Below are 115,343 nucleotides of genomic sequence, written 5' to 3' on the forward strand. Positions count from 1 at the left end.
CTCGATTCCCTCAGACGAGGTGAGGAACATGCCCGGTGGTATCTGGCGGAACCGGTTAGTGTCTCCCCATAAAGATCTTCATATGGGGGCCGAACATGCCAAAGGTTACGTTGCGACATACCTTCCACGTGCGGAACAGCCCGGCCGCGCTCCGCGCGCACCTGAGCCAGCCGCAGAGCTACGTGGGGCTCTCGCCGCTGGTCGTCGCGGTCCGCGACGTCGAGACGGGGGAGAGGGAGACCCGCTACGTCTCGGTCGAGCGGTTCAGGTTCCTGGGCGTCGTGAAGTACGACAACCTGATCAGGGTGACGCTGCGGAGCACGCCGGAGGCGGTCGAGGGTGAGGTGGCCAGCCCCGGCGGGGTGCGGCTGGACTACCGGTTCCGGCTGACGGACAAGGACGGCGGGACCGAGGTCGAGGACGTCCTCGTGGTGCGGGCCTGGGCCCGGCCGCTGCTGAACTTCGCGGCGAAAAAGGCCCGCGAGGTCCAGCTCGCCCGCGCCGAGGTGCTCACCTCCCGCCTGGGCTGATTCCCCGCGGCCGTCCGCGTCCCGCTGCTGCATTCGTGACCTTGTGCCCGGAGGGTCTTTCCGCGAGCAGGGCGCGGACAGCCGGGCCGGCACCGGCGCGGCCGGGGATCAGCCGGCGCCGGCGTGCCGTACTCCCTCCGTCAGCTCGGCGAACGGGAGCGGGCAGCACGGGCTCGCCGCGCACGCCACCAGATCGTCACATCCGGCGTCCACCGCCTGGAGCAGGGTCTGCCGGATCGCCCGGAGGTCTTCGATCTTCTGTTCCACCTCGGCCAGCTTGGCCGCGGTCCGCGCCCGCAACCCGCTGTCCGGCCTGCCGTGGCGGTGCCCGCCCGCCTCGATCAGGTCGGCCACCTCGTCCAGGGTGAATCCCAGGCGTTGCGCCGCTTTGATCACCCGGAGGGCGGTCACCGTCTCCGGCGGGTACAGCCGGTGCCCGCCGTTGCTGCGCAACGGCTCCTCCAGCAGGCCCCGCCGGTGGTAGTAGCGCAACGTCTGGGCGTTGACGCCCGCCGCCTCGGCGACCTCTCCGGTGCGCAGCCACCTCTCCGTCATGACGCCGCCTCCCGGGCCGCCTCGATCGCCCGGACCGCCGGCCCGCCCGGCAGCCGCACCCGCGCCGCAGGAACCCCGACGGCCGGGGCCGGCCCCGCGTCGTGCGGAGTGAAGGTGAACATGAACCCTCCCCGTTCCAGGACCGCCGTACCCGATGCGCGCGGCCCCTGCCCTTCGACGGTAAACCCGTACCTGGGTACAGGATGCAAGCCCACGTGTCAGCGGTGGCTGTTCACCAGGTCCCAGGCGGCCTGGCTGAAGGCGTGGACGTGGGGCGTGGCTCCGTCGGCGCGCCACATCAGGCCCCATTCCACGGGCGGTGCGTCGTCGAAGGGGACGTAGGCGACATCGGGGCGGGCGTAGTAGCGCCTGGCCTGGGCGCCTACAGGGAAGACGCCCTGCCCGGCGCCCACGAGCGTGAGCGCCTCCTGGAAGGTCGCGGCCGGAGGGCCGGGCTCGATCGGCCGTCCGGCGGGCGCGTACCGGGGCATCCTGCCCGGGCGCCGGTCTTCGGGCGGCGCGAGCGTGCCGGACGGCTGCAGCAGCGTGGTGCGGGCCAGGTCTTCGACGGAGACCGACGTCCGGCGTGCGAGGGGATGACCGGACGGCACGGCCAGCATCCGCGCCTCCCGTACCAGCACCGGCCCGGTGACGATGCCGGGATCGTCCACGGGGAAGTCGGCCAGGACCAGGTCCACCTCGCCGTCGTTCAGCCACGGCAGAATCTGCCCGATCTGCGCCTCCCGGATCCGGACGTCGCAGTCGGGCCGGCGTGCCCGGAAGATCTCCGTGACGCCGACCAGCAGCTGGCCCGCCGCCGCACCGACGAAGGCGACCCGCAGCGTGCCGGTGACGCCCCGGGCGGCGTCGATCGCCTGCTCCAGCGCGGCGCCGATCCGGGCCCATGCGGGCTGGATCTGCTCATATAGCTGCCGCCCCACCGCGGTCAGCTCCACCCGGCGGCTGGTCCGGTCGAACAGGGGTGTGCCGACGCGCCGTTCCAGTCTCTTGATCGTCTGACTGATCCGGGCCGTGGACACGTGCAGGCGTTCGGCGGTGCGGCCGAAGTGCAGTTCCTCGGCGAGGGTCAGGAACGCCTCCAGCTCATACCGTTCCAGCACGCCCGTCCTCCATCGTTAAGCGAGGCTTCACGATCCTTGCACAGGTCCTCATTGATCGCAGACCCGGGCTCGGGCGAAGGTCGGAGAGCCTGAGAACGCACCTCGACCTCCATAGGAGCGAGTCATGTACATCACCCGCCAGTACGCCGTGTCCGCGCCGGCCGCCGACGCCGCAGCGCTCGCCGGAGAGCTGCGGGACCGCGCGGAGATCGCCGACGCGCTGTACCGCTTCGGCCTCGGCCAGGATCTGAAGGACGGGGACCTGCTCGCCTCGTCCTTCGCCGTGGACGCCGAGCTGGACTTCCGCCCGGCGGCCGCGAGATGGGGTGCCGAGCCTCCGCTGATGTCCGGCCGGGACACGATCGTCACCACCATCCTGGGCATGTTCGCCGGCCGGGTGGACACCACCCACCAGGTCACCAACCTCCGCATCGCCGTCGACGGCGACACCGCCCGCCTCACCGCGCTGGTGGAGGCCCAGCACCTGCTCACCTCCGACCACGGCACCCACGCCCTGCTGAAGAACCCCTACGACGTCGACCTGGTCCGCGACGGTGACCGCTGGGTCATGCGCGGCATCCGCATCGACAACGCCTGGTACACCGGCGATCCCGTCGCGATCTTCGGATGATCCGGGGAGGTCGCGGCCCGCACCGCTCACGCGCGCCGACCGTCGCGTGGGGCGCAGACGATCGGAGTTCCTCGACGGAACCAGGACATCGGGCAGATCCCGGACGTCGCCGTTCAGGCCCGGAAGGCTTGCTGTACGGGGTGCGGCCCTCTTTCCTCACCCGTCAAGCGGATGGGGCGACCGGTTTTCCGGTCGCCCCATCCGCTTTCAGGGGACGTGCCTGTTCCTGACCTCCGGGGGAGAGCCGTCTCTCGGCGTCAGGGGAACGACGCGCCCGTCAGAAGACGGGGACGCCGTCGCGAGTGAGCTTCCAGTCGGCCTCGGCGAAGGTGGCCGGGTCGATGGTGCCGGTCGCGGTGGCGTAGTCGATCAGCGCCTGGCGGATCTCCACCTGGGCGTTGTAGAGGACCGGGGCGGTGGTGACGTGCGGGAAGCCACCGCCGCCGGACTGGCGGTAGTTGTTGATGGCGACCGCGAACTGCTGGTCGGCGGCGACCGGCTGTCCCCGGTAGGACAGGCCTGTGATGCGCTGGCCGACCGGCTTGGCGACGTCGATGTCGTAGGTGACGCCGGCGAGCTGGTCGTAGTTGTAGTCGGGGGTGCCGCCGGCGTTGGTCAGGGTGGCGATGTCGACCGGGGCGCCGGGGGCGAGCTGGTTGAAGTACTTGGCGGAGTACTCCAGGTACTCCTTGAGCTGGGCGCCGGTGAGCTTGACGGCCATCAGGGTGTTGTCGTAGATGTACAGGCCCGCCATGTCGCGCACGCTGACCGGTCCGGCCGGGAAGGTCGCGGTCCGGCTGAAGGGCGCGGAGACCGACAGCACCGGCAGGGCGGCGTCGGCTGTGCCTCCCAGGGCCTTCTTCACCGTCTCGGTCTGCACCTTCTGGATCTAGAACATTCGATCAGGCAAGGTTCCTGACGGACCTGCTTCCTGATAGCTCCGACGCACCCCGATGCTCAACAGTCGAGCAGAGGGGTTTTTACATGCCCAAACACGGCTCAACGCTTCAGCCTCCCCAGCTACAAGTAGGGAACGCCAAGACATGATCGGCGACAAGTATCACTACAGGGTTAAAGGCGGTCCGCTCCGCGGCCCGCCGCGCGTTGGGCGGTCGCCGGCCGCGCTGCGGCTCTTCGGCCGGTCGCGGCCACGCCACCCACGCGCCAGGTCCATCGAGCGAACGTCTTGAGCCGGAGAAGTCTTCCGGTAGTTACAGCGATCCATCCGTAAGGCTGCCGCACCGATTCCGTTCCTCGGGCCTGGCGGCCCTGCGGTACGGATCGGCTTGCCACCGGATAACAGGACTCCCTCTGCACAGGGCTGGACGGTGGACTCGGTCCAGCCATCCCCACAGCGACGAGCCCACCCTTCATGTCTCCTACATTGCCATTGTACCTACGTCATGCAAAGATCCGCGATGCGGGTGATTTGATCCCTACAGCAAGAGCATGCGGCTAATTTCTTACTCGACCACTTCCGCACCTATTCATCCAAGTTGAAGTTTTCCAGAAGCCGCTCTAATGTAAATTTGTTGCGTAGTTTGCAGGCGCTATTCTGGTTGGCAAACATCCCGCGTGCCCAGATGGCCTGCTCACGCGGAACACTCTGAATCCATGTAACGGGCACAATGTACTCCAGCAGGGCTTCGTCCTGATCGTCGCCCTCGTGCCGATAGCTCGCTTTCAGATCAAGTTCTGTGAACCGCCGAGTTTCCCCGTTGATCTCCAGCATCGCTTCCTTTGCAGAGCGTGCCTCGCCAATCACTGTGCCAACGCCGACGTAGCCGGTCTTGGGGATGCAAGCGAAGATGCGCGCCCCGATGGGCAGATTGACGAGCGTCCGGGAGAACCAGGAACCGCCTCCAGCGGATACGAACCCGTATCTGCGAGCGTCGTCCCAGCTGCGAGCCCCACCCTCCTCGCCCAGGGCTACGTACCAGTCCTGACCATTCCATGTCTCCTTGGTGCTGCTCCGCTGCTTGACGGAGATCGCGCGCGACGGCTTGCTCTCATCGATCAGCCAGGTGCGAGCTAGATATCGACGACCATCATCTTCAAAGTATCGAAAAAACACGACATTGACTGGAACTGCGAACGAGCTGAGATAACTTACGATTCGCTCCGTAGCAGGATCGACGTCATAAGCCACGATCGTTAACCGGTGATCGGCGTTAAGTTCGTCTGGCGGGTTGATTCCAAACACATTGAAGAACGTCGTCTCGAAGGGGAGCTCTTGACGCGATGCAGCATAGATGGTCAGGACGTCGTCGTGGCTCAGGTTCTTGACCCATGAGGCGTAGTCAAGGATCTGAGCCACGACTTCCCGCGGGGTACGGCCACGCTTCAGCTCTAGGACGTGAAGCGTGCCCTCGGCATCGATCCCGAGCAGGTCGATGAGTCCGCCGAAGTCCGTGGGCACCTGCCGACCGATGATCATCACCGGCTCGCCGAGGATCGTGGGGTCCTGGGCGATCAGCATTTCCAGCTGTGATTCCAATGGAATCGCACCGGAGGTGACACGAACGGGTTCGCCGCTCTCACCTATCCGCCAGAGTCCCACTTCGTACGCCATGCGAATCCCTTCGTCCGGGAGACTTACGAACCGGCAGACCTTGCTCGCGCCTGCTGCAGGGCCTCGGCGATCGCGGCGAACTCGCTGAGCGCGGCCTCCAGATCCTCCACGATCTCCTGCGCGATCACCTCAGGAGGCAGCAGTGAGTCGGCGTCCTCCAGTGCGGGGTCCTTCAGCCAGGTGATGTCGAGGTTGACCTTGTCCCGGGCCATCAGCTCGTCGTAGCCGAACGGCCGGAACCGCTCTGTCTCGATCCGGTTCGCACGCGGCTCCCCCGGCCGGTAGCACTTGACGAAGTCGTCCAGGTGCTCGCGGCGGAGCGGGTTCTGCTTGAGCGTGAAGTGCTGGCCGACGCGGAAGTCATAGACCCACAGTGTCTCCGTCCACGCCTGGCCGGGCCGGGCCTCCTTCTTATCGAAGAACAGCACGTTGGCTTTGACCCCGCCGGCGTAGAAGATGCCGGTCGGCAGCCGCAGCAGCGTGTGCACGTCGAACTGCTTGAGTAGGCGCTTGCGTACGGTCTCGCCCGCCCCGCCCTCGAACAGGACATTGTCGGGGACGACCACTGCGGCCCGGCCGGGAATCGCGAGCATCGAGGCGATGTGCTGGACAAAGTTGAGCTGCTTGTTGGTGGTGGTGGTCCAAAAGTCCTGCCGGTTGTAGGAGATCGCCTCCCTGTCCGCCCTACCGTCCTCGCCGATGACGGTGATCGAGGACTTCTTGCCGAACGGCGGATTGGCCAGCACCACGCTCGGATGCCGGGCGGGCGGCTCGGCCAGGGCGTCGCGGACCTCGATCAGGGAGGCGCCGTTCGGCCTGCCGATCCCGTGCACGATCATGTTCATCGCCGCGAGCCTGGCTGTGCCGTCCACCAGTTCGGTCCCGCTGATCGCACCGGAGGCGAGCCGGTCGCGCTGCTCGGGCGTGAGCGAGGAGCCGTGGTGCCCGACGATGTAGTCGTGTGCGGCCAGCAGGAAGCCGCCGGTGCCGCAGGCCGGGTCGGCAACCGTGTCGTCCGGCCCCGGCTGGACACAGTCGACCATCGCCGCGATCAGCGCACGCGGCGTGAAGTACTGGCCCGCACCGGTCTTGACGTCCTCGGCGCCCTTGGCGAGCAGCTCCTCGTAAGCGTCGCCCTTGACGTCGGCCCCCTGGCTTGACCAGTTCTCCTTACCGATCAGGTCGACGATGAGCCGCTTCAGCTTCGCCGGATCCTGGATTCGGTTCTGTGCCTTACGGAAGATCGTCCCAAGCGTGCCCGGCTGCTTGGCGAGGTGTTCCAGCGTCTTGCGGTAGTCCTTCTCCAGGTCCTGGGCCTCGGCGTCGAGCAACGCCTGCCACCTGGCCGCCACCCCGGCGAGCGCGGTGTCCGGGTTGAGCTTCCGGTTGGCCCGCTCGTGCGCCATCTTCAGGAAGAGCAGATAGGTGAGCTGCTCGATGTAGTCGATCGTGGAGACACCGTCGTCACGGAGGACGTCGCAGTAGTTCCACAGCTTCGCGACCAGCCGTCGCGTGTCCACCGCGCTCACAGCAGCGTCTCCTGTACGGGGGTGCCCTTCAGGGGTGAAGGGGCAGGGATATTGACGATCGGACTCGTGCCGTCTTCCGGTCGCGTATGGCCCTCGCTTATGGGCTCGGCCGCCTTCAGCCCGGTACGGCGGGTGCGACGTTTGGGAGCCGGTACGGCCGCATGCTCCGACTTGATCTTCTCCAGCAAAACTGATGCGGGCTCATCCATCGGATCCTGCGGAACTAACCGCCCAGAAAATGCCTCACGGAAGATGGATTGACGCATATGTCTTCCCCGGCTAACAGCACTAATAATTGCGGCGTCTACGCGATCAGCTTGATCCATGTGTACATTCGCCCACTCGACCAATTCGTCCTGGATTTCAGGCGGAGGAATAGGAACATCAAGTTGGCGGATTTCAGCCAGCCCCAGCCGAGGACGACCGACGCCATGAATGCGATCAGCCGTACGCCGCCTGGAAGTCGGGGAGCGAAGTACGAGGTTTAAATAATCCGCGCGCACTTCGGGATGAAGCCTTACACGAATGCAGTCAGCCTTCACGATGGCTAATTCTTTAAGCTCTGGCATCACACAACAGCGCGGGAGCTCGGCACCCAGCGAAGCGACCAGAAGATCCCCCGAAATCACTTCGTGTTTACGAAGATCCGCGAAGTGCTCGGGAGAGATGTGAGCCCGCTCGTCAATGAATTCGCCATCTCCGATGTTTTGCAGGCGGACCACCCTAGGCCCCTCGCCAGTGTAATGGCTCGACTTAAGATTAGATCCGAATGGACCATCCGTGATAGCGCCAGCTTCAGGAGCCTGGAGATCATTAAGCTTTCCCCAGATCCACCCATCAGGAAGCGCAGGCAATTCCGAGGAATTTTCCCTGTTCCCCTCTGAGGACCTAGACCTCACTCTAACTGCCCGATCGAGTCCGACGCGCAAGCGAGACAAGAAGGCTTCCCCGCTCTCAGACCACGCTGAAGAAGTCGAAACTTGTCCGCTAGACAACCGCTCCCGAATCATTGAACGGAATAATTCAACTTTTTCCCTTCCCTTCTGAAGTGAGATTATGGCCACATCAAGACGGGAGAGATGGTCTTCGAGAGCAGCAACGATGCGTCGCTGTTCCGCCAATGGCGGCAGTGGAACTGGAACCCTGCGGAGTTGCTCCTGCGGAAGGTGCTTGATCGTGCTCCCGGTAGCGAACGTCAGCAACCTGCCTTCTCGGCTCAGGTGCTCGAACAAGTAGCGGATGTACCGCGAGTCGATCCCGCCATATGGGCGCACCCGGTGGAGGGCCTTCTGGAATGCCATATATCTGCCTTCGTGGTTCCAGATGGCGCATCGGCCGATCTCTCCGCCCTCACACATCAGCAGATCGCCGACCTCAAGCTTGAAAACGTCCTCCTGACCAGGAGGAATGTCCATGGTGAGGACGTCGTCCAAGTCGATACGGCCCCACTGCACGTTGACGTTCCGGAGGTACGGCCTGGGGTGCTCCCCGGTATCCTTTCTCCGGTCGAGCATCTTTCCCAACATGGTCTCAGCAATTTCACCGAGAGTGGTGCTTACCCAGCCGGAGGGCAGGTCGGTCATGCGGTGAGGTCTCGATTCAGATCATTGAGGATGGTCTCGGCAAGGTCGTCGCCGAAGGCGTGGAGGAAGCCGTCGGTGCCGCCGCGTTCGGTGAACGGTACTTGCTCCAGGTCATTGTGGTCGAACGCCGCACTGGTCGCGACCACATCGCGGATTCGCTCCAGCCACCAGATCTGGTCACCGGTGAAGCGGACCCCCGACTGCTCCTGACGGGCGAGCCAGTTGGTGAAGCGCTCCTCGATGACGCTCTGGTGCGGCCGGGGCTGCCCGTCGATCAGGCCGAGCTCGAAGCGGATGAGCTGGATCAGGTCAGCCACGCCGTGCCGTACTCCCTGACCGGCGGCGGCCTTGCCGACCTGCTCGTACGCCTCCCAGAGCCGGTCGGGGGTCCACTGGTACGGCGGGCGGGCCAGCTGCGAGGAGAGCTCCTTGAGCTGACGGTAGACCTCGCGCCCATCGGCCCCGTTCCGGTAGGCGATCTCAAGGGCGGTCAGCTCGTCGCGGTGCTCCCGTACATAGTCGGCCCAGGAGGTGACGATGCGCTCGGCGGTATCGCCCCGGTCCACGCCCCGCGCTTCGATCAGGTTGTCCTGGTTGACCTCGTCGTACACGATGTCGTGGGCGCGGCGGATGTCGAGCAGCCGCTGCCGGAACTCCGGGTCGGCCAGCGGCTCTACGGCCTGCTCGACCAGACGGCGTTCCCAGCCTCTGCCAGTCTGCCGGGCCGCCTCCAGTACGTCGGGATCATTGCACCGGGACAGGCTCCGCACCACATCGGTCAGCGGCCGCCCGGCGAGGCGTTCCAGCTCGGCTCGCTCCTCGGAAGTGATCTGCTTGTTGAGGCGGGCGAGGCGTGAGGCGAGTGTGGAGGTCTCCTCCAGTGACAGGCTGAGCGTGCCGGCCTTCTTCAGCAACCGATCCAGGCTGATCTGCTTCTCGGTGTGCTTCTCCAGCGGAGAGGCGTCCACGCGCTCGGAGTCGGTGACGCCGGCCGCATCGACCAGCACGAAACGGTCCTTTGCTGCGACGTCGGGGGTGACGGCGTGCAGTTCGTTCGGGTCGATGCTGCGGGCGCCACGTCCCTTCATCTGCTCGAACATCGCCCAGCTCTTCACCTCGTTGAGGAAGAAGACACACTCCAGGGGCTTGATGTCGGTCCCCGTGGCGATCATGTTGACGGTGACGGCGATCCGCAGCTCCGGGCTATTGCGGAAGGCCGCGATGAGCTTGTCCGGGTTCTTCGCCGTGTATGTGATCTTCTGGCAGAACTCGTTGCCCTGGTTGAAGATCTGACGGACCATGCCAACGATCTCCTCGGCGTGGTTCTCGTCCACAGCGAAGACAAGCGTCTTGGGCACGTACGTCCGCTCGGGCTGACCAGGCTGGCGCGGGAAGATCTCGGTGAACAGACGGTCGCGGAAAGTCTCCAGGACAAGCTTGAGCTGGCCCTTGCTCACGACCTTCCGGCCCAGCTGGCGTCCGGTGTAGGCGTAGTCGTCGTCCAGTTCCTCATACCGCTGTGCCCGGGTCTTGCGGTCGAGCTTGGGCACCACGATCCCCTCGGGGATGACCGCGCCGTTCTCCCCGATCTCGGTGCGGATCCGGTAGACGTTGAAGTCGACGTTGACGCCATCGGCCACCGCCTCGGTGTAGGTGTACTCGCTGACCAGGTTCTGGTGGAAGAACCCGAAGGTCTGCGCGACCGGGGTCGCGGTCAGGCCGACAAGGTAGGCGTCGAAGTACTCCAGGACCGCACGCCACTGGCCGTAGATGGAGCGGTGACACTCGTCCACGATGATGAGATCGAAGGTCTCCGGCGGGATCCTCGGGTTGTACTCGACCCCCACCACTTCGTCGATGTCGTAGGAGTCGAGCGACTCGTCCTCGGTGTCCGCGGACGGAACCTCCTTGCCCTTGAGCATGGCGTAGAGCCGCTGGACCGTGGAGATCACGACCTTGGACGAGTCGAGCATGTCGGCGCCGGCCAGCCGCTGCACATTGAACAGGTCGCTGAACTTGCGGCCGTCGTCGGGTGTGACGTAGTTGGTGAACTCGGTGAGCGCCTGCTTGCCCAGGTTGTTCCGGTCCACAAGGAACAGCACCCGGAACGCTCCAGCATGCTGGAGCAGCCGGTAGGAGGAGGTGACCGCGGTGTAGGTCTTGCCCGCCCCTGTCGCCATCTGAATGAGAGAGCGCGGCTCGTTCCGCTGCAGCGCTGCCTCCAGCCCCTTTACGGCGCGCACCTGTGCCGGACGCAATCCCTTCTCGGCCAGCTCCGGCAGGCCACAATGGAGCTTGGCACGGAGAGTCGGCGCCGCCTCGTCATCTTCTGCCGCACGCATCCACCGGGCCAGCGTCTCGGGCCGGTGGAAGGAGAAGACCTCGCGGGAACGGGGGTTGGGGTCGAGCGTGTTGGTGAAGTGGGTCTCGGTCGCGGTCGTCTCGTATCGGAACGGCAGCGGCATCCGCCAAGCCTGCATCTGCTGGGACGCAGTCAGCCTCTCGGCGTAGCGGGCCGACTGCTTCTCGACCGCGCGCAGCGCCGTACCCTCCCGCTTGGCCTCCACCACACCGACCAGCTTGCGATCGACATAGAGCAGGTAGTCCGCCGGGCCGCTGGCGGTATACGCCTCCCGGATTGCCACACCCTGGCCCGCGTATAGGTTCACCTTGTCGGCGTCCTGAACCAGCCAGCCGGACGCGACGAACATCCGGTCGACCTCCTCGCGGACCTCCTTCTCGGTGCGAGGCTGCCTGGCGACATGGACGGCCCGCGCGATGAGGTTGTCCCGCTCGACCGCGGACGGCTTCTTGATCTGCTGGAGGCTTCGGGCGAAGGCAGCCTCCATCTCGGCCAGGCGCGCGTCCATCTGCTCGACCAGGGTCTGCAGCCGGTCCCGATCTGCGGTCGCCTGCTCCAGAGCGCGCTGAGCCTCGGCACGCGCCCGTGCTTCAGCCTCCAGCAGAGTGGCCTTCTCGTCCCGTGTGACCAGTGCCTCCGCCAGCCGCTCACGATGCGCGGCCAGTTCGGCGCGGAGCTGGTCGAGCTGAGCCTGTTCAGCCGCGTTCGCCGCCTGAACCGTCTCCGGATCGGCCGGAGGGACGAATGCGAACGTGCGCCCGTCATCGGGGCGCAACGCCCGGTGGAACCAGACTCCCAGCTCAAAGCAGAGCTTGACACAGTTGAGTGCGGCGCGGACATCCCCGTAGTGGGTGTGGACGGCCCGGTTTCCAGAGCTCCGCACCTGGTCAAAGGCCTGACGGATTTGCGGGACCAGCACCCCGGCCCTATTCAGAGCATGGATGCGCCCGTTCTGGTCGTCCTGCTGAACCGTGGTGTTGGTGAGCCGGACCAGCAGCTTGGCGAGGATCTCCGTGAAACGCCGGGCCTTGTACATCGCGGCGTCAGGATCGGTATGGACGTGCGACTCGGCGGACACGCCGTCCAGAACGAGCATCGGTTCGTGAATCAGCAGAAATCCGAAGTTCGGCGATCGCTGCGCCAACTCTTCGATGTGGCTGCTCATCCCTGCCCTCACCTGTCCATCGTCATCTGCGATCAACAAAGCCTTGCAGGATATCCCATAATTTCCAAGATTTCGTAGTGAAATTTTAATTTCTTAACGTGTTGATGTGATCACTATCCGCTGAGATCGCATCGTCGGAGCGAGCGCCAGCCTGCCGCGAGGCTTCAGCTCCTCGGGCCTGGCGGCCCTGCGGTGCGGGTCCTCTTGCAATCGAGCATCTTGGCGACAAGTCCGAGCAAATGCGGGACATGCGCGGGATGATCTTACGAAGGGCGCGGGCCATGCCGGGCATTCGCACAGCTCACACCACTTGAGCCAGCCGTACAACCCCCACTCTCCTAATGCGGGTGCCTTCGATTTGCTTGCCGGAGCCCGCCCGGCCGCTTGGCGGCCCGGCGGGCTGCGCTGCGGCCTGGGGGCCGTTCTCGCCCACCAGCCGCCCGCGTCCAGCGGGCTCCGGCAAGCAGTCGCCCACCGCTTCGCCACCGGCCCCAACCGCTACGCGGCCCCTATGGGGTGCTTCGCATTGGCGCCGGCCGCTCCGCTCCCATGAGCGATTCCCGCGTTGCCGAGACAAGGCGTGGTGACGCCGTCCCTCCAGATCTCACGTCACCACGCCCGTCCTACCGGGCTCTTCCGGACAGCAGTGCCGCCCAGACTGCCCGAGCCTCATTGACCGGCCAGCGCGGAGTCTCGCGCACCTCAGGCATGTCATCGAGTTGGACAGTGCGCCGGATGAACGCCTGCCCGCCGCCCTGACACAGTTCGTAGACCGTGGCACGGCATATGCACGTCCACGCCATCGGTCGCACCCGTTCCAGGGTCCGGTACGGCATCCGCCAGGCCAAGCGGATGTGATCACGCTGGACCATCGCAACGTGCGGGCTCACACACTCCTCCAGCACGATCATGACGTCCTGTCCGACGACTCCGGCAAGGGATGCGCGACCCGCAGAGCCTCATAGCGCCGAGCCACACGGCGAGCGGCCCGCGCCGGGTCAGTGGCCGGATGCCAGGCGTAGGTGAAGCGCTGACGCTGGGCGTCCCAGCCGGTCCTCCACCAGTAGCGATCTTCCTTGCACCACACGACCAGGCCCGTCCAGACCGACACCAGCGCCAGCCCGTAGCCGTCGTGAACGTCGGCGGCGATGCCCTGCTGTTCCAGTTCGGTTCGGAGTTCTTCGGCGGCGATCACCGAAGGTTCCGCGAGATGTCCGCGCGCTACCGGCATGGCGTGGCCTTCCTCCTGACATCGAGAAATGGCTGATGTCTCAGCAGGTCAGGAGAGACCGTAGGCGCGATATCGCAGGGGAAGCCGTACCGCTGTGAAGCCAAAGAACCCGCACAAAAGTGTGGATCAGGCGATTCCGGCCCGGGTGGCGAGCCCGCGGAGCTGTGGAGTGCTCGCCCGGTGTTCTCGCTTGAGGAGTTGGGTCAGCAGGTCACGGGGGCGGCTGCCGTAGCGCACGAGTTCGGGTGAGAGCCGTTCGGCCTCAAGGAGCATGTTCACCGCAGCGGCGTCCTTACGCTGGACCGCGTAGGCCCGCGCCAGGTCGAGATGTACCTGAGCGCGCCGCCCGACGAGCCCGGCCGCCAGGTCATCCGGGTTCAGTGCTTCGCTTTTGCGGATGGCCTGGCGTGCGTCTCCGGCCTCCACCGCTGCGGAGATCTCGTGAATGGTGACGTTGGCCGGTCCGAAGGCGGTCCAGAAGTCGTTGCGCTCCTCCCCTATGAGTTCGGCGGTCTGCCGTGCCTGTTCGAGGAAGGTTCTCACCGCCGCCTGGTCGTATCGAGCGGCAGCGGTGACCGCGACGAGGTGGAGCGCACCGAGCAGGGACAGCGGCCGGGGGTCTGCACGTCGGGAGGAGCGGTTCAGTGCTTCGGCGGCCCGGAGCACGACCTGAAGCGCCCTGTCCGGTTCGCGGAGCCGTACGAAGACGTAGCCGAGCCGGTAGGCGCTGACCGCGACGAGCAGGGGCCGTTCGGCTTCCTCTGCTGCAGCCAATGAGCGATCAGCCGCCATCCAGGCGAGTTCGGCCTCTCCCACGCGCCGCAGTGTGGTCGTGGTGCAGTGGTACGTCAGCGAGCGGAGCGTCTGATAGGCCCGCCGGTACTTGGTCGGCGCGTGACGACTGCCGAGTTCGGTTGCCACGATCAATCCCGGGAGCCGCCTGCCGACGTCGTCGTAGTGCGTCGCCTGATAGAGCCGGTTCACTCGCCGGACCTCGTGGCGGAGCCAGGTGAGGCTTTCCAGCGACCCTTCGACGTGACGGGGGTCGATCAGGGACGCCAAGCCGTCGTAGCTCATCATGGCCTGGCGGATGGCGGACGCCGCTCGATACTGCGTCATCGTGTCTGTTTTCGTCGCGGTGAGTTCATCGACGGGCAAGCCCAGGATCTCAGCAAGGGCGCTGATCACTGTGTGGCTGTCCATGGGGCGCTGGCCCCGTTCGACTTGGCTGAGCCAGCTCTCGGAACGGCCGATCAGTCCGGCGAGGACGACCTGTGACAGGCCACGGCGACGGCGTGCCCGGGCGATTCGCTGTCCGATCTCCTTGCGGGCATCCACGCCATCACCTCTGTGAGTGTCGCTCCCCGACAGCGCTGTGCAGTTCTTGCATGATGCGTTCCCAGGATGGCATGCGGGCATGCGGCGGCGCATCGGGATCGAACAGCACCCGCACCCCCATTTCCCGCAGTGCGTCGAGGCTGCGGCCGAAGGCCAGATGCCGGGCGAGTGCGTCTTTCAGCAGCGGAACGGCCACGATGGGAGTGCCGAAGCCCATCACCTCGCACAGCAGACCCACCGCGAACGTGTCAGCGATGCCGTTCGCCCACTTGTTGATCGTGTTGAACGTCGCCGGAGCCACGATCACCGCATCGGCCGGAGGCAGGCCCTTCGGCTCGTCCGGCATGCGGTAGGTGCTGCGGACCCGATCCCCGGTCAGTTGTTCCAGCGCGGGAGCATCGACGAAGCGTTCCCCCATCGGCGTGGTGACCACGTGTACCCGCCACCCGGCTTCCTGCGCGAGCACCACCAGGCGTCGGACATCGGCAGCCGCAGGCGCGGCACAGGTGATCACGTACAGGACACCGCGTGTCCTCTCTGGAGGCTCCACGGCATGATCCTAATCAGCGAGGACATCTCGACACTGTTCGTCAGTAGATCTTGACGCGCCGTCGGCCGGGACCTGTTCGGCCCGTTCCTTGGTGATCTTCCGGGCGGTGGCGATACGTTGTCGGGCGAGTTCGGCCCAGAACGCTTCGCCGTGGCGGTGCCCGCTCCCGGCGTAGCGCCAGTCTTGCACGGTGATCGTGTCTCTCTCCGCTGGGTCAGGCAGGCCGAGGATCGCCCGTGCTTGCGCGGCTCGGTGATCGGCGCGTGCTTGGCGCAGGTCTCCCAGAGTGACGGAGTAGTGGCGGCTCTTGGTCGAGAAGTGCCCGCCGTAGCCGAGCATGTGAGCCCACTGCCGGAGCGGCACATCCCGGTACTGTGGAAGATCACCGAGGATGAAACACGTCAAAATCATGCGTCGGGCGTGCTCGGTCACGTCCAAGCTGGTCACATCCCAGACGTTCCGGATCGGACGATCCACGGTTCCGGCGGATTCGGCCCCTTTGGTGGCATACTTGGCCACGTAGGAGGCCACCCGCTGATCGCTGACGCCGTCCAACTCGGTGGAGACGTAGACCGGCCGGACGTCGAGCTGATCACCCCATCCCAGAGCCAGCGACGAACGATGGCCGTCCGGAACGGAAACCGTGACCTGTTGGGCAGCCTGCCGGATCACCTGATCCAGCAGGGGAATGGTGGCCCAGGCCGGCGGCCGGTCGGTTGGTCCCTCGGGGCCGTCGAGCCGGATGACGGCATGGAAGTGGACCAGGCCGCGCGCCTGATACTCGGCGACCTTGGCATACGACAGGCGCAGCATCCGGCGCAGTTCGGTACGGCTGACGCCGAGCAGCCGGGCGAAGACGGACGGCACGGTCTTGGTGAACTCCCGCCAGAGCCGTCCCGCATGGGCGTTCCACAACACCGCGTTCCGGTAGTCGTAGCAGTCCATGCAGAGGGGTTGCCCAAGCTGGGGGTCGTCGCGGTCATGGTGGGTGCCGCAGCTTTCGGGCCGCCCATGCTCGCATACCGGGAAGTCACGTCGGGGGCGGCACGGCAGGACCTTGCCGTTCTTCTCTCTACGAGCATGGACCGCACCGAAGGAGGGAGCGGTGAACGTGGCGAACACGCGTGGATGTTCACTCACGTCCTCCGGAACGCCCTTACCGCCACGGAGGCCGGAGATGATCAGGTGATAGGTGTCGTCTCGATAGGTGGCCGAGCAGGACGGGCAACGGGACGCGCGCCGGTTGCCGCATGCGGTCAGCAGAAACCCGGTGGGTTCGTCGGCGGTCCGGTAGACGTCCAGGACCTCACCCGTTCCGGCGTCCACGGTCAGGCGTTCCCCGTGGAGCCGGACGGGCTGAGCGCAGCCGCCAGTTGCGTACACCATGCGTTGCCACCGGGCGAAGTCCGGCATGGCTGCACGTTGTACGGCGGCCAGGATGTCAGGCGAGAAGGGTGGGACATCGCTCACGCGGCATCCCTCCCGCTCTCGGCGGGGACGGAGGGAGCGGCATCGGCCCGCTGGTGAGAGAACTCGATGCCGTAGATGGCAGCGATACGCCGCCACTTCTCGGGCGAACGCTCAGGAGCCTGAGCGATCATGCGCTTAGTCCACTCCTCGATAAGCGCGGCTTGTGGTACCGGTCCTTTGGGTACCAATTCACTCCTTTCCTCGCAGGGAAAGCCGCCGTCTGTATCGGGAAAAGGGCGAGCGCCATCGCCGGATATGCCGGAACGGCATACCCGCTCTTGCGGTGGTGTCTCTTTCAGCGAGAGCGTGGAGTGTTAGGTTTTGCGCGACGGTTTAGCCAGGTGAGCACTGCCGTGGTGTGGGCCTACCGCTGGCCGGGTCCCCCCAGCGGAACGGCTTGTCATCGTTTTATTGCCCGGTGGCGTTCTGTGCTCGGTCTGTCGCGGCTGGTGTCTCGCTGCTTCCCGAACTACGGGGCTCTTTTCGTACTCACATTTGTACCACTCGAAAGGCGAATGCATGCAGGCCAAGGTTCCGCGCAGTCCATTAACTGTGAGTCCCCGTGAGAGTCCCTAGACGTCCAGTGGCGTCCGGTTGCGTCCCATGGCGTCCGACTGCATACGGCTGCACCTGATCGTTTGAGGGCATAAGTAAGGGGGCTGTCACCTTCCGGTAAGGCAGTCAGCCCCCTTGATCGATGAGGACGTCTCAGGACGTCCGGTCAGTCTTCCCGCCAGACCGGCTCCAGCAGATCGGGATTGAAGGGCTTGTAGCCCCCGCCCGCCGGATGGACGATCACGGCGAGCAGCTCTTCCCGGATGTGTGCTCGCTTCTGCGACAGAGCCAGACCGCCTTCTTCTTCGGGCAGGTCCCAACGACGGCGGAGTTCGGTGATGTCGATCGCCGAGCTTGCGCGCTGACGCTCGACCGAGGCGGCATGCCTGTGCTTCTCCGCACGGAGCCGACTGATCGTCTTCTCAAGCCGGGGAAGAGCGCTGAAGAAGAACTCGTTGCTGATTTCCTCACTCTCCCACTTCGCCGTCAGAGCATCGCGACGCTGTATGGCGGCGGACAACTCGTCTTCTTTGCCCCAGGAGGGATCTTGCTCAGGGGCGTTGAAGACCGCTCTCGCTTCCATGAAGTTCAGGACGAGTTGAGAGATCGCGAAGTCCACCAGGTCGCCGCGCCGGCTGACACCACCGCACCCGCCCGCGCCTTTCGACTGGCACTGATAGAGGTGGTAACCCTTGCCTTTCGGCTTTGACGCCCGCAGTCGCTTGTTGCAGATCTTGCCGTTAGGCATGAGCCGTCCACACCGGAGGAACCCGGTAAGGAGATAGGTGTGCTCCCGCCAATCCTGCGTGAGAGGGCCGGAGACAGCACCGTCGCTGCCCACTTGGTTGCCTTTCCTGCTATCGATGATCGCTTGCACGGCGAGCCACTCTTCCGGGGTGAGAATCGGAGTCCACTGGCCGACGACGGGGTTGCCCTCCGCGTCCCGTACGAAGTCCCCGTTGAGCCGACGCCAGCCGCACAATCGGGGAGCGGCCAGCATGGTCCCCAAGGTCTGCACTCGCCAGGGGTTGCCCCGGGGGGTCAGCACACCCGCCTTCTGCCACTCCGTCACGATCGAGTTCAGGGAACGACCAGCGATGAAGTCGCGCGCGGCCTTCTGGATGAGCGGAGCTTCGGCAGGGTCGAGGGTCAGGCGATCGACCTTCCAGCCGAACGGACGCACCCCGCCCACCGGCTTGCCCTGCATGGCCCGCGCCTGATGTGAACGGCGCATGCGGCGCTGGATCTTCCGAGCCTCCATCTTGGAGATGACCACGCCGAACATGCCCATGCTCTCTACGTCCTCGCTGTAGAGGTTCTTGACGCTCTTGGAGTCGGCGAAGACGAAGCCATCGTTGTAGGTGAACGCGTCGACGAAGCGTTCATAGTCACCCGAACGCCGGGCAAGGCGGTCATCGGCCACGACCACCACACCGCGGACCGGCGTGCCGTCGGGGAGTTGGCCCTTGCGCAGGGCTATGAGCATCGCTTCGAAGCCGTCGCGGACGACATCGGCCTTCGAGGCGGACTTGTCGTTGTCGGTGAACTGATGCACAACAGTCCATCCGCAACGGGCAGCCGTCTCGTGGTTCACGATGTGCTGGTCCTTCACACCGTGTTCGTCCTTCTTGGTGTCCGCCGAGATGCGAGCGTATGAGACCACCGGAATCGGGGAGTCTGGCCCCAGCGCGACCAAGCGTGGCATGACGCCTCCTTGAGAACCTCGCCTCAAGGAATGTTCTACATGTAGTCCAGGATCGCGGTGTCCTTGTACGGCGACTCCGCGGCCGAGAGCTGCTCCTTGGACTGCGCGACGACCGTGTTGACGTACTTGACCGTGGTGTCGTGCTGCTCCTTCATGAGCGCGACGATCTTCGGGTCCTCGTCCACGGTGTTGGTGTTGAGCGTGGTGGAGGACTTGCCGGTGACGACCCACCTGCCGCGCTGCTTGGTGAGCCGGAAGTCCAGCACGCTCAGCCGCTGGCCCCACCTGCCGGGCTCGGTCAGCAGCACCTGCCGGCCGGTCACCTTGTTGGTGACGAACTTCTGCGCCACCTCGTTGTGCGCGTGCCCGAACAGCACCGCGTCCACGCCCGGGACCTGCTCGGCGACCATGGCCGAGGCGTTCTCGATCGGCAGGTCACCGCCGTAGGACGACATGCCGTTGTCGCCCGCGTGGGCGGTCACCACGACCACGTCGGCGCCGAGGCCGCGGATGACCGGCACCCACTTCTTGGCGCTCTGCACCAGGTCGGTGAAGCGCAGCCTGCCCGCGACGTTGGCCTTGTCCCAGATCGCGACGCCCGGGTTGGTCAGGCCGAGCACGCCGACCTTGACCGGCCTCTCGCCCTTGATCCTCATCGTCTTGATGGTGAACGGCTGGTAGGCGGGCCGGCCGGACTTCGCGTGGACGGCGTTGGCGCCGAGCACCGGGGCCCTCATCTGCTCGACCCAGGTGGCCAGCAGCGGCAGCCCGTAGTTGAACTCGTGGTTGCCCAGCGTCACGGCGTCGTAGCCGATCGCGTTCATCGCGCGGGCCATCGGGTGGAGCTCGCCGGTCTCGTTCACCGGTTCGATCTTGGCGTAGTAGTACGCCAGCGGGGTGCCCTGGATGGTGTCCCCGGAGTCGAACAACAGCGTGCGGTCCGCGCCGCGTTCAGCGCGGATCTTGCTGACGAGCGTCGACACCTTGGCCAGGCCGACGTCGTTGCCCCTGCTGTCGGTGAACTCGGCGTTTTTGAAGTAGTCCCAGTTCACGGTGTTGCCGTGCAGGTCGGAGGTGCCCATCACGGTCACCGTCACGGACTTGTCGGGAGAGGCCGAGGCGGTCGCGGGGACGGCCAGGGCCGCCACCGCCACCACGCCCACGACGGTGAGCTTCTTCCTGTGCATGCGACCGGACAGCAACCCGTTCAGATTGCTGCCCGGTTACGACATCCTTACTGCTCAGTGGGGCTCCGGCCCGATCAGGCCCCGCCGTTGATGGCACCGGTCTTGAGAGAGCCCTCGGAGATCTTCCACTTCTCCAGCAGCTCGTCGTAGGTGCCGTCCTCGAACAGCTCGTACAGGGCGAGCTGGATGGCCTTCTTCAAGGTGCCCTGGTCCTTGCCGATCGCGATGCCGTACGGCGCCGCCTCGATCTGAGCCCCGGAGATGCGCAGCGAGGGGTTCTCCTGCACCGACACCGCCGCAGGGGGGAAGTCGTCGAGGTAGACCTCGGCCTTGCCGTCGAGCACCGCCTGCTTGGAGTCGGACAGTGCGCCGACCGTGACGACCGTCAGCTTCTTGCCCGCCGGGCAGCGTTTGTCCTGCGCCTCGGCGAGGCCGACGTAGATGGTCTCCGCCGGGACGGCCACCCGCCGCCCGCACAGGGCGGTGATGCCCTCGGACTCCGTCTTGACCCCCGCCACGACGACGGAGCCGACGTTGAGGTAGTCGACGAAGTCGACGCGGCCCTGCCGCTCGGCGGTGTCGGTGATGGACGCCATGGCGGCGTCGAGCTCGCCGGACTCCACCTTGTCGAGCAGGTCGCCCCACCCCGTCTGGCGCATCTCCAGCTTCAGGCCCAGCCGGGCGGTGATCGCACGCGCCAGGTCGACGTCGAACCCGGCCTGCTCGCCGCCGTCCATGAACTCCATGGGGGCGTAGGACAGATCGGAGCCGATGAGGAGGGTGCCCGCCCGCCGGATGTCGTCGGGCACGTACGATCGTGCGGCCGAGGACTGCGCGGCCGGTGCGTCCGCCGCGCCAGAGCCGGCCGGGGTGTCCGGATCGGCTGAGCATCCGGTGAGGAGAACGCCGGCGGCGAGGGCCGCCAGCCACGGGGTGATGCGCATGGGGTGTCCTTGGGTACTCGGTGGACCTGTCGGTTCTTGCCATGCGAATCGGCAGTGACTCATCTCACTTGAGCCCTAAGCTCCGGCTTTCCCCTGCCGATCTGCCTCGCAAGCGAGCGAAGAGGCGATTATGAGACTGACGATTCGACACCAGATCCTGGCCCTGGCGGCCGCAGGCTTTCTCCTTGTCACCGCGGCCGGCCTGATCGGCTACCGGGGCATCTCCCAACTGGAGGAGGCGCAGAGCGAGGCGCGTTCCGCGGCGACGGCGCTGAGAGCCATCGGCGCGGCGGACACCGCCCGGGTGGCCTTCCGCGGTGACGTCCTGAACGCGCTGACCACGCGTGACAGCGCCGAGCGGCAGGGCGTGCTCGACCTGCTCGGCGCGCACGTGTCGGAGCTGCGCGCCAACCTGGCCCACATCGTCGGGGTCCAGCCGGAGCTGGCCCCGCAGGTGAAGGACCTGGAGGACGCGGCCGACCAGATGATCGCGGCCGGGCAGCGGATGGTCACCCTGGCCAGCCGGGTGGTCAGCGACCCCGGGCAGCTCGGTGCGGCCAAGGCCCGGCCGGACTTCGAGAGCCACTACAAGAGGTTCGACGAGACCCTTCCCAAGCTGGAGAAGGCGATCGCCGAGCAGGCCGAGGAGACCTCCGCGACGGCCGTGGGAATGGCCTCCGACGCCAAGAACCTCACCCTGGTCACGGCGGGACTGGCCGCGGTGCTGCTGGGCGGCGCCGCCGTCCTGCTCGCCCGGCGGGTCTCGCGCCGCATCGGCTCCTTCGTCACCGGCATGAGGGCCCTGGCGGACAAGGACCTGACCGTGCGGGCGGAGATCGGCGGCAACGACGAGCTCACCGAGCTCGGCAAGAGCCTCGACGAGGTCGTCGCCACGGTCCGCGACGCCATCGGCGAGATCGCCGAGAACGCCGCGGCCCTCATCTCCGCCTCCAGCAGGCTCTCGGACACCAGCCGGGACCTGGCGACGGGTGCGCAGACCGCGGCCGACCAGGCCAGCAACGCCTCGTCCAACGTGGACCAGGTCGCGCGGAGCGTCAGCTCGACCAACGAGGCGGCCCAGAGCCTGCAGACCTCCATCCGCGACATCAACGGCGCCGTCGCCGAGGCCGTGCAGGTGGCCGAGGAAGCGGTCGGCCTGGCCACGACCACCAACCGTACGATCGAGCGGCTTCGGGCCTCCAGCGGTGAGGTCAGCGCCGTGGTCAACATGATCACCTCGATCGCCCAGCAGACGAACCTGCTCGCGCTCAACGCGACCATCGAGGCGGCCAGGGCCGGTGAGCAGGGCAAGGGCTTCGCGGTCGTCGCGGGCGAGGTGAAGGACCTCTCCCAGGAGACCGCCTCCGCCACCGAGGACATCGAGAACAAGGTCGCGGCGATGCAGGGGGACACCGAGAACGCGATCGAGGCGATCGGCCGGATCAGCGCGGTGATCAACCGCATCGACGAGATCCAGCGGTCCATCGTCTCGGCGATCGAGGTGCAGAGTCAGGCCACCCAGTCCATCGGCGCCGGTATCGACGTGGTCTCCCGCTCGTCGAGCGACATCACCAGCTCGATCCTGAACGTCGCCGAGGCGACCCGTACCACCCACGACGGTGCCACCCACACCGAGACGGCGGCCACGGAGCTCGCGGGGCTGGCGCACAACCTCAACACGCTCGCCGAGCGGTTCCGGCGCTGACGGCCCGCGCCCGCCCTGTCCGTGACGAGCCGCTCCGGCGCGCTACGGATCACGGGGGCGGGCCGGACCGTTCTCGCAGGTGTAGCGGACGGCTCCGGCGCGGACCGGGTTCGGCCGGAGGCCGGCTGGGCGCCGATGGCGAGCCGGAGCCCGCGGCGACCGTCGCCTGGCCGTCCGCGAGGAGAACGAAGATCATGTGACCACGGGGATCCGGCCGTTCAGCGGGAGGGAGACCCGCACGCCGTACCCGCCGTCCGGGAGCGGGCCGGCCGACAGGCGGCCGTGGAACAGCGCGACCCGCTCACGCATGCCGACCAGCCCGTGGCCGGGCCCGCCGGAGGCGGGGGCCCGGCCGTCGCGGGGTCCCTCGTCGACGATGTCCAGGCAGAGCATCCGGGAGCGGTAGGCGACCGTCACCTCGGATCTGGTGGGCCCCGCGTGCCGGAGCGTGTTGGTGAGCGCCTCCTGGACGATCCGGTAGGCCGACAGGTTCAGGCCCACCGGGAGCGGTACGGGGCTGCCCTCGATGGTCAGCCGCACGTCGAGGCCCGCCAGGCGCACCTGCTCCACCAGCTCGTCCAGCCTGGCCAGGCTGGGCTGCGGAGTGAGGCCGTCGTGCCCGGAACCGGTCCTGAGCAGCCCGACCATGAGGCGCAGCTCCTCCACCGCCTCGCGTCCGGTCTCCTCGACCACCTTCAGCGCCTCGCGCTCGGTGACCTGGTCGGGACGGAGCATCAGCCGTGTCGCGCCCGCCTGCATGACCATCACGCTGACGCTGTGCGCGACGACGTCGTGCAGTTCGCGGGCGATCCGGAACCGCTCCTCGGTCACCGCCTCCCGGGCGACCAGCTCTCCACGTTCCTGCGCCTGGAGGGCGATCTGCCGGTAGCGCCGTACGGCCACGCCCGCGCCGCCCGCGATGGAGGTCATCACCATCAGGACGGCCACATCACCGACTGCCAGCTCCGGTGTGGCCAGCACCAGCAAGGCCAGGTCGAATCCGGCGGTGACCGCCAGTCCCGCGCGCACCCGCCGATCTTCCGGCGGGAACGCGCTCAGCAGCGTGAACAACAGGATGAGCTGGGTGTAGAGCTGCCACGCGGGCGAAATCTCGCCGAAGTACGCGATCGAGGCCGCGCTCGCCAGCGTGTAGACGGTCAGCACGGTGAACGGAGCCCGTTGCCGCACGAGCACCAGGGCCGCGGCGGCCACCACCGCTCCGATCCACCACCAGGAACGGCTCTGCCCGGAAACGAAATGGCGCCCGCCGAGTTCTTCGGCGACGCCGAACAACAGGACGGCCGCCGAGATCAGCCAGTCGACGAAGGTGGGAGGCGGGCGGTGGCTCATGAGGCGAGGGTAAAGGGGACATACGGGCCGGGGGATCCCTCTCGAGGCGGATAAGTCTGCGGGCCGGAGGTCCTGTGGACCCCTGCTCGGAGCCGCCGGGCTCCGAGCAGGGGACGCGGGGTCCGTCTCAAGGCGGACAGCGGATCGGGACGTGCCGCGACGACGCGGGGCCCGGACACGCCTCCCGGCGGGCGGCGCGCCCGGGAGGCGGTCACTTCTCGACGAGGGACATGTCCGGGTAGCGGTCACCGCGTACGGCCCCGCTGGGCACGGCGGCCTCCAGCGCGGCGAGCACGTCGGCGCTCAGCCTGACATCGGCCGCCGCCGCGTTCTCCTCCAGATAACTCAGCCGCTTGGTGCCGGGGATGGGGACGACGTCCTCGCCCCGGGACAGCACCCAGGCCAGGGCGAGCTGGGCCGGGGTGCAGCCCGCCTCCTCGGCGATCTTGCGGACGTCCGCGACGAGCGCCTCGTTGCTCGCACCTCTCTCCCCGGTGAAGCGGGGGAGGTGCTTGCGGAAATCGTCGTCGGGCATCTCCTCGACCGGCGGGAGGGCCCCGCCGAGCAGACCCCGGCTGATCGGGGAGTAGGCCACCAGCGCCACGCCCAGCTCCCTGGCCGCCGGCAGGATCTCCTCCTCGATGCCCCGGGTGAACAGGGAGTACTCGCTCTGCAGCGCGGCGATCGGGTGGACGGCGTGCGCCGCCCGCAGGGTCTGCGCGCTCACCTCCGACAGGCCCAGGTGGCCGACCTTGCCCGCGGCGACCAGCTCGGCCATCGCCCCGACGGTCTCCTCGATCGGCACCCGCGTGTCGCGCCGGTGCATGTAGTACAGGTCGATGTGGTCCACGCCGAGCCTGCGCAGCGAGGCGTCGCATGCCTTCCTGACGTACTCGGGGCTGCCGTCGATGCCGCGCACGGCCGGGTCGTCGCTCCGGACGACGCCGAACTTGGTCGCCAGCACCACCCGGTCCCTGCGGTCGGCGACCGCCCGTCCGACCAGCTCCTCGTTGTGGCCCCTGCCGTACATGTCGGCGGTGTCCAGGAAACCCATCCCGAGCTCGATCGCCCGGTGGATCACCTTGACCGACTCGGCCTCGTCGGCCGGGCCGTAGAACTCCGACATGCCCATGCAGCCGAGTCCGAGGGCGGAGACCCCGGGGCCGTCGTTGCCGAGACGCCGCTTGTTCATGAGTTCTCCAGCGCGTGATAGAAATTGATCTTGTAGTCGAGGATCGAGACGTCCTCGCTGAGCTGAGCGATCTTCTCCAGGACCCGCTCCCGATGGGCTTCGAGCATGTGCCGCCGCTCGGTCGCGGTCGCCGGGCCCTGACGGCGCAGCTCCGCGTAGCGGCACATCTCGGCGATCGGCATCCCGGTCGTGCGCAGCTTGGTGAGGAAGTCCAGCCATTCGAGATCCGGCTGGGTGTAGCTGCGGCGTCCGCCGGTGTCGCGGCCGACCTCGTGGATGAGCCCGATCTGCTCGTAGTAGCGCAGGGTGTGCGTGCTCAGCCCCGATATGCGCGAGGCCTCCTGAATGGTGATCCCCATGGGCACCACCCTGCATCTTCGAGTGCACTTTAAGTCAAGCGGGGCTCCCCTTCCCCGGCGCTCCGGGCGGGGAAGCGGCGTGCGCCCTCCCCGGCAGGCCGGCCCCGACGGGACCGACCCTGATGGGGCAGGGCCCTACCCCCGGCGTTCTTCGCGCAGCTCACCGGCCTGGTACGGCGGGCGTCCCCCTGAAGAGTCCCTCACCCCGCCCCGGGGTCCCTCCGGGATCACTCAGGGATGGTTCGGGATCATTTCGGATACTCCGTGACCTGGTCTGTCGCGATGGTTGGAGGCATGGAGAGCAAGGCGTTTTCGGGAGCAGGAATGGTCCTCGGCGGTTATGCGGCGATCGGCGCCGGGGCCGCGTCCATGCTCGGGCTGCACGTGGCCACGGGCCTCGATCCCGCGCACACGCTGATCAGCGAGTACGCGTTCGAGCCGGACGGCTGGCTGCTGCCCGCCTCCCTCACCTTCTTCGCCCTCGGCGCGACGGTTTTCGCGGTCCTGCTGGCCCGCCGCGGCGAGGACCGCAAGGCTGCGCTGCTGGTGGGGATCTGGGGCCTGTGCATGCTGCTGGTCGGCGCCTTCCCCACCGACAGGCCGGGGGTGCCGCTGTCGATGTCTGGTGGCATCCACCGCTATGCCGCGTTCGCAGCTTTCCTGGCGATGCCGATCGCCGGTCTGATCCTGGCCCGGCGGCACGGAGGCCGGCCGTACAGCAGGGCGGTGAAAGGACTGAGCCTCGCCTCGCTGGGCGTGCTGGTGCTGGTGGTGATCCCGTACGTGGTGCGGATGTTCGGCGTCGAGCTGAGCAACGACGACATCCCGGCGGGGATGATCCAGCGCCTGGTCGTCCTGTCCGAGGTGGCGGTGCTGGTGGCGCTCGGCCTGGCGCTGGGGACGCGGCCCGGCCGCGACCGGGGGCCGGAGCGTTCCGCACGGCGTGGCGCCGGGCGGTCGTCAGCCCAGGCGGAGGGCGAGGCGGCGGTAGGCGTTCAGGGTCAGCTCCCAGAAGCGTTCGACGTCGAGGGCGGTGGCGACCAGGGCGTTGGCCGGGCCGGCGGGCCGCAGGACGGTGACCGTCGTCCCGGGAAGCGGGCGCCCGGCCGCCGCGCCGGCGCCGGTGACGTGCGTGCCTTCGGCGCTGCCCGACCCGCCGGAGGAACCGGAGGTCTCCACGGTGACCGCGGCGGGCGCGAACGCCGCCACCTCCGGGTTGATCACGCAGGCGATCGCGCAGGCGTCGTAGACCGCCGGGCCCTCGTCCCCTCCGGCTCTGCCGGGGAACTCCGCGCACGGGGCGAGCAGCTCGCGGCCGAGCCGTCCCATCGCCCGCATCTCCGCCACCACCGCGCGCCCGGCCCGGGCGCGCCCGGCGACGTCGACGCCGAGCGCGGTCACCGCCCGGCCCGCCCCGAACACGAGCGCGGCGGCCTCGGGGTCGGCGGCCAGGTTGAAATCGGGCGCCGGGGCGGGGCGGGTGTAGGAGCCGCCCAGGACGACCAGGTCGCGGACCTGGTCCACGAGGTCCGGCGCCGCGCGCACGGCCAGCGCGACGTTGGTGAGCGGGCCGAGCGCGACCAGGGTGACCTCGCCCGGATGAGCCCGTACGGCCTCGGTGATGAAACCGGCCGCATGGCCGTCCGCCGGGGGCGGGGACGGCTCGGGCAGCGTCACCGCGCCGAGGCCGGAGACCCCGTGGGGGCCGCCCTCGCGCGCCAGGCGGTTCCCCGTCAGCGCGTGGGAGCTGCCCGGGACGACCGGCACCTCGCCGGTGCCCAGGAACGCGCGTAACCGCAGCGCGTTGGCGGTGGTCCGCTCCAGGGCGGCGTTGCCCGCGACCGTGGTGATCCCGACGACCTCCAGCTCCGGGTCGCCGAACGCGAGCACCAGGGCCAGCGCGTCGTCGAGTCCCGGGTCGCAGTCGATGATCACTTTTCTGGCCGTCACGCGGAGCAGGTTACCCATATCAGCATTTGTCACCCGGCTGCCGTACGCTCCCCGGAAACTCGATCAACGGAAGAGGCGAGAGATGACGGCGCGGAGCACGTACCTGGAGCTGTCGGAGGACGGCGGCGGCTCGCACAAGTTCTACGAGGTCGTGCTCGACGGGACGCAGGTGACGATCACCTATGGCCGGATCGGGGAGTCCGGGCAGACCAAGGCGTCCTCCTTCGCCACCGAGGAGAAGGCCACGGCCGCCGCGGCCAAGAAGGTCAACGAGAAGATCCGCAAGGGCTACGCCACCGCCGTGCGGGGCGCGCGGCAGGCCCGGCCGGTCACCCGGCGCAGCGTGGTGAGCTCCCGCTCCACCGCAACCCAGGCCCCCGTGCTGTGGCGCTTCGCCAGCGGCGCGGCGGCGTTCGGCATCTTCGTGGACGCCGAGCGCTGCTGGGTGGGCAACCAGCGGGGCGACGTCTACACCGTCACCCACGACGGCACCGTCACCGGCCGCTTCCGGCTGCCCGACGGCGTCAAGTGCATCGTCGCCGACGACTTCTGGATCTACGCAGGCGCCGACGACGGCAAGGTCTACGACCTCAGCGGCAAGGTGCCCCGGGTCGCCTACGAGATCGCCGAGGACGTCGACATCTACTGGCTCGACATCCACGACGGCGTGCTCGGCGTGTCCGACCGGGCCGGTCGGATCACCACCATCGACCACGAGGACGAGTTCCAGTGGGCGCGCACGGGCCAGGGCGACTCTGCCTGGATGGTCCGCTGCGACGACGAGGCCGTCTACCACGGCCACTCCGCGGGAGTGGCCCGCTACGACGCCGCCGACGGAGCTCCCGTCTGGCAGGCCGGCGTCCAGGGCGCGGTGCTGTTCGGCTGGCAGGAGGCCGAGTCGGTCTACGCGGGCACCTCGCGCGGCACCGTGCACCGGCTGCGCAAGTCCGACGGCCGCGCGGAGGCGGTCTACCGCTGCGACGCCACCGTCTTCTCCTGCGCCACCGCTCCCGGCGGCCGTTACGTCTTCGCCGGGGACAACCACTCCTCCATCTACTGCTTCGACGCCGACGGCACGCGCCTGTGGAAGCTCGCCACCGGCTGCGGCTCGGCCTTCTCCATGCAGTATCTCGACGACCGTCTCTACATCGTCACCACCGACGGCACGCTGGCCTGCATCGACGCCACCGAGGCGGCGATCAGGGCGGCACAGGAGGGCACCGTTCCCGAGCCGGTGGACGTCAAGGCCGCCGCCGGCCTGGCCGCGGTGGAGCCGGCCGTGACGGTGGAGACCGTCTCACCGGAGGCGCAGGCGGACGGCGGCGTGGTGGTGGAGTGCTTCCAGGAGGGAGGACGGCTGCGGGTCCGGGTGGTCAGCGAGGGTTACGAGTCCGGCTGGAACGTGCAGTTCCCCAAGAACGTGCGCGAGGCGGGGGTCCGCTATCTCGTCGAGGGCATCCGCCCCTCGGGGCGCGGCGGGTTCTACCGGGCCTACGGCGACATCAGGCGTCTGCTCTGACCGCGGGGGAGGGCCCCGGCCGGGCCGTCGGTCCGGCCGCGCTCCCCTGACGCCGGGCCGCCCCGGCGCGGGCCTCAGGTGAACCCCGCCAGCTTGTAGAGGACGAGCGATCCCGCGACGGCCACGTTGAGGCTCGCCCCCGTGCCGATCATCGGGATCTCCACGGCCGCGTCGAGCAGGTCGAGGGCCTCCGGCGGGATGCCGCCGCGTTCGTGGCCGAGTACGGCCACCGTCGGGTGGCGGGCCATGGGCAGGTCGGCCAGGCGGACGGCCTCCTCCGCCAGTTCCACACCCAGGATGCGGTCACCTGCGGCCCTGCGCTCGGCGAGCCAGTTCAGGGGCTCGCGAACCCAGTGCACGCAGGCGGGCTTGCGGAGCGTGTTGCCGCGCCGGAGGGCTTCGGGGACCCACGGCAGGCGCGGTACGGCCATACACGCGCCGACCGCGTCGCAGGTCCGCAGCAGGGTGCCGAGGTTGACCCCGTGCATCGGCCAGAGCGGGGCGACGCAAAGGTGGCCGAGGCACCGGAGTGGACGGGGACGGCGGGTGGCTCGCAGGTCTTCACGGGTGCGCACCCGCACGGCGGGGGCGGTCACGACCGGACGCGGACGGCCTCCGCGGGAAGATGACAGATCATGCTGAGGGCGCTTCGGCGGTGCGCCCGGAACCATCGACGGGAATGCCTGCGCCCAGGATAGCCGTACGGCCTGCGCCCCACGAGAGGCACAGGCCGTACGGCAGGTGGGCCCTACGGCACCGGGAAGCGCCACGGACCGCGGCCCGAGCCGCCGGGGACGGTGCTCCGGACCGCCGTGACCGGGGACTTCAGCGGCCGGAGCCGTCGAGGCCGGCGCGGCGCAGGGCCTCGGCCATGGCACCGCCCGGCGCGTTCCGCTGGTCGTCCCCCCGACGGCCACCGTGCTGCTGACCGCCGCGGCCCTGGCCACCGCCCTGGCCGCCGCGCCGGCCACCGCCCTGGCCGCCCCCAGTCTGGCCGCCACTGCCCTGACCGCCATCCTGGCCACCGCGCTGGCCGCCGCGGCCGCCGTCACGGCGCCCGCCGCCGGAGCGGTCGCGCTGCTCGGGACGGGCCTCGGTCTCGTCCTCCAGGCGGAGGGTGAGCGAGATGCGCTTGCGCGGGATGTCGACGTCGAGCACCTTCACCCGGACGACGTCACCGGACTTGACCACCTCGCGGGGGTCCTTGACGAACGTGCGCGACATCGCCGAGACGTGGACCAGGCCGTCCTGGTGCACGCCGACGTCGACGAACGCGCCGAACGCGGCGACGTTCGTGACCACGCCCTCCAGCAGCATGCCGGGCTGCAGGTCGGAGATCTTCTCCACGCCCTCCTTGAAGGCCGCCGTCTTGAAGGCGGGCCGGGGGTCGCGGCCGGGCTTCTCCAGCTCGCTGAGGATGTCGGTGACGGTCGGCAGGCCGAAGGTGTCGTCGACGAAGTCCTGCGGCTTCAACGCCCGCAGCGCCGTACCGTTGCCGATCAGCCGGGTGATGTCCCCGCCGGTGGCCGAGAGGATGCGGCGGACCACCGGGTAGGCCTCGGGATGCACGCTGGAGGCGTCGAGCGGGTCGTCGCCGCCGGGGATGCGCAGGAAGCCCGCGCACTGCTCGAAGGCCTTGGGACCGAGGCGGGCCACGTCCTTGAGCGCCCGCCGGGTGCGGAACGGGCCGTTGGCGTCGCGGTGGGCGACGATGTTCTCCGCGAGCCCGGAGCCGATGCCCGAGACCCGGGTCAGCAGCGGCGCCGAGGCGGTGTTGACGTCGACGCCGACCGCGTTCACGCAGTCCTCGACCACGGCGTCGAGCGAGCGGGAGAGCTTGGTCTCGGCCAGATCGTGCTGGTACTGGCCGACGCCGATGGACTTGGGGTCGATCTTGACGAGCTCGGCCAGCGGGTCCTGCAGACGGCGGGCGATGGAGACCGCGCCGCGCAGCGAGACGTCCAGGTCCGGCAGCTCCTGCGAGGCGTAGGCGGAGGCGGAGTAGACCGACGCCCCGGCCTCCGACACCACGACCTTGGTCAGGCCGGGGACCAGCTTGAGCAGGTCGCCCGCGAGCCTGTCGGTCTCCCGGGAGGCGGTGCCGTTGCCGATCGCGACCAGCTCCACCCCGTGCTCCTGCGCCAGCCGGGCCAGCGTCGCCAGCGACTGGTCCCACTGTCGGCGCGGCTCGTGCGGGTAGATCGTGTCGGTCGCCACGACCTTGCCGGTGGCGTCCACCACCGCGACCTTCACCCCGGTGCGCAGGCCGGGGTCCAGCCCCATCGTCGGCCGGGTCCCCGCCGGGGCGGCCAGCAGCAGGTCGCGCAGGTTGGTGGCGAACACGCGCACCGCCTCGTCCTCGGCCGCCTGCCACATGCGCATCCGCAGGTCGATGCCGAGGTGGACCAGGATGCGGGTGCGCCACGCCCAGCGCACGGTGTCGGCCAGCCACTTGTCGGCGGGCCGTCCCCGGTCGGAGATGCCGAAGCGGTGGGCGATGGCCGCCTCGTAGGTGCCGGTGGGCTCCTCCTCCGGCTCCAGGGTGAGGGTGAGGACCTCCTCCTTCTCCCCCCGGAACATCGCCAGGATCCGGTGCGAAGGGAGCTTGGTGAACGGCTCGGCGAAGTCGAAGTAGTCGGCGAACTTGGCACCGGCCTCCTCCTTGCCCTCGCGCACCGCCGCCACCAGCCGCCCCCTGCTCCACATGCGCTCGCGCAGCTCGCCCACCAGGTCGGCGTCCTCACCGAACCGCTCGACCAGGATCGCCCGCGCCCCCTCCAGCGCGGCGGTGGCATCGGGCACCCCCTCACCCACGAAGGCCGCGGCGGCGGCCTGCGGGTCGGCCGACGGGTCGCCGAGCAGCCCGTCGGCCAGCGGCTCCAGCCCGGCCTCCCGGGCGATCTGCGCCTTGGTGCGCCGCTTGGGCTTGTAGGGGAGGTAGATGTCCTCCAGCCGGGCCTTGGAGTCGGCCGCCATGATCTGGGCCTCGAGGACGTCGTCGAGCTTGCCCTGGTTCCTGACCGACTCCAGGATCGCGGTGCGCCGCTCCTCCATCTCGCGCAGGTAGCGCAGCCGCTCCTCGAGGGTGCGCAGCTGCGCGTCGTCGAGCATCCCGGTGGCTTCCTTGCGGTAACGGGCGATGAACGGCACCGTGGCCCCGCCGTCGAGCAGCTCCACCGCCGCCCGCACCTGGCCCTCGCGCACGCCCAGCTCGTCGGCGATCCGCTGGTCAATAGAAGTCGTCACGATCTCTTCCCCTTGTGATGGACGCCCCAAAGCTATCGCGTGGAGAGGGGGCGCACGGGCCGATGCCGTCCGGCCTGTGGACGACTCCGGCCCCGCGCTCGCCCTGTGGACGGTCCGGACGTCACATCTCCGGGAGGGCGGGGGAGAGGCGGGTCCACTCGACGGTGGCCGCGGCGGCGTTGCCGCCCGGGGTGCCGGTCACCCAGTGGGTGAGCTGCGGTGAGTCCCGGCTGTCCTGGACCACCCAGACGGCCCCGGTGTCCGCGCCGTCGCGGTACAGGCGGGCGACGCCGGAGCCGTCCACGGTCGCCCGCCAGGTCGCGAGCCGCCCGGCGCCGTCCAGCGCGTGGATCCGCTCCCAGACGGACGAGCCCTTCCGCATCGTCCACACCCCGCTCCGCTGTACGGCCAGCATCAGCCGCCTGGCCCCGTTGGCGACCTTCGCGCCGAGGCAGACGCCGTTTCCGGTACGGGGGTCCAGCGCGCTGTCGTCGTCCACCCGGCCCCGGAACTCCAGGACGAAGTCGCAGCTCCGGCGCACGTCGAGCGGGCAGGTGGCGCCGCTGGCCGCGGTGCCGGCGCTGCGGAGCGCGAACCCGCCGCCGGAGGTGCGCCGCGCGCCGCCGTACAGCTTCCAGCTCCCGCCGAGCAGGTCGCCGGAGAACCCCCGGGAGATGTCGAGCCCGGCCACCTTTATGTTGATCTGGTTGTGCTCCCAGACGACGAAGAACCTTCCCGGGGCGTACTCGTCGGCGCTCGGATAGACGTCCCAGCCGCGCGCCGCCCCGCGGGTCAGCCGCCTGCCGTCGGCGAAGAGCCGCCCGGGGCCCCACGGCTCGCCGGGCCGCCGCACCTTGTAGTGGAGGACCTCCCGGTACTGGTCCGGTTTGCTCTCCGGCGGCCCGGTGAACGGCCCGGCCAGCGTGTTGTAGATCGCCAGGTGGCGGCCCTCGGAGTCGCGGGTGAAGAACGTCTTGACGTAGTAGTTGGGGAGGTCCTCGTCCAGAGTCATCGGCGACCAGGTCAGCCCGGCGTCTGCGCTGGTCGCGGTGGCGCAGTGGGTGGCGCGGACCCGGTAGTAGGCGTCGCGCTCGGCCGCCGACGCGCCGCCGCGAAGATCCAGCGTGCGCGCGACCATGACGAGCGCGCCGGGGTCGCCGGAGGAGAGCGCGATCTGCGGTTCCTCGACCGCCACGCCGGGCGGGTTCTCCGCGAGCCCGCCCGACCTCCACGTCCGCAGGTCCGCCGAGCGCAGCACGCCCGCCCGGGTGGTCCCGCCGGCGTGCCGCCAGTACGGCACCAGCCAGTGCCCGCCGTGCCGCAGCGGTTTCCCCGCGACGACCACGCCCCTGCCGTTGTCCGGCACGTCCACGGTGATCGGGAAGTCGGTCCAGGTGCGGCCGGCGTCGGTGCTCCGGCGCATCACCAGCGCGGTCGGGAAGCCGTCCACGTTCCCCCGCCGATCCCGGTCCCGGTCGACGACGATCAGCCCGAGCAGCGCGTACAGGACGCCGCCGTCGTTGAGGAAGACCACGTAGTGGTAGCGGTGCTCGGCGGTCGCCTCGGCCAGCGTGCCGACCGCCCAGGTCGCGCCCCCGTCCTCCGACCGGGCGCACATGATCGCCCCCTGGTCCTTCGGGGAGGGGTCGCGGGCGTCACGCACCCCGGCCCGCCAGCCGACCACCAGCCTCCGGGCGTCCAGCGCGACGATGTCGGGGACCCGGTTCCCCTCGTGGGCGAGCTCGCCGTCCGGGGCCCGCTCGGCCTTCCCGTACACGGTGACGGGCGTGCTGACGTGCGTTCCGACGACGTCGGTCTCCGGCCATGGCATGCGTTCCAGCCAACATGCGGCAGGTGACCCGGAGGTTGCGGGAAGGTGACGCCCGTGCGGCCACCGCGATGGACCGCATCTTCGACGCCGACCAGAAACCACAGCCGCGCGGTCAGCCGCCCAGCAGACCGCGAAGGCCGCTCCCGAAGTTGGGGAGCGGCCTTCTGCCTCGTGTTTTCCGGTGCCTCCGGCTGGATTCGAACCAGCGTCCTCCTGCTCCGCAAGCAGGCGCGCTCTCCTCTGCGCCACGGAGGCCGGGCCCTTCCCGGGAAAGGGGAGAGCCGGTGGCGGGTGTGGGAATCGAACCCACCTGGAGCGGCTTATGAAACCGCCGGGCACGCCAGCGCCCCCACCCGCCGGGAATGCGAAAAGCCGCCCCGGGAACATGTCCGGGACGGCTCGCACACGACGTCGCCAATCGTCACATGCGAGCCCACCCGGGCATGGTCATTCGGCGTCGGATTCGCATTCTTCTTCCCTTTCCGTGGTGTTTCCGAGTCGATCGTGCCGCGCCGGGACGTCCCGGCGCAACACGTTTATCGAGGCTGTGCGCTCAGCCGATCAGTTCGCCTTCCAGCATGGTCATGAGAATCATGTCGTGCCATTTCCCGTCGCGGCGGAACGCGTCGCGCTGCCTGCCGTCCCGGGTGAAGCCGACCTTCTCGTAGACCCGGATCGCCGCGGTGTTCTCGGCGACGGTCCACAGGGCGATCGAGTGCAGCCGCATCCTGTCGAAGCCGTACCGGCAGATCTCCCGGGTGGCGTCGGTGCCGTACCCCTTGCCCCAGCAGTCCTTCTCGCCGACGTAGATGTCGAATTCGGCGAGACCGATCTCGGGTTCGGTGTCCCTCAACCGCACGAGCCCGACCAGCCTTCCCTCATCGAGGGTCTCGATCCCGAGGAGCACGTCGCCGTACGAATTCCGCTCGCGCTTCTCGAACCGCGCGACGGTCTGGGCCAGCGACGCCGGATAGCCGTCGTCCATCCAGCGCATGACCTCGGGATCGCTGTTCCAGCGCCACAGCGCCTCGGCGTCGGACGGTTCCATGGCGCGCAGCCGTACGAGCTTTCCGGTCAGCACCGATGCGCTCCGATCATCAGGGGTTGCCGATCGCAGCGATTCGTACCAGGCCCCGTCCGCGGGAATCAACCGATTATCCGCCGGCCGCGGCCAGCTTCTCCAGGGCCGGGCCGGTCAGCCGGTAGCGGTCCCACTCCTCGACGTCCACCGCGCCGATCGACCGGTAGAACTCGATGGCCGGAGTGTTCCAGTCCAGCACGGACCACTCGAACCGGCCGTATCCGCGTTCCACGCAGATCCGGGCCAGCTCGGTCAGAAGCGCCTTGCCGTGCCCGCCGCCGCGGTGGCGGGGGTGGACGAAGAGGTCCTCCAGGTAGATGCCGTGCCTGCCCTGCCAGGTGGAGAAGCTGAGGAACCACACGGCGAATCCCGCCACCTCGTCGCCGTCGACGGCGAGGTGGCAGAAGAGCTTGGGGTCCGGGCCGAAGAGGGCGTCACGCATCTGCTCGGGGGTGGCCTCGACCTGGTCCGGCGCCTTCTCGTACTCGGCGAGTGCGTGGATCATGTCGACGATGGCCGGCACGTCGGCCGGCGTTGCGGGGCGGATCATGCCTAGAGTCTAGGAGCGGCCGGTTCCGGGAGGTCAGTCGCAGCAGGAGCAGCAGTCGCACTCGCGGAGATAGCAGCGATCTTCGCACGGCCAGCCCTTCTTCCTGCTCCACCGGGGGCGCCACATCCCGCACGTGAGGAAGGTAGCCGCCCCGGCCGCCGACTTGCGCACCCAACCCGGCCGCTCGTAGGAGGCCGCCGGGGAGTGGCCGAAGGTCCGCTCGACCGCCCGCCGCACCTCGGTGCCGAGCAGCACGTCCACCAGGTGGCGCTCCTGAAGCTCCAGCTCCCGCAGGGCCAGGGTGAGGCCGTGCACGGCGTCGTCGCAGAGCCGCCGCGCCTCCAGGCGGGTGGTGCCCGTGGCGGTCAGCGGGTTGAACGCGCCTCGCGCCTCGTCGTCGTCCCGGTCCTCGACCGCGTCCAGCAGGTGGGCGATCCGGCCGAAGAACCGGCCCGCCTCGGTCAGGGCCCCGGCATTGCCCGGCCGTCCGGCGAGCACCGCCGTATGGGCGAACGCCGCCGCGACCGCTTCCTCCGCGGGGCGGGTCAGTTCGAGCAGGGTGACCGGACGGCGTCCGGCCTCGCCGGAACCGGGCGGGAGAGCGGCCCGGCGCTCCAGGTCGAGCTGCCGGTCCACGGTGGAGACCAGCACGGCGGTGTCGAAGCCGACGCCGGACGCCAGCCGTGCTCCGCCCGCCTCCCAGCGGGCCGCCAGGCTCCTGCGGGCCGGGCCGGTCGCGGCGGCGACGTCGCCGTCCGCCACCCGGTCGCGGATCCTGCCCGCGGCCAGCACGAGCGAGACCGCGGCCGCCAGCCGCACCCCCTGCGCCCGGGCGTCCACCACGTCGGCGGAGCGGAGCCCGCGCAGCGCGCACGGGCCCGCGGTCCGGTGCGGGGAGGCCGACGGTGACTGGGCCTCGGTGAGAACCGAGATGATCAGGGTGTCGTAGTTGGTGGCCAGCCGAGCCCCCTGCCCCTGCCCGTCCCGCAACGTCAGGCACAGCCCGCACAGGTGCGCCCGCCACGCCTCGCGGAGGGACGGGCATCCGTGCTCACTGCAGGGGCGAACGATTCCGAACACGCGACCTCGCAACGATTGGAGCGATCTATCCGCAGAATTGAGGGAATGCTATGCGGAAACCGGTCGATCCGGTGCGGGCCTCACCGCCGGACCCGGGCGGTCACGTCGGCTGATCACTCGCAGGCGACCCGCGCTCGTCGCCCCGGGCGCGCGGGCGCTCGCCTCCGCCGGTTCCGGATCCGTGTGAGGTCGCCAAAGGCGTCACGCCGCCATCAGCGGCGCGAGACGGCTGCGTGTCCGCACGTTGAGCAAGGGCTCGATCTTGGCGAACTCTTCCCGGGCTCCTTCCGGGTACGGCCCGCGGAGAGCCGCCTGCCAATGGGTGTACGCCTGCTGCGGGTCATGGAGTCCGAAGTCGTGCACGCTGTGCAGCATGGCCAGGTCCGTATTGAGCCGCTGCTCGACGTAGCCGTCATCGTCGTAGACGAAGTAGCGGAACTCCGCGTAGTCGTAGATGACCCCTTCCGCCGCGTGCCCGAAATGGTTTTTCGCCAGATGCAGCGCAAGCAGCCGCTCCCAGCCGTACCGGTACTCGCGGGCGTCATCGCGTTGCAGCGCCGCCTGCAGATCATCGTCCGGCGGCACGTCCAAGATCGCGTGAAGGTCGCCTACGCGGGCCGCGGCGGCGAAGCGGGCCAGCTCTTCCTCGTTCCAGCTCCAGGGTCGGTCGGTCATGGCGGCATGCTAGGCCGGGGACGAAAGGGGCCACCAGCGCGGCGTAGCTCGTTCTGCCGGGAGTCCTCAGCCGCAGGTGATCTCGGTGAAGGCCGGGGGCGTGGCGGCGGCGCCGACGAAGCCGATGCCGGAGGCGGTGGCTCCGGGAGCCAGGACGGGGTCGCCGGCCGGGGCGTGGATCATCGCGATGGGGCCGCTCTGCATGGGCGTGCCCTTCCAGGCCTGGGTGATGGTCGCGCCATGGGGGAGGAGCCACTGGATGTACCAGTCGCGCATCGGGCGGCCGGTCGTGTTGCTGATCGTCGCGGTGCCCCGGTAGCCGCCCGGCCAGGATTCGACGAGCGTGAGCGTGGCCGTGCACCCGGCGGCCGGACTCGCGGGCGAGGCCGGTGGGAGCCGGTGTGCGGAGGCGTGCCGGGGCGTGGCGTTCCCGCCGGCGCAGGCCGCCGCGACCAACGCCGTCGCCGCGACGAGGAGGGCGGCGCCCAGGAACGCCGCGGTCTTTGCGCCGGGTGCGTACGGCCTGCCGCCGGATGCGCCGTACGGCCTGTCGCCGGATCGGGTCACGGTGCGCCTCCTCCCGGGCGAGGGACGGTCCCGGCCGGGCGGGCCGGCCGGGACCGCCGGGTGTGGTCAGGGGCTGGTACAGGTGAGGACGGGCGAGCCGCTGGTGCCGCTGCCGGTGAACCCGAAGGTGGTCGAGCCGCCGGCCGGGACGGTCCGGTTCCAGTCGGCGTTCTTGGCCGTGACCGTGGATCCGGAGACCGTGTGGGTGGCGTTCCACAGGCTGTTGACCGCGCTGCCGCCGCTGAGCGTCCAGCCGACGGTCCAGCCGTTGATGGCGGCGGTTCCGGGATTGCGCACGGTGACCTCCGCCTGGAACCCGCCCGACCAGGAGTTGACGGTCCGGTAGGCGGCGGTGCAACCGGCGGGGTCACCGGTCGGCGTCGCGGTGGGGGTCACGGTCGGGGTCGGGGTGGGCCCGGGGCGGCCGACCCCGGTCACCTCGCCGTTTCCGCCGTCGAAGACGACGTCGGAGCAGTTGTAGAAGGTCTCGGCGCTGTCGGAGCGCTTCCACACCGAGTAGACGATGTGGCGGCCGGACTTGCCCGAGGGCAGGGTGGCGTTCCAGTAGTAGTGGGCGTCGTTGGTGCCCGGCGAGCCGACGCTCTGCGGGTGGTCGGCGGTGTGGAAGGGCTGTTCCTCCAGGTCGTCCCAGGTGAGCGGCCGGGTCGGGTCCCAGCCGTCCTTGGTGACGTAGAGGTAGAACCAGCCGGGGTGGGCGGCCCACTTGTTGTACCGGAACTGGATCTGCGCCCCGGAGGTCAGATGGGTCACCGGCCAGTCCTCGTGCGCGAGGTCGAACCCGCTGAAGCCGGGGTTCCCGCCGCTGCACAGCCGGCCGTCGGGGACGAAGCCGCGGGTCCGCCCGGCGCCGTCGGAGCGCAGCACGCTGAACCAGTTGTAGAGGGAGTTGGCGCCGCTCTGGGCCACGGCGGCCGAGCAGGCGGGGTTGATCGGGACGATGTTGCCCTGCGGGGAGAGCCCGTCCTGCCAGCAGAAGAAGGTCCGGCTGCCGGGCACCATCATGGCGCCGTGAGCCGAGGCCGTACTCGGCACGAGAACGACCGCGAGAAGCGCGGACATGAAGGTGACCACGCAGGCGACGGTGATACTTCGCCAGTTGCGCACGGGAATGACCGACCTTTCGGAACGATGGATTACCGATCGATGCAGCGAAGCGCTCACGCGAATCGGACTCTAGGCCGGGGGTCCGGGAGGTGTAAACGACAAGGTCGCGCGCGGTGCCTGAGGCCGGGCCGTCCACGCAGCTCAAACGGCTGGTACGGCGGGCGAAGCGGATGAAAGATTCATGTCGGAGGGCGTAGGGGCGGTCATCGTCATCCGTGCGGAAAGGGAAGCGGGAGCCGTTCGCCCTGATATCGGAGAAGGCACGGGAAAGGCGTTCCGCTCCGCGTGGGGCGTTATTCGGAAACGCCTCCGAAGACGTTCCGGTGGGCGATGGACAGTGCAGTGAAAAGCGCGCCGCCGAGGACCGCGTTGCCCTCCACCGTGCTCGGGCGCACCTGGGTCGGGACGGGCGACAGGTCGGCGAGGCGCTCGCCGACCCGTACCGCGAGCGCGTCCCCGCCGCGGTGGCCCGTCTCCCCGCCGAGGACGACGAGGCCGGGGTCGAGGACGGCGACCGCCGCGAAGGCGACCTCCGCGATCCTGGCCGTGGTGATGTCCGGATCGAGGCCGCGCAGGGACTTCGCGCCCACCAGGTCGCAGAAGGGGGTGCCCGACAGCCTGAGCAGGCCGATCTCGCCGGCGCCGCCCGAGACGCCGCGCCGCAGCCGCCCGCCGAGGGTGACCGCCGCGCCCACCCCGTCGTCCAGCCAGAGCAGGACGAAGTCCTCGTGTCCCCGGGCGGACCCCGCGCGATGCTCGGCGACGGCGGCGAGGTTGACCTCGTTCTCCAGGGTCACCGGGGCGCCGATCCGGCGGCTCAGGACCTGCAGGAGGTTCGGTCTCCAGCCGGGCACGCCGTTGTCCGCCGCCAGGTGCCCGGCGCCCGGATCGATCATGCCGGGGGCGCCCAGCACGACCGCGTGCATCGCCCGGGAACCGGCCGCCTCCGCGACGGCGTCGACGACCAGACCGGCCAGGTCGTCGTCCGGGCACAGGGGCCGCACGGCGGAGCCGACGGTCCGGCCGGTGATGTCGGAGACGGCGACGTTGACCGCGTCACGCCGGATGTCGACGCCGCCCACGTGGGCGCGGTCGGCGACGATGCCGTACAGGCGCGCGTTCGGCCCCCTGCGGTCCTCCCCGCACTCTCCGGTGACCTCGATCAGCCCGTTGACCCGCAGCCGCTCGATCAGATCGGAGACGGTCGGGCGGGACAGGCCGGTGAGCGCCCGCAACTGGGGGGCGGTCAGCGGGCCGCGCTCCAGCAGCAGGTCGAGGGCGAGGCGATCGTTGATCGCTCGGGCCATCTGCGGCGTCGCGGTCTTCATGCGGTCGTCACGGCTCTCGGCGGGGTCGCGGTCGTCATGCGTCGATTATCCGGATCCTTTGAGCTTGCTGGATCTCCTCTTTTAATCAGGGAGCCTACCTGTTAATTTCTTGACCCATGCGTACCGATGCTCAACGTGCCAGGATCGCCGTGGCGGCGGTGTTCGCCGTGCACGGCGCGGTCTCCGGCAGTCTGGCGACCCGCATCCCGTGGCTGCAGGACCACCTCCGGCTCACCCCCGCCGAGCTGGGCTTCGCCCTCTTCTGCCCGGCTCTCGGCGCCTTCGTCGCCATGCCGATGGCGGCCCGTCTGGCCCACCGCTACGGCGGGCGCCCGGCCACCCGGGTCCTGCTCGCCCTGTGGTGCGCGGCACTGGCCCTGCCCGCTCTCGCTCCCGGGCTCGCCTGGCTGTGCGCCGCCTTCCTGCTGTTCGGCGCCGCCGCCGGCATGTGCGACGTCACCATGAACGCCCAAGGAGTGATCGTCGAGCGGCGGCTGGAGCGCTCGATCATGTCGGGGCTGCACGGCATGTGGAGCGTGGGGGGCCTGGCGGGCGCCGGGGCCGGGGTGGTCGCCGCGCAGGCCGGGATCGACGCCCGTCTGCACCATGCGGTGATGGCGCTGGTGCTGCTGGCCGCCGGCGCCGCCGCGGGCCGGGCCCTGCCCGACACCCGCCCGGAGCCCGGCGAGCAGGCTCCTCCCCGCTTCGCCGTGCCCTCCCGGGCGATCCTCGCCATCGGCGCGGTCGGGTTCTGCGCCACCTTCGCCGAGGGCGCCAGCCAGAACTGGGCCGCCGTCTACATCAAGGAGGTCGCGGGGGGCGGCGACGGAGTCGCGGCCGCCTGCTATGCGATCTTCGCCCTGTCCATGGCGGTCACCCGGCTGGCCGGGGACCTGATCGTCCGCAGGCTCGGGCCGATCGCGACCGTCCGCCTCGGCGGCCTGCTCGCCACCGCCGGCGGGATCGTGGTCGTCGCGGGCCGCACCCCGCCGCTCGGGATCGCGGGCTTCGCCCTGCTCGGTCTGGGCGTCGCGGTGGTCGTCCCGCTGACCTTCGCCGCCGGGGGCAACGCCACCGCGGCACCCGGCCAGGGGGTGGCGGGGGTGGCCACGATCACCTATCTCTCCGGGCTGATCGCCCCGGCGGCCACGGGCTGGATCGCCCACGCGACCTCGCTGCCCGCCGCCTTCGGCCTGATCGCGGTCATCACACTGGCGGGCGTGCTGCTGGCGGGGGCGCTGCGCCCCCGCCCCGCGCCGGCGCCCGCGGCGGCGGCCGTCGCGAAGCCCGCGGTGCTCTGACGGGGCGCGGCGCGCTGGGCGGGACGAGACTAGGCCCGGACCATCTCAGCCAGCCGCTCCAGGCTCTTCTCGAGCTCGTGGTCGATCTCGTCACCGGGAGGAGCGTTCTCCTCGTCGAAGAAGGACAGATGCACGGTCACGTCGCTCGCCTGGTCGCTGATGCCCGCCACCTGCAGCCAGCCCGCGTAGCGGCCGTCGTCGCGGGTGCCCCACTCCACCCGGAGCTGGTCGCGCTGGGCGCGGAACAGCCCGCGCTCGTCCTTGCCGGTGCTGTCCTCGTGCACGGTCACCGAGGGCGGCTCCTCCCCCCGCACGTGCAGGTCGTGCGGGAGCCAGCTGTCGAGCTGCTCCAGGTCGCAGGCCCGGTCGAAGACCACTTCGGGCGGGGCGGTCATCGTGCGGGAACGCTCGTATTCGCTCATCGGTCGTCACTCCTCGATTGGGAACTCGCTGGGCACTTACCCCGCCGATCCCCGTCCATCCATGGCCGCACGGGTGCGGGCTCCTCCGGTGCACCCCTTCGAACCGCGGCTCCTCAAGGGCACCGGCGAGAACGCCCTCGGCGGGTTCTTCAGCGGTCTGGCCGGACAGGCCTGGGTCGACTGGCTGTTCATGCTCGGCCTGCTCGGCGTCGGCGGCGCGCTCCTGCTGGGTGCGGGGCTGCGGATCGCGGCCGGCGCGGTGATGATGCTGATGATGTGGGCGGCCTCGCTGCCGCTGGCCACCAACCCGTTCATGGACGACCACATCGTCTACGCCGTCGTCCTGGTCGGCCTGGCCCTGGCAGGCGCTGGCTACGCTTCAGCCATGGTCGCCGCTCTGGAACTCTACCTCGATCCGGTCGCCGAGAAACGGATCAGGACGTTGTGGGACGCGCTGGCACGGGCGGGTGTCCCGACCATGCGCGACCTGCTCAAGGGCCGGCACCGCCCGCACGTCTCGCTGATCGGCGCCCCCGAGCTGGACGGCCCGGGTGTGGCCGCGGCGCTGCGCGGCATGGAGATCGCCGTCCCGCTCGACCTGCGCTTCGACTTCGTCGGGCAGTTCCTGGGCCGGGTGCTCTGGCTCGGCCCGGCCCCCACCGCGGAGCTGCTGGCCCACCACGCGGCGGTGCACGCGCGGCTCGCCGGGGCCGGGATCGACGGCTTCGAGGTCTACCGGCCGGGGCGCTGGATACCGCACTGCACGCTCTCCATGCGCGTGCCGTTCCCCCGGCTGCTCGACGCGATCCGGTTGTGCATGGACGTGCTGCCCATCGAGGCGACCGTGACCGCCGCGGCCGTCGCCGACCACGCCCGGGACGTCTTCGTCCCGCTGTGAGCCGGGCGACATGCTCAGCTTCGCCGGTGCACCGCCGATGGGCAGGCGAAGGTTCGCGTGGACGGCTTCGGCAAGGCGGTGACATGGTGGTCGTGTTCGGGTTGGTGGCGGTGTTCGGGCTGGCGGCCCTGGTGGCCGCCTCCGTCGCCGCCGTGGGTTGGCGCCGCCAGCGTGAGGCGCCGGTGTTCGGGGTGCTGACGTTCTTCGCACTGGGCGTCGCCGCGTGGGCGGTCTCCGACGTGGTCAACCTCCTGGTCGCCGACCCGGGACAGGCGCTGCTGTGGGGCAGCCTCTTCATCCCGGCGGAGTCCGTCGTCGTGATCGGCTTCTTCTTCCTGGCCTCGGCGGTGATGGACCGGACCTGGCGGCTCCCGTGGCGTACGGCGGCGCTGCTGGCCGTCGAGCCCGCGATCGTGGTGTTCCTGCTCGCCACCAACCCCTGGCACCACCTGTTCTTCGCCGGAGTCGAGCGGGTGGGCTGGCAGGGCGAACTCGTCCTGCAGCTCGGGCCGCTGTACTGGGCGCACATCGCCTACAGCTACCTGGTGCTGATCGCCGGCATGATCCGCGTGGAGCGGGTCCGGCGCAAGATCCCTCGGGGACAGCGCCGGATCTACAACTGGACGCTGGGCACCGTGCTGCCGCCGACGGTGATCAACCTGGTCGGGCTGCCGCTGGAGAACCAGATCGCGGACCTGACCTCGATCGGCTTCGTCTTCTCGGTGATCATCGCGTACCGGATGGTGGCCCACCCGACCCTGCCCGAGCAGATCCCGGTGGCACGCCGGCAGGTCTTCGACACGCTCGCCGACGCGGTCGTCGTGGCCGACCGGTCCGGCCGGATCCTGGACCACAACGCCGCCGCCCGCCGGTTGGTGGAGCGGGTCCGCCCGGCCCTGGAGTCCGGGCTCACGGGGGCGCCGGTCACCGAGGTCTTCGGCCGGGACGTGCCCATGGCCGAGGACGCCGTGGCCGACCAGGTCCTGGTCGGTGTGGGCGGCAGCGGCGTCGATCTGCACCTGCGGACCAGCCCGCTGCGCGACCGCAGGGGCAACTGCATCGGCTGGGCGCTGACCGCCCACGACATCACCGAGGCCAACCGGCTGCGCCGGCAGGTCGAGGAGGCCAACACCCTTCTGCGTGAGCAGGTGGTGCGGGACGCGCTCACCGGCCTGTACAACCGCCGCCACCTGACCGACATGCTCCCGGCCCTGCTGACCGGCTCCATCGAGGGGGAGACCCCGCTGAGCCTGGCCGTCGTCGACATCGACCACTTCAAGCGGGTCAACGACACCTACGGCCACGCCTCCGGCGACGCCGTCCTGATCCGCGTGGCCCAGATCCTGGCCACCAGCGTCCGCTACGACGACCTGGTGGCCCGCCTGGGCGGCGAGGAGTTCGTGATCGTCCTGCCCGGGATGTCCCCGGAGGCGGCCCGGACCCGCCTGGAGAAGCTGCGGGAGTCGGTGGCCGCCGCCCAGACCCGGACCGCCGGCCACCAGCTGTCGGTCACCGTCAGCATCGGCGCCGCCGCCTTCGACGGTGAGCAGACCGCCACCGAGCTGCTCGAGGCCGCCGACGAGGCCCTCTACACCGCCAAGCGGCTGGGCCGCGACCGCGTCGAGCAGGCGGTGCCCCGGCCGGGGAACGCCGGCCCCTCCTCGGCCGCGACGCGAGAGACGGCGTGACCGGCCCGGCGGTGTGACCCGCCCTCCCGGGGCCGTTCTCGCAGAGCCGCCCGGTTCACGGGAGGGGGTCGAGCACCCCGGTGGCCAGGCCGCGGGCGATCGCCTCGGCGGTCAGGCCGGCGCCGGAGACGAACTCCCGGAGCTCGGCCTCGAACACGAAGATCTTCCGGAAAGCGGCGCCGTACCGTGCCTGATCCGCCAGGTGGATCCGCGGCACCCGGGCCCGGCGCGGGTCGAAACGGGTCGAGCCCGACTGGGTGCCGAGCGCCGTGACGGGGGACAGGGTCCTGACGAACCCGGCGACGAAGAACGGGTCGAGCCGATCGGGATCCGGTCTCAGCAGGGTGAGCCGGGGGCCGAGGAGCAGGCCCGGCTCCTCGACCACCACGGTCGCCGGCGAGGCCCCGCGGGTGGCCGCGACCACGTCTCCAGGTTCGAGCCGGATCCGGCCCTCGGGACCGGTGCGCGTCCGCACGGGCTCTCCGTCGAAGACGTGGCGGTCGGTCAGCACGAGATCGCCGGAATGGTCGATCTCGTAGCGCCCGGCCTGCCGGATCGTCAGCGCCCCGGTCCGCTCCAGCTCCGACAGCGAGACCATCGGCAGCTCCCTGCCGGCTCCCGGAGCGGCCTCGGGGACCAGGGCCGGGAACCGCCCGAGCCTGCGCAGCAGGTCCTCACGGCAGGAGAGGTAGTCGGCCGTCGTGATCTGCTCGCCCGGCCCGAGATGACGGGCGGGGGTGATGTCGACGTCCTCGTCCATCAGCTCGATGACGGGGACCGTACGGCTCCGGCCGGGCCGGTCGAGTCCGGCCTCGGAGTCCGCCAGGAACGCCCGCCACTGCTCGGCGACGGCGTCGAAGGTCGCCGGATCGGCCTCGGCCATCAGCACCCGCGACGGGGCGCGGCTCTCGCCGGCGGGCTTGCGCAGCACCCACACGTGCACCGGGAGCCCGGTGCCCGAGGCCATCTTCGGGGGCAGGCCGATGACGGCCCGGAGCACGCCGCGCCGCAGCAGGTTGCTGCGGATGCGGCGGCCGGAGCGGCGGTTGGCCGCGATCGCGGGCATCAGCAGCACCGCGAAGCCGCCCGGGCCCAGATGGGCGAGGGCGTGCTGGACCCAGGCGAGTTCGGACTCGGTCTTGGGCGGCAGGCCGTATTCCCAGCGCAGGTCGCCGGTGAGCTCGTCGTAGCCCCAGTTGCGCTCGTTGAAGGGCGGATGGCACACGACGGCGTCGACCGTCAGACCCGGCCAGGCGTCCCGCCGCAGCGAGTCTCCCGCCTCGACCCGGCCTTCCACCCCGGTCAGCGCCAGCCGCGACCGGGCCAGCCGGGCGAGGGAGGCGTCGTGCTCCTGCCCCAGAGCCCGCTCCACCCCGGCCGTCCGGGCCGCCGCGGCGAGCAGGGCACCGAGGCCGCAGGCGGGGTCGAGCACCGACCGGACGGCCGGACCGGCCAGCCGCACCATGAACTCGGCGACCTCGGCCGGGGTCTCGGACAGCCGGCGGGAGTGCACGTCGGCGTAGCGGTCGAGCAGGAAGTGCGTGGCCTCGGCCGTGCCCCGCTCCCGGGCGTACTGCCTGATCAGCTCCCACGCGGCGGCCGGGACGACGTGCGGCCTGTCGCGGCCGTGCAGGAGCTCGGCGGCCTCGGCGACCACCTCGCCGAGGCGCAGGTCGGCGGCGGCGGTGCGGATCTGCTGCCAGGCGCGCTCCTTCAGGGGCAGCTCCTCGACCTTGCCCTGCTCCAGCAGCCACGCCTCGACGGCCCTGAGGGAGAAGGCCGGACTGGTCGCGGTCCCTCCGACGGGCGCGGGGAAGTCCTCGTGCCGGCGCCGCCAGTTGCTCACGGCCGCGCGCCCGACCCCCGCCATCCGAGCGATGTCGGCGGCGGTGACGGTCGCCTCGTCCCCTGACACCGTCAGCCTCCCCTTCCGTCTCGACGCGTGGACACCAACGTACCCTGACGGCGCGTCGTCCGAGAGATCGGATCGTGTATCAGATTCACGCTGAGGAGACGGTGGAACCGGGCGGCGGAGCGGCCCTACTGATGCCGGGGCTTCTGAGGACCCGTCTGGGGCGCGGGCCCGCGGCGGGAGGCGGCGAACACCAGGGTGCCCGCGGCGACGAGGACGAAGGCCCCGCCGGCCATGGCCCAGGCGGCCGTCCGCTGGGAGGAGTGTTCCTCCTGGTTCGCCTCGGCGAACCCGGCCCACCTGCCGGCTTCCTGGGTCAGCTGGTCGTACCGGGCCGGATCGCTCTCCTTGACGGCGTCGGCCTCGCGAAGCGTCTGCTCGGCCTCGTCGAGGTGGCTCTCGATCCGCGCGCCCGTCTCGCTCGCCCTGGAGAACGGGACGGTGCTCACCGCTCCCACGACCAGGCCCAGCAGCAGCAGTGCGATCCCGAGCCACGCCTTGCGTCCCACCGATATCACCTTCCGTACCTGTTCATCCACGACCGTGTGCCTCCGCGGAGCGCACAGCTCCCGGGCCTGCGGTGAGGGCGGCGGAGTCCCGCTCGCCGCCGTGACACGGTATCCGTCCGGCCCGCCTGGTCACGCCCGCCGTACGGGGGACCGGACCTCCCTCTGTCGGGCGATGACAGTCGTGGAGTTATATCGGACAACGCGGGGTAGGGGGCAATATATCGGGATAAAGGGGGAGACATGGGTGGAAGGAAGATGGAAGGCGACGAGAATCAGCGGCGTCAGGCGGCCCGCGAGGCGCGCAGGTCGGGCAAGAGCCCCAGCGGGGAGAACGTGACGAAGGGGGCGTCCAAGCAGAGGCAGTCTCGGCCCAAGAGCGAACCGCACCACCACGAGGAGCGCCAGGCGTCGCCCCAGCGCGGCAAGCAGCAGGGCGTGCAGAAGAGCATGCAGCCCAACTCCAAGCCTGAGTACGGCTGATCCGTATCCGCTCCACCGGCGGGAACGGGACGTGGGCCGGTCTCGGCCGGATGCTCCTGGCGCGATGTCGGGAATCCGGGGACCTGCCGTAAGTGCCCGCGGATCGAGCCGGTTCCCGGTGATGCCGGGAACCGGCTCGATCCGTGCGACCGGCCCGCAGGAGCCCGTGGAGCCGGGCGGCCCGTATCGGGTCCCTTGTCGGGTCCCCTTATCCGTGTCAGGGCCGTTTTCCGGGGTTCAGGACCAGGCCGCCAGCTGGAACCAGACGGACTTGCCGTACGAGGTGAGCTTCCAGCCCCAGGCGTGGGAGAAGGTCTCGACGATGGCGAGTCCCCGGCCGGAGACCGCGAACTCGTCCGCCTCCCGCATGCGGGGGATCGCCGGGCAGGGATCGTGGACGTTCACCGACAGCAGCTCGCGTTCGCGGCTGACCGTGACGCGGATGGTGCTCGTCGCCGGGTCGTCGGCGGTCCCGTGGACGAGGGCGTTGGTCGCCAGCTCCGAGGCCAGGAGTTCGGCGAGCTCTGGAACGTCCCCGGCCGCGCTCCAGTCGAGGGCCGTGTCCCGCACGAACCTCCGGACGGAGGACACGCATCTGCCGTCGCGCGGTATCCGCTTCTCGCCCAGCACCACAAGGGCGGGATCAAGCGGGAGGCGATGGCCGACCGGTGCCGCATACGCCCTGACAGTCGCCTCCACGGCCTCTCCTTCTCTGCCGGATTCCGGGTGGTCGTTATGACGAGGACTAACTACCCCGGGTAGTCGAATGGTTACCGGATTTCGGCGGCGGAGTTCATCTTCGCATCATGGAACTCCGGCAGGAAGAGCATCGTGCTCGACGCATACTCATCTCAGGCGATATGGGGCAGACGGCTGTGCCACTACAGGAAAACGGCAGGTCTTAACCGGCCATGATGAGCGAGAGAATGCATTTCAGACCTTGCCGCTTACGGACGGCATGAGGCGTCTCGTCTTCGGATTCTCCCCGCCGGACGCGGCAGGCGGTGGAGGTCGCAGGGTCGGGCTCCTCTCCCGGCGGCCATAATCGAGGCGTGGACGAGCCCTTCACCGTTGGTGACCTGACCCTCACCGCCGACGTGAGCCCCGCCGACTGGGTGGTGGCGGCGGTTCGCGAATTCGACGACAACAACGTCGGGTGCCTGGTTCCGCCGGTCTTCGCAGCCTATGCGCGGGTGTTCCATCCGGCGTACCGGGGGGAGGGGGAGAACCCGCGGGAGGTGCCGTGGGCGGAGGTGGCCGGGGCCAACGGGCGGCTGGCGCATCCGGCGATGCAGTGGCCCGCCATCACCGGCTCGTGGCGGTTCGTCTACGACGACGACCAGCCGGGGCTGTGGGACCACCCGCCGGTGGAGGGCTCGCTCCCGGTACGGCAGGCGGCGCAGTTGGCCGAGCTGCTGGCCGCGCACACCGCCACGCCCGAGCGCTGCTGGTTCGCCGTGTGGGACGGCTTCGGCAACCTGAACCTGCCGGTGGAGGACGGGAAGATCCCGAGGGTCGAGATGCCCGCCCGGCCGATGCTGCTGTTGTCCGGGCCGCTGTCGGCGGCCGCCACCTCGCTCGACGCGACGTCGTGGTGTGATCAGCGGGCCAGCCTGTGGTGGCCGGAGGACCGCGCCTGGTGCGTCGCCACCGACGTGGATCTCATGACCACCTACGTCGGCGGCACGGAGGAGTGCGTCACGGCGTTGACGGCCGACGGCGGGCTGGAGGCCATGGAGATCGGCGTGGACCAGCGGCTCGGGTGGGACGGCGACCCGCTCAACCCGCTGCCTGAACCGGGGCCCGGCGGATGAGCGCGCCCGGCGTCCCCGGCCCGCATCCGGTGCCTCACGCCGGGGGCTCCCAGTAGGTCTCCACCCGGTGGCCGTCGGGGTCGGCGCACTTGAAGGCCACGTAGGCGGGCCCGTCGTAGTGCTCGTCGACCGCTATCCCGTCGGCGCGCATCCGGGCGAGCAGGGCGCGCACCTCGTCGGGCCCGGCGAGCCGGAAGCCGAAGTGCAGGAAGGCGGGGAGCGGGCCCACCTCCTGGCCGCCGTGCAGGGCCAGATCGAAGCCGTCGGCGTTGCGGACGATGACGGTGCCGTCCTCGTAGCGCTGCGCGGTGGCGGGGTCGAATCCGAAATAGGTCTCGTAGAACCGGAGGCTGCGCCGGGCGTCGCGCACGGGCAGGCCGAGATGGGTCAGATGCATGCGCCCAGCGTGCGGCGGCCCGCAGCCTCCGGCAAGGGATTTTTACCCCTTCCGCGGCCCCGGCCCGGTGGTTCCGGGCCGGGGGCCGCCCGCCGCCCCGGCATCGGTGAGGGGCCCGTCCAGGCTTGCCGGTCCCGTCGGCCGATGGAAGATTGTGTGCGTACGTGTCAGCAGTTCCCGAGGGGAATGGCGGCGATCATGCGGGTCATCGGGGCGGGCTTCGGCCGTACCGGGACGCTCTCGTTCAAGACGGCGCTGGAACGGCTCGGATTCGGGCCGTGTCACCACATGACGGAGGTGATCGAGAAGCCGGTGCAGATCCGCCGCTGGCTCGACCTGGCCGAGGGGCGGCCGGTGGGCTGGGACGACCTGCTGGGCGGCTACGACTCCTGTGTGGACTGGCCCTCCGCCGCCTACTGGCGCGAGCTCGCCGAGCACTATCCCGGGGCGAAGGTCGTTCTCACCGTGCGGGACCCGGACCGCTGGCTGGCCAGCATGAACGCCACCATCTTCAAGCGGCGCGAACGCGGAGGGACGCTCGCCGGCAGGGCCGTCCTGCGGTTGTCGTCCCTGCTGGGCACCGACTTCGCGGCGTTCGTGAAGATGACCGGGCTGATCGTGGACGAGCGGGTCTTCGGCGGCGGGGGAACAGACGCGCAGAACGCGCTGAAGGTGTTCCGGGCGCACATCGAGGAGGTCAAGGCGGAGATCCCGCCCTCGCGGCTGCTGGTGTTCGACGTCCGCCAGGGCTGGGAGCCGCTGTGCGGGTTCCTCGGCGTGCCGGTGCCCGACGAGCCGTTCCCCCGGGTCAACGACGCCGCGCACTTCGAGAGGATCAGCCGGTCGAAGGTCGGCCCCATGATCCTGCGGCGGAGCCGGTAGAGCAGCCGGGACCCGGCGCCGGGCGGTTCGTCGCGCATGCCGCCGGACCGGTCCCGGACGGCTCACCGGGCACGGCCTACCCCATGGTCTTCGCACCGTCCAGGGACTCGCGGAGGATGTCGGCGTGACCGGCGTGCTGGGCGGTCTCGGCGAGGACGTGCAGCAGGACCCGGCGGACCGACCAGCGCGCACCCGGCTCGAACCACGGCGCCTCGGGGAGCGGGTGGGAGACGTCCAGGTCGGGGAGTGACTCCACCAGCTCCGCGGTCTTCCGGGCCACCTGTTCGTAACGGTCGAGCAGGCCGGCCAGCGTCTCACCGTCGAGCATGCGGAACTGGCCCTCCCAGTCGATCGGCTCGCTCTCCATCGCCTCGGCGCCGCCGGCCGCGAACCGCATCCACCTCTCCTCCACCGCGGCCACATGCTTGATCAGGCCGCCCAGGCACAGCTCGCTGGCGGTGGTGCGCAGCGCCGCCTGCTCGTCGGTCAGCCCCTGGACCGTCTGCCGCAGGAAACCGCGGTGCTTGGCCAGCGTCTGCAGCAGGTCGGCGCGCTCCCCGGTCATGATCTCGTCGTGCGTGGTCATGCTCTCCGCCCTTCGGTGTCGTTCAGCCGGTCCAGGCTATGACCGGCGGCCGACATTTCCCGCGCGCCGGCCGGAGCCGACGCGGGAACCGCCACAGGCGCGGGATCAGCCGGTCGTACGGCCGTGCCGGTCGCGGGCCTTCAGCCGGACGGTCGGCATCTCCGGGGCGGGCAGCGGGTCGGCGTCGCAGCCGCCGACGGCGCCGAAGCGCCGGCCGGCCATCCAGTCGTCGCGCGCCCGCACGATCTCCTCGTGGGAGCGGCCGACGAAGTTCCACCACATCACCAGGGGCTCGTCGAACGGTTCGCCCCCGAAGACGAAGAGCCGGGCCGGGCCGGTGACGCCGACGGGTATCTCCGACCGGCCCCGGCCGAGATAGAGCAGCGAGCCCGGCGCCAGGGGCACTCCGGCGACCTCGGCGGCACCGGACATGACCAGCACGGCGTTCTCGAAGCCGGGATCGGCCGGGAGCCGGCAGCCGCCGGGACCGGCGAACGACACCTCGGCGGCGACCAGCGGGGTGTGCACGCGCGCGGGGGAGCGGGCGGATCCGAGCCCGCCCACCACGACGGTGACGGCCGCCTCGCCCTCGCGCAGCACCGGCAGCTCGGGATGGTGCTCGAACCGCGCCTCGCTGTGGCGGGCCTCCTCCGGCAGTGCCACCCACAGTTGCAGCCCGTGCATGCCGGGGGGATGGTCCGGTGGCGACTGCTCGGAGTGCGCGATGCCGCGGCCCGACGTCATCAGGTTGAGCTGCCCGGGGGTGATCGCCTGCGCGCTGCCCAGGCTGTCGCGGTGCATGATCTCGCCGTCGGCCAGCCAGGTGACGGTCTGAAGGCCGGTGTGCGGGTGCGGCGGCACCTGCATGCCCGGCCGGCCGCTGACGTCGTCCGGGCCGAAATGGTCCACGAAGCACCAGGCGCCGACCATCCGGCGCCGCCGTTGCGGAAGCAGCCTCCGCACCGTGGTGTACCGGCCCAGGGGCACGTCGTGGCCGGGCAGAAGAACGCTTTCCGGCTCGGTCCCGGCCGCCACCGCGCAGCCGTACACGGCCTGGTCCGGGGCGTGCTCTGAGTGGCTCATGATCCGACCCTACGGCCTTCCCTCCCCGGCTTCCCTCCGGCGGTGGCGAGGCCGGGAGCGTAGGGCCGGGGCAACAGGATCTCCCGCTTCCGACGGGCCGGCGGAGGCCCGCTCCCCATTGACACGGTCCAGGAAAAAACAGTTATACCGGCATTTACTGTTAGGAAACTTTCTTTTACATTTCAAGTAACCCCCCAGCAGAGGAGTGCTCCATGAGAAGAACGATCATGGTGGCGGTGATGGCGCTGGTGACTCTCGGAGCCACGGTCCTCACCGCCGCCCCGGCCCTGGCGCATGGGTACGTGTCGTCACCGCCCAGCCGCCAGGCGATGTGCGCCCAGGGCCGCGTCGCCGACTGCGGTCCCATCATCTACGAGCCGCAGAGCGTGGAAGGCCCCAAAGGCCAGCGCAACTGCCACGGCGGCGTCGCCCGGTTCGCCCAGCTCAGCGATGAGAGCAGGAACTGGCCCGCCACCTCCGTCGGCACCGGCGTCACCTTCAACTGGGTGCTGACCGCCCGGCACGCCACCAGCACCTGGGAGTACTACATCGGCGGCAACCGGATCGCGGTCTTCAACGACCAGGGCCGCCAGCCGGGTGCGACGGTGTCGCACAACGTGAGCCTGGCCGGTTACAGCGGGCGGCAGAAGGTCCTGGCGATCTGGAACATCGCCGACACGGCCATGGCCTTCTACTCCTGCATCGACCTGCAGATCGGCGGCGGTGGCGGCGGCAACCCGACCCCCACCCCCACTCCCACTCCCACGCGGACCCCGACGCCGACTCCCACCGCGACCGCTCCCTCGGGAACCTGGTCCGCCGGCACCGCCTACGCGGTGGGCGCCCAGGTCACCTACGGCGGCGCGAGCTACCGGTGCATCCAGGCGCACACCGCCTACGCCGGCTGGGAGCCGCCGAACGTCCCGGCGCTGTGGCAGAGACTCTGACCCGCCCGCGAGCGCTCATCCGGGAAGGAGCCGGACGGATCGCCTCCGCGGCGGGATGCCGCCGCGGCCCCGGATCCTGACGCGCCGCGGGAGAGAACGCATCGAAGAGGAGAACGCGGGGGCGCCCAGACTCGATCGGCGCGGAAACGCCCGGCGGGCCTGGACGCCCTTCCCTGCGTCGAGGAGTGATCACCGTGAGACGCGTAGAGATCCTGAAGATGTGTGCCGCCGGGGCGGCCCTGCTGACCCTCGCGGCCTGCGTGCCGTCGTCCCCGCCGTCATCGGCCGGCGGGGACGACAGGAGCGGGACCGTGCGGGTATGGCTCTTCGACGAGCCCAACCGCGCTCCCAAGGAGCGGGTCGTCGCCGAGGCGATCGAGGAGTTCACCGCGGCGCATCCGGAGGTGACGGTCGAGGTCGCCTACATCCCGACCTCACCGGCCAGGCACGAGAAGTTCAAAGGCGCGTTCAACGATCCGGCCAGCGCACCCGACATCGCCGAGTACGGCAACACCGACCTCGCCGAGTACGCCGCCGCGGGCGGGTTCGCCGACCTCGGCGCGGAGGTCCGGTCCTGGACGGAGGGCGGGGACATCGACGCCGACCTGCTGAAATCGGCCACCGCCGGCGGCAAGCTCTACGGCGTGCCGTGGTACATCGGTGTCCGCGCGCTCTACTACCGGACCGACGTCTTCGGCGAGCTCGGCCTGGAGCCGCCGGCCACCCTGGGGGAGCTGACCGCCGCCGCCCGCGCCGTCCGCGAGAGGAGACCCGATCTGTACGGCATCGCGGTCGGCGGCCAGTACACCTTCGGCGCGCTGCCTTTCATCTGGGACGCGGGCGGTGACATCGAGAAACTCGACAGCCCCGGGTCCCGCGAAGGCGTCAAGGCCTACACGGACCTGATGAGCGACGACATCTGCCCGCCGCAGGCGTGTGCCGCCCTGACCGGCGGCAGGACCGTCGAGCTGTTCGCCGGCGGCAAGGCCGCCATGGGCATCCTGGGCAACTTCAACCGCTCCGCGGTGGACGCGGGACCCGCCGCGGGAAAGTACGCGGTGGTGCCGCTCCCGGGATCCACGGCGGGCACGCCCGCCCCCGCGTTCGCGGGCGGCAACAACCTCGGCGTGATGCGCAGCAGCAGGCACCGCACGCTGGCCGTACAGTTCGTCCAGTTGCTGGCCGGCAAGACCTACCAGGTCAAGATGTACGAGGCGATGGGCAACCTGCCCACCCTGACCTCGGCCGGGCGGGAGCTGGCGGCCAGGGACCCCTTCCTCAAGCCGTTCCTCGACACGGTCGCCGCCGGCACTCGCTTCGTGCCCGTCGACCCGGCCTGGGTGAAGATCGACAACCAGAAGGTCATCCCGACCATGCTGCAGAAGGTCGCGACCGGGCAGGCCACGGTGGAGCAGGCCACCGACGAGGCCGCTGCGGCGGTGGACGCCGCCTTCGGCCGGTCATGACCACGGTCACCACCGCCCCGGCGGGCCCGGAGACCCCGACCCGCCGGGCGGCGCCCCGAACTCGCCGGAGGGACCGGCTGCGGCCCTGGCTCTACCTGATGCCCGCGGCGGCGGTGCTGCTCCCGCTGTTCGGCTACCCGATCTCCATGCTGGGCCTGCTGTCGGTGTTCGACTACCGGCAGGCGCAGGTCAGCGGCGGGGAGCCCACGACTTTCGTCGGCTTCGGCAACTACGCGGCGGTCCTGGGCGACCGGCGTTTCTGGTCGGTCCTCACGCAGACCGCGGTCTTCGCGGCGGCGCTCGTGGCCGCCACGCTGGCCGTCGGAGCGGCGCTGGCCGTGGTGCTGTCGAGAGCCGGGCGGGTGCCGCGCCTGCTGCTCTCCCTGGCGGCGATGGCGGCGTGGGCGGCGCCCGCGATGACCGGTTCCACGGTCTGGATGTTCCTCTTCGACACCGACCTCGGCCTGGTCAACCAGGTGCTGGGCATCGAGGGCTTCAACTGGTTCTACGACCGGTGGGTCGCGTTCGGAGTGATCGGCGCCACCGTGGTGTGGCACTCCTTCCCGTTCGTCATGGTGACCCTGTACGCCGGGATCCAGGCGGTCCCCGCCTCGATCCTGGAGGCCGCCGAGCTGGACGGGGCCTCGGCGTGGCAGTCGTTCTGGCGGGTGCTCGTGCCGGTCCTGCGGCCGCTGATCACGATCGTGGTCATCCAGTCGATCATCTGGGACTTCAAGGTATTCACCCAGATCTACGTGATGACCGACGGCGGAGGCATCGCGGGCCAGAATTCGGTGCTCAACGTGTACGCCTACCAGACCGCCTTCGGATCCTCCGAGTACGGCCTCGGCTCGGCGATCGGCGTGGTCATGACGCTGATCCTGCTCGCGGTCACCCTGCTCTACATCCGCGCGCTGTACCGCAGGGGAGAGAGCCTGTGAACAGGCCCCGGCTCGCGGCGAACACGGTGGCGGTGACCGCCGCCGCCGTGACGGTCTTCCCGATCTACTGGATGGTGCTCTCCGCGGTGAAGCCCGCGGGCGAGATCCGGTCGCTCCAGGCCCGCCCGTGGACCCTGGCACCCACGCTCGAGCACTTCCGGCGGGTGCTCGGCGCCGAGGACTTCGGCCGGTACCTCCTCAACAGCGCGGTCGTCGCGCTGTCGGTCGTCGCGCTCTCCGCGGTGGTGGCGTTCCTGGCGGCCTTCGCGGTGACCCGGTTCCGGTTCAGGTTCCGAACGAGCGTGCTGATCATGTTCCTGGTGGCGCAGATGGTGCCGGCCGAGGCGCTCACCATCCCGCTGTTCTTCCTGATCCGCGACCTCGGCGCGGTGGTGCCCGGCGTGGGGCTCAACACCCTGGGCTCGCTCGTCCTGGTCCATCTGGCCTTCTCGCTGCCGTTCGCGACCTGGATGATGCGGGGGTTCGTGGCGGCGGTGCCGGAGGCGATCGAGGAGGCGGCGATGATCGACGGCGCGAGCCGTACGGTGATCCTGTGGCGGGTCCTCTTCCCCCTGGTCGCCCCCGGCCTGGTCGCGACGAGCGTGTTCTCCTTCATCACCGCCTGGAACGACTTCATCTTCGCCAGGACCTTCATCATCTCGGCCACCCACAACCAGACCCTGCCCGCGGCGCTGCTCGTGTTCTTCAAGCCCGACGAGAACGACTGGGGCGGGATCATGGCCGCCTCGACGCTGATGACCGTTCCCGTCCTGGTCTTCTTCGTCGCGGTGCAGCGGCGGCTGGTCGCCGGGCTGGGCGGCGCCGTGAAGGACTGAGGGCGGCACGGCAGGCTCGCGCGGGCCGCTCCCCCGTCACCCGCTGATCTGTCGGTGCCGGTTGTCATGATGCCGTCATGGCATCGACTTCTTCCATCGCCGGATACTGGGACGCCGCGGCCGGACGGTTCGACGAGGAGGCCGACCACGGGCTGCGGGATCCCCGGGTGCGGGCCGCCTGGGGGCGGAGGCTGCGGGCGTGGTTGCCGGAGGACCCCTCAGACGTGCTGGACCTGGGCTGCGGGACCGGCTCGCTGATGCTGCTCCTGGCCGAGCAGGGGCACCGGCCGCTCGGCGTGGACCTGTCACCGAGGATGATCGCGCATGCCCGCGCCAAGCTCGCCGGGGTCGAAGCCGAGGCGCTGGTCGGGGATGCGGGGAATCCTCCGGTGGGGGAGCGGCGGTTCGACGCCGTGCTGGTCCGGCACCTGCTGTGGACACTGCCTGATCCGCGGGCGGCGCTGCGCCGCTGGATCGGCCTGCTCCGCCCGGGCGGCCGGCTGGTGCTGGTCGAGGGGCGGTGGAACGCGCCGTCGGGCGGCGCCGCCTACGTCGACGGGGCCGAGGCCATGCCGTGGATGGGCGGGGTGAGCGCCGGGGTCCTCGCGGGAGCCCTCCGGGAGTCGGCGGCCGATCTGCGGGTGGAGCCGCTGACCGATCCGGCGCTGTGGGGCCGGGAGATCGACGACGAGCGGTATGCACTGATCGCCGTGATCTGATCGCGGCGGGCACGAGGTCCGGCGGTCCCCGCGAGGGAAACCGGGTGGCCGCCGACCGGGCGTTCTGGGAGGGTTCGGGTATGACAGAGGCGGTGGACGTGCGCGACGTGGCAGGTCTGGTCGCGGCGGTGGAGCGAGGCGAGCGGGTCAGATATCTCATGTTCTGGGGGCACCGGCCGCCGCGCTCGGGCGGGGTCGGCGCGGGGTGCCTGTCGCAGTGGTGGCCGGCGGACTTCACCGTGGACGGGGTGCTCTACCGCAGCGCGGAGCACTTCATGATGGCGGCCAAGGCCCGGCTGTTCGGTGACGAGGAGACCGCGTCGGCGATCGTGGCGGCCGGGCATCCGAAGAAGGCCAAGGACCTGGGGCGGCGGGTGCGGGGCTTCGACGAGCAGGCATGGGCCCGGGCCCGCTTCGACCTCGTGGTCCGGGGCAACCTCGCCAAGTTCGGCCAGAATCCCGAGCTGGGGGAGTTCCTGCTGGGCACCGGCGAGCGGGTGCTGGTCGAGGCCAGCCCGGTGGACCGCATCTGGGGGATCGGGCTGGCGGCCGACGACGAGCGGGCCGGGCGGCCGGAGCAGTGGCGGGGGCTGAACCTCCTCGGGTTCGCGCTGATGGAGGCACGGCACGCACTGCGGCGATGACCGCGGCCGGGCGTCACCCGGCGAGGTCGAGCTCCGACAGGAGCGCGGTGAGGGTGGCGCCGAGGGGGGAGTCGAAGGTCAGGAGGGCGTGGGCGTCACCCCGGGTCGGACCCTGGTTGACGATCACGATGGGGATGGCCCGTTCGGCGGCGTGGCGGACGAACCGGTAACCGGACATCACGGTCAGCGAGGAGCCCAGCACCAGCAGCAGGCCGGCGCGTTCGGTCAGCGCGTAGCACTCCTCGACCCGGGGCCGGGGCACGTTCTCCCCGAAGAACACCACGTCGGGCTTGAGCACGCCGCCGCAGCCGTGGCAGTCCACGATGCGGAAGGACGCGACCTGGTCGTCGTCGAGTACGGCGTCGCCGTCGGGGTTGATCGCGCCGGTCTCGGCGTGCCAGCCGGAGTTGGCCTCACGCAGGCGCTCGTCGAGCAGCAGGCGGGGGGTGCGCTCGCCGCAGCCGAGGCAGCGGACGCGGTCGAGGCTGCCGTGCAGCTCGACCACCTGCCGGGTGCCGGAGGCCTGGTGCAGGCCGTCGACGTTCTGGGTGATGACCCCGGAGAGCAGCTCCCGCTCCTGGAGCCCGGTGACCGCGTGGTGGCCGGCGTTGGGGGCGGCACGGGCGATGTGCCGCCATCCCAGGTGGCTGCGGGCCCAATATCGTCTGCGGGCCGCGGCGCTGCCGGTGAACGCCTGGTACGTCATCGGCTCGGCCGGCCGCCTGCGGCCGGTCTCCCCGCGGTAGTCCGGGATGCCGGACTCGGTCGAGATCCCGGCCCCGCTCAGGACCACCACCTCGCCGTCCGCGACGAGATCGGCCAGCATCCGGAGCCGGGGGCCGGCGACCGTGCCCGAGCGGCCGGGCGGCGCACCGAAGACGCCGCCGGAACCCTCGTCCAGCGCCTGAGTCACCTGTCCATGGTGCCCGACGTCCGCCGCTGCTCGGTGCAACGGGGTGAGCAGGGGCGGCAGCCGTGTCGCGGGGCGTCACCGCTCCCGGCGGCTCCGGCGCCCCTGTCCCGCCCGCCGCGCCGTCCCGTCATCCCGCGGCGAAGTACTTCGCCGCGATCCGGGTGTGCAGCGGGAACGCCAGCTCCCGAGGCCGGTCGATCAGCAGCCACTCCGTCGTCTCGGCCGTGGGCACGACCGGCGGGAGGGAGGCGGAGCCGGTGCGCGGCCCCAGGCCGAAGATCAGCACGGTGCCGTCCGGGGCGCTGAGCACGTCGAACAGCCGCACCTCGTCCGCCCCGACGACGACGCCCGTCTCCTCCCGGAGCTCCCGTACGGCCGCCTGCTGCCAGGACTCGCCCATGTCGATGAAGCCGCCGGGCAGGGCGAGCCCGCCGCGGTGCGGCTCGACGGCGCGGCGGACCACCAGCAGGCCCTCGTCCACCGGCAGCACCATCACCGCGACCGGCAGCGGGTTGAGGTAGGCGGTGTTCCCGCAGCCGGAGCAGGTCCGCGGCCAGGCCTGGCCGGGAGCGTAGGCCGTACCGCAGAAGGAGCAGTGCGAGTTCCTGGTCGTCACGAGCGGAGGCTAGCAACACCCCGGCCCGCCGCGGACCCCGGCCCGCAGGCCCGTGCGAGAAAATTAACCAACTGGTAGGTTTTTCGTCGGTCCTCGCGGTGACCCGTACGGCGAGGCAGACAAGGGAGACGGCATGGAACTCTCGTTCCCGGACGGTTTTCTGTGGGGGGCGGCGGGCAGCGCTCACCAGACCGAGGGCAACAACGTCTCCAGCGACCTGTGGGCGCTGGAGAACGGTCCCGGCGGCCCGCTGCCCGAGCGCAGCGGGGACGCCTGCGACGGCTACCACCGCTGGCGCGAGGATCTCGACATCGTGCGGGACCTGGGCCTGACCTCCTACCGCTTCGGCATCGAGTGGGCGCGCGTGGAGCCGGTGGAGGGCCGGATCTCCCGGGCGGCGCTGGCACACTACCGCCGCCTGGTCGAGGGCTGCCTGGAGCGCGGCCTGACCCCGGTGGTGACGCTGCACCACTTCACCAGCCCGCTCTGGTTCCAGCAGGAGGGCGGGTGGCTGTCCGGCGAGGCGGTCGCACGCTTCCGCCGCTACGTGCGGGCGGTGCTGCCGATCCTGGACGGCGTCGAGTGGGTCTGCACCGTCAACGAGCCCAACATGCTCGCGATGGTGGCCAGCATGATGAAGCAGGGCAAGCGCGAGGAGGGCGTCGCCGGGGCCATGCCCCCGCCCGACCCGGCGGTGGCCGACGCCCTCGCCGCCGCGCACCGCGCCGCGCGCGAGGAACTCGGTACGGCGGGAGTCAAGTCCGGCTGGACGGTCGCCAACCAGAACTTCGAGGCCGCGGGCGGCGCGGAGGCGGAGCGCGACGCGTGGGCGTGGCCGCGTGAGGACCGGTTCCTGGAGGTGGCCGCGGGCGACGACTTCATCGGTGTCCAGGCCTACACGCGCGTGCTGGTCGGGCCGGACGGGGCGCTGCCGGTGCCGGACGGCGCCCGCCGCACCCTCATGGGGTGGGAGTTCTACCCGGCGGCGCTCGGCAACGCCGTACGGTACACGGCGGCGAGGCTGCCGGGGGTACCGATCCTCGTGACCGAGAACGGCGTCGCGACGGCGGACGACGCCGAGCGCGTCGAGTACACGCGCGGCGCCCTGGCCGGGTTGCACGGCGCGATCTCCGACGGGATCGACGTGCGCGGATACCTCCACTGGTCGCTGCTGGACAACTACGAGTGGGGCTCCTGGCGGCCGACCTTCGGACTGGTCGCGGTGGACCGCGAGACGTTCGAGCGGACGGTCAAGCCCAGCGCCCGCTGGTTCGGCGGGGTCGCCCGCACCGGCGTGCTGCCCGCCGGGGCGGTCCACGAGGAGATGTCACCCGCCTGAGCCCGTACGGCGGGCGACCCGGTGACCCCGTGCGTTCACCGGGTCGCCCGCGCTTGAGCCCGCACCCGGTAGGGGGCGGGGTGACCGGGTGCGCTCAACCGGTGCGGGAGGCGATCACCTCGGCTGCCGTCCTCGGTCGTCCTCCTGGGCGGCGGCGACGAGCCGGTCCACGACCTCCGAGGTCAGGCCGATGCCGAAGGTGCTGAACTTGATCAGAGGGAAGCCGAGCGCCATGCCGAGCAGCGCCGGGTCGACCCGGTCGAGCGCGGCCATCGCGGGCGCGTCGCCGAGCACCTTCCGCAGCGCCGCGCCGCCGGCGGGGTGGGCGAGCCACTCGCCCAGGGTGGACATCCCGCTCAGCGGGGCCGTGTAGCCGTCGCCCGGAGTGGTCAGCCCGGCGCGCAGGCGGATGTCGCGCGAGGAGGACCCGACCTCGACGGTGAAGGCGCCGGGGTCGATCCTCCAGTCCTTGCGGGACACCGACCACTGCGCGACGTCCCGCCCGGTGAGGGCGAAGCGGATCCGCTCGGCGGCCCCGGGCTCCAGGCCGACCTTGGCGAAGCCGCGCAGCTCGTGCCGGGGGCGGGAGGGCCGCTCCTCCTCGAACGCCACGTACAGCTGGACGACCTCGTGCGCGAAGCGCTCACCGGTGTTGGTGACGGTCACCTCGACGCTCCACTCGTTGCTCCCGGTCTCGCGGGCGTCGAGGTCGGAGTACTCGAACCGCGAGTAGGTCAGGCCGTGGCCGAAGGGGTAGGCGACGTCCGTGCCGAGCGTGTCGTGGTGGCGGTAGCCGACGTAGCGGCCCTCGCCGTACACGACGTGCCCGTCGGCGCCGGGAAAGTGCAGGTGGGAGGGGACGTCGGAGAGGCGGTTGGGGATCGTCTCGGTGAGCCGGCCCGACGGGCTGTGCGCGCCGAGCAGCAGGTCGGCCAGGGCGGACCCGCCCGCCTGGCCGAGCAGCCATCCCTCCAGGATCGCCGTGGCCGCGTCCTGCCACTCGGCGACCGACACGACCGCCCCGTTGGACAGGACGACGACCACCCGCGGGCAGACCTCGGCCACCCGGCGCAGCAGGGCGACCTGGACGGCGGGCAGCTCGATGGTGGTGCGGTCGAAGCCCTCCGACTCCGCGGCGTCCGGCAGGCCCAGGAAGACCAGCGCCGTGTCGGCCTCCGCCGCCGCGGCCACCGCCTCCCGCTCGAGCTCGGCGTCGGGCGCGCCGTCCAGCCGGTAGCCCGCCGCGAAGGCCAGCTCGATGCTCCCGGAGGACTGCCCGGCGGCAGAGCTCAGCGCGTCCCAGGCGTTGTCCAGGCGGGTGGGGACCACGTGCGAGCTGCCACCGCCCTGGTAGCGCGGGGTACGGGCCAGCTCTCCCAGTACGGCGACGCGCCGGGAGACCGCCGGGTCCAGGGGCAGGACGGCGCCGTCGTTCTTCAGCAGGACGGCCGAGGCGCGGGCCGCCTCGCGGGCGATCTCGTGGTGGGCGTCGGCGTCCCAGCCGTCGAACCTCTCCCTGCCCCCGGTCCGCCGGGCGAGCGTGAGCAGGCGCCCGGCGGCCAGATCCAGCGCGGCCTCGGGCAGCCGGCCGGAGCGCACCGCCTCGACGATCTCCCCGTCGGTCCCGGTGGGCGGCATCTCCAGGTCGAGGCCCGCCTCCAGGGCCGCCACCCGGTCGTTGACCGCGCCCCAGTCCGACATCACCAGCCCGTCGAAGCCCCATTCGCCGCGCAGCAGCTCGGTCAGGAGCCACCGGTTCTGGCTGGCGTAGACCCCGTTGATCCTGTTGTAGGAGCACATGACGGTGTACGGCCGCGCCTCGCGCACGATGTGCTCGAAGGCCGGCAGGTAGATCTCGCGCAGGGTCTGCTCGTCGACGTCGGCGCTGACCCTCATGCGGTCGGTCTCCTGGTTGTTGACCGCGAAGTGCTTGACGCACGCCCCGACGCCGAGGGACTGGATGCCGGTGACGACGGCCGCGCCCATCACCCCGGTGAGGTGGGGGTCCTCGGAGAAGTACTCGAAGTTGCGGCCGCACAGCGGCGAGCGCTTGATGTTGACCCCGGGGCCGAGCACGACGTCGGCCCCGAGTGCGGACGCCTCGCGCGCCAGGGCCGCGCCCACCCGCCGGGCCAGTTCCGGGTCCCAGGAGGAGCCGAGCGCGACGGCGGGCGGGAAGCAGGTCGCCGGCACGCTGTCGTGGATGCCGAGGGCGTCTCCCGTGCTCTCGGGCTGGCGGCGCATCCCGTGCGGGCCGTCGGAGAGTGTGAGGGCGCGCACCGTGCCCGGGACGGCCGTGGTGTGCCAGGTGCCGCTCCCGGAGGTGAGCGAGGCCTTCTCCTCCAGGCCGAGGCCGGCGACCTCCTCGGGAACGGGGCGGGAGATCTCCTCCGAGGTGGGACGGAGGGGCGACGCTTCGCGGCCGGTCTGTGTCATGGGGGCCTCGTGTTCGTGGTCGTCAGGGATGGTGCGGCCGGTCCGGCTGCGCGTGTACGGCCGCCGCGTCCAGGTCCAGGCCCAGCTGGCCGAGGAAGGCGACGACCGACGCGCGCATGTCGACCGCCTCCGGTTCGAGCAGCCACTGGGTCTGCAGGCCGTCTACCAGCGCGATGAGCTGCTGGGCGACGGCGCCCGGGTCGTGGCCCAGCGGGGGCGTGACCCGGGAGAACAGGGAGGAGAGCAGCCAGGCCGCCTGCTTGCGCAGCCGCCGGTAGCGCTCGACGAAGTAGTCGTGCGCGGGATGCTCCGGGTCGGCGGCCTCGCCGGAGATCTTCACGTAGAGGCCGACCAGTCCGGGGGTCCGCATGTTCCGCGCGACCTGGTCGATGACCCGTTCGAGGAGTTCCTCGGGGCCGGCCTCGTGGTCGGGCCCGGTCATCACCCTGGCGTCGACCTCGTCGCGGCGGCTGAGCACCTGGATGAGCAGGTCGTCCTTGCCGGGGAAGTGGTGCAGCAGCCCGGCGTGGGTCAGGCCCGCGTGCGCGGCGATGTCGCGCAGGGACACGGCGTGGAAGCCGGAGCGGGAGAACAGCTCCATGGCTGAGTCGAGGATGCGCGAGCGGGTGCGCTCGCCCTTGCGCCCTCGGCGTGGGATCGCTTCGGTCACCGACCGGCCTTTCTGCGGTCTGGGCATGTGGGGTCTCGGGCACGTGGGGTGCGAGTACGTGCCGCGGTATCGCGAGACTAGCCCGGCCCTCTGCGGCTCACATTAAACCTACCACGTGGTTAGTTTTGGGGGTATGCTCGCCGCACATTCGGCCGAGACAGTCGTCCCCGCCTTGAGACGGAGTGAGCTCCATGAAGAAATCCGCCAGGGTAGCCATCGCCGCGCTTGCCCTCCTCGCTGCGCCGACGGTGCTCGCAGGCTGTTCGGACTCCGGCGGCGCCGCACCGGACAGCGGCCCCAAGGCCCTGAGCATCGCGACGATGACCCTCCCGCAGAGCCTCGATCCGAAGGACGCCACCGGCAGCGCGCTCCCGTTCTTCCAGGCCGTCTACGACACTCTCGTCAAGCGCGAGCCGGACGGCTCCTACAGCCCGATGCTCGCCACCGAGTGGAAGTACAACGACGACCTCACCGAGCTGGCGCTCACCCTCCGCAGCGGCGTGACGTTCGACGACGGCACCCCGTTCGACGCCGAGGCCGTCAAGGCGAACATGGAGCGCTTCCGCAAGGGCGGCGGCGCGCAGGCCAAGACGCTCAACGACGTCAAGGCCATCAAGGTGGTCGACGCCACGCACGTGACCCTGGAGCTGGCGCAGCCCAACCCCGCGATGCTGTTCTACCTGAGCGACGCGGCCGGTCTCATGGCCAACCCCGCCGACTTCACCAAGGGCGACGCGCTCAAGACCAAGCCCAGCGGGACCGGCCCCTACGACCTGGACCAGAACCTGACCTTCATCGGGACCAGGTGGACGTTCACCCGGGCCCCCGGCTACTGGGGCGCCAAGCTCCCCTACGACACGGTCACGATCAGCTTCTTCGACAACGAGACGGCCATCGTGAACGGTCTCAAGACCGGGCAGATCAACGCCGCCCTGATCCAGGACGCCGACCAGCAGATCAGCGCCGAGAGCGACCCGAAGGTCAAGACGGTCAAGCAGGAGTTCGACTTCCAGGGCCTGGTCCTGTTCGACCGGGCCGGGGCCGTCACCCCGGAGATGCGTGACCCCCGGGTGCGCCAGGCGCTGAACCACGCGATCGACCGCAAGACGATGCTGGAGAAGATCCGCCAGAGCCGCGGCGCGATCACCAACCAGGTCTTCGGCACCTCCACCGCGGCCTACAAGCCCGAGCTCGACGCCTATTACTCCTACGACCCGGCCAAGGCGCGCGAACTGCTCAAGGAGGCCGGGCACTCCGGCGGCTTCACCCTGAAACTGCCCCGCATCGCGGCGATCGTCTCCGACGCGCTCGCCGCCTCGCTCCAGGCCGACCTGGGCGCCGTCGGCGTCAAGCTCGTCTGGGAGGACGTCGACGCCGGCTCCGCCATCAAGCGCATCTTCACCGACCGCGCCTTCTCCGGCCTGGTCATGAACATCGGCCAGTCCTCGACCGACTGGGTCGTGGTCGGCGAGCTGGTCCTCCCCGGGGCGTTCAACATGTTCGGCTACACCGACGACACGGTGAAGGAACTGCTGCCCAAGATCCAGGGCAGGGACGCCCAGGCCGCCAAGGCGGAGCTGCAGGCGCTCAACGAGCACCTCGTCAAGGACGGCTGGTTCGTGCCCTTCTACCGGATGACGTACCTGCACGTCTCGGACGGCAGCGTGACGATCACCCCGCAGGACGGCATGGCCGTGCCGTCCATCTACAACTACGCGCCCGCCAAGTAGTGCCGCCGGCCGGGGCCGGGCGGATCCGCCCGGCCCCGGCCCGACAACGGATGTCGAGTTCCCATGCCGAGCTTCCCATGTTGAGCTTCCCATGCTGAGCTTCATCGCGCGCAGGACCGCGGCGGGGGCGGTGCTCCTCTTCGTGATCTCCTTCCTCTCCTACACGCTCCTGTCGATCCCCGACATCGACGTGGGCCGGCAGCTCCTCGGGCAGGGGGCGAGCCAGGACCTCGTCGACGCCAGGAACGCCGCCCTCGGGCTGGACCGCCCCACCGCCGTGCAGTATCTGGACTGGCTGACCCACTCCCTCCGGGGTGACTTCGGAACCTCCTGGTTCAGCGGCGAGGACGTGACGCGGGCGATCGTGAACCGGCTGCCCGTCACGGTCAGCCTGATGATCGGCGTCACCCTGGTCACGGCCGTGCTCGCGTTCCTGCTCGGGGTGTGGGCCGGAGTCCGCCGCGGCGCGGTCGACCGGTTCGTGCAGGTCTTCGCCGTTGTGGGCTACGCCCTGCCCGGCTTCCTGGTGACCCTGGTCATCGTCCTGGTCTTCGCCGTGCACCTGCGCTGGTTCCCGGCCATCGGCTACGTGGGCCTCACCGAGTCCTTCACCGGATGGCTGTCCACCGTGACGCTGCCCATCGCCTCCCTGGCCGTCGGCTCCGTCGCCGGCGTCGCGCAGCAGGTCCGGGGGTCGGTGATCGACGTCATGCGCCAGGACTACGTGCGCACCCTGCGCGCGCGGGGGCTGCCGCCGTGGCGGATCGTCTTCCGGCACGTCGTCCGGAACGCCTCGGCGCCCGCCCTCGCGGTGCTCGGCATGCAGTTCGTCGGCATGCTCGGCGGGGCCGTACTGGTGGAGCAGATCTTCGGGCTCCCCGGCATCGGGAGCATGACCGTCAACTACACCACCCGCGGCGACATCCCCGTCATCATGGCGCTGGTCGTGTTCTCCGTGACCGGCGTGATCGTGATCAACCTCGTCGTCGACATCCTGATCGGCTGGCTGAACCCGAAAGCAAGGATCACATGAGCGAGCGAGTCAACGGGCGCGGTGCGTCCGCGAATGCGGACCCCGAGCCGCCGGGCGGGGAGATCGTATGAGCGAGAGCGCACCGGCCGGAGCACCGGCCCCGCCTCCGGCCCCGCCTCCGGCCGCGCTCGGGCCCGCGCGGCGGACCGGCGCCGTACGGCTGCTGCTGAGGCACCCACTGGGGCTGGCCTCCGGGGCCGTCCTGGCCGCCGTCGTCCTGGCGGTGCTGCTCGCCCCCGTGCTCAGCCCGGCGGAGCCGGGCGTCTCCAGCCTGCGCGACGCGTTCGGCGGCCCGGCCGCCGGCCACCCGCTCGGCTTCGACTCGGCCGGCCGGGACATCGTGGCCCGCCTGCTGCACGGCGGGCGGAACACGCTGGGCGGCGCGGTGATCGCCCTGGTGGTCGCGCTGGCCCTGGGCGTGCCGAGCGGCCTGCTGGCGGGATACTACGGGGGCTGGTTCGACTCCGCGGCGAGCTGGGCCGTCAACCTGGTCATGGCCCTGCCGGCCATGGTCGTGCTGCTGGCCTCGCGCGCCATCCTCGGTCCCACCGTGTGGGTCCTCATGGTGGTGCTCGGGTTCCTCGTGGCGCCCGCCTTCTTCCGGCTGGTACGCGGCATCGTCGCGAGCGTCCGCAACGAGCTCTACGTCGACGCCGCCAAGGTGTCGGGGCTGCGCGACCGGCGGATCGTGGCGCGCCACGTGCTCATCGTGGTGCGCGCCCCCATCATCATCCAGGTGGCGCTCGTCTCCGGGATCGCCATCGGCCTGCAGGCGGGCCTGGAGTTCCTCGGCATCGGCAGCGGGGACACGCCGACGTGGGGGGCGATGCTCAACGAGGCGTTCAAGAACATCCAGCGCGCGCCGCTGCTGATGCTCTGGCCCGGCCTCGCCCTGGGCCTGACCAGCGGCGCGCTGGTGCTGCTCGCCGCCGCCCTGCGCGACGTGCTGGAGGACCGGGGCGCGGCGCCCGCCGCCCGGCGCCGCCGTACCGGCCCCACCACCATCACCGCCCCGCGGAGCGCGGGCGCGTGCGCCGGGCTGCTGTCGGTGCGCGACCTGGCCGTCTCCTACGCGCTGCCCGGCGGCGGCGAGCGGGAGGTGGTCCACGGCGTGGACCTCGACGTGCGGGCGGGGGAGATCGTCGGCCTGGTCGGCGAGTCCGGATCGGGCAAGACCCAGACCGCCTTCTCGATCCTCGGCATCCTCCCCGAGGGCGGCCGCGTCTGCCGCGGGAGCGTCACCGTCGAGGGCGAGGAGATCGTCGGCATGCCCGAGCGCAGGCACCGCGAGCTGCGCGGGAACGTCGTCGCCTACGTCCCCCAGGAGCCGATGAGCAACCTCGACCCGGCGTTCACGATCGGCAGCCAGCTCGTCGAGCCGATGCGCTGCAAGCTCCGGATCTCGAAGGCGGAGGCCACCCGGCGCGCGCTGGAGCTGCTGCGCCTGGTCGAGATCGCGGACCCGAGGCGGACCTTCGCCTCCTACCCCCACGAGATCTCCGGCGGCATGGCGCAGCGCGTCCTGATCGCGGGCGCCATGTCGTGCGACCCCAGGCTCCTGATCGCGGACGAGCCCACCACGGCGCTCGACGTCAGGGTCCAGGCCGAGGTGCTCGGCCTGCTCCGAAGGCTGCAGCGGGAACGCGACCTCGGCGTCCTGCTCGTCACCCACAACCTCGGCGTGGTCGCGGACCTGTGCGACCGCGTGGCCGTGATGAAACAGGGGCGCATCGTCGAGACCGGGACGGCGGAGCAGGTCCTGCACGCCCCGCAGGATCCCTACACCCGGAAACTGCTCGGCGCCGTGCTGGACCACGTCCCGGCGCGCAGGCCCTGGCAGCCGTCGAACGCGGAGGTCTCGTGATGTCCGCAAGCGCGCCCGGCAGCGCGACCGTCGATGCCCTGCTGAGGGTCGAGGACCTGCGGGTCTCCTTCCCCGGGAAGGGGTGGCGCGCCCCCCGGGTGGAGGTCCTGAAGGGCGTGTCGCTGGATGTCCGCCCCGGCGAGACCCTGGGGCTGGTGGGGGAGTCGGGGTCGGGCAAGACCACGATCGGGCGGGCGATCCTGGGCCTCGTCCCGGTCCGGTCCGGGGCGATCACGTTCGCAGGGGAGCGCATCGACCGTGTCCCGGCCCGGCGCCGGCGCGAGCTGAGCCGCGACATCCAGGTCATCTTCCAGGACCCGTACACCTCGCTGAACCCCTCGCTGACCGTGGGGGACACGCTCTCGGAGCCGCTGCTCGCGCAGGGGTACGGCGCCCGCGAGGCCCGCGAGCGGGTCGGCGGGCTCCTCGACCGGGTGGAACTGCCCGCCGACGCCGCCCACCGGCTGCCCCGCGAGTTCTCCGGCGGTCAGCGCCAGCGGGTGGCGATCGCCCGCGCCCTGGCGATCGGCCCCCGGCTGATCGTGTGCGACGAACCGGTCTCGGCCCTCGACCTGACCACCCAGAAGACGGTGCTCGACCTGCTGGTGGAGATCCAGGAACGGACGGGGGTCGCCTACCTGTTCGTCTCCCACGACCTGTCGGTGGTCCGGTTCATGAGCCACCGGGTGGCGGTCATCCACCGGGGTGAGATCGTGGAGACGGGCGAGGCGGCCGAGGTGACGGCCGAGCCGCGGCACCCCTACACCCGGGGGCTGCTGCTCTCGGCCCCGGTCGCCGACGTCGCCGCGCAGCGGGCGCGCCGTGAGGCGTTCGAGCGGGAGTACGGCGCCGCCGCCACCTGATCCCCAGGGCATCTCCCCGCGATCCCCGCCCCGGCGGACGCCGCGTCCGCCGGGGCCCTGCCCTTCCCCGCGACCGGCGCGCCCGGGCGGGTCCGGGGCCGCCTCATCCGTCTGCGGCCTCCGGGGCGGCGGCGCCGAACACGTCCGCCGAACGGTAGTAGCCTCCCCATCCGAGGCGTTCCCACCACCGCGCGTGCGCGGCCACCCGGCCGCGGTGGTCCGGCCAGCCGGTGGCCTGCGGGGTCCACGTCTTCTCGGCGATCCCCGCCAGCCGGGGGAGCAGGAGGAAGGCGAGGTCGTCGAAGTCCGTGACGGTCTCGCACCAGATCGCGGCCTCCACCCCGGCGAGCCGGGCTCCCGCGGGGATCTCGGCCAGCGTCTCCGGCCGCCAGCCGAACAGCTCGCGGCTGGTGCGCGGCTCGTAGTCGGCGAAGCCGACCCGCGTGCGCCGGGCCGTCTGCTCGGCCAGCAGCGAGTCCTCGGCGTACCGGCGGTCGAGGTACAGCACGCTGCTGGGTGAGGCGAGCACGCAGGCGCCCGCGGCGACGGCCTCCGGCACGTCCTGTGGGGCTCCCTCGAACGAGCGCGCCACGAGGTCGATGAGCGGGTGGTACTCGGCCGGGGCGAGGGCGCGGGCGGCCTCGGCGTCGAAGACGTGATCGGAGCCGATCCAGCACTGCGCCAGGTCCGCGGGCGTGAGCGCGCCGGAGCGGGCAGCCTCCTGCCAGGCCACGGCGCGCTTGCCGGTGGCCCGCACGAGCTCCAGCGCCCGCGCCGTGAACGCGGCGTACAGCTCGTGCGGCATGCCGAGGGCCTCGTCGCCGCCGACGTGCAGGAACGGCCCCGGAGTGAGCCGGGCCAGCTCGCGCAGCACGTCCGCCACGAAGCCGTCCGTCGCCTCGGCCCTCGGGTCGAGGAAGGGCAGGAGCGGGTGCGGCGGCTCGTCCTCGCCGCCCAGCTCCGGGTACGCGCGGACGGCGGCGAGCGCGTGGCCGGGCATGTCGACCTCGGGGACGACGGTGACGAAGCGCGCCGCCGCGTACGCGACGATCTCCCGGTAGTCGTCGCGGCCGTAGGACTGCGGGCCGTCGCCGTTGCGGGAGCCGTCGCCGCCGGGCCAGTTCGCGGGGTCGGTGAGCTCCGGCCGGCCGGTGATCTCCAGGCGCCAGGCCTGGCTGTCGGTGAGGTGCAGGTGCAGCACGTTGAACCGGTACAGGGCGAGCAGGTCGACGACCTTCTTGACCTGCTCGACCGGGAAGAACCGCCGCACCACGTCGAGGGAGAGGCCGCGCCAGCGCAGGGCGGGGCCGTCGAGGACGCGCACCCCGGGAGCGGTGAGGCCGTCCCCGGCATCATCCCCGGTGAGCAGCTGGGCGAAGGCGACCGCGCCGCGGAACAGGCCCTCCGCCGAGGACGCCGTCACCGTGGCCCCGCCCGCGGTCACCGCGAGCTCGTGGCATTCACGGGAGCCGGCGGATCCGGTCTCCCGGTCCAGCGGGTCGATCCCCTGTGCCGGGACGAGCTCCGCGGCGCCCGGCACCTCGGGGACGAGCACGAGGCGGAGCTCGGCCTCGCCCCCCACCTGGACGGACGGCTCCACGCCGTGCATACGGCCGAGGAGGTCGGCGACGACCTCGCCGAGATCGGACAGCCCGGTGGAGGGCACCGCGATGCGCGGCCGCCTGCCCATCCGGAGTTCGCCCTCTCCCGCCGGAGCGAGCCGCTGGGGCAGGGGGACGAGGGGAACGGGCGGGATGGATTCGGACATGGCACTCCCGGCGCGATGAGATGCCCGTGCCGTACGGGCATCTCGTTTTTCTACCACATGGTAAGTAATCTGCACTCTCCCGAGGATTTGCGCCGGACCCGAGGTCGCGTGGTGTCCGGGTGGCGGCAGCACCATTGTGGGCGGCGTTACCGAATGACATTCTGATACTGCCGGGGCGGGCGCCGTCCGGCGGCCGTCCGTGCTGCGGCCCGTCCTCCGCCGACACCCCTTCGGAGCGCGCATGACCGTCGCCGACCGCCCCACCAGGCCTGATGACACCCCCGTGGACAAGGAGGCCCTGCGCCGGAGATACCGCCAGGAGCGTGACAAGCGGCTCCGCCCGGACGGCAACGACCAGTACCTCCGGCTCACCGGCGGACTCGCGCGCTACCTCGACGACCCCTACACGCCGAAGACCCCGCGCGAGCCGAAGACCGACCACGTGACGGTCGCCTTCATCGGCGGCGGCTTCGCCGGCCTCGTCACCGGCGCCCGTTTGAAGGAGGCCGGCGTCGGCGACGTCCGCATCATCGAGAAGGGCGGCGACTTCGGCGGTACCTGGTACTGGAACCGGTACCCGGGCGCGCAGTGCGACACGGCGTCGTTCGTCTACATGCCGCTCCTCGAGGAGACCGGCCACATGCCGACGGAGAAGTACGCGCACGGGCCCGAGATCCTCGAGCACTGCCGGCGCATCGGCAAGCACTTCGACCTGTACGGCGACGCGCTCTTCCACACCGAGGTCAAGGACCTCGAATGGGACGGCACGCGGTCGCGCTGGATCATCCGTACGGATCGGGGCGACGAGTTCACCGCCCGGTTCGTCGCCATGGGCACCGGTCCGTTGCACGTGCCGAAGCTGCCGGGGATCCCGGGGATCGAATCGTTCAGGGGGCACTCGTTCCACACGAGCCGGTGGGACTACGGCTACACCGGCGGCGACCCCTCGGGAGCGCCGATGGACCGGCTCGCCGGAAAGCGGGTCGCCGTCATCGGGACGGGGGCGACCGCCGTGCAGTGCGTGCCCCATCTGGCGCGGGCGTGCGGGGAGCTGTACGTGTTCCAGCGCACCCCCTCGTCGGTCGACGTCCGCGACAACCGGCCGACCGACCCCGAGTGGTTCGCCCGGATCGCGACCCCGGGCTGGCAGCGGCGCTGGCTGGAGAACTTCACGGCCAACCAGACGGGCGGCACGGCCGCGGAGGACCTGGTGATGGACGGCTGGACCGACATCGCCCGGCGGGTGCGCGCCAGGATCACGGCGCTCCCGCCCGGGGACCTCACCCCGGAGAAGATGCTGGAGGCCTACGAGGACTCCGACTTCGAGAAGATGGAGGAGATCCGCGCGCGCGTCGACGCGATCGTCGAGGACCCCGAGACCGCCCGGAAGCTGAAAGCCTGGTACGGCCAGCTCTGCAAGCGGCCGTGCTTCCACGACGAGTACCTGCAGGCGTACAACCTCCCCGGAACGCACCTCGTCGACACCGACGGAAAGGGCGTGGAAAGGATCACTGAGGCCGGGGTCGTCGCCGCCGGCAGGGAGTACGAGGTCGACTGCGTCATCTACGCCTCCGGCTTCGAGGTCGGCACCGACCACACGCGGCGGGCGGGCTACGACATGACCGGCCGCGACGGCGTCAGGCTCTCCGAGCGCTGGGCCGAGGGCATGCGCACCCTGCACGGCATCCACGTGCACGGTTTCCCGAACGCCTTCTTCGTGCAGCCGGCGCAGGGCGCGAACCTCATCTCCAACATCCCGCACAACCTCACGGAGGCGGGCAGGGCGATCGCCCTGATCGTCGAACACGCCCTGGCAGGCGGGTTCGACGAGGTCGAGGTCACCCGGGAGGCCGAGGACGCGTGGATCGAGCTCCTGCTCTCGGGACCGGGAACGCTGCTGGGGTCACCGGACTGCACGCCGGGTTACTACAACAACGAGGGTCGGGACCCGGGACTCCGGGGGCGGCTCAACGTCGGCTACCCGCGGGGGGCGATGGCCTACTTCGCCTACCTCGACCGGTGGAGCGCCTCCGGCGCGTTCGAGGGTCTCGAGTTCCGCTGACGCGAGGCGGAGGAGATCCCGAAGGAGACGGGGCGGAGACGCTCGCCGTCCACTCCTCCGGACGGGACTGGGAGAATGGTGACAGCGCGGTGAGACCGCGCGATGGGGGAACCGGAGACCCGATCATGAGCGACCTTCCCGACGGCCGGACCGGACACCCGGGGAACTCCGGGCGCGAAACCGGCCCGCGACGCGATCCCGGCCCGCGGGCGGCACGCGACCTCGCCGCGCTGACGAGGGAGAAGCAACTGGCCGTCATCGGCCTGATCAGCGCGTACATCCAGTCCCCGGACCTGGGGGAGGACACGGTCGCCGACATGGTCGGCGGGTTCCTGCCCAGCGTGGACGACCGGTCGGACAGCGGGGCCGCGGCGGTGCAGAACGCGTACCTGGGTGTGATCGCCCACCTGCTCGGAGAACTGGCGCACGAGCGCGGGGAACCGGCCGAGCGGGTGTGGCAGCGAGCCGCGGTGGAACTGGTGAGCGGGCACGGCGGCTGAACGGCGGCTGAACGGCGGCACGAGCGTCTCCACCGTGCGGGACGCGGCCGGTCCGCTCCGGGATCTGCGGTGGTGTGGCCCGGGTGGGAGGGGTAGATGTCTCTGGCGGACTCGGTTTCCGGGGCCGGGGGCCGGAGAGGGGGAGCGGTGTAGGCGTATGTCGAACATCCTGGTCGTCGAGGACGACGCCGACATCCGTGACCTGGTCGTCTTCCAGCTGGGCCAGGACGGCCACCAGGTGTGCGCGGTCGCCGACGGACCGGCGGCGCTGGACGCCGTGCAGCAGCGGTGCCCGGACCTGATCGTGCTGGACTGGATGCTGCCGAGGCTGTCCGGGCTGCAGGTGTGCCGCCTGGTACGGGCCATGCCTTCGGCGGAGAAGGTCAAGATTCTGATGCTGACCGTGCGGGTCACGGACACCGACGTGGTCGAATCCCTGGCCGCCGGGGTGGACGAGTTCATGGCCAAGCCCTTCGACCTCCACGACCTTCGGGTGCGCATCAGGACCCTGCTGGCGGGGGCCGACGGCGGGTGCTGAGGGTCCGCGACCCGAGCACGTGGAATCCAGGTGGATCCGGCGGGAGACGCGAACGACCCGGCCGTTCACGCCTCCCGGCTCCCGCCCGGGGCACCCTCCTCGTCCGGAGCGTCCCCGGCGGGCATCGTGAAGTGGAACCGCGAGCCCCCGCCGGGATTGTCCTCGGCGCCGATCGTGCCGCCGTGCCGCTCGACGATGCGCTTGCAGATGGCCAGGCCGAGCCCGCTTCCGCTGTAGGGCCCGCCCTCGTGGGCCCGGTGGAAGTTCTCGAAGATCGCCTCATGCTGTCCCCAGGGGATGCCGATGCCCCGGTCGGCGACCTCGACCCGGACCCACCCCGGCTGCTCGGCCGCGGAGGTGACGGTGATCTCCGGCCGCTCTCCCGGAGCGGTGTACTTCACCGCGTTGCCGATCAGGTTGTCCAGCAACTGGCGCAGCAGGGCCCGGTCGGCCCGGACCGTGTGCAACCGGTGGATGTGGAACACCGGAGCCTGCCGGCCGCCGGCTCCCGCCGGGAGGTCACCACGGGACGCGGCGACCTCCCGGGCCATCTGCCCGAGATCGATCGGGACGGGGGCGATGGGCGCGTCCCGCGCGGCGGCATGAGCCAGCAGGTCCTGGATCAGCTCCCGCATCCGGGACGAGGCCCGCTGGATGCGGACGACGCTGTCGCCCGCCCCGCCCGGCGCCCCGCCCGGCGCACCGCCTCCGGCGGCCGGTCCGACGGCGGAGGCCAGCACCTGCGCCCAGCCGTCGATCGCGGCCAGCGGATTGAGCAGGTCGTGGGCCACGACGCCGGCGAAGGCGGCCAGCTCGTCGCGGTGCCGCCGCTCGGCGGTGACGTCGTGGAAGACCACGACCGCCGCCCGGTCGCCGGCGGGCAGCCGGGTGGCGCTGACGCTGAGCATGCGGCTCTCGGCCGGACCGGGAGGGCACATCAGCACGTCCATGTCGCGGACCTCGTGCCCGGCCAGGGCCAGCATGTGCGGCATCTGCTCCCCGCCGATGGGCGCGCCGTCGGGGTGGAAGAGGCCGGATGCCTCGGTGGTGGTCAGATGGGTGGTGCCGAGCAGCCGCTGAGCGGCCGGGTTGCTCATGACGAAACGCCCGTCGGCGTCGATGACCACCAGGCCGTCGTGCATCGAGTCGACGATCGCCGACAACATCCAGGCCTGCCTGGAGGTCTCCTTCTCGGCCGTGGTCAGCTGCCTCATCAGGGATTCCCGCTCGTCCCGGCCGAGCGCCAGCGCCAGGCCGACCACGGCGAGCATCCCCACGAAGATCTGCGCCACGAGCACCCGGGTGTAGGGGGAATCGACCGAGGCGAACGGGCCGTGGCCGTACAGGGTGAAGAGGATGGCGGCGGTGCCGAGGACGAGGACGTGCAGGGCCACGAAGGTGGTGCTGAACCGCACGGCGGCCCAGACCGTCACCGCGGTCAGCAGGAACGTCAGGGGCAGGTCGTGACTGACCCCGAACGTCACGGCGTAGGCCGCGACCGATATCAGCACCAGGGACAGGAACTCGGCGATCCGCCGGCCGGGGACGCGCCCCAGCGCTTCCCGGGCCGCCCGCCGGGCGGAGAACGGCCGGGCGCGGGGCCGGCGTTCGAGCATGCGCCCCAGCCGCAGGCCCAACGCCGTGATCACCACGATGCTCACGATGTTGCGCGCCATCCACACCGCGCTGGTCAGAGCCGACCACTGACCGCTGGACACCTCCAGTGCGATGGGGCCGGTGAGCGCGCCGACCGCCGCTCCCGCGACCGCGGCCGTCAGCAGCCCCCACAGGTGCCGGACCCGGTCGAAGTCCCCCCACCCCCGGGCGTTCCACAGGTCGGGGCACAACCGGGCGAAGATGTACAGGAACAGCAGCGCCTGCGTCAGGTTCGACACGGTGAAGAAGAGGCTGAGCCCCAGGGGCACGCCGGTCGCCAGGTTGACGACGAGCACGGCCACGGTCAGCGTCAGCACGTCCAGCCACAGGGATCGTTTGCGCCGCTGCGCCAGCAGCCACAGCGCTCCTACCCCGGCCGCCGGCCACACCAGGCCCAGGACCGTCCCGCCCACCGGATTGACCCGCCCGGCGAACAGCGCGGCGACGTACAGCACGGTGAACGCGGCCGTACGGCGCAGCGTCGCTCCGTCGGGCATCAGCGGGCCGCCCGGCGAGGCGGGCTCCGGCGCTTCGGGCGGGCCGGGCACCGCCGCGTGGGCGGCCGGATCTTCAACGGCGTCACAGACGTTTCATCCTCCCGGAGATGTGCCGGTCGGCGGCGGTGTCCGGGCGCCCGTCCCCGTGCGCACCCGGTGCCCTGAAGCCGCGGCCACAGGAAAAGTAACCGAGAGCGACCGGTCGCCCAAGGACAACACGTCGCGGAGACCATCGGTTGACGTCCGCACGACACGAAAACCGGCAACGTCAGGCTGACCCGTGGGTTCGCGCGGGCGTGCCGCCGGTGAGGCGACGCGCCCGAGGGCGCCGGGCCCGTCCCGGTTCAGCCGAGGATCTCCGGGACGCCGGGGGTGAGCCAGTGGAGGCGGTCGGCGAGTCCCTCGGCGGCGAAGCGCGCGGTGACCTGGTCGCGATCCTCGGTGAAGTGCTCCCAGGAGGTGTAGTGGATCGGGCAGACCCGGCGTGCTCCCAGCGAGCGGGTGAGCGCCGCTCCCTGCGCGCCGTCCATGCAGATCAGCTCGCCGCCGCCGAAGTTCTGGATGCGCGGGGCTCCCAGGTGCAGCAGCGCGGTGCCGATCGTGAACCGCCGGCCGATCTCGTCGAGCTCGTCGATGTAGACGGTGTCGCCGGAGATGTAGAGGGCCTCCTCCTCTCCCGGCTCCTCGACGACGAAGCCGGTGACGTCCCCGAAGGGGCCGTGCAGGCAGGGCGTGCCGGTGATCCGCAGCGTCCTGTCGCCGACGGTGAGCTCGTGAGTGGTCCACGGCTCCAGTCCGACGGCGCCGCCGCCGAGGCGTCCGGCGCCGCTGACGGTGGTCAGCACCGGGCGCCCGGCGAGCAGCGTGCGGCCGATGGTGTCCAGGTTGTCGTAGTGCTCGTCATGGCTCAGCAGGACGGCGTCCACCGGCGGCAGGTCGCCGGCCCCGATCGCCGGGCTCTCGGTGCTGCGCAGCACGACGGGACCGTAGTCGTACTCGGCCGGGGCGGGGTCGAAGACCGGGTCGGTGAGCAGGCGCAGCCCGCCGATCTCCAGCAGGACGGTCGCGGTGCCGATGTGCGTGACGGTGATCTTCACGTTGGGTTCTCTCTCGGTGGTGCGCGTGCCCCGTCGGGGCGCGCGGGATCGGCCGGTGCCGCGGGGCGGCACCGGTTGTCGGAAGGAACGGGGACGAAGGGCTGCGTGCCGGGGATCCAGGGGGATCCAGGTGGGGGGACCGGCCGGGGGATCAGACGGGGGATCAGACGGGGGCGGCGGTGCGGAACCTGCGCCGGTACTCCCCCGGAGTGGTGCCCAGACGGTCGCGGAAGACCCGGTGCAGGGTCTCCACGGAACGGAACCCGCAGGTCCTGGCGATGTCGGACGGCAGGCGGCCGGTGCGTTCCAGGAGCCGGCGCGCGGCCTCCAGCCGCATGCCCTCGACGAACGCACCCGGCGTGCTGCCGGTCTCGGCGTGGAAGACCCGGGCGAAGTTCCGCTCGCTCATCGCCATCCGCGCCGCCAGCGCGGGCACCGACAGATCGGCGTCCAGGTTCTCGCCGATCCACAGCCGCAGACCGCGGATGTCCTTGCGGCTGCCGGGACGCTGCGCCAGCGGCACGCTGAACTGGCTCTGGCCGCCCGGCCGCTGCAGGTACATGACCATGGCGCGGGCCACGTCGAGCGCGACCTCGTCGCCGTGGTCCTCGGCCACCAGCGCCAGGGCGAGGTCCATCGAGGAGGTGATGCCGGCACTGGTCCACATCCGCCCCGAGCGGACGAAGATGGGGTCGGACTCGACCTCGACCTCGGGGTGGTCGGCGGCGAGCCGCCCGACGGTCGCCCAGTGCGTGGTGGCGCGGTGCCCGTCCAGCAGCCCGGCGGCCGCGGTGATGTGCGCGCCCGCGCACACCGACGCCACCCGGCCCGCTCCGGGTCCCACCTCGCGCAGCCATGCCACCACGTCCGGGTCGATCTGCGGGACCGGCCCCCCGGGACCGATCAGCATCCGGCCCGGCACGAGCAGCGTGTCGATCGACTCGCGCTGCTCGGCGAACACCTCCTCCACGTGCAGCCGTACCCCTGAGAAGGTCGGCACCGGACCGCGCCGCTCGCCGGCCAGGCGCACCTCGTAACCGGCGCGCCGTCCGCCCAGGAACTGGCCGGCCATCGCGAAGACCTCGGCCGGACCGGTCACGTCCAGTGTGTCGACTCCCGGGAACATGGCGATCACGACCACGTGGGGGACGGTGGGAGGGGCGTTCATGCTTCAACTATCGGGCGACCGCCGGTTGTCCGCAATGACAGGTCATTGCAACATTCCGCCATGACCGCCGGAGCCGGCCCCCCCGCTCCGGTGCCGGACACCGGTTCACCGGTGCCCTGCGCCGGAGCGGCGAGGCGGTTCACCCGTACGCGCGCTCCCGGTTCACCGGCCGAGAGCGGCGGGATAGGTCATCTCCGCCAGCAGGTTCTGACCGGAGACGCTCGGGTGGAAGTAGTCCCACCGGCTCAGGTGCGACAGTTCGAACGGGTACCCGAACACCACGCCGCCGTCGTAGCGGCAGGTGATCTGTTCGGCGCAGACCGCCGCCAGAACCGTGTTGAAGTCGATCACCCTCTGGCGCACCCGCGCACGCCGGTCCACGTCGGCCTGATCGGTCGAACGCGGCCTGGCCAGCATCGACTGGCAGATCCCGAACGTCGCCCACGCCGCCCGGGCCGACGAGCTGCCCTTGCCGACCTCCCACAACCGCCTGATGTCCGGAATGCTCGACACGAAGATCGACGCCTCCGGCAGGCCCGCGGTGAGCGTCTGCATCGCCGTACGGAACGACGCCTCGAAATCCGCCACCGACGTCATCCCCGCCTCCGACGACGTGCAGGCGTCGTTGGCGCCCATCAGGATCGTGACGTAGCCGGCTCCCTGGGAGACGGCCCGCTGCGCCTGCCCCGGAAGATCGGCGATCCTGGCACCCGACCGGGCGTCGTTGTGGGCGACCAGGGAGGGGTCATCGGCCAGCAGGCGGCGGTAGTGGCTGTTCACCGTCGAGCTCGACCCCGTGGACCAGGACCTGGACGGGCAGTCCACGAAGAAGCCGCAGGCGTTGAAGCCCCGGGTGATGGAGTCGCCCAGCGACGCCATCGAGGTCACCGAGACGGTGGAGGCCGTCGGGGCCGACACGGTCCGGCCGGCCGCCGGGCCCCGCGCCGCGGCGCCCGCCGGGAGGGAGGTCAGGGTCATCGCCCCGGCGAGGGCGATGAGAAGGATGGGGAACCGGCGTGGGACTTTCATGCAGCCTCCTCGGGCTCTTCCCCCCGACCAGCTCATTGCTCAGAATGTTCACCCGCATCAGGAAATTGACAAGCTCACATCACACATTCATTACTCGTGAGTAAGCTCGGGGATCGGCGTCAGGGGCTCCGCCGCGACCTGAAGTCGTACCGGCGCGGCTTGGCCCGCGACGTCACCGGCTGCGGCTTCCCGGGTCGCCCTTCCTCGGCCTGTTCTTCGCGGGCCTGTTCTTCGCGGGCCTGCTCCTCCTGGGCCTGTTCCTCCTGGGCCTGCGACCCCGCTTTGACCTCGGGGATCGCCGGTGCGGTGACCACCTCCGTGCGCGGCTCGCCGACGAGCTGCCGGGTGGTCAGGTCGACGACCGTCCCGTGACGGCTGGTCGCGGCGTGCGCGGCGGCGAACAGGATGAGCACGTTGATCAGTTTCAGGAACAGCAGCATGCCCACCGCGCCCGCGACGACCTGGTAAGCCGGATTGGCCGAGCTGATGTTGAAGTACACCTGCCCGATCGTCTTCAGCAGCTCCAGCCCGATCGTCATGATCAACGCTGGTCCGATGAGGCGGCGCGCCGGCAGGTGCAGCCGGGGGGTCAGGGTCAGCAACGCCATCGACAGCAGGGTGTTCACGCAGATGCCGAGCACGAAGGCGGTCGCCGACAGCACCCACTGCGCAGGGGCCGCCTCGATGCCGACCGTCTGCTCGACCAGCCAGGTCAACGCGGTCTGGGCGCCGAAGGACAGGGTCAGCGAGGCCGACAGCAGCAGCCCGAGCATGACCAGCACGCCCAGGTCGATCAGCCACCGGAGGAAGAAGTTGCCCGGATACTGCTCCAGGCCCCAGACCGCCCGGATGGAGGAACGCATGGAATCGACCCAGAACAGGCCGGTCAGCGGAAGCCCGAACGAGGCGATCACCCCGGCCGTGTCCCGGGCGTCGCGCAACGCCTCCACGTCCAGGCGCGGGAACGTGTCGCTCAGGTAGCGCTCCACCTGGCCGAGCGCGGTGGGTGTGTCCAGGACGTGGCCCATGATCACGAACCCCAGCAGGGCCAGGGCGAAGGTGGCGTAGAACGCGTAGTAGGTCATCCCCGCGGAGAGGCGGCCCGCGTCGGTCCGGTCGTAGTGGACGCCGGCCCGCACGAGATGGTCGAGCCAGCCGTACCGGCGCCGGGCGTGGGCCCATCCTCTGATGAATCCGCCGGTCCACCGGCTTGTCCTCGCGGTGGCCGTCATGACGCCGCACCCTACCCGCAGGAAGGCGTTTCACCGGTGACGAGCCGACGGTGTTACGGCGCCGCCGAGGCACCGGCGATGCGGGCGCGAACGCTGCGCCTGCGGATGCCGGGCAGCGGGCCGTGCGGCCCGCCGTCAGGCGCCACCCGTGCGGCGCGTCGTCAGGCGCCACCCGTGCGGCGCGTCGTCAGGCGCCACCCGTGCGGCGCCACGGGGCGAACCCGTTGCCGACGCCGTGCAGAGCGGGCCGGAGTTCGGGATGGTGGCGCAGGAGCACCGAGATCATGGTGTTGTCCGCGATCCAGTCCAGCCCGGCCCGCGTGTAGATCCGCTCGGTGTAGTCGGCGGTGAAGAACCGGTCGCTGTTGAGCCGCCTGGAGGCCATCAGGATGAAGACGCGGAAAGCCGTGTCGCTGAAGGCGAATCCCTCCGGCCGCCTCTCGGCGAACATCCCCACGGTGAGGTCGACGTCCTCCAGCCGTCCTCCGTACACCTCGCGCAGCGCCGCCGCCAGAGCCGGATCGTCGGTGAGCGTTTCGAAGCTCCGCGCGGGCGGCAGATGGAGCAGCCTGCGGAACTCGTTGTAGCGGGGCACGCCGAGCTCGCGGCAGCGCAGGATGTCGGTCGCCGCCAGGTCCATCGGCTTGCCGTCCGGCCGCACGAACTCCTGCAGCATGCGCGGGAAGTTGTTCAGGACGATCGCCCCCGGATGCTCGGTCCCGAAGGAGTACAGCAGGTCGGCCGCGGAGACGGCCGACGCGACCTCCAGGGCCTCCGGGCCGGACAGCTCGCGCAGCGTGCACCGGCGGATGCCGGAGTCGTCCCGCGCGGAGCGCAGGCTGTAGTCGTCGGGCATCAGCGGATGCATCCGGTAGACGGCCACGAACTCCTCGGTGAGGCTGTAGGGAACCCCGAAGTGGTCGGTGGGCGCGCCCGGGATACCGCTGATCACCTCGCTGCTGCTGAGCCTTCCCAGCGCCCTGCTGATCCGCTCGGAGGCCAGGCCCCACCAGTTGGCCCGCAGGCCGATCACCGCCGTGGGATGGCTGATGATCGCAGGCGTCCACTCCACGGTGTGGATCTTGGCGACGAGCGCGGCGTTGATCAGCCGGGCGCGCTCGAACAGCTCGTCGTCGTCCCAGTCCGGGTACTCGAGCCGGAGCCGGTCGCAGATGGCGTTGTGCTCACGGGTGAAGAGGCCGTGCAGCATCACCAGGCCGAGCCAGAACCCCGGCTCCAGGGCCGGGTCCGCCTGGCCGTCCCCCATGGGCCGGGCCCCCCGCGGGCGCAGGTGCAGCTTCCCCCCGGCACCGGTGCGGGCCGCGCGCTGCTCCTCGGCACCGCTGCCGTAGATCATCGACAGGTCCCACCAGTGCGAGACGGTGTTGAGCGACGTGACGGGCCCGTCGTATCCGGGCGGGCGGGTGGTGTCGGGGCGGACCCGCGGGATCGTCATCCACGGCTCGGGCCAGTCGTCGCCCGGCTCCAGCGGGACGCTCCAGGGGTCCTCGGACGGGCTGCGCCCGTGGCTGAACCAGTCCCTGATCATGAACTGGAGCCACGCCGCCGCGAGGACGTTGAGGCTGCCCGCGGGCTGGAACCGGGTGCGCGTCATGAGACGGCGGCTGACCAGGCGGGGGTTCGGGGTCATGATCCGCCCGGGTGGCTCGGCGTACGTGCTGCCGAGCGGGACGTTCCTCCCGAACCGGGTTCCGGCCATGCCCATCGTGGGATGGCCGACGTCGTTGTAGGAGCCGTCGGCGGTCCGCCGCACATCGTGGCGGGCGGAGTCGGGTGCGGGCTGCGGCGCGCCGACGGCGGGCAGCCGGCCGGTATCGTGCAGGTTCCGCTTCCGCAGCCGGTTCCGGATCCCCACCAGGACGGCCAGGCCGAGCGGAGTGGGCAGCCGGTCCCAGCCGAACCGGTGGTCGAGCATCTCGGCCAGCGTGTCGTAGACGCTCCAGAACCACGAGCGGCGGTAGCCCGACCCGGTGACGGGTCTCTCGCGTTCCGCGGGCGCGCCGGTGGCCGGAGGGCCGGAGAGCGGTGCGCGATCGGCCGGCGGGGGCCGGTCGGCGGACCTCCGCACCGCCGGGGCGGTGCGGGGCCCGGTCGCGTCGCGCGGCCTCATCGCCGGCTCCCCACCGGCCGGCTGTCCGGCCGATTCGAGGCGGCCTGCCGGATCTCGCTGTCCCGCGTCCTGCCCGCCAGCGTGCCCGCCGCTGTCTCCGCCGCTGTGTCCGTCGTGGTTCCGGCGCCCGGGGCGGTGGCGGACCGCCGGGGGCCGCGGGCCGTCGCGAGGGCGGCGAGCGCGAGCGCGGTGTTGACCGCCGACAACCCGGCGGCCGCGGCCGCTCCGCGCCACGGCACCTGCCCGGACCGGCCCGCGGCGAGCGCGGCGAGTGCGTCGCTCGCGTGGACGAGGGGAGCCGAGCGCAGCGTCCGCGGGTGCCCGGACAGCAGGTCGAAGCCCATCACCACGGTCCGGATGCCGAAGAGCCGCAGGAAGTAGGGGGCGGCGGGATTGCGCCCGGGATCGGCCTGCAGCCGGCCTGTGATCAGCCCCGGTGCGAGAAGGGCCGTCGCGCCCATGACGATGCGGACGAACGCGAGCGCGCGGCGTGCGCCACCCGTGGTGCTCCGGTGGTCCATCGCTTCTCCTGAAGGTCGTCGTTCATACCGGGTTCAGGGCGGCCTTGCGCAGGTGCCCCGTCCTGGCGAGGTGGTCCCGGGCGGCGATCCGGCCGATCTCGATGGTGGGCCGCATCTGCCGCCTGCTGCGGAAGAAGAGGTAGCCGACGGGGATCGGCCCGGCCGGTCGCAGGATGTGCACGGTGACGTGGCGCTGTCCCGGTGCGGCGGTGCCGGCCGCGACGCGCCCGTTGACCTCCTCGATGCGGTCGAGCTCGCGCTTGAGGTTGCCCGTGGCACAGATCTCGAAGATGTGTCCGAAATGGTTCCAGAACCCGCCGCGCCACTCGGGCCGGTCCTCGATCGCCCAGATGAGCCAGATCTCGTCGGCGCCCTGCCGTACGGCCTCGGCGAGGTTGGCGTCGTTGAGGAGCATGGCGTCGAGATAGAGCGTGCCGTCCCTGGCCACCGGCGGGACGACACTCGGGACCGCGTCGACGGCCAGGAAGTAGTCGAGGTCCATCTGCGTGTGCGGGATGGTCTTGATCCGCTTCGTGGTGAAGTCCACCACGTTGAACGTGGCCGTGATCGGATGCCCGGCGACCTCCCGGCAGGCTCTGATCCTCGCCAGGTCGATGCCCCACTTGGGGAGGATCCTGCGCACCGCCGCCTCCTGCGTGAGCAGCGACGGCAGCTTCCAGAACGTCAGATAGCGCCACCACGGGTGGAAGGAGAGGAACTCCCTGGGCGAGAGGTCCCCCCAGGCCGCGGCGACCTGCCCGGCGGAGCGGCCCGACAGCAGCATGCCGAGGTTGAAGACCGATCCGCTGGTGGCGTCGATGTGGTCGAACTCCAGATCCGACTCCTCCAGCAGCACGTGCAGGGCGCCGGAGGCCCAGCCGATCTTCGCTCCGCCTCCCGCCAGGACGAGTGACCTCTTCACGGCGGTCATCCGCTTCCGGCGTACTCGCGCGGTCCGGGAGCCCGCAGCAGGCGGTCGCTGCGGACCCGGTCGGGGGGCGGCAGCCGGCCCTGCCCGAGGCCGAGGCCGACCACGCTCTCCAGGCCGTCCTCGGGCGGGCCGGGCACGGTGTCCGAGGTCAGGAACCACGTCTCCACGTGGTCGTCGAGCACGCCGCGCATGGCCGGCACGAAGGCGGTCACGAGCGGCCGGCTCCCGATGTCCAACTGCTTCATCCAGGCCACCCGCTCGTGGTCGCCGAGGAGGAGGCGGCCGCCCGGACCGCCCCCGAACGTCACGCCCATCCGGCCGCGCATGGAGATGGACGACTTGGCGAGCATGCCGCGGAAGCATCCGTACCCCACGCCGTTGAACCGCAGGGGCAGCCGGGTCAGCGCCGGGCGGGGGACGTCGATGCGCATGACCAGCTGCCCGTCGAGGTCGTACTGGCTGCTGACCGTGGTGTCGCCGACGACGAAGTCGAGGCTGGCCCGTCTTTTGGGCATGCCCCAGATGCCGAGTCCGCCCTTGACCGAGATCTCGGTGCTCACCGGCAGGTCGTAGATGTAGACGCCGGTACCGAAGACGGGGCCGAGCAGGAGCGGCAGCAGGGGCGGTGCCGGCCGGTCGCCGCGCGTGCACAGGACGCCGATGCAGAACTCCACGTAGGTGCCGATCGTGGTGTCCTGGTAGTCGACGACCGCGATCAGCAGCAGCCCTCTGCCGCGGATCCGGCACGGATGCAGCTCCCGCGGTAGTACGGCCCGCGCGCCTTCCGGGTCGATGGGATAGGCGGCCAGCAACGCCGGGCTGCCGCGCGTCCCCACCGGCATCCGGAAGGGGATGCCGTCGACGTTGGCGAAGCGGCCGGCGGTCCGCCGGCGTCTTCCGGGTGAGATCATGATCCCTCCCCGCGGCGCGCCCCGGAACCGGCCAGCTCCTCTGCGATCAGAGGGAAGACGTCGCGATGCGCGCGCCCGCCGAAGAAGACGTCGAGGTGGCTGTAGCCCGGCAGGACGTGCAGGGCGTGGCGGCGGGGCTGGAAGCCCGAGAAGAAGTCGTAGGACCGGCGCTGGCTCTCCGGCAGGAAGCAGCGGTTGCGCTGCCCCGCCAGGAAGACGATGCGGGCGTCGGTCCGGGGCTCCTGCGCGGTGTAGTCGTCCGGCAGGCCGTCGAGGTGCTCGTAGGCCACCAGATGGCCGCGCCGTACGCACCGGTCCATCTGCCGGAAGAACGTCAGCGGCACCGGGCCGAACTCGTCCGGGATCCAGGCGTCGTGCGTGACGCCGTCGAGGTTCTCGTGCCGCCACAGGGCGGGGAACCCGCTGCCGTAGGTGAAGCTCACCAGCTTGCAGACCGTGCTGGCGCACTCGTGGTGGCCGGCCTTGACCAGCAGGGTGATCGCCGTGGCGGCCCCCGGCGGCGGCCGGTCCCCCCACGAGGGGTCGAGATAGGACAGGAACCGGCCGGCGATCGGTACCGCGTAGCGGAGCTTGGCGCGCGACCAGAGCGGCACGACCGGATGCAGGGACACCGCGTTCGTGATGATCGTGTCGACCTGGGGCACCAGCCCCGCGCAGGCGGACATCATGAACGAGGTCGACCCCTGGCAGTGGATGATCGCCTTGACGCGGTCCGCCCCGGTCTCCTCGACGACCTTGCGCACCGCGGCCGGATGGTCGTGGAGCGCGGCCTGGTCGAGGGTCCAGCGGTTGGGCGGCAGATCGATGCTCGCCCGCCAGTTCTCCAGCCAGACGTCGTGCCCCCGTGCGACGAGGGCGTCCACGATGTTCGTGGGCACGGGCGCGCGGAACACTCCGGAGCGCACTCCCGCGCCGTGGACGAGGATGACCGGGGCCCTCGTGGGCGGGCTCGGCCCCTGGACGTTGACGAGGTTGAGGCTCATGCCGTCGCCGGCGGTGAAGGGTATGACACGCTCGCGCGTAGCGAGTTGCTGGTGCATGGTGATCGCCGCGATCCCGGGCTCCGCGAGCCGGACGCCCGGACCCGGGCTGCCCGCTCCGGTGCTCCTGTCACTGGTCGGTTACTCTTCATTGTGTACCTCCCCCCGTGACTTGACAAGGTTGACCACGGGGGGTCGGAGTGGACGATCATGGTCGTTACCAGGGAAAACCCTCTGGGCACGAGCAGGTGGACGTCGTCGTCGTGGGTTCGGGATTCGGTGGGGCGGTCGCGGCCCACCGGCTCGCGTCGGCGGGCCTGAGGGTGGTCGTGCTGGAGCGCGGCAAGCCGTACCCCCCGGGCTCCTTCCCGCGCACGCCGGCCGCGATGGCCCGCAACCTGTGGGATCCGAGCGAGGGACTGCACGGGCTGTTCGACCTGTGGAGCTTCCGGGGGGCCGGGGCGGTCGTCTCCAGCGGGCTCGGCGGCGGCTCGCTGATCTACGCCAACGTGCTGCTGCGCAAGCCCGAGCACTGGTTCGTGCGGGAGAGCCCGCTGCCCGGCGGCGGCTACGAGCACTGGCCGGTCTCCCGCGCCGATCTGGACCCGCACTACGACGCGGTGGAGCGGATGCTGCAGGCCCAGCGCTATCCCTTCGCGCTGCCGCCGTACGACGCGACCGCCAAGACCCACGCCATGCGGGAGGCCGCAGAGCGGCTCGGACTGGAGTGGGAGCTGCCCCCGCTGGGGGTCGCCTTCGCCCCGGAACCGGGAGCCCGGCCGCTTCCCGGCCTGCCCGTCCCGGACGCGCCGTACGGCAACCTGCACGGGTTGCCGCGCACGACGTGCAGGCTGCGCGGTGAGTGCGACCTGGGCTGCAACGACGGCGCCAAGAACTCCCTCGACCACACCTACCTGTCGGCCGCCGCGCACGCCGGCGCCGACATCCGCACGCTGCACGAGGTGCGGGGGATGGCCCCGGTTCCCGGCGGGGGATACGTCGTGCGCTACGTGGTGCACGATCCGCACGACGAGGGGCGGCGGACCCGCACCCGGCGGCTGCCCCTGCGCACGATCACGTGCGACCGGCTCGTCCTGGCCGCGGGCACGCTCGGCACCACCTACCTGCTGCTGACCAACAAGTCGGCGTTCCCCGGCATGAGCCGCAGGCTCGGCACCCGCTTCAGCGGCAACGGCGACCTGCTCACCACGATCCTGCGCGCCCGCGACGACGCCGGCCGCCACCGGTCGCTGGAGGGCAGCCGCGGGCCGGTGATCACCAGCGCGATCCGCGTGCCGGACGCGGCCGACTCCGGCCGCCGGATCCCGGGCCGGAGGGGTTTCTACGTCGAGGACGCCGGCTACCCTCCCCTCGTCGAGTGGCTGGCGGAGTTCGCCGGGGTGCCCGGCCAGTTCAGGCGCGTCGCCTTCTTCGTCCTGGGAAGGCTCCGGGCGGCCCTGACCCGGTCCCCGCAGACCCGGATCAACGCCGAGCTGGCCGCGCTGCTCGGTGACGGGCACCTGTCCGACGGGTCGCTGGGGCTGCTCGGGATGGGCCGGGACATACCCGACGGGCTCATGCGGCTGCGCCGCGGCTACCTCGACGTCGACTGGACGACGAAGACGTCCATGGCCTTCTTCTCGGAGATGCGCTCGACCATGCAGGACATCGCCCGGGTCCTGCGGGCCGGCTACCGCGACAGCCCGCTGTGGCTGGCCCACAGGGTGATCACGGTGCATCCGCTCGGCGGCGCCCCCATGGGGCGGCATCCCGGAGAGGGCGTCGTCGACGGGTACGGTCAGGTGTTCGGGTATCCGGGACTGCACGTCCTGGACGGCGCGGCACTGCCCGGTCCCGTCGGCGCCAACCCCGCCCTGACGATCGCGGCGTTCTCCGACCGGGCGTGCGAACACATCCTCGACGCCTCCGCTCACCTGAGGGCCCACCCGGCCACCCGCCCGGCGGCCCGGCCGGCCGAACGCGCCGGGGCGTCCCCCGCCCCTGTCGCGCACACGGCCCCGCGCGAGGCGACGAGCCTGAGCTTCACCGAGGAGATGCACGGTCATGTCTCCCTCGGCGTCGCCGACCCGGCCGAGGGGGAGCGGCTGGGCCGCGAGAACGGCCACCGGCTGACGGTCCACCTGACCGTCACGATGGACGACGTCGACCGCTTCGTGACGGACGCCGGGCACGAGGCCGCCATGACCGGGTGGGTGAGCTGCGACGAGCTCGGCGGCGAGCACCTGCCGGTGTCCGCCGGGTGGTTCAACCTCTTCGTGAAGGGCGGCGATCCGACGCGCCGGCGGATGCTCTACCGCCTCCACTTCACCGACGCCGGCGGCAACCCTCTGACCCTCGTCGGGCACAAGGACGTATGCGACGATCCCGGCGTCGACGTGTGGCGCGACACCTCCACCCTCTACGTCCAGCTCCTCCAGGGGCACACGACGCCCGCCGGGGACGCGGACGCCCCGCTCGTCGCCGCGGGCGTCATCACGATCCACCTGTCCGACTTCCTCCGGCAGCTCACGACGTTCCGCACCCGCGGACCGGACGGGCCCGCCGGCCTGGCGCGGTTCGGCAGATTGTTCCTCGGCGAGCTGTGGGAGACCTACCACGATCTCGCGGCCGCGGCGCGAGTGCGCTGAGGTTCCGCCGGAGACCCGGCTCCGGGCCTGCGGATCCGGGGACCGCCCGCGGGTCGGCTCCGTTTCGGACAGCCGACCCCAACCGGATTTCAAAGCCGCGGCTCGGACGATTTCTACGTCTGGGTCTGTGAGTGCTTTTCGGGCGGTGAACGGTCGCTTTTGGGGCGACGATTCGGGTGCGGTGTGATGAAAAATCACGTTATTTCGTGCATTTCTTCCCGCGAATCATCTGCCCTGGTGAGGGCCTGGATCCCCATGTGACATGTCATGGCGAATCAGCGGCGCATGGGGCATGCGGATCAATAAGCGTTTACAGGAAAAAAGCTCGACTATCGGAAGGAGTATTTAAATCCTTGTTGTCATTAGGTAGTTTCTTTACGTCAACCATCTAGTCAGGGAAGGACCGCCCATGACGGCGGAAGTCGTGGAGACGTCGGTGGCCAGGATCATCGATCGGGTGCGGCGGCAGGTCGACGATCGGCTGGTCCGGTTCCTGGATGCGCATCTCCCCCCGGTGGACGACCCCGACGTGGTCGAGGGCTACCGGCTGCTCCGGGAGTTCGTGGTCGACGGAGGAAAGCGGATCCGGCCGATCCTGTGCTACTGGGGATGGCGCGGCGCCGGTGGTGAGGACCACGGGGAGGAGCCCGCCATCTGCGCCGGCGCGGCGCTCGAACTCTGCCACGCCGGTCTGCTCATCCATGACGACATCATGGACGGCAGCGACCTGCGCAGGGGACGCCCGACGATCCACCGCAACCTCGCAGGCTCGGACCGGCAGCCCGCCGACCGGGGTTTCGGCAACTCCGCCGCGATCCTGCTGGGCGTGCTCGCCCAGGCGTGGGCGGACGAGCTGCTGGGCGAGGTCGGAGTGGACGAGGCGCGCACGCGCGCGGTCCGCATGCTGTTCTACCAGATGCGGATGGAGGTGATCTCCGGGCAGTACCTCGACCTCCTGGCGCGCATACGCGAGGACGCGGGCGTCGACCACGCCTTGACGGTGATCCGCTACAAGACGGCGAAGTACACCGTCGAGCGGCCGTTGCAGATCGGCGGGGCGCTCGCGGGCGCCGAACCCCCGCTGCTGGAGGCGTACTCACGCTTCGGCCTGCCGCTGGGAGAGGCGTTCCAGCTGCGCGACGACATCCTGGGCGTCTTCGGCGACACCGCGACGACCGGCAAACCGGTCGTCGACGACCTGCGGGAAGGAAAACAGACCGTCCTGATCGCGCAGGCGTTCGACCGGGCCCGGGGCCCGCAACGCGACCAGCTCCGTGCCTGGTACGGCAACCCGGACCTGGACGAGCGGCACACGGCCGTACTGCGGCAGGTCATCGTGGACACCGGAGCGCTCGCCCACGTCGAGTCGCTGATCGCCAGGCGGGTCGACGAGGCGCTCGGCACACTGCGCGACGGCGCCATCCCCGCGCAGGCCCGCGAAGCGCTGACGTTGCTGACCGGCCGGTTGACCGACCGGGTCCTTTAGGAGAGGCGGCCACGGGACGCGTCCCGCCGGCTGGGGCTCCGGCGCGCCCTTCCCCGGCCGGCCGCCGCGACTCCCCGGCCGGCCGCCGCGACCCGGGGGCGCCCGGCCCTCCCCGCCTTCCGACTCCCGCCTTCCGACCTCCGCCCGCCGACCGGGCGGAACCAGTTCCCCGACAGTCGGCCACCGGCCGAACACAGATGGGTGGTATGCGCCATGACCGAGCCCGCGATCTCCAACGACTCCCGCGCCGCCTCCGGCGAGCCTCGCGACAACCGGCTCAGCCTGGGGACCGGAGCCGCGCGCAACCTGGCCACGACGACCAAGACCCCGCCGCAGATGCAGGCGATCACCTCACGGCATCTGCTGCGCATGCTGCCGTGGGTGGAGGCGGTGGGCGGCGCCTACCGGGTCAACCGGCGGCTGACCTACCAGATCGCCGACGGCAGGGTGACCTTCGTCTCCACCGGGGCGCAGGTCCGGGTCATCGCCGCCGAACTGTGCGAGCTCCCCGCGCTGCGCGGGTACGGCGACGCCGACGTGCTGGCGCACCTGTCGGACCTCTTCGTCCAGCGGGAGTACGAGGCCGGTCAGGTGATCGTGGAGGCGGGCACCCCCGTGGACGAGGTCTTCCTCCTGGCCCACGGCAAGGTCGACAAGCTCGGCCAGGGAGCCTACGGCAGCCAGACGCTGCTGGGCGTCCTCGCCGACGGCGACTACTTCGGCGAGCAGGCGCTGGTGGGCGCCGACACACGGTGGGACCACACCGTCAAGGCGGTCACCGCCTGCACGACGCTCGTCCTGGCCCGGGACGCCTACGAACGGCTCGTCGCCCGTACGGAGAGCCTGCGCTCGTACCTCCAGCGGTTCCAGGACCACCCGGACAGGCCGCAGAACGCCTACGGCGAGGCGGAGATCGCGCTGGCCTCGGGTCATGCGGGGGAGCCGGCGCTGCCGGGCACGTTCGTGGACTACGAGCAGGCCCCGCGCGAGTACGAGCTGAGCGTGGCGCAGACGATCCTGCGGGTGCACAGCCGGGTGGCCGATCTCTACAACGAGCCGATGAACCAGACCGAGCAGCAGTTGCGGCTGACCATCGAGGCGCTGCGCGAGCGTCAGGAGGACGAGCTGGTCAACAACCGCGAGTTCGGGCTGCTGCACAACGCCGACCTCACCCAGCGCATCCACACCCGCTCCGGCCCGCCCACCCCCGACGACCTCGACGACCTGCTCGCCACCGTCTGGAAGAACCCGACCGTCATGTTCGCCCACCCCAAGGCGATCGCCGCGTTCGCGCGCCAGTGCAACAGCCAGGGCATCTACCCGCAGAGCGTGGAGGTCAACGGGCAGAAGGCGCCCGCCTGGCGCGGCGTGCCGATGCTGCCCTGCAACAAGATCCCGGTCAGCGGTGGCGGCCTCAGCTCGATCATGGTGATGCGGCTGGGGGAGAAGGAGCAGGGCGTGGTGGGCCTGCGCCGTACCGGGCTGGTGGACGAATACGAGCCGGGCCTGTCGGTGCGTTTCATGGGCATCGACGACAAGGCGATCATCTCCTACCTGGTGACCGCCTACTACTCGGCGGCCGTCCTGGTCCCCGACGCCCTGGGGATCCTGGAGAGCGTCGAGGTCATGTGATGGCCCCCTACGAGCTGCCGGACTTCTACCTCCCGCATCCGCCCCGGCTCAACCCGCACCTGGAGACCGCCCGCGCGCACACCCGAGCCTGGGCGGCGCGGATGGGCATGCTCGACGACCCGGCCATCTGGGACGAACGGCGGCTGGAGGCCATGGACTACGGGCTGATGTGCGCCCACACCCATCCCGACTGCGCGGCCGCCGAGCTCGACCTGATCACCGACTGGTACGTATGGGTGTTCTACTTCGACGACCACTTCCTGGAGACCTTCAAAAGGAGCCGGGACGTCAAGGGCGCGCAGGCCTACCTCGACCGGCTGGACGCCTTCATGGCCGACGACCCGCCCGAGCCGGCCAACCCGGTCGAGCGCGGCCTGGCCGACCTGTGGCCGCGCACCGTGCCCGCCATGTCCCCGGCCTGGCGGCGCCGGTTCGTCCGGGTCACCCGCGACCTGATCCAGGAGTCGATGTGGGAGCTGTTCCACATCGAGCGCGACGCGGTCTCCAACCCGATCGAATACATCGAGGAACGCCGCAAAGTCGGCGGAGCCCCGTGGTCGGCCGCCCTCGTCGAGCACGCGGCCGGCGCCGAGCTGCCGGCCCGGCTCGCCGCGAGCAGGCCCGTCCGCGTGCTGACCGAGTCGTTCGCCGACGCCGTGCACCTGCGCAACGACCTGTTCTCCTACGAACGCGAGGTGCGGCAGGAAGGCGAGCTGTCGAACTGCGTCCTGGTCTGCGAGCGGTTCTTCGGCTGCGGCACGCCGCAGGCGGTGGAGATCACCAACGACCTGCTCACCTCGCGGCTGCACCAGTTCGAGCACACCGCGCTCACCGAGCTCCCGGCGCTCTTCGCCGACGAGGGGGTCGCTCCGGCCGAGCAGGAACGCATCCTGCGCTACGTCGCGGGACTGCAGGACTGGCAGGCCGGCGGCCATGCCTGGCACGCCGCCTCCAGCCGCTACACCAAATCCGGCCGTCCCGCCGGGATGCTCGGCATGAACGTCTCCCGCGCCCACCTCGCTGGCGCGGGCGGGTTGCGCAACCACGCCCACACCCCCCACGCCGAGGTCGAGGTACGGCTGCCGCAGCCGTACATGCCCTTCCAGGTGCGCGACAACCCGCACGTGGAGCAGGCGCGGGCCGCCGACGCGGCGTGGTGCGCCGCGATGGGGTTCTTCGACCCGGTCCCCGGCATCCCGGCGACCGCGCTGTGGACCGAGCGCCAGCTCGCCGGGCTCGACCTCGCGCTGTGCGCCTCGGGCATCGACCCTGACGCCACGGCCGAGCAGCTCATCCTGGCGACCGACTGGCTGGCCTGGGGCACCTACGGCGACGACTACTACCCCCGGGTCTTCGGCACCGCCCGCGACCTGACCGGCGCGAAACTCACCAACCGGCGGCTGAGGGAGTTCATGCCGCTGGATCTCTCCCCCGTCCCGGTGCCGCTCAACGGCGTGGAGCGCGGTCTGGCCGACCTGTGGCCGCGCACCGCGGGGCCGATGCCGGCGCAGTCGCGGCGCGCCTTCCGCACCGCGGTCGAGGACATGGTCGACAGCTGGCTGTGGGAGCTGGCGGGCCACGCCCAGAACCGCGTCCCCGACCCGGTCGACTACATCGAGATGCGCCGCATGACCTTCGGCTCCGACATGACCATGAACCTGGCCAGGCTCGCCCCCGGCCGGCGCATCCCCGCCGAGCTCTACCGGACCCGCGAGTTCCTCGGCATGGCCAACGCCGCCCAGGACTACGCCTGCTTGGTCAACGACCTGTTCTCCTACCGGAAGGAGATCCAGTTCGAGGGCGAGCTGCACAACGGCGTCCTGGTCATGCAGACCTTCTTCGACTGCGACCCGCAGGAGGGGGTCGCGATCGTCGACGCCCTGATGACCTCCCGGATGAGGCAGTTCGAGCACATCACCACCGTCGACCTGCCCGCCCTGCTCGACAGGATCGAAGCCGGCGACCCGGTCCGCCGGTCGGTCGACGGCTACGTGGCCGAGCTGCGGAACTGGATGGCCGCCATCGTGCGCTGGCACCAGCGGACCCGGCGTTACCTCTCCTCCGAGCTGGTCCGCCCCGCGGCGGCCCGGTGGACCCAGGGACCCACCGGACTGGGCACCGCCACCTCGCGGATCGCGTCCCTGGCCTCGGGTGCGCGGGTTCCCCTCACTTCGGCGGGATCGGCGGGTGCGCGGTGACCGCTCCGGCCGGATCCTCCCCGCTGAGCCTCGGTACGGCCGCCGCCCGCAGGCTGGCGACGACGGCCAAGACCGTTCCGCAGATGCGGGAGACCACTCCCCGGCACCTGCTGCGGGTGCTGCCGTGGACCGAGGTGAACGGCGCCTACCGGGTGAACCGGCGGCTCACCCTCACCGCCGGGGACGGCAGGGTGGGGTTCGCCTCCACCGGGACCCGGGTCGAGGTCGTCCCGTCCGAGCTGTGCGAGCTTCCGTCCCTGCGCGGGTTCGGTGACATGCGAGCGCTCGGCGCGCTGGCGGGCGGGTTCGTCCAGCATGAGCTGGACACCGGCCGGCCGGTGCCGCCCGGCCAGGTGGTGCTGGTGGCGCACGGCAAGATCGCCGAGGTCGGTGCCGGGCCGTACGGCGGCCGGCGCACGCTGGGGATCCTGGCCGGCGGTGACCATCTGGGCGACCTCACCGGCCCCGGCGCCGGGGCGGCCACCGCCCTGACCCCCTGCACCGTCCTGGTGCTGTCCCGTGCGGACCTGGAGGGCCTCCTCCAGCGCTCCGGCAGTCTCCGCGACCACCTGCTCCGGCCCGGTCCCGCCCGGCCCCGCAACAGGTGCGGCGAGGCGGAGATCGCGCTGGCCTCGGGTCATGCGGGGGAGCCGGCGCTGCCGGGCACGTTCGTGGACTACGAGCAGGCCCCGCGCGAGTACGAGCTGAGCGTGGCGCAGACGATCCTGCGGGTGCACAGCCGGGTGGCCGATCTCTACAACGAGCCGATGAACCAGACCGAGCAGCAGTTGCGGCTGACCATCGAGGCGCTGCGCGAGCGTCAGGAGGACGAGCTGGTCAACAACCGCGAGTTCGGGCTGCTGCACAACGCCGACCTCACCCAGCGCATCCACACCCGCTCCGGCCCGCCCACCCCCGACGACCTCGACGAGCTGCTGTGCCGGCGCCGCAGCTCGCACTACTTCCTGGCCCACCCCCGGGCCGTCGCAGCCTTCGGGCGGCAGTGCAACCGGCGGGGCCTGCGCCCGGACGTCACCGAGATCGGCGGCGCCAAGGTCATGGCCTGGCGCGGCGTGCCGATGCTGCCCTGCAACAAGATCCCGGTCAGCGGCGGCGGCCTCAGCTCGATCATGGTGATGCGGCTGGGGGAGAAGGAGCAGGGCGTGGTGGGCCTGCGCCGTACCGGGCTGGTGGACGAATACGAGCCGGGCCTGTCGGTGCGTTTCATGGGCATCGACGACAAGGCGATCATCTCCTACCTGGTGACCGCCTACTACTCGGCGGCCGTCCTGGTCCCCGACGCCCTGGGGATCCTGGAGAACGTCGAGGTGAACTCCTGAGTCCTCCCGCAGGACGGGCATCCGGGCCCGGAGACGGCGGCCTCGGCGGACCGGCCACACGCGCCCGTGGCCGGCCGCCGCATCAGGCCGTCGTCACAGGTCGGTGGCGATGATCTTTTCGATGTTCCGTTCGGCGAGCGCCGTGATGGTGACGAACGGGTTGACGCTCGTGTTGCCCGGGATCAGCGAGCCGTCGATGACGTACAGGCCGGGATGGCCGGTCAGGCGGCCGTAGTTGTCGGTGGCCCTGTTCAGCACCGCGCCGCCGAGCGGGTGGTACGTGAGGTGGTCGCCCCAGATCTTGTAGACGCCGAAGAGGTCGGTCCGGTAGATCGTCCCCTCCCTTGAGTTGATCTTGTCGAAGATCGTCTTGGCCATGGTGATGGACGGCTGCTTCCAGGCGGCCTGCCAGTCCAGGTCGACTCTGCCCGTTGCGGCGTTCCAGGAGAACCGGGCGCGGTTCGGGTTGTTGGTGATCGACAGGTAGAACGAGGCGTAGGTCTCGATCCCGGTGGGCAGCGGCGCGACCTCGGCGAACGCGCCGCCGGCGGACCAGTTGTCGATGCCGCAGCAGGGGATGGCCGACTGGAGCGCGCCGGTCGGATCCCACATGTGGTTGGCGCGGCCGCACATGACGTTGCCGTTGTCGCCCCAGCCCCTGCCGATCTCGTCGTTCAGGGCGGGCAGCGCGCCGGTGGCCTTCAGCCTGACCAGAAGCTTGCTGGTGCCGACGCTGCCGGCGGCGAAGAACACCCGGTCCGCGGTCACGGTCTTGGTGGCCGTGGTGCCCCCGCCGGTGCTGATCTGGTCGATGACGACCGTGTAGCCGCCACCGGTCGCCGGGGCGACCGAGGTGACCTTGTGCAGCGGTGAGATGGCGACCCTGCCGGTGCTCCTGGCCCGGGCGAGGTAGGTCTGCTGCAGCGACTTCTTGCCGTGGTTGTTGCCGTAGAGGATCTCTCCGGCCAGCGCCGAGCGGGTGACGGTCCCGGCCGCCTCCTGCTTCATGTAGTCCCAGTCGTACACGTCGGGCACGAAGACGAACGGGAAGCCGGAGCGCTGGGCGTGCTTGCGGCCGACCCGGGCGTACTGGTAGCAGGCGGTGGAGTCGAACCAGGCCGGGTCGACGGTGCCGACCCCGAGCTCGGCGTTGGCGCGCGGGTAGTAGGTGCCGTACATCTCGTCGGCGTTCACCGACGGGAGCACCGCGCCGAAGTTCTCGCGCCGGGGGGTGACGGCCATGCCGCCGTTGACCAGCGAACCGCCGCCGACGCCGCGGCCCTGGTAGACCGTGATGCCGGCGAAGTCCTCGGCGTCGAGGATCCCGGTGTAGCGGGGGATGTCCCTGTCGATCGGGAATCCGAGGAAGTAGTTGAGGGGTGCCTTGGTCCTGGTGCGCAGCCAGTAGGACCGGTAGTCGGGCTCGCGCGTGTTGCAGAAGATCTTGCCGTCGGAGCCGGGCGTGTCCCACGCCATGCCCATTTCGATCATGTGTACGTCGACGCCCGCCTGGGCGAGACGCAGGGCGGCGACGGAGCCGCCGTAGCCGGTGCCGATCACCAGGACCGGGACGTGGGAGCCGGTGGCGATCGGGGCCGCCGCGGGTACGGCCTCCGCCCGGGCGGAGGCGTGACCCGTCAGGGCGGCGGCTCCCAGGATGGAGCCGGTTCCAGCGATGAACCTGCGGCGCGAGATGTCTGCGGGGCTGTTGCGGACCTGGGCTGTGTTGCTCATGCGAGGTTCCTCACCCTCAACAAAACGAGAACGGGGTATATGTTTTCTCGCGCCTCAGCTCACTGCATGCCCATGGTGATTCGTGGCCGGCGCCTGCCCGGAGTGCCGGGCAGGCGCCGGGTCAACGCGTATCCGCCCGCGTGGTGGAGGGTGACGGGCCGCCCGGTAGCACGCACACGGTGTCGAGGCCCAGCACGTGGTTGAGCCGGCCGAACGCCAGCCAGGAGCCGATGCTCATGCTCAGTTCCACGATCTCGCGCTGGCTGTAGTGCGCGGTCATCCGGTTCCAGAACTCGTCGTCGAGACCGTGGTGGTCGAGGGCGTACCGTTCGGCGTACTCGGCGGCCAGCCGGGTGCGCTCGTCGAAGGCGTCGGTGGTGCGCCACCCGGTCACCGCGTCGGCGAACCCCTCCTCGACCTTCTGCCCGTCCCGCTCGGTCCGCCAGTCGAGACAGAAGGCGCAGCCGTTGATCTGCGCGATCCGCAGCCGCGCGGCCTCGAACTCGCGCAGTCCGAGGGTCGTGTGGGCGTACACCGCCAGGGAGAAGTTCGAGGCGGCGACGCCGATGCCGGGGACCATCTCGCCCCACACGTATCCGATCGCGTCCTTGCCCTCGGGGACGTCGATTCTCATGGCCGTTTCCTTCCGAGCCTGCCGGTCGCCGGACGCAGCGGGACGTCGAGCGCGTCGTAGAGACCGGGTTCCGCGTCCGCGAGCCAGTCGATGGCGTTCACCAGGCGGCCGACCGCGGTGGCGTTCCCGCCCGCGGACCGGTTGCCGCCCTCGTCGGTGGCCTCGACCGTGACCTCGATGCGCGGGCGGCCCTCGATGACCACCCGGTGCGCCCCCTCGCCGTCGGGCGGCGTCGGCCAGTCCGGTGCGCAGGACGGGTGGATGCGGGTGACGTGCTCGATGACGATGCGGGGCTCGCCCCCCACGACGCCCTGCACCTCGAACCGGACGGCGCCCTGGGTGCCGGCCTCGAACTCGCCCATCGTCTTGGTGCTCACCGTGGCGTCGAGCGGGCGCCGGTCCACGGTCTCGCGGATCTCGTCGAGTGCGACGCCGAGGGCCCTGGCCATCAGCCGTACCTGTCCGCCCCACACCATGGTCGGGACCGTCGGCGCGATCATCGGCGGCTCGTAGTCCATCGGCTGGCCCATGCCGACCAGGTACCGGACGGAGTCGGGCTGGTCGTAGGTCGAGTAGTCGAAGATCTCCTGGCAGCGGATCACGTCGATGGCGGTGCCGAGCCCGCTGACCAGCAGCGGCAGCACGTCGTTGCCCCAGCCGGGGTCGACGCCGGAGACGAACAGCGAGCCGCCGCCGTCGGCGATGGCGGCGAGGATCGGATCCCGCAGTTGCGGCGGGGCGTTGCGCTGGTCGTAGAGGGCGTACAGCGAGGGGGTGACGACCACGGCTCCGGCCCGGATCGCCCTGACGATGTCGGCGAGGGCCTCGTCGGGGCGGATGTCGCCGGAGGCCGCGTACACCACTGCGCGGGGACCGGCGGCCAGCGCCGCGTCGACGTCATCGCTCGCCGCGATCCCCAGGGGGTGGCCGAGGTCGCCGAGGTCGCCCGCGTCGCGGCCGACCTTGCCCGGGTCGTGGACGAGCACGGCCGAGAGTTCCAGGGCCGGGTGGGCGTCGACGGCGCGGATGGCCGCGCGGCCGACGTTGCCGGTGCCCCAGACGATCGTGGGGAGCATGCATTGAACGTAGCAAGCGCTTGGTTAGCTGTATAGTGTCCCACCGTCCCGGACGGCCGTCAGAGGAACCGGGCGGCGACGGCGAGGACCACCAGGATGACCGCCGTCGTGGTGAGGATCGCGGTGCGCAGGCCCGCCGCGTAGGTGTGGGCGAGGGCGGCCACCGCGCCGATCAGGAGGCCGCCGGCGTGGGCCGCCACGGACATGCCGGGGAGGACGAAGGTGGTGACGACGCCGAAGGCCAGAAGGATCGCGGGAAGCCAGAGGTCGAGGCGCTGCTTGAGGCAGGCCACCAGGAGAGCCGAGAAGAGACCGAAGACCGCTCCGGAGGCGCCGGCGGTCAGGGATCCGTGGGCGGTGTAGTACACGGCCAGGCTCGCGCCGAAACCGGACAGCACGTACGTGACCAGGAGCGGGACCGAGCCGAGCGCCGGTTCGAGACGGCGGGCGGCGAGCCAGAGCAGGACCATGTTGGCGAACAGGTGCAGGAGGCCGTAGTGCAGGAACAGGGTGGTGAACAGGCGCCAGTACTCACCGCCGTCGACAGCCTCGCCGCTCATCTCGCCCCATTCGTGCAGCGGGCTGACGCCGTCCAGCAGGATCAGGCCGGGGTCGAAGCCGTCGGCGATGGTGATCATGACGCTGGCCGCGACCGCGACCAGCACGTTGACGGCGATCAGCGCCCTCATCACGGGACGCCGGGCGCCGGGCGGCGCCGCCTGCGGGGCGGTCGTTCCCGGGGTCAGCTGGTCGTTGCTCATCTGGGCCTCCTGTCGGGGGTACGGGAGTGCGGGTCCGGCCGGTCACATGGGGAGGCGGATTCCGGCGCCGCGTCGGGCGGCCACCGCCTCCACGGCCTGACCCAGGGCGATGTCGAGGATGGACATGCCGAACGGGTTGCTGAGGATCACGTCGCCGGGGTCCGCCCGGCCGGGGTGGGCACCGGTGAGGACGCGGGCCAGGGTCGTGTCGACCGGCCGGGCCCGCGGATCCGGGGTGACGCCGGGGCACGCGCCGCCGTCGGGCCCGAGCAGCCGTCCGGCCCGGTAGAGACGGCCGAGCAGCCGCCGGCGGTCCTGGCGGACCAGGTCCCAGTCGTCGACGACGACCAGGGCCGCGTCGCGCACGACGCCGGGCAGGACGTCGTCGAGTGACACGTGCGCGACGAGCGCCCCGGGGCTCAGCCACTCGTAGGGCAGGTATCCCTCGGTGACCGTCGTCACGGTGATCACGAGGTCCCGGTCGCGCACGCACGACTCCGCGTCGTCGGCCACGGTCACGTCCAGCTCGTCCCGTACGGCCTCCGCCAGCGCCTCCGCCCGCGCCCGGTCCAGGTCGTAGAGGCAGACCTCGGAGACCGGGAGCAGCGCCAGGTGCGCCTTGGCGAGGGTGCCGCAGCCCAGAACGGCGGCGCGGCTCATCCCGGGACGGCCGAGTAGCCGCGCGGTCACGGCGGTGACGGCGGCCGTGCGCATGGCGCTCAGGTAGGCCGACTCCATGACCGTGCGGGGCCAGGCGACGTCGGGATCGAACATCATCAGCAGGCCCTGCGACCTGGCCAGCCCGAGTGCGGGATTGCCCAGGCTGCTGTTGATCGTCTTCAACCCGAGGACGAGCCGGTCGCCGTCCCGCAGCCCGCCCGGCATCGCGAGCGCGCGTGCCGCCGCTCCGGAGGCGGTCCGCCAGCCCAGGTACGCCTCCTCGGGCAGGATCGTCTGGCCGGTCCCGTGCCGCACGAGCGCGTCCTCGACGACCTCCAGCAGATCGACTTCGGCACAGCACTCGATCACCGCCGCCCGCGGCAGGTACCGCAGTTCGGTCTCGGGGTATTCGGTGAACAGGTTCACGTCCGGGCCACCCCCGGACGGAGCAGGCCGCGGACGCGGGACGCCTGCGGGCGGCCACGATGTGAAGCGGTCATGGGTAGGCGCCCTCCAGGCGGAAGCGGATGCCGTTGGCGCGGAGACGTGACTCGGCCTCGGCGACGGGGGTGGTCAGGGCGTGGGTGGCGATCCAGCGGTGGTCGTACAGGGTGTCGGCGTAGGCGAGGCCGGAGTCGGCGCACAGGCACAGGGGACGGCGCGGCGGACGCGGGGAGGCCAGATCGCGCAGGCAGGCGGCGACGACGCTGCCGCTGGAGCCGCCGAGCGCCACGCCGGTGTCGGCGCGGAACACCCGGCAGGCGGCCACGGCCTCGGCATCGGGGACGCGGTGGGCGCGGTCGTAGCTGCCGGAGGTGAGGAAGGCCGAGGGACGGCTGGCGCCGATGCCGCTGATCAGGCGGGGGCCGGTGGAGTCACCGGTGGCGAGGGAGCCGACGGCGTCGACGGCGACGACGGCGATCTCCCGGTCGAGGGCGTGCAGGTGCCCGGCGACCCCGGCGAGGGTGCCGCCGGTGGAGACGGCGATGTAGACGGCGTCGAGGTCGCGGCCGCCGTGCACGGCGATCTCCGGGCCGGTCGTGTCACGGTGGATCCGCGGGTTGGCGGGGTTGTGGTACTGGTCGGTCCACCGGTAGCCGGGATTCCGGCTGAGGATCCGGTGGACCTCGCGCAGGCGGGTCAGCAGGTAGCCGCCGCGGCCGTCGGGTTCGGTGACCTCGTGCAGTTCGCCCCCCGCGGACACCAGCGTCTGCCGGGTGGCGCGCGGCGTGTTGGGATCGACGACGGCGACGAACCGGCAGTCGAGGTGGTGGAGCAGCCGGGCCAGGCCGAGGCCGAGGTTGCCGGAGGTGGACTCGACCACGACCGTGCCGGGCCGCAGCGGTCGTTCCGCGTCGAGCGCCATCAGCAGGCCGGCGGCCGTACGGTCCTTGATGGAGCCCGTCGGGTTGCCGCTCTCGAGCTTCAGCAGCACCTCGTGCGCACGCCCGCGGACGGAGACCTCCGCGGTGACGACGGGGGTGCCGGGGATCGCCGAGCGGAGCACCTCCTGCGCGGTCGTCATGCGCGACACCTCACCCCTGCTCCTGCGGCTGCAGCCGGGTCGGGGTGTCGTCGCGCCCCTTTCGTCCCGGGCCCACCTGCAGGATCGGGGTGGGAAAGGAGATCGGGAAGAGCGTTGGCGAGTTGTCGCCAGCAAGGGCCGGGGCGGTGGCTTGGCGATTAATGCCGGGCGACCCTCGGCGGGCATGTCCACTCTAGGTCTTCCCAGGGTGTCGCGTTTCGTGAGTAATTGATCACGTGAGTCCCATAGCGTTCGGTGTGCTCGGCCCTTTGGAGATCATCGTCGAGGGGCGGGCCCGGTCCCCAGGGGGAAGCACCCAGCGTGCGCTTGTGGCGATCCTGCTGCTCAACACCGGCCGCGTGGTCCCCGTGCGGGAGCTCATCGGCGCGTTGTGGGAGGACCCGCCGGAAACGGCGCTCGGCCAGGTGCAGACCCGGGTCTGGCGGTTGCGTACCCTGCTGAACGGCGGGGAGGGGCAGGGGAGCGAGAACCGGGCGGTGCTGGTCACCAGGCCGGGCGGTTACCTGCTGCAGGCCGAACGGGACGCGCTCGACTTCGCCAGGTTCGAGGACGGCGTCGGCCGCGCGCGGGCGCTGCTCGCCGAGGCCGGCACCGAGGCGGCGAAGGCCGCCGCCGCCGATCTCCTGGAGGAGTCGCTCGCGCTCTGGCGCGGCCCGGCGTTCAGTGACGTCGATGTGGCCGCCGTGCGGTCGGCCGCCGCCGCGCTGGAGGAACTGCGACTGCTCGCGGTCGAGGAGCGGATGGAGGCGGCGCTCGCCCTGGGCCGCCACCGCGATGTCGTGCCCGAGCTGCAGGACTGGGTCGCCAGGCACCCCTTCAACGAGCGGCTGCGCGGCCAGCTCATGCTCGCCCTCTACCGGTCGGAACGGCAGGCGGAGGCGCTGGAGACGTATCGGGACGGACACCGGCTGATCGTCGCCGAGCTGGGCGTGGAACCCCAGCGCCCGCTGCAGGACCTGCACCGCGACATTCTGCTGTCGGCGTCCCGGCTGGACCGGCCGGACGCCGGGCTCGCGCCGCCGCGACCGCGGGCGGCTCGCCCGCGGCGGCCCAGGGAACTGCCGCCGGACATCGCCGGGTTCACCGGCCGGGACGCGGTCGTCGAGCAGATGGCCGGCCTGCTGTCGGAGCCGGGCCCGGTGCCGGCGGTGGCCGTGGTGTCGGGGCGGGCGGGGACCGGCAAGACGGCGGTGGCCGTGCACGTCGCGCACCGGATCCAGGAGCGGTTCCCGGACGGCCAGTTCTTCGTCGACCTGCGCGGTCTGGACAGGAGACCCGCGGACGCGTCGGTCGTCCTGGCCCGGTTGCTGGACCGGCTGGGGGTGGAGGACGGCGGCGACACCGCCGACCTCTCCGAGCGCAGTGCCCTCTACCGCGCGCACATGGCCGACCGCCGGGTCCTGCTCGTGCTGGACAACGCCGGCAGCGAGGCGCAGATCCGGCCGCTGCTGCCGGGAGGGCACGGCTGCGCGGTGATCGTGACCGGTCGCCGCAGGTTCGGCGGGCTGGAGAACGCCCGCTCTTTCGACCTGGACGTGCTGACCGAGGACGAGGCCGTCGAGCTGCTCGTCCGGACCGTCGGACCGGACCGGGCCGGGGCGGGGCCGGACGCCCGCAGGATCGTGCAGCTCTGCGGGCGGCTGCCGCTCGCGATCAGGGTGGCGGGGGCGAGACTGCGCGGTCGTCCCCACTGGCGGTTGTCACGCCTGGTGGACCTGCTGGCCGACGAGCGCAACCGGCTGGACACCCTGCACGCGGGCGACATGGGTGTGCGGGCCAGCGTCGCGCTCAGCTACGAGGGCATCGACGAGCGCGCGGCGCGGCTGTTCCGGCTGCTCGGCGTGCTGGAGGCGCCCACGTTCGGCGGCTGGGTGGCCGGGCCGCTCCTCGGCGTGCCCGACGAGCGCGCCGAGGAGCTGATGGAGACCCTGGTGGAGGCCCGCCTGATCGACGTCGCGCACGTCGACGGGGATTCCGGCGCTGTCCGCTACCGCATCCACGACCTGCTCCGGCTGTACGCGCGGGATCGGGCCGCCGCCGAGGAGTCGGCCGGGTCACTGGACGCGGCGCTGCGCAGGGCGTTCGGCCGGTTCCTGTTCATGGCCGAGCAGGCGCAGGCCCGGTTGCCGGGAGGGGCGGCCCTCGGGCGGGGGGCGACGCCGCGGGTGCCGCTGCGGGAGGAAGAGCTGCGGCGGCTGATGGCCGATCCGATGGCCTGGTTCGAGTCGGAACGGCAGACGCTGGTGGCGGTCTGCGACCAGTTGTGCGCCCGCGGCCTGGACGAGCCGGCGTGGGAGCTGTGCTGCTGCGCCGGCCGGTTCCTGGGGGGCCGCTGGCACGCCGACGTGTGGCTGGGCGTCAACCGCAGAGCGCTGGACGTCGTGCGCCGGGCCGGGAACCGGCTGGGGGAGGCGCACCTGCTGCGCTCGCTCGGCGAGCACCACCTGGATCTCGACCGCTACCCGGACGCCGTGCAGTGCGCCGAGGGCGCCGCCGAGATCTTCACGGAGCTCGGCTCTCCGGGCTGCGCCGCGCACGCCCGTGCCACGGCGGCCCTCGCCCATGCCAGGACCGGCAGGCTCGGCACCGCCCTGCGCTCGCTGCGCCGTACGCTGGCGGTCTTCGCCGAGCTGGACGACCGAGGCGGCACCGCCCGTGCCCTGCGCACGCTGGGCCTGGTCCACTGCGACCTGGGCCGCTACGAGGCCGCGCTGGACTGCTACCGGCAGAGCCTGGACCTCTTCACCGAGCTCGGCGACCGGGTGGGCGGGGCGCTGATCGTGCGGCACCTCGGAATGCTGTACCTGACCATCGGGAACCTGGAGGCCGCCGGACCGCTGCTCACGCGGAGCCTGGAGGTCTTCCACGAGTGCGGCGACGACGTCGGGGAAGGTTTCACGCTCGTGCACCTCGGCGCGCTGTACGGCGCGCGCGGCGACAAGGACGCAGCGCACCGCGCGCTGGCCAGGGCGCTGGAGATCTTCGTGGCCGTCGGCGACCGGTACGGGCGCGCTCTCACCCTCCACCACCTCGGCACCCGCTACGCCGAGGAGGGCAAGACGATGTGCGCCAGGGACTGCCTGGACCAGGCGGCCCGGATCTGGGCCGACATCGGGGTCTCCCTCTGGGAGGCCAGGACCAGGCAGGCCCGCGACGAGCTGTGATCATGATCCGTGCAGGTCAAAGTGTGTGAGAGCGGGGCGAGAGCGGACGTAGAGGACAATTACTGTCAATGTGCGTACCGTGACGGAACGTCCGATTCGGACTGGTCATCCGGCCCGGCAGGCGGAGGAGACCCCTCGCCGGCCCTGACGGACACGCGGAGAGGAATGCGGTCATGGACGACAGCTCCCGGTACGACGCGGCTCGACGCGTCCTCCCCGACCACCTGCAGGCGGTGCTGCTCCAGCTTCTGACGGGCGCCACCGACCAGGCGGCCAGCAACCGGCTGGGCATCTCGCCGCGGACCTACAGCCGTCGTGTCTCGGAGCTGCTCGCCTGCCTGGGCGTGGAGAGCCGCTTCCAGGCGGGCGCGGAGGCGACGCGCCGCAGCTGGGTCTGAGACGTTCCCGCACGCCCGCTCAGAGCCGCCCGAGGAAGTCCACCAGGACGCGGTTCACGACCGACGGGCGTTCCAGGAAGCCGTAGTGGCCGCAGGCCGGTATCTCCACGTAGGTGGCGCCGGGGATGACCCCGGCGGTCTCCCTTCCCATGAAGGCGGGCATCAGCAGGTCGTCGCTGAAGGCCACCACCAGGGCGGGCCGCCGCACTCCGGCGAGCGCGTCCCGGCGGTCGCCGGCCAGCGTCGCCTCGTACTGCAGTGCGGCCCCCTCGCCCCGGATCGGGAAGGCGGTCAGCACGTCGAGCCAGTCGGCGGCCACCTGATCGTCGGCGAGCGTACGCGGTGAGAAGAGCTGGCACATCAGGGCGACGGCGGCGTGCTCGGGGTCGAGCGCGTCGCCCACCCGCACGCGACGGGCGCTGGCGGCCGTCATCTTCGCGCGGAAGAAATCGGCGCGCGCCCGGGTGCCGAGCAGCGCGACACCGGTGACCAGCTCGGGGTGGGCGAGCGCCAGCTCCTGGGCGACCATGGCGCCGAGTGAGGCTCCGGCGACCGCGACCGGCCCGCATCCCAGCTCGCGGATCAACCCGGCCGTGTCCTCGACCAGGTCCGCCAGCCGGTACGGCCCCGGCGGGCACGACGACGGCGCGGTGCCCCGGTTGTCGAATGTGATCACCCGGTGCCCGGCCCCGACCAGGGCGGGAACCTGGTGCAGGGTCCACAGGCCTGACGCGGACGCGGCCGGCGACACCAGCAGGACGGGCGGCCCGCCGGGGTCCCCGTGCTCCTCGTAGGCCAGCTCGATCCCGTTACCCGCCGTCGTCGGCATCGTCCACGCTCCCAGTCCTGCTCCACAGCCCCGTGTCCAGACGGGTGAAGGCGATCACGAAGAGGGCCGCGATGGCGACGGCGGCGAGCAGGACGGGGGTGCGCAGCCCGAACTCGCGCCCGCCGACGGCCTCGCCCGCCGTCACCAGCAGCCCGCCCGCCGCCGAGCCGAGCGGCAGCGGCCCCCACGAGATGAGCCGGTAGATGCTGTTGACGCGGCCGAGCAGCCGTTCCGGCACGATCCGCTGCCGGTAGCTGATCGTGATGATGTTCCACGCCAGTCCCAGTCCGGCGCTGACGGCCAGGGCGAGCGCGACCGCGATGCCGCTGGAGGTCAGTCCGACGACCGTCAGCGCGAGCGCGCTGCCGAGCAGCGACAGCAGCAGTACCCGGCGCGGCCCCAGCCTGGCCTCCAGCCACGGCGTCCCCTGCGCGCCGATCGTGCCGCCGACCGCCCCGACCATGAACAGCAGCCCGTACTGCACGGCGGACAGCCCGAGCACCTCCTGCGCGAACAGGACCTGGGTGGCGATGGCGACGGCGCCGGCCAGGTTCAGCGCGGACAACAGCAGTCCGAGGGCGCGCAGCGGCCGGTGGTTCCAGAAGAACCGCAGTCCCTCGGCCAGCTCACGGCGCATCGACCGGGGGCCCTCCGGGCGCTCCGGCCGGCTCGCGGGCAGCGCCAGCACGAGCAGCCCGGAGATCATGAACAGCGCGGCGTCCACCGTGAACGGCACCGCCAGCGCCACCCCCACGAGCAGGCCGCCGACCCACGGGCCGACGAACACGCCCGCGGTGGTGTCGGCGACGGTCAGCCGGGCGTTGGCACGCTGCAGCAGGCTCCGCCCGACCAGCCGGGGAAGGATCGTCTGCGCGGCGTTCTCGTTGGCGACGGTCAGGGCGCCGAGCACGAACGCGACGACGTACAGGACGGCCAGCGACATGCGGCCGGTGTAGAGGGCGGCGGCGACGGCGCCGACCAGGACGGCGCGACCCCAGTGCGTCACGGTGAGCACGCGGCGGTGGTCGGCCCGGTCGACGATCGCACCGACCGGCAGGCTGAGCAGCAGCCACGGCAGGTCGGCCGCCACCCCGATCAGCGCGATCAGCAACGGTTCCCTGGTCAGCGAGGTCGCCAGCCAGGGGAAGGCGACCGAGCCGATCCCGGTGCCCAAGTTGGCCACCAGGAACGCGGCCCACAACATCCAGAATCCGGTGCCCAGGCGGCGGCCCTCGGTGACGGGCGGGGGCGGGGGCGGGGTCACCACGTGGCGGCGCTCCTTCCGGCGAGGGCACTGCGGGGACGCCTGACGGAGCCCCTGCGACGGCACCGCCGACCAGCGCACCAAGCGTGACGCCGGACCGTCAACGCCGCTGGCGACTTGTCGCCAACCGGCTCCCGCGGCCTTGCCGGGGTCGGCGGTCTCTCTCAGCCTTGAGTCTGCCGGTGCCCGGATGATCGACATCAGGAGCGCACGTGGAGAGCACGACCAGACATCATGTGGCGATCGTCGGCATGGCGGGGAGGTTTCCCGGCGCGCACGACATCGAGGAGTTCTGGCAGAACCTGGTGGCCGGGGTCGAGTCGATCACCTTCTTCACCGACGAGGAACTGCGCGCGGCGGGCACGCCCGACGAGCTCCTGGCGTTCCCCACCTACGTCAGGGCCGCCCCCATCGCCCCCGGGACCGAGGACTTCGAGCCCGCGTACTTCGGCATGTCGACCCGCGAGGCCGAGATCCTCGATCCGCAGCACCGGGCGTTCCTGGAGGCGTCTGACAGCGCGCTGCAGCACGCCGGGTACGACCCCGCCCGCTACGACGCCCGGATCGGCGTCTTCGGCGGCGTCGGCATCAACCGCTACCGGGAGCTGAACGTGATCCGCAACGCGGACGCGATCCGGCTGATGGGGCACTTCGCCATCGACCTGTCCAACACCAGCGACTACGTGGCCACCCAGACCGCGTACCGGCTGGGGCTCCGCGGGCCCGCGCTGACGACGCTGACGGCGTGCTCCACGTCGCTGGTCGCGGTGCACACGGCCTGCCGGGCACTGCAGGCGGGCGAGTGCGAGATCGCGCTGGCGGGCGGCGTGGACGAACCGCTGCCGCGCATCTCCGGGTACTTCTACGAGGAGGGCGGGATCTTCTCGCCCGACGGGCACGCCCGCGTGTTCGACGCCAGGGCCAAGGGGACGATCTTCGGCAGCGGTGTCGGCATCGTCGTGCTCAAGCGCCTGGACGACGCGCTCGCCGACCGGGACACGATCCACGCGGTCATCCGCGGCTCGGCCATCAACAACGACGGCTCCGCCAAGGGCGCGTTCGCCGCGCCGAGCGTGCAGGGCCAGGTCCGGGTGATCACCGACGCACTCGCGCGGGCCGGGGTGAGCGCGGCCGACATCGGGTATGTCGAGGCGCACGGGACGGGAACGCTCGTCGGCGACCCGATCGAGGTCAACGCGCTCACCGAGGCGTTCAGAGCGCACACCAGCCGGGTCGGCGACGTGCCGATCGCGTCGGTCAAATCGAACGTCGGCCACCTCGGCGCCGCCGCCGGCGTCACGGGGCTGATCAAGACGGTGCTGTGCCTGTCGCGGCGCGCGCTGCCGGCGAGCCTCAACTTCGAGGAGCCGAACCCGGCGATCGACTTCGGCTCCTCACCGTTCTACGTCAACACCGAACTGGCGCCGTGGAAGCCGAACGGGCACCCGCTGCTCGCCGGGGTCAGCTCGTTCGGCGTCGGCGGGACGAACGCACACATGATCGTCGAGGAGGCCCCGGCCCGGCCCGCGGCGTCGGCGGCGGGGCCGTACCGGCTGATCCCGCTGTCGGCGCGGACGCCGACGGCGCTGACGGCGCTCGGCGCACTCGTCGGGCGGCACCTGGAGGAGCGGCCCGGTGACCTCGCGGACGCCGCCCACACGCTCAGCGTCGGCCGTACCGCGCGGGCCGCGCGCGGCTTCGTCGTCGCCGACGACCCGGCCGCCGCCGCCGAGCGGCTCGCCGCCGGGCCGCCCGCCGGGCACCCGGCGCTGACACCGCCGCGCGGAGGCGAGCGCGAGGTCGTGTTCATGTTCCCCGGTCAGGGCGCCCAGTACGCGGGGATGGGCAGGGAGCTCTACGACGCGGAGCCGGTGTTCCGCGCCGAGATCGACGCCTGCGCGGCCCTCGTCCACGACTGGGACCTGCGCGAGAAGCTGTTCGGCGGGGAAGACCTGAACGAGACGGCCGTCACCCAGCCCGCGGTGTTCGCCGTCGAGTACGCGCTGGCCTGCCTGCTGCGATCGTGGGGCGTCGAGCCCGCGGCCATGGTCGGGCACAGCATCGGCGAATACGTCGCCGCGTGCCTGGCCGGGGTGTTCACCCGCGAGGAGGCGATGGCCCTGGTGGTCGCGCGCGGCGCGCTCATGCAGGGGCTGCCGCGCGGTGACATGCTGGCGGTACCGCTCGCCGAGGACCTGCTCGTGCCGATGCTGGTGCCCGGCGTGGACCTCGCGGCCGTCAACGCGCCCGACCTGTGCGTGGTGTCCGGGCCCGCCGGGGCCGTGGCCGAGCTGCGCGAGGTGCTGTCGCTGCAGGGCGTCGAGGGCCGCCCGCTGCACACCTCGCACGCCTTCCACTCGGCGATGGTGGACCCGATCCTGGACGAGTTCGCGGCCGAGGTCGCCGGCTTCGCGCCGCGGCCCCCGGCCCTGCCGTACGTGTCGAACGTCACCGGGACATGGGTCACCGCCGGGCAGGCGACCGACCCGCGCTACTGGAGCGAGCACCTGCGCCGCTGCGTGCGCTTCGGCGACGCGGTCGGGCTGCTCACCGAGGGCCGCCGCCGCGTGCTGGTCGAGGTCGGCCCCGGGACGACGCTGACGACTCTGGCCAGGCGCCGCCTGGACGCCGAGCTGTCCGGACTGGCCGTGCCCGCCATGCGGCACCCGCAGCAGCGCCAGTCGGACGTGGCGGCCCTGCTGACCGCCGTCGGCCAGGTGTGGCAGGCATCCGGCACGATCGACTGGGACAGGTTCTGGTCGGGCGAGCCGCGCTCGCGGATCCCGCTGCCCACCTACCCGTACGAGCGGCAGCGCTGCTGGGCCGAGCCCGACCCCGGCTCGGAGCTCCAGGCCGCCGGGCCGAAGGACACCGGGCCCTACTACGTGCCGGTGTGGCGGGAGACCGCCCTCCCCGCCGCCGCGCCGGCCGACGAGCGCCCCTGGATCGTGTTCTCACCGGGCTGCGGCGTCGCCGAGGAACTGGTCAGGCACCGCCGCGCCGCCGGGCTCCCGGTGGTCTCGGCCGTGCCGCCCGGCGCCGACGGCGACGTCACCGTCGACCCCAGGGAACTGTCCGACCACTCGGCCCTCCTGGAGGCCGTCACCGGCCCCGACCGGCTGACGATCGTGCACGGCTGGTCGGCCGCGGACTCCGCCGACGGCCCGCAGGGCTGGCTCGACCTGGGCTTCTACAGCGTGCTCAACGTGCTGCAGGCGCTCACCCGCAGGCGCGGGGGCCCGCCCGAGGCCGATCTCGTCCTGGTCTCCACCGACATGAACGACGTGTCCGGCCAGGACGCCGTCGAGCCCGCCAAGGCCGCCCTGCTCGGCCTGATCAAGCTCGTCCCCAAGGAGCTGACCGGCGTCACCTGCCGCGGCGTCGACTTCTCCGGAACGGGTGACGCGGCGGCCGACGCGCTCCGGCTGGCCGCCGAGATCGCCGGCGGCGGCCAGGAGGACCAGGTCGCCTACCGCGGCCGCAAGCGCTGGATCTGGGGCTACGACAGGATCGACCTCGACGGGCCCGTCTCCTCGGCGGGGCTGCGCGACGGCGGCGTCTACGTGATCACCGGCGGGCTGGGCGGCCTCGGCCTCGTGCTCGCCCGCGACCTCGTCGAACGCGTCCGGGCCAAGCTCGTCCTCGTCGGCCGCACCGGCCTGCCCGAGCGCGCGGACTGGGACGCCTACCTGGCCGCGCACGGCGGCGACGACGCGGTCGCCCGCCGCATCCGCAAGGTGCGCGACCTCGGTGACGACGTGCTGACCGTCGCCGCCGACGTCGCCGACGTCGGCGCGATGCGCGAGGTCAGGCGGCGCGCGGAGGAGGCGTTCGGCCCGGTCGACGGCGTCTTCCACGCCGCGGGCGTGTCCGGCGGCGGCATGCTGGAGACCCGCTCGCCGCACGACGCCGCCCAGGTCTTCGCCCCCAAGGTCGGCGGCCTGTACGCGATCGAGGAGGTCTTCGGCGACTCCCTCGACCTGCTCGTGCTCTACTCGTCGATCGCCGTCGTCTCCGGCGACTTCGGCCTCGGCGACTACTGCGCGGCCAACGCCGTCATGGACGCCTACGCCCACGCCAAGGCCGCGAGCCGCACGCGGGTGCTGTCGATCAACTGGCCGATCTGGTTCAACGTCGGCATGGCCCACGACACGTACGCGCCCGCCGTGCTCACCGACTTCGAGCGCGGCGACCGGTACGAGCCCGTGGACCACCCGCTGCTCGACAGCCGCCTGCACCAGCTCTACTCCGACGAGATCGTGTTCGTGAAGCGGCTGTCGGAGGAGGACTGGGAGGTCGACGAGCACCGCCTCGAAGGGCTGCCCACCATGCCCGGCACCGGCCTGGTGGAGATCATCAGGGCGGGCTTCGAGCTCGGCACCGGGAACGCCGACATGGAGATCCGCGACGTCGTGTTCATGCGCCCGCTGACCTTCGAGCACAGCCGCAACATCCGGGTCGTCTACCGGCCCGACGGTGAGGGCGGCTACCACGTGACAATCGGCGACGCCGACGACGTCACGGCCGGCGACGCCGCCGACGGGGCGCGGACCGAGTACACCAGGGCCAGGGTCAGGCGGGTGCCGCAGGAGCCGGGGCCCACCCACGACCTCGGGACCCTGCGCGCCCTGTGCGACGTCGAGGACACCCCCGGCTACGACCCGGTCATCGGCGGGCTCACCGTCGGCGCCCACTGGGACAACATCCGCGGCCGGTGGAAGGGCGAGGACGCGGAGCTGGTGCTCGTCGAACAGCCCGGCGCCTTCCTGGCGGAGCTGCCCTCGTACGGGCTGCACCCGTCGATGCTGGACAGCGCCAACGCGCTCGGCCAGAGCATCGCGGCCGACGCGCGGTTCCTGCCGTTCGGCTACGACCGGATCGTCGTCCGGGGCCGCTTCCCCGAGCGGGTGTTCAGCCACATCAGGCACCGCGACGACACCACCGGCGACATGACCCGCAGCGACATCACGATCATGGACGCCGAAGGCGGGGAGCTGGTCGCGATCGAGGGTTTCACACTCCTCGCCTACGACTCCGGCGGTCAGGCCGAGGCCATGGCGGCCGTCCCCGGGGCCGGGGCGGTCGCCGGGGAGGCGCCCTCGGCCGCGACCGACCTGGAGCTGAGGCTGCTGCGCGAGGCCGACCTGGAGTTCGGCATCCAGCCGGAGGACGGCTCGGCCGCCCTCCGGCAGATCCTCGGCAGCGGTGTGCGCCCGCAGCTCATCATGTGCCCCGACGGGCTGGGCGAGCGGCTGCGCCGGGCCGCCGGGGTCACCCGGGAGGCGCTGCGCGAGCAGATCGCCCAGGCTCCGCAGCGGGCCGCAGCGGTCACCGCGCGCAACCTCGCCACGCCGTACGTGGAACCGGCGAGTGCGGCGCAGCGGGCGCTGTGCGGGTTCTGGCAGGACTCCCTCGGCGTCGACAGGGTCGGAGTGGACGACGACTTCTTCGACCTCGGCGGCAACTCGCTGATCGCCGTGCAGCTCGTCGCCCGGATCCGGGAGCACTTCAGGACCGAGCTGGCCGTCGCGGTCCTCTTCGAGTGCCGCACCGTGCGCAACCTCGCAGCCGACATCGAGGTCACGCTCGCCGAGCGGGTCGCCGGCATGACCGACGAGGAGGCCGCCGAGCTCCTCGCGGCGCTGGAGTGACCTCCCCCGCAACCCTCTCAGGCACCTCAGACAAGGAGCAGCGCGTGTTCGAGGACGACGACGACCGCGAGTACACGGTCGTGATCAACCACGAGGAGCAGTACTCCATCTGGCCCGTCCAGCGGGCCGTCCCCGCCGGGTGGTCGGAGGTCGGCCGCACCGGTCGGAAAGCCGAGTGCCTGGCCTACATCGAAGAGGTCTGGACCGACATGCGCTCCAAGAGCCTGCGCGAGCGGATGGGCGGCTGAGGGTGCCCGTTCCGCCGGAGACCGGAGTGGTGATCCACGGACAGGACCTGCCCGTGGCCGAGATGCTCGAGCGGGCCAGGCTCGCCGAGAAGATCGGAGCCGACGCGGTGTGGCTGGTGCAGCTGCCGAGCCTGCGCGACAGCGCCGCCGTGCTGGCCGCGCTGGCCTGCGTCACCGAGCGCGTCGCCCTCGGCGCCGGCGTGCTGCCGTTCTACACGCGCCCGCCGGTCAGCATGGCGCAGACCGCGCTGACGGTGGACGAGCTGTCCGGCGGCCGGTTCGCGCTCGGCGTCGGCAGCGGGCACCGCGTGACCGGCGAGTGGATGCTGGGTGTGCCGGCGGGCCCGCCGGTCGGGTCGATGCGCGAATACCTGTCGATCGTCACCTCGCTCATCCGGGACGGCGAGGTGCACGAGACGGGCGACTGGTATCGCGCGCACGCCGTCTACGCGGCGCCGAGGCGGGCCGGGCTGCCTGTCTACCTCGGCGCGTTCGGCCCCCGGCTGGCCGAGCTGGCCGGGGAGGCCGCCGACGGGCTCATGCTGTGGATGTGCACGGCGACCTACATCCGCGAGGTCGTCATGCCCGCTCTCGAACGCGGGCTGCGGAGGTCGGGGCGCTCACCCGACGGCTTCCCGGTCGTCGCCATGGTGCCCGGCGCCGTCAGCGAGGACCTGGCCGGCGACCGGGAGCTGCTCCGCCGCTACCTGGCCGCGTACGCGCGAGTGCCCACCTACCGGCGCATGTACGAGCTGAGCGGGTTCGGCGACGAGCTCGCGCGCGGAGCCGTCAGCGACGGGATGCTCGACGGGATCGCCGTTCTCGGCGACGAGGCCGCCGTCCAGGCCATGGCGGCCCGATACGCGCGGGCGGGTGCCACCCAGGTCGTCATCACCCCCATGGCGTCGGCGCACAACGACCGGGCGCTGTTCACGCGCACCGTCGAAGCCCTGGTGGGCCGATGACCGGCGCCCGGCCGCCGGCGGTCGCGCTGCACGCCCCGGTCCTGGCGGCGGCCCGGCGCCGGCCGGGCGCGACGGCGCTGCGTTGCGGTTCCGCGCAGCTCACCTACGGTGAGCTGGACCGCCGCTCCGGTCTGCTCGCCGGGGCGCTGCGCGCCGCGGGGACGGGTCCGGACGACATCGTGGCGGTCCACGTGCCGCGCGGCCCGGCGCTCGCGGTGGCGCTACTCGGGGTGCTCCGGGCGGGCGGCGCGTTCCTCGCGATCCCCGCCGACCTGCCGGCCGGGCGGGTACGGCGGCTGGTCGCGGACGCCGGGGCCCGGGTGGCGGTCGCGCCCGCGGGAGCCCTCGCCGGCCGTCCGGGGCTGACCGTCGTGGACCCGGCCGCCGCCGGGGTCCCCGCCGACGTGCCCGTGGATCCGCTGGGCGCCGCCTACGTCGTCTACACGTCCGGTTCCACCGGGGAGCCGAAGGGCGTCGTCGTCCCGCACGGGG

General features: G+C 71.2%; 95 protein-coding genes, 2 tRNA genes and 2 pseudogenes (2 of these 99 cut by a window edge). 38 read left to right on the forward strand and 61 right to left on the reverse strand.

Annotated features, from left to right (window positions below; all coding sequences use genetic code 11):
* Positions 1 to 72, forward strand: the 3' portion of a protein-coding gene (locus HS041_RS33175; RefSeq protein WP_196444795.1) for a phosphotransferase enzyme family protein. It extends 834 nt beyond the left edge of the window; 72 of the gene's 906 nt are visible here — the last part of the coding sequence; the start codon falls outside the window, past its left edge; its stop codon occupies positions 70 to 72.
* 56 nt (positions 73 to 128) lie between these two features.
* Positions 129 to 530 carry an SRPBCC family protein gene (locus HS041_RS33180; protein ID WP_307845564.1) on the forward strand — a complete coding sequence of 134 codons (402 nt, stop codon included), beginning with the start codon at positions 129 to 131 and terminating at the stop codon, positions 528 to 530.
* Between the two features lie 108 nt (positions 531 to 638).
* Here HS041_RS33180 and HS041_RS33185 read toward each other — a convergent pair whose 3' ends face one another.
* The 3 genes from HS041_RS33185 to HS041_RS33190 form a co-directional block, all read right to left on the reverse strand.
* Positions 639 to 1,085, reverse strand: a complete 447-nt coding sequence (locus HS041_RS33185) for a MerR family transcriptional regulator (RefSeq protein WP_196444797.1) — start codon at positions 1,083 to 1,085, stop codon at positions 639 to 641.
* Positions 1,082 to 1,207 (reverse strand): hypothetical protein, encoded by a 126-nt coding sequence (locus HS041_RS39600; RefSeq protein ID WP_255530177.1) that lies wholly within the window; start codon positions 1,205 to 1,207, stop codon positions 1,082 to 1,084. Before HS041_RS39600 ends, HS041_RS33185 begins: the two co-directional genes overlap by 4 nt.
* 96 nt (positions 1,208 to 1,303) lie before the next feature.
* Entirely contained in the window at positions 1,304 to 2,206 is a 903-nt protein-coding gene (locus tag HS041_RS33190; protein WP_196444798.1) for a LysR family transcriptional regulator, read from the reverse strand.
* 124 nt (positions 2,207 to 2,330) lie between these two features.
* Between HS041_RS33190 and HS041_RS33195 the strand changes: the two genes are divergently transcribed.
* Positions 2,331 to 2,837, forward strand: coding sequence for a nuclear transport factor 2 family protein (locus tag HS041_RS33195; RefSeq protein WP_196444799.1), 507 nt, complete (start codon positions 2,331 to 2,333; stop codon positions 2,835 to 2,837).
* A 277-nt stretch (positions 2,838 to 3,114) separates the two neighbouring features.
* On the opposite strand, the gene HS041_RS33200 is transcribed toward HS041_RS33195, so the two are convergent.
* The 12 genes from HS041_RS33200 to HS041_RS33255 all read right to left on the reverse strand — a co-directional run bounded on the left by HS041_RS33200 (position 3,115) and on the right by HS041_RS33255 (position 21,028).
* Positions 3,115 to 3,717, reverse strand: a complete 603-nt coding sequence (locus tag HS041_RS33200) for a 5'-nucleotidase C-terminal domain-containing protein (protein ID WP_307845565.1) — start codon at positions 3,715 to 3,717, stop codon at positions 3,115 to 3,117.
* Between the two features lie 603 nt (positions 3,718 to 4,320).
* Positions 4,321 to 5,409, reverse strand: a complete 1,089-nt coding sequence (locus HS041_RS33205; RefSeq protein ID WP_196444800.1) for an endonuclease NucS domain-containing protein — start codon at positions 5,407 to 5,409, stop codon at positions 4,321 to 4,323.
* Positions 5,410 to 5,432: 23 nt separating this feature from the next.
* Positions 5,433 to 6,938, reverse strand: a complete 1,506-nt coding sequence (locus HS041_RS33210; RefSeq protein WP_196444801.1) for a type I restriction-modification system subunit M — start codon at positions 6,936 to 6,938, stop codon at positions 5,433 to 5,435.
* A complete protein-coding gene (locus HS041_RS33215; protein ID WP_196444802.1) occupies positions 6,935 to 8,521 on the reverse strand; it encodes a restriction endonuclease subunit S in 1,587 nt (528 codons plus the stop codon). Before HS041_RS33215 ends, HS041_RS33210 begins: the two co-directional genes overlap by 4 nt.
* Complete coding sequence (locus tag HS041_RS33220; RefSeq protein WP_196444803.1) at positions 8,518 to 11,979, reverse strand: type I restriction endonuclease subunit R; 3,462 nt, start codon at positions 11,977 to 11,979, stop codon at positions 8,518 to 8,520. The genes HS041_RS33215 and HS041_RS33220 overlap by 4 nt, the downstream gene beginning before the upstream one ends.
* Positions 11,980 to 12,955: 976 nt before the next feature.
* A complete protein-coding gene (locus HS041_RS33225) occupies positions 12,956 to 13,279 on the reverse strand; it encodes a hypothetical protein (protein WP_196444804.1) in 324 nt (107 codons plus the stop codon).
* A 126-nt stretch (positions 13,280 to 13,405) separates the two neighbouring features.
* Complete coding sequence (locus tag HS041_RS33230; protein ID WP_307845566.1) at positions 13,406 to 14,617, reverse strand: helix-turn-helix domain-containing protein; 1,212 nt, start codon at positions 14,615 to 14,617, stop codon at positions 13,406 to 13,408.
* Positions 14,618 to 14,621: 4 nt separating this feature from the next.
* Complete coding sequence (locus HS041_RS33235) at positions 14,622 to 15,167, reverse strand: flavoprotein (protein WP_196444805.1); 546 nt, start codon at positions 15,165 to 15,167, stop codon at positions 14,622 to 14,624.
* A gap of 9 nt (positions 15,168 to 15,176) precedes the next feature.
* A complete protein-coding gene (locus HS041_RS33240; RefSeq protein ID WP_196444806.1) occupies positions 15,177 to 16,637 on the reverse strand; it encodes a replication initiator in 1,461 nt (486 codons plus the stop codon).
* A 721-nt stretch (positions 16,638 to 17,358) separates the two neighbouring features.
* A complete protein-coding gene (locus HS041_RS33245) occupies positions 17,359 to 18,897 on the reverse strand; it encodes a recombinase family protein (RefSeq protein WP_196444807.1) in 1,539 nt (512 codons plus the stop codon).
* Between the two features lie 35 nt (positions 18,898 to 18,932).
* Positions 18,933 to 20,084, reverse strand: coding sequence for a metallophosphoesterase (locus HS041_RS33250; RefSeq protein ID WP_230880069.1), 1,152 nt, complete (start codon positions 20,082 to 20,084; stop codon positions 18,933 to 18,935).
* A 74-nt stretch (positions 20,085 to 20,158) separates the two neighbouring features.
* Entirely contained in the window at positions 20,159 to 21,028 is an 870-nt protein-coding gene (locus tag HS041_RS33255) for a transporter substrate-binding domain-containing protein (protein ID WP_196444808.1), read from the reverse strand.
* A gap of 130 nt (positions 21,029 to 21,158) precedes the next feature.
* Between HS041_RS33255 and HS041_RS33260 the strand changes: the two genes are divergently transcribed.
* Complete coding sequence (locus HS041_RS33260; protein WP_196444809.1) at positions 21,159 to 22,733, forward strand: methyl-accepting chemotaxis protein; 1,575 nt, start codon at positions 21,159 to 21,161, stop codon at positions 22,731 to 22,733.
* 192 nt (positions 22,734 to 22,925) lie between these two features.
* Here the strand turns inward: HS041_RS33260 and HS041_RS33265 are convergent, their stop codons facing one another.
* From HS041_RS33265 to HS041_RS33275, 3 genes are all read right to left on the reverse strand, one after another.
* Entirely contained in the window at positions 22,926 to 24,083 is a 1,158-nt protein-coding gene (locus HS041_RS33265) for a sensor histidine kinase (protein ID WP_196444810.1), read from the reverse strand.
* Between the two features lie 211 nt (positions 24,084 to 24,294).
* The gene (locus HS041_RS33270; protein ID WP_196444811.1) at positions 24,295 to 25,275 is read right to left on the reverse strand and encodes an aldo/keto reductase; all 981 of its coding nucleotides are present in this window, start codon (positions 25,273 to 25,275) and stop codon (positions 24,295 to 24,297) included.
* On the reverse strand, positions 25,272 to 25,634 hold the full coding sequence (locus tag HS041_RS33275; protein WP_196444812.1) for a MerR family transcriptional regulator: 363 nt from the start codon (positions 25,632 to 25,634) through the stop codon (positions 25,272 to 25,274). Before HS041_RS33275 ends, HS041_RS33270 begins: the two co-directional genes overlap by 4 nt.
* Positions 25,635 to 26,003: 369 nt before the next feature.
* On the opposite strand from HS041_RS33275, the pseudogene HS041_RS40560 reads away from it, so the two are divergent.
* Positions 26,004 to 26,465: pseudogene (locus tag HS041_RS40560) on the forward strand (DUF998 domain-containing protein); the annotation flags it as partial.
* A gap of 129 nt (positions 26,466 to 26,594) precedes the next feature.
* Here HS041_RS40560 and HS041_RS33285 read toward each other — a convergent pair.
* Positions 26,595 to 27,584: a nucleoside hydrolase gene (locus HS041_RS33285; RefSeq protein ID WP_196444813.1), complete on the reverse strand. Its 990-nt coding sequence runs from the start codon at positions 27,582 to 27,584 to the stop codon at positions 26,595 to 26,597.
* Positions 27,585 to 27,666: 82 nt separating this feature from the next.
* Between HS041_RS33285 and HS041_RS33290 the strand changes: the two genes are divergently transcribed.
* The gene (locus tag HS041_RS33290) at positions 27,667 to 29,103 is read left to right on the forward strand and encodes a WGR domain-containing protein (RefSeq protein WP_196444814.1); all 1,437 of its coding nucleotides are present in this window, start codon (positions 27,667 to 27,669) and stop codon (positions 29,101 to 29,103) included.
* Between the two features lie 74 nt (positions 29,104 to 29,177).
* Here HS041_RS33290 and HS041_RS33295 read toward each other — a convergent pair whose 3' ends face one another.
* The 12 genes from HS041_RS33295 to HS041_RS33350 all read right to left on the reverse strand — a co-directional run bounded on the left by HS041_RS33295 (position 29,178) and on the right by HS041_RS33350 (position 40,586).
* A complete protein-coding gene (locus HS041_RS33295) occupies positions 29,178 to 29,591 on the reverse strand; it encodes a TrmH family RNA methyltransferase (RefSeq protein ID WP_230880072.1) in 414 nt (137 codons plus the stop codon).
* 337 nt (positions 29,592 to 29,928) lie between these two features.
* Positions 29,929 to 32,349, reverse strand: coding sequence for a Tex family protein (locus tag HS041_RS33300; RefSeq protein ID WP_196444816.1), 2,421 nt, complete (start codon positions 32,347 to 32,349; stop codon positions 29,929 to 29,931).
* Between the two features lie 121 nt (positions 32,350 to 32,470).
* Positions 32,471 to 34,180: a sialidase family protein gene (locus HS041_RS33305; RefSeq protein ID WP_196444817.1), complete on the reverse strand. Its 1,710-nt coding sequence runs from the start codon at positions 34,178 to 34,180 to the stop codon at positions 32,471 to 32,473.
* 182 nt (positions 34,181 to 34,362) lie between these two features.
* A tRNA-Arg gene (locus HS041_RS33310) sits at positions 34,363 to 34,435 on the reverse strand.
* 30 nt (positions 34,436 to 34,465) lie between these two features.
* A tRNA-Met gene (locus HS041_RS33315) sits at positions 34,466 to 34,538 on the reverse strand.
* A gap of 195 nt (positions 34,539 to 34,733) precedes the next feature.
* Positions 34,734 to 35,261: a GNAT family N-acetyltransferase gene (locus HS041_RS33320; RefSeq protein WP_196444818.1), complete on the reverse strand. Its 528-nt coding sequence runs from the start codon at positions 35,259 to 35,261 to the stop codon at positions 34,734 to 34,736.
* A gap of 73 nt (positions 35,262 to 35,334) precedes the next feature.
* On the reverse strand, positions 35,335 to 35,811 hold the full coding sequence (locus HS041_RS33325) for a GNAT family N-acetyltransferase (RefSeq protein ID WP_196444819.1): 477 nt from the start codon (positions 35,809 to 35,811) through the stop codon (positions 35,335 to 35,337).
* A gap of 33 nt (positions 35,812 to 35,844) precedes the next feature.
* The gene (locus HS041_RS33330; protein WP_196444820.1) at positions 35,845 to 36,891 is read right to left on the reverse strand and encodes a DUF5685 family protein; all 1,047 of its coding nucleotides are present in this window, start codon (positions 36,889 to 36,891) and stop codon (positions 35,845 to 35,847) included.
* A gap of 201 nt (positions 36,892 to 37,092) precedes the next feature.
* Positions 37,093 to 37,566: a hypothetical protein gene (locus HS041_RS33335; protein ID WP_196444821.1), complete on the reverse strand. Its 474-nt coding sequence runs from the start codon at positions 37,564 to 37,566 to the stop codon at positions 37,093 to 37,095.
* Positions 37,567 to 37,632: 66 nt separating this feature from the next.
* Positions 37,633 to 38,133: a cellulose binding domain-containing protein gene (locus HS041_RS33340; RefSeq protein ID WP_196444822.1), complete on the reverse strand. Its 501-nt coding sequence runs from the start codon at positions 38,131 to 38,133 to the stop codon at positions 37,633 to 37,635.
* 66 nt (positions 38,134 to 38,199) lie between these two features.
* Positions 38,200 to 39,258 carry a lytic polysaccharide monooxygenase auxiliary activity family 9 protein gene (locus tag HS041_RS33345; protein WP_196444823.1) on the reverse strand — a complete coding sequence of 353 codons (1,059 nt, stop codon included), beginning with the start codon at positions 39,256 to 39,258 and terminating at the stop codon, positions 38,200 to 38,202.
* A gap of 293 nt (positions 39,259 to 39,551) precedes the next feature.
* Positions 39,552 to 40,586: an ROK family transcriptional regulator gene (locus HS041_RS33350; RefSeq protein ID WP_196444824.1), complete on the reverse strand. Its 1,035-nt coding sequence runs from the start codon at positions 40,584 to 40,586 to the stop codon at positions 39,552 to 39,554.
* A gap of 116 nt (positions 40,587 to 40,702) precedes the next feature.
* Between HS041_RS33350 and HS041_RS33355 the strand changes: the two genes are divergently transcribed.
* Complete coding sequence (locus tag HS041_RS33355) at positions 40,703 to 41,887, forward strand: MFS transporter (RefSeq protein WP_196444825.1); 1,185 nt, start codon at positions 40,703 to 40,705, stop codon at positions 41,885 to 41,887.
* 29 nt (positions 41,888 to 41,916) lie between these two features.
* Here HS041_RS33355 and HS041_RS33360 read toward each other — a convergent pair whose 3' ends face one another.
* Positions 41,917 to 42,309: an SRPBCC family protein gene (locus tag HS041_RS33360; RefSeq protein ID WP_196444826.1), complete on the reverse strand. Its 393-nt coding sequence runs from the start codon at positions 42,307 to 42,309 to the stop codon at positions 41,917 to 41,919.
* Positions 42,310 to 42,421: 112 nt separating this feature from the next.
* Between HS041_RS33360 and HS041_RS38955 the strand changes: the two are divergent.
* From HS041_RS38955 to HS041_RS33370, 3 genes and pseudogenes are all read left to right on the forward strand, one after another.
* Positions 42,422 to 42,682, forward strand: a pseudogene (locus tag HS041_RS38955) (hypothetical protein); the annotation flags it as partial.
* A gap of 105 nt (positions 42,683 to 42,787) precedes the next feature.
* The gene (locus HS041_RS38960; protein ID WP_230880186.1) at positions 42,788 to 43,207 is read left to right on the forward strand and encodes a 2'-5' RNA ligase family protein; all 420 of its coding nucleotides are present in this window, start codon (positions 42,788 to 42,790) and stop codon (positions 43,205 to 43,207) included.
* An 83-nt stretch (positions 43,208 to 43,290) separates the two neighbouring features.
* Entirely contained in the window at positions 43,291 to 44,895 is a 1,605-nt protein-coding gene (locus tag HS041_RS33370) for a GGDEF domain-containing protein (protein ID WP_196444828.1), read from the forward strand.
* A 55-nt stretch (positions 44,896 to 44,950) separates the two neighbouring features.
* Here the strand turns inward: HS041_RS33370 and HS041_RS33375 are convergent, their stop codons facing one another.
* Positions 44,951 to 46,810 (reverse strand): N-6 DNA methylase, encoded by a 1,860-nt coding sequence (locus HS041_RS33375; protein WP_196444829.1) that lies wholly within the window; start codon positions 46,808 to 46,810, stop codon positions 44,951 to 44,953.
* A gap of 125 nt (positions 46,811 to 46,935) precedes the next feature.
* Complete coding sequence (locus tag HS041_RS33380; RefSeq protein ID WP_196444830.1) at positions 46,936 to 47,316, reverse strand: hypothetical protein; 381 nt, start codon at positions 47,314 to 47,316, stop codon at positions 46,936 to 46,938.
* Positions 47,317 to 47,556: 240 nt separating this feature from the next.
* On the opposite strand from HS041_RS33380, the gene HS041_RS33385 reads away from it, so the two are divergent.
* Entirely contained in the window at positions 47,557 to 47,796 is a 240-nt protein-coding gene (locus HS041_RS33385; RefSeq protein ID WP_196444831.1) for a hypothetical protein, read from the forward strand.
* Positions 47,797 to 48,033: 237 nt separating this feature from the next.
* Here the strand turns inward: HS041_RS33385 and HS041_RS33390 are convergent, their stop codons facing one another.
* Positions 48,034 to 48,495 carry an ATP-binding protein gene (locus HS041_RS33390; protein ID WP_196444832.1) on the reverse strand — a complete coding sequence of 154 codons (462 nt, stop codon included), beginning with the start codon at positions 48,493 to 48,495 and terminating at the stop codon, positions 48,034 to 48,036.
* Between the two features lie 353 nt (positions 48,496 to 48,848).
* Between HS041_RS33390 and HS041_RS33395 the strand changes: the two genes are divergently transcribed.
* Positions 48,849 to 49,610: a hypothetical protein gene (locus tag HS041_RS33395; RefSeq protein WP_196444833.1), complete on the forward strand. Its 762-nt coding sequence runs from the start codon at positions 48,849 to 48,851 to the stop codon at positions 49,608 to 49,610.
* A gap of 34 nt (positions 49,611 to 49,644) precedes the next feature.
* On the opposite strand, the gene HS041_RS33400 is transcribed toward HS041_RS33395, so the two are convergent.
* On the reverse strand, positions 49,645 to 50,007 hold the full coding sequence (locus HS041_RS33400; protein ID WP_196444834.1) for a VOC family protein: 363 nt from the start codon (positions 50,005 to 50,007) through the stop codon (positions 49,645 to 49,647).
* A 198-nt stretch (positions 50,008 to 50,205) separates the two neighbouring features.
* On the opposite strand from HS041_RS33400, the gene HS041_RS33405 reads away from it, so the two are divergent.
* Positions 50,206 to 50,889 (forward strand): sulfotransferase family protein, encoded by a 684-nt coding sequence (locus HS041_RS33405; RefSeq protein ID WP_196444835.1) that lies wholly within the window; start codon positions 50,206 to 50,208, stop codon positions 50,887 to 50,889.
* A gap of 76 nt (positions 50,890 to 50,965) precedes the next feature.
* Here the strand turns inward: HS041_RS33405 and HS041_RS33410 are convergent, their stop codons facing one another.
* Positions 50,966 to 51,475, reverse strand: a complete 510-nt coding sequence (locus tag HS041_RS33410; RefSeq protein WP_196444836.1) for a DinB family protein — start codon at positions 51,473 to 51,475, stop codon at positions 50,966 to 50,968.
* Positions 51,476 to 51,580: 105 nt separating this feature from the next.
* Entirely contained in the window at positions 51,581 to 52,558 is a 978-nt protein-coding gene (locus tag HS041_RS33415; RefSeq protein ID WP_196444837.1) for a pirin family protein, read from the reverse strand.
* A gap of 212 nt (positions 52,559 to 52,770) precedes the next feature.
* On the opposite strand from HS041_RS33415, the gene HS041_RS39840 reads away from it, so the two are divergent.
* The 6 genes from HS041_RS39840 (at position 52,771) to ybiA (ending at position 58,111) form a co-directional block, all read left to right on the forward strand.
* Entirely contained in the window at positions 52,771 to 53,505 is a 735-nt protein-coding gene (locus HS041_RS39840) for a lytic polysaccharide monooxygenase (RefSeq protein WP_196444838.1), read from the forward strand.
* A 194-nt stretch (positions 53,506 to 53,699) separates the two neighbouring features.
* Complete coding sequence (locus HS041_RS33425; protein ID WP_307845567.1) at positions 53,700 to 54,971, forward strand: extracellular solute-binding protein; 1,272 nt, start codon at positions 53,700 to 53,702, stop codon at positions 54,969 to 54,971.
* Entirely contained in the window at positions 54,968 to 55,912 is a 945-nt protein-coding gene (locus HS041_RS33430; protein WP_196444839.1) for a carbohydrate ABC transporter permease, read from the forward strand. Before HS041_RS33425 ends, HS041_RS33430 begins: the two co-directional genes overlap by 4 nt.
* Positions 55,909 to 56,748 (forward strand): carbohydrate ABC transporter permease, encoded by an 840-nt coding sequence (locus HS041_RS33435; RefSeq protein ID WP_307845568.1) that lies wholly within the window; start codon positions 55,909 to 55,911, stop codon positions 56,746 to 56,748. The genes HS041_RS33430 and HS041_RS33435 overlap by 4 nt, the downstream gene beginning before the upstream one ends.
* 77 nt (positions 56,749 to 56,825) lie before the next feature.
* The gene (locus tag HS041_RS33440; RefSeq protein ID WP_196444840.1) at positions 56,826 to 57,467 is read left to right on the forward strand and encodes a class I SAM-dependent methyltransferase; all 642 of its coding nucleotides are present in this window, start codon (positions 56,826 to 56,828) and stop codon (positions 57,465 to 57,467) included.
* A gap of 80 nt (positions 57,468 to 57,547) precedes the next feature.
* Positions 57,548 to 58,111: a riboflavin biosynthesis intermediates N-glycosidase gene (ybiA, locus tag HS041_RS33445; RefSeq protein WP_196444841.1), complete on the forward strand. Its 564-nt coding sequence runs from the start codon at positions 57,548 to 57,550 to the stop codon at positions 58,109 to 58,111.
* A gap of 13 nt (positions 58,112 to 58,124) precedes the next feature.
* Here ybiA and HS041_RS33450 read toward each other — a convergent pair whose 3' ends face one another.
* Positions 58,125 to 59,024 (reverse strand): NAD-dependent protein deacetylase, encoded by a 900-nt coding sequence (locus tag HS041_RS33450; protein ID WP_307845569.1) that lies wholly within the window; start codon positions 59,022 to 59,024, stop codon positions 58,125 to 58,127.
* 127 nt (positions 59,025 to 59,151) lie between these two features.
* The gene (locus tag HS041_RS33455) at positions 59,152 to 59,640 is read right to left on the reverse strand and encodes an NUDIX domain-containing protein (protein ID WP_196444842.1); all 489 of its coding nucleotides are present in this window, start codon (positions 59,638 to 59,640) and stop codon (positions 59,152 to 59,154) included.
* Positions 59,641 to 59,773: 133 nt separating this feature from the next.
* Between HS041_RS33455 and HS041_RS33460 the strand changes: the two genes are divergently transcribed.
* A complete protein-coding gene (locus HS041_RS33460; protein ID WP_196444843.1) occupies positions 59,774 to 60,979 on the forward strand; it encodes a glycoside hydrolase family 1 protein in 1,206 nt (401 codons plus the stop codon).
* A 114-nt stretch (positions 60,980 to 61,093) separates the two neighbouring features.
* Here HS041_RS33460 and HS041_RS33465 read toward each other — a convergent pair whose 3' ends face one another.
* Together HS041_RS33465 and HS041_RS33470 are read right to left on the reverse strand one after the other, a co-directional pair.
* A complete protein-coding gene (locus HS041_RS33465; protein WP_196444844.1) occupies positions 61,094 to 63,415 on the reverse strand; it encodes a glycoside hydrolase family 3 C-terminal domain-containing protein in 2,322 nt (773 codons plus the stop codon).
* A gap of 22 nt (positions 63,416 to 63,437) precedes the next feature.
* On the reverse strand, positions 63,438 to 64,016 hold the full coding sequence (locus tag HS041_RS33470; RefSeq protein ID WP_374058918.1) for a TetR/AcrR family transcriptional regulator: 579 nt from the start codon (positions 64,014 to 64,016) through the stop codon (positions 63,438 to 63,440).
* A 260-nt stretch (positions 64,017 to 64,276) separates the two neighbouring features.
* Between HS041_RS33470 and HS041_RS33475 the strand changes: the two genes are divergently transcribed.
* From HS041_RS33475 to HS041_RS33490, 4 genes are all read left to right on the forward strand, one after another.
* Positions 64,277 to 65,815, forward strand: a complete 1,539-nt coding sequence (locus HS041_RS33475; RefSeq protein ID WP_196444846.1) for an ABC transporter substrate-binding protein — start codon at positions 64,277 to 64,279, stop codon at positions 65,813 to 65,815.
* A 91-nt stretch (positions 65,816 to 65,906) separates the two neighbouring features.
* Positions 65,907 to 66,848 carry an ABC transporter permease gene (locus HS041_RS33480; RefSeq protein ID WP_196444847.1) on the forward strand — a complete coding sequence of 314 codons (942 nt, stop codon included), beginning with the start codon at positions 65,907 to 65,909 and terminating at the stop codon, positions 66,846 to 66,848.
* A 67-nt stretch (positions 66,849 to 66,915) separates the two neighbouring features.
* Positions 66,916 to 68,712 carry a dipeptide/oligopeptide/nickel ABC transporter permease/ATP-binding protein gene (locus HS041_RS33485; protein WP_196444848.1) on the forward strand — a complete coding sequence of 599 codons (1,797 nt, stop codon included), beginning with the start codon at positions 66,916 to 66,918 and terminating at the stop codon, positions 68,710 to 68,712.
* Positions 68,712 to 69,575: an ATP-binding cassette domain-containing protein gene (locus HS041_RS33490; protein ID WP_196444849.1), complete on the forward strand. Its 864-nt coding sequence runs from the start codon at positions 68,712 to 68,714 to the stop codon at positions 69,573 to 69,575. The genes HS041_RS33485 and HS041_RS33490 overlap by 1 nt, the downstream gene beginning before the upstream one ends.
* Before the next feature lie 103 nt (positions 69,576 to 69,678).
* Here the strand turns inward: HS041_RS33490 and HS041_RS33495 are convergent, their stop codons facing one another.
* Entirely contained in the window at positions 69,679 to 71,343 is a 1,665-nt protein-coding gene (locus tag HS041_RS33495) for a family 20 glycosylhydrolase (RefSeq protein ID WP_196444850.1), read from the reverse strand.
* Between the two features lie 241 nt (positions 71,344 to 71,584).
* Here HS041_RS33495 and HS041_RS33500 point away from each other — a divergent pair, with 241 nt between their 5' ends.
* The 3 genes from HS041_RS33500 (at position 71,585) to HS041_RS33510 (ending at position 74,443) form a co-directional block, all read left to right on the forward strand.
* Complete coding sequence (locus HS041_RS33500; RefSeq protein WP_196444851.1) at positions 71,585 to 73,405, forward strand: flavin-containing monooxygenase; 1,821 nt, start codon at positions 71,585 to 71,587, stop codon at positions 73,403 to 73,405.
* A gap of 125 nt (positions 73,406 to 73,530) precedes the next feature.
* Positions 73,531 to 73,905 (forward strand): hypothetical protein, encoded by a 375-nt coding sequence (locus HS041_RS33505; RefSeq protein WP_196444852.1) that lies wholly within the window; start codon positions 73,531 to 73,533, stop codon positions 73,903 to 73,905.
* 157 nt (positions 73,906 to 74,062) lie between these two features.
* Positions 74,063 to 74,443: a response regulator transcription factor gene (locus HS041_RS33510; protein WP_196444853.1), complete on the forward strand. Its 381-nt coding sequence runs from the start codon at positions 74,063 to 74,065 to the stop codon at positions 74,441 to 74,443.
* A 65-nt stretch (positions 74,444 to 74,508) separates the two neighbouring features.
* Here HS041_RS33510 and HS041_RS33515 read toward each other — a convergent pair whose 3' ends face one another.
* From HS041_RS33515 to HS041_RS33560, 10 genes are all read right to left on the reverse strand, one after another.
* On the reverse strand, positions 74,509 to 76,596 hold the full coding sequence (locus tag HS041_RS33515; RefSeq protein ID WP_196444854.1) for a sensor histidine kinase: 2,088 nt from the start codon (positions 76,594 to 76,596) through the stop codon (positions 74,509 to 74,511).
* A 344-nt stretch (positions 76,597 to 76,940) separates the two neighbouring features.
* Positions 76,941 to 77,693 (reverse strand): MBL fold metallo-hydrolase, encoded by a 753-nt coding sequence (locus HS041_RS33520; RefSeq protein ID WP_196444855.1) that lies wholly within the window; start codon positions 77,691 to 77,693, stop codon positions 76,941 to 76,943.
* A gap of 163 nt (positions 77,694 to 77,856) precedes the next feature.
* Positions 77,857 to 78,861 (reverse strand): GlxA family transcriptional regulator, encoded by a 1,005-nt coding sequence (locus HS041_RS33525; protein ID WP_196444856.1) that lies wholly within the window; start codon positions 78,859 to 78,861, stop codon positions 77,857 to 77,859.
* Positions 78,862 to 79,023: 162 nt separating this feature from the next.
* Positions 79,024 to 79,890: an SGNH/GDSL hydrolase family protein gene (locus HS041_RS33530; protein WP_196444857.1), complete on the reverse strand. Its 867-nt coding sequence runs from the start codon at positions 79,888 to 79,890 to the stop codon at positions 79,024 to 79,026.
* A 119-nt stretch (positions 79,891 to 80,009) separates the two neighbouring features.
* Complete coding sequence (locus HS041_RS33535) at positions 80,010 to 81,122, reverse strand: YihY/virulence factor BrkB family protein (protein WP_196444858.1); 1,113 nt, start codon at positions 81,120 to 81,122, stop codon at positions 80,010 to 80,012.
* Between the two features lie 187 nt (positions 81,123 to 81,309).
* Entirely contained in the window at positions 81,310 to 83,253 is a 1,944-nt protein-coding gene (locus HS041_RS33540) for a peroxidase family protein (protein WP_196444859.1), read from the reverse strand.
* Positions 83,250 to 83,774: a hypothetical protein gene (locus HS041_RS33545; protein WP_196444860.1), complete on the reverse strand. Its 525-nt coding sequence runs from the start codon at positions 83,772 to 83,774 to the stop codon at positions 83,250 to 83,252. Before HS041_RS33545 ends, HS041_RS33540 begins: the two co-directional genes overlap by 4 nt.
* Positions 83,775 to 83,796: 22 nt before the next feature.
* A complete protein-coding gene (locus HS041_RS33550; RefSeq protein ID WP_196444861.1) occupies positions 83,797 to 84,696 on the reverse strand; it encodes a patatin-like phospholipase family protein in 900 nt (299 codons plus the stop codon).
* A 5-nt stretch (positions 84,697 to 84,701) separates the two neighbouring features.
* Positions 84,702 to 85,616: an acetoacetate decarboxylase family protein gene (locus HS041_RS33555; RefSeq protein ID WP_196444862.1), complete on the reverse strand. Its 915-nt coding sequence runs from the start codon at positions 85,614 to 85,616 to the stop codon at positions 84,702 to 84,704.
* The gene (locus HS041_RS33560) at positions 85,613 to 86,620 is read right to left on the reverse strand and encodes an esterase/lipase family protein (protein WP_196444863.1); all 1,008 of its coding nucleotides are present in this window, start codon (positions 86,618 to 86,620) and stop codon (positions 85,613 to 85,615) included. Before HS041_RS33560 ends, HS041_RS33555 begins: the two co-directional genes overlap by 4 nt.
* 197 nt (positions 86,621 to 86,817) lie before the next feature.
* Between HS041_RS33560 and HS041_RS40280 the strand changes: the two genes are divergently transcribed.
* From HS041_RS40280 to HS041_RS33585, 5 genes are all read left to right on the forward strand, one after another.
* Positions 86,818 to 89,265 carry a GMC oxidoreductase gene (locus HS041_RS40280; protein ID WP_196444864.1) on the forward strand — a complete coding sequence of 816 codons (2,448 nt, stop codon included), beginning with the start codon at positions 86,818 to 86,820 and terminating at the stop codon, positions 89,263 to 89,265.
* Between the two features lie 409 nt (positions 89,266 to 89,674).
* Complete coding sequence (locus HS041_RS33570; protein ID WP_196444865.1) at positions 89,675 to 90,751, forward strand: polyprenyl synthetase family protein; 1,077 nt, start codon at positions 89,675 to 89,677, stop codon at positions 90,749 to 90,751.
* A 213-nt stretch (positions 90,752 to 90,964) separates the two neighbouring features.
* Complete coding sequence (locus HS041_RS33575) at positions 90,965 to 92,383, forward strand: family 2B encapsulin nanocompartment shell protein (protein ID WP_196444866.1); 1,419 nt, start codon at positions 90,965 to 90,967, stop codon at positions 92,381 to 92,383.
* Positions 92,383 to 94,581 (forward strand): terpene synthase family protein, encoded by a 2,199-nt coding sequence (locus HS041_RS33580; RefSeq protein WP_196444867.1) that lies wholly within the window; start codon positions 92,383 to 92,385, stop codon positions 94,579 to 94,581. The genes HS041_RS33575 and HS041_RS33580 overlap by 1 nt, the downstream gene beginning before the upstream one ends.
* A complete protein-coding gene (locus HS041_RS33585; protein ID WP_307845571.1) occupies positions 94,578 to 95,921 on the forward strand; it encodes a family 2B encapsulin nanocompartment shell protein in 1,344 nt (447 codons plus the stop codon). Before HS041_RS33580 ends, HS041_RS33585 begins: the two co-directional genes overlap by 4 nt.
* A gap of 93 nt (positions 95,922 to 96,014) precedes the next feature.
* Here the strand turns inward: HS041_RS33585 and HS041_RS33590 are convergent, their stop codons facing one another.
* The 6 genes from HS041_RS33590 to HS041_RS33615 all read right to left on the reverse strand — a co-directional run bounded on the left by HS041_RS33590 (position 96,015) and on the right by HS041_RS33615 (position 102,311).
* On the reverse strand, positions 96,015 to 97,655 hold the full coding sequence (locus HS041_RS33590) for a GMC oxidoreductase (RefSeq protein ID WP_196444868.1): 1,641 nt from the start codon (positions 97,653 to 97,655) through the stop codon (positions 96,015 to 96,017).
* 121 nt (positions 97,656 to 97,776) lie between these two features.
* Entirely contained in the window at positions 97,777 to 98,289 is a 513-nt protein-coding gene (locus HS041_RS33595; protein WP_196444869.1) for a carboxymuconolactone decarboxylase family protein, read from the reverse strand.
* Entirely contained in the window at positions 98,286 to 99,365 is a 1,080-nt protein-coding gene (locus HS041_RS33600) for an NAD(P)H-dependent amine dehydrogenase family protein (protein ID WP_196444870.1), read from the reverse strand. Before HS041_RS33600 ends, HS041_RS33595 begins: the two co-directional genes overlap by 4 nt.
* Positions 99,366 to 99,424: 59 nt before the next feature.
* The gene (locus tag HS041_RS33605) at positions 99,425 to 100,126 is read right to left on the reverse strand and encodes a rhomboid family intramembrane serine protease (RefSeq protein WP_196444871.1); all 702 of its coding nucleotides are present in this window, start codon (positions 100,124 to 100,126) and stop codon (positions 99,425 to 99,427) included.
* A gap of 42 nt (positions 100,127 to 100,168) precedes the next feature.
* Positions 100,169 to 101,212: an ornithine cyclodeaminase gene (locus HS041_RS33610; RefSeq protein ID WP_307845572.1), complete on the reverse strand. Its 1,044-nt coding sequence runs from the start codon at positions 101,210 to 101,212 to the stop codon at positions 100,169 to 100,171.
* Positions 101,213 to 101,282: 70 nt separating this feature from the next.
* Positions 101,283 to 102,311 carry a pyridoxal-phosphate dependent enzyme gene (locus tag HS041_RS33615; protein ID WP_196444872.1) on the reverse strand — a complete coding sequence of 343 codons (1,029 nt, stop codon included), beginning with the start codon at positions 102,309 to 102,311 and terminating at the stop codon, positions 101,283 to 101,285.
* Between the two features lie 329 nt (positions 102,312 to 102,640).
* Here HS041_RS33615 and HS041_RS33620 point away from each other — a divergent pair, with 329 nt between their 5' ends.
* Both HS041_RS33620 and HS041_RS33625 read left to right on the forward strand, forming a co-directional pair.
* Positions 102,641 to 105,496 carry an AfsR/SARP family transcriptional regulator gene (locus tag HS041_RS33620; protein ID WP_196444873.1) on the forward strand — a complete coding sequence of 952 codons (2,856 nt, stop codon included), beginning with the start codon at positions 102,641 to 102,643 and terminating at the stop codon, positions 105,494 to 105,496.
* Between the two features lie 173 nt (positions 105,497 to 105,669).
* Positions 105,670 to 105,894: a helix-turn-helix domain-containing protein gene (locus tag HS041_RS33625; protein ID WP_196444874.1), complete on the forward strand. Its 225-nt coding sequence runs from the start codon at positions 105,670 to 105,672 to the stop codon at positions 105,892 to 105,894.
* Positions 105,895 to 105,913: 19 nt separating this feature from the next.
* On the opposite strand, the gene HS041_RS33630 is transcribed toward HS041_RS33625, so the two are convergent.
* Both HS041_RS33630 and HS041_RS33635 read right to left on the reverse strand, forming a co-directional pair.
* Complete coding sequence (locus HS041_RS33630; RefSeq protein WP_196444875.1) at positions 105,914 to 106,723, reverse strand: alpha/beta fold hydrolase; 810 nt, start codon at positions 106,721 to 106,723, stop codon at positions 105,914 to 105,916.
* The gene (locus tag HS041_RS33635) at positions 106,704 to 107,990 is read right to left on the reverse strand and encodes an MFS transporter (protein ID WP_196444876.1); all 1,287 of its coding nucleotides are present in this window, start codon (positions 107,988 to 107,990) and stop codon (positions 106,704 to 106,706) included. The genes HS041_RS33630 and HS041_RS33635 overlap by 20 nt, the downstream gene beginning before the upstream one ends.
* 209 nt (positions 107,991 to 108,199) lie before the next feature.
* Here HS041_RS33635 and HS041_RS33640 point away from each other — a divergent pair, with 209 nt between their 5' ends.
* The 4 genes in view from HS041_RS33640 to HS041_RS33655 are tightly spaced (at most 44 nt apart) and all read left to right on the forward strand, a layout consistent with a single transcriptional unit that may run on beyond the window.
* Complete coding sequence (locus tag HS041_RS33640) at positions 108,200 to 113,638, forward strand: type I polyketide synthase (protein WP_196444877.1); 5,439 nt, start codon at positions 108,200 to 108,202, stop codon at positions 113,636 to 113,638.
* 44 nt (positions 113,639 to 113,682) lie between these two features.
* Positions 113,683 to 113,886 (forward strand): MbtH family protein, encoded by a 204-nt coding sequence (locus HS041_RS33645; RefSeq protein ID WP_196444878.1) that lies wholly within the window; start codon positions 113,683 to 113,685, stop codon positions 113,884 to 113,886.
* A 26-nt stretch (positions 113,887 to 113,912) separates the two neighbouring features.
* The gene (locus HS041_RS33650) at positions 113,913 to 114,851 is read left to right on the forward strand and encodes an LLM class flavin-dependent oxidoreductase (RefSeq protein ID WP_196444879.1); all 939 of its coding nucleotides are present in this window, start codon (positions 113,913 to 113,915) and stop codon (positions 114,849 to 114,851) included.
* Positions 114,848 to 115,343, forward strand: the 5' end (the start) of a protein-coding gene (locus HS041_RS33655) for a non-ribosomal peptide synthetase (protein WP_196444880.1). It continues 4,520 nt past the right edge of the window; only the first 496 of its 5,016 coding nucleotides appear in the window; the start codon lies at positions 114,848 to 114,850; its stop codon lies beyond the right edge, outside the window. Before HS041_RS33650 ends, HS041_RS33655 begins: the two co-directional genes overlap by 4 nt.

This window comes from Planomonospora sp. ID67723, from assembly GCF_015711605.1.
Classification (GTDB): domain Bacteria; phylum Actinomycetota; class Actinomycetes; order Streptosporangiales; family Streptosporangiaceae; genus Planomonospora_A.

Coding starts and splice junctions, on each gene's coding strand:
- HS041_RS33540 (WP_196444859.1), bottom strand. CDS start 83,253: ATGAGGCCGCGCGACGCGACCGGGCCCCGCACCGCCCCGGCGGTGCGG.
- HS041_RS33430 (WP_196444839.1), top strand. CDS start 54,968: ATGACCACGGTCACCACCGCCCCGGCGGGCCCGGAGACCCCGACCCGC.
- HS041_RS33530 (WP_196444857.1), bottom strand. CDS start 79,890: ATGAAAGTCCCACGCCGGTTCCCCATCCTTCTCATCGCCCTCGCCGGG.
- ybiA (WP_196444841.1), top strand. CDS start 57,548: ATGACAGAGGCGGTGGACGTGCGCGACGTGGCAGGTCTGGTCGCGGCG.
- HS041_RS33470 (WP_374058918.1), bottom strand. CDS start 64,016: ATGGAGCTGTTCTCCCGCTCCGGCTTCCACGCCGTGTCCCTGCGCGAC.
- HS041_RS33575 (WP_196444866.1), top strand. CDS start 90,965: ATGACCGAGCCCGCGATCTCCAACGACTCCCGCGCCGCCTCCGGCGAG.
- HS041_RS33385 (WP_196444831.1), top strand. CDS start 47,557: ATGGGTGGAAGGAAGATGGAAGGCGACGAGAATCAGCGGCGTCAGGCG.
- HS041_RS33615 (WP_196444872.1), bottom strand. CDS start 102,311: ATGACGACCGCGCAGGAGGTGCTCCGCTCGGCGATCCCCGGCACCCCC.
- HS041_RS33215 (WP_196444802.1), bottom strand. CDS start 8,521: ATGACCGACCTGCCCTCCGGCTGGGTAAGCACCACTCTCGGTGAAATT.
- HS041_RS33360 (WP_196444826.1), bottom strand. CDS start 42,309: ATGAGCGAATACGAGCGTTCCCGCACGATGACCGCCCCGCCCGAAGTG.
- HS041_RS33475 (WP_196444846.1), top strand. CDS start 64,277: ATGAAGAAATCCGCCAGGGTAGCCATCGCCGCGCTTGCCCTCCTCGCT.
- HS041_RS33495 (WP_196444850.1), bottom strand. CDS start 71,343: ATGTCCGAATCCATCCCGCCCGTTCCCCTCGTCCCCCTGCCCCAGCGG.
- HS041_RS33560 (WP_196444863.1), bottom strand. CDS start 86,620: ATGAGCCTCAACCTCGTCAACGTCCAGGGGCCGAGCCCGCCCACGAGG.
- HS041_RS33630 (WP_196444875.1), bottom strand. CDS start 106,723: ATGCCGACGACGGCGGGTAACGGGATCGAGCTGGCCTACGAGGAGCAC.
- HS041_RS33260 (WP_196444809.1), top strand. CDS start 21,159: ATGAGACTGACGATTCGACACCAGATCCTGGCCCTGGCGGCCGCAGGC.
- HS041_RS33605 (WP_196444871.1), bottom strand. CDS start 100,126: ATGAGCAACGACCAGCTGACCCCGGGAACGACCGCCCCGCAGGCGGCG.
- HS041_RS33255 (WP_196444808.1), bottom strand. CDS start 21,028: ATGCGCATCACCCCGTGGCTGGCGGCCCTCGCCGCCGGCGTTCTCCTC.
- HS041_RS33525 (WP_196444856.1), bottom strand. CDS start 78,861: ATGAACGCCCCTCCCACCGTCCCCCACGTGGTCGTGATCGCCATGTTC.
- HS041_RS39840 (WP_196444838.1), top strand. CDS start 52,771: ATGAGAAGAACGATCATGGTGGCGGTGATGGCGCTGGTGACTCTCGGA.
- HS041_RS33465 (WP_196444844.1), bottom strand. CDS start 63,415: ATGACACAGACCGGCCGCGAAGCGTCGCCCCTCCGTCCCACCTCGGAG.
- HS041_RS33580 (WP_196444867.1), top strand. CDS start 92,383: ATGGCCCCCTACGAGCTGCCGGACTTCTACCTCCCGCATCCGCCCCGG.
- HS041_RS33270 (WP_196444811.1), bottom strand. CDS start 25,275: ATGAACAAGCGGCGTCTCGGCAACGACGGCCCCGGGGTCTCCGCCCTC.
- HS041_RS33485 (WP_196444848.1), top strand. CDS start 66,916: ATGAGCGAGAGCGCACCGGCCGGAGCACCGGCCCCGCCTCCGGCCCCG.
- HS041_RS33220 (WP_196444803.1), bottom strand. CDS start 11,979: ATGCTCGTTCTGGACGGCGTGTCCGCCGAGTCGCACGTCCATACCGAT.
- HS041_RS33515 (WP_196444854.1), bottom strand. CDS start 76,596: ATGCCCGACGGAGCGACGCTGCGCCGTACGGCCGCGTTCACCGTGCTG.
- HS041_RS33355 (WP_196444825.1), top strand. CDS start 40,703: ATGCGTACCGATGCTCAACGTGCCAGGATCGCCGTGGCGGCGGTGTTC.
- HS041_RS33205 (WP_196444800.1), bottom strand. CDS start 5,409: ATGGCGTACGAAGTGGGACTCTGGCGGATAGGTGAGAGCGGCGAACCC.
- HS041_RS33405 (WP_196444835.1), top strand. CDS start 50,206: ATGCGGGTCATCGGGGCGGGCTTCGGCCGTACCGGGACGCTCTCGTTC.
- HS041_RS33590 (WP_196444868.1), bottom strand. CDS start 97,655: ATGAGCAACACAGCCCAGGTCCGCAACAGCCCCGCAGACATCTCGCGC.
- HS041_RS33555 (WP_196444862.1), bottom strand. CDS start 85,616: ATGATCTCACCCGGAAGACGCCGGCGGACCGCCGGCCGCTTCGCCAAC.
- HS041_RS33265 (WP_196444810.1), bottom strand. CDS start 24,083: ATGAGCCACCGCCCGCCTCCCACCTTCGTCGACTGGCTGATCTCGGCG.
- HS041_RS33410 (WP_196444836.1), bottom strand. CDS start 51,475: ATGACCACGCACGACGAGATCATGACCGGGGAGCGCGCCGACCTGCTG.
- HS041_RS33535 (WP_196444858.1), bottom strand. CDS start 81,122: ATGACGGCCACCGCGAGGACAAGCCGGTGGACCGGCGGATTCATCAGA.
- HS041_RS33545 (WP_196444860.1), bottom strand. CDS start 83,774: ATGGACCACCGGAGCACCACGGGTGGCGCACGCCGCGCGCTCGCGTTC.
- HS041_RS33600 (WP_196444870.1), bottom strand. CDS start 99,365: ATGCTCCCCACGATCGTCTGGGGCACCGGCAACGTCGGCCGCGCGGCC.
- HS041_RS33350 (WP_196444824.1), bottom strand. CDS start 40,586: ATGAAGACCGCGACGCCGCAGATGGCCCGAGCGATCAACGATCGCCTC.
- HS041_RS33505 (WP_196444852.1), top strand. CDS start 73,531: ATGAGCGACCTTCCCGACGGCCGGACCGGACACCCGGGGAACTCCGGG.
- HS041_RS33195 (WP_196444799.1), top strand. CDS start 2,331: ATGTACATCACCCGCCAGTACGCCGTGTCCGCGCCGGCCGCCGACGCC.
- HS041_RS33335 (WP_196444821.1), bottom strand. CDS start 37,566: ATGACCGACCGACCCTGGAGCTGGAACGAGGAAGAGCTGGCCCGCTTC.
- HS041_RS39600 (WP_255530177.1), bottom strand. CDS start 1,207: ATGTTCACCTTCACTCCGCACGACGCGGGGCCGGCCCCGGCCGTCGGG.
- HS041_RS33290 (WP_196444814.1), top strand. CDS start 27,667: ATGACGGCGCGGAGCACGTACCTGGAGCTGTCGGAGGACGGCGGCGGC.
- HS041_RS33295 (WP_230880072.1), bottom strand. CDS start 29,591: ATGCACGGGGTCAACCTCGGCACCCTGCTGCGGACCTGCGACGCGGTC.
- HS041_RS33595 (WP_196444869.1), bottom strand. CDS start 98,289: ATGAGAATCGACGTCCCCGAGGGCAAGGACGCGATCGGATACGTGTGG.
- HS041_RS33370 (WP_196444828.1), top strand. CDS start 43,291: ATGGTGGTCGTGTTCGGGTTGGTGGCGGTGTTCGGGCTGGCGGCCCTG.
- HS041_RS33490 (WP_196444849.1), top strand. CDS start 68,712: ATGTCCGCAAGCGCGCCCGGCAGCGCGACCGTCGATGCCCTGCTGAGG.
- HS041_RS33225 (WP_196444804.1), bottom strand. CDS start 13,279: ATGCCGGTAGCGCGCGGACATCTCGCGGAACCTTCGGTGATCGCCGCC.
- HS041_RS33305 (WP_196444817.1), bottom strand. CDS start 34,180: ATGCCATGGCCGGAGACCGACGTCGTCGGAACGCACGTCAGCACGCCC.
- HS041_RS33250 (WP_230880069.1), bottom strand. CDS start 20,084: ATGCACAGGAAGAAGCTCACCGTCGTGGGCGTGGTGGCGGTGGCGGCC.
- HS041_RS33625 (WP_196444874.1), top strand. CDS start 105,670: ATGGACGACAGCTCCCGGTACGACGCGGCTCGACGCGTCCTCCCCGAC.
- HS041_RS33325 (WP_196444819.1), bottom strand. CDS start 35,811: ATGATCCGCCCCGCAACGCCGGCCGACGTGCCGGCCATCGTCGACATG.
- HS041_RS33185 (WP_196444797.1), bottom strand. CDS start 1,085: ATGACGGAGAGGTGGCTGCGCACCGGAGAGGTCGCCGAGGCGGCGGGC.
- HS041_RS33275 (WP_196444812.1), bottom strand. CDS start 25,634: ATGGGGATCACCATTCAGGAGGCCTCGCGCATATCGGGGCTGAGCACG.
- HS041_RS33460 (WP_196444843.1), top strand. CDS start 59,774: ATGGAACTCTCGTTCCCGGACGGTTTTCTGTGGGGGGCGGCGGGCAGC.
- HS041_RS33440 (WP_196444840.1), top strand. CDS start 56,826: ATGGCATCGACTTCTTCCATCGCCGGATACTGGGACGCCGCGGCCGGA.
- HS041_RS33500 (WP_196444851.1), top strand. CDS start 71,585: ATGACCGTCGCCGACCGCCCCACCAGGCCTGATGACACCCCCGTGGAC.
- HS041_RS38960 (WP_230880186.1), top strand. CDS start 42,788: ATGCGCGACCTGCTCAAGGGCCGGCACCGCCCGCACGTCTCGCTGATC.
- HS041_RS33400 (WP_196444834.1), bottom strand. CDS start 50,007: ATGCATCTGACCCATCTCGGCCTGCCCGTGCGCGACGCCCGGCGCAGC.
- HS041_RS33570 (WP_196444865.1), top strand. CDS start 89,675: ATGACGGCGGAAGTCGTGGAGACGTCGGTGGCCAGGATCATCGATCGG.
- HS041_RS33510 (WP_196444853.1), top strand. CDS start 74,063: ATGTCGAACATCCTGGTCGTCGAGGACGACGCCGACATCCGTGACCTG.
- HS041_RS33480 (WP_196444847.1), top strand. CDS start 65,907: ATGCTGAGCTTCATCGCGCGCAGGACCGCGGCGGGGGCGGTGCTCCTC.
- HS041_RS33245 (WP_196444807.1), bottom strand. CDS start 18,897: ATGCCACGCTTGGTCGCGCTGGGGCCAGACTCCCCGATTCCGGTGGTC.
- HS041_RS33415 (WP_196444837.1), bottom strand. CDS start 52,558: ATGAGCCACTCAGAGCACGCCCCGGACCAGGCCGTGTACGGCTGCGCG.